General features: G+C 70.0%; 99 protein-coding genes (1 of these 99 only partly in view). 60 read left to right on the plus strand and 39 right to left on the minus strand.

Features of this window, described 5'->3' with window-relative positions; genetic code table 11:
* Window positions 1-6 precede the first annotated feature (6 nt).
* The 6 genes from urtA (at window position 7) to ACS5PM_RS26235 (ending at window position 6464) form a co-directional block, all read left to right on the plus strand.
* On the plus strand, window positions 7-1284 hold the full coding sequence (urtA, locus tag ACS5PM_RS26210; protein ID WP_439390779.1) for an urea ABC transporter substrate-binding protein: 1278 nt from the start codon (window positions 7-9) through the stop codon (window positions 1282-1284).
* Between the two features lie 186 nt (window positions 1285-1470).
* Window positions 1471-3057 (plus strand): urea ABC transporter permease subunit UrtB, encoded by a 1587-nt coding sequence (gene urtB, locus ACS5PM_RS26215; RefSeq protein ID WP_439390780.1) that lies wholly within the window; start codon window positions 1471-1473, stop codon window positions 3055-3057.
* Window positions 3054-4175 (plus strand): urea ABC transporter permease subunit UrtC, encoded by a 1122-nt coding sequence (gene urtC, locus ACS5PM_RS26220; protein ID WP_439390781.1) that lies wholly within the window; start codon window positions 3054-3056, stop codon window positions 4173-4175. The genes urtB and urtC overlap by 4 nt, the downstream gene beginning before the upstream one ends.
* Window positions 4172-5053 carry an urea ABC transporter ATP-binding protein UrtD gene (urtD, locus tag ACS5PM_RS26225; RefSeq protein WP_439390783.1) on the plus strand — a complete coding sequence of 294 codons (882 nt, stop codon included), beginning with the start codon at window positions 4172-4174 and terminating at the stop codon, window positions 5051-5053. Before urtC ends, urtD begins: the two co-directional genes overlap by 4 nt.
* Window positions 5053-5745, plus strand: a complete 693-nt coding sequence (gene urtE, locus ACS5PM_RS26230) for an urea ABC transporter ATP-binding subunit UrtE (protein WP_439390785.1) — start codon at window positions 5053-5055, stop codon at window positions 5743-5745. Before urtD ends, urtE begins: the two co-directional genes overlap by 1 nt.
* A gap of 68 nt (window positions 5746-5813) precedes the next feature.
* Window positions 5814-6464: a PEP-CTERM sorting domain-containing protein gene (locus tag ACS5PM_RS26235; RefSeq protein WP_439390786.1), complete on the plus strand. Its 651-nt coding sequence runs from the start codon at window positions 5814-5816 to the stop codon at window positions 6462-6464.
* Between the two features lie 37 nt (window positions 6465-6501).
* On the opposite strand, the gene ACS5PM_RS26240 is transcribed toward ACS5PM_RS26235, so the two are convergent.
* A complete protein-coding gene (locus tag ACS5PM_RS26240) occupies window positions 6502-7812 on the minus strand; it encodes a GGDEF domain-containing protein (protein WP_439390787.1) in 1311 nt (436 codons plus the stop codon).
* 94 nt (window positions 7813-7906) lie between these two features.
* Between ACS5PM_RS26240 and ACS5PM_RS26245 the strand changes: the two genes are divergently transcribed.
* From ACS5PM_RS26245 to ACS5PM_RS26255, 3 genes are read left to right on the plus strand one after another with little or no spacing between them, the layout of a single operon-like run.
* Complete coding sequence (locus ACS5PM_RS26245; RefSeq protein WP_439390788.1) at window positions 7907-9181, plus strand: TIGR03862 family flavoprotein; 1275 nt, start codon at window positions 7907-7909, stop codon at window positions 9179-9181.
* Window positions 9182-9197: 16 nt separating this feature from the next.
* On the plus strand, window positions 9198-10658 hold the full coding sequence (locus ACS5PM_RS26250) for a sensor domain-containing diguanylate cyclase (protein ID WP_439390789.1): 1461 nt from the start codon (window positions 9198-9200) through the stop codon (window positions 10656-10658).
* Window positions 10659-10662: 4 nt separating this feature from the next.
* Window positions 10663-11340 carry a glutathione S-transferase family protein gene (locus ACS5PM_RS26255; RefSeq protein ID WP_439390790.1) on the plus strand — a complete coding sequence of 226 codons (678 nt, stop codon included), beginning with the start codon at window positions 10663-10665 and terminating at the stop codon, window positions 11338-11340.
* A gap of 83 nt (window positions 11341-11423) precedes the next feature.
* Here the strand turns inward: ACS5PM_RS26255 and ACS5PM_RS26260 are convergent, their stop codons facing one another.
* Window positions 11424-14225, minus strand: a complete 2802-nt coding sequence (locus ACS5PM_RS26260) for a TonB-dependent receptor (protein ID WP_439390792.1) — start codon at window positions 14223-14225, stop codon at window positions 11424-11426.
* Window positions 14226-14454: 229 nt separating this feature from the next.
* Here ACS5PM_RS26260 and ACS5PM_RS26265 point away from each other — a divergent pair, with 229 nt between their 5' ends.
* Entirely contained in the window at window positions 14455-15210 is a 756-nt protein-coding gene (locus ACS5PM_RS26265) for a GntR family transcriptional regulator (protein WP_439390794.1), read from the plus strand.
* A gap of 3 nt (window positions 15211-15213) precedes the next feature.
* On the opposite strand, the gene ACS5PM_RS26270 is transcribed toward ACS5PM_RS26265, so the two are convergent.
* Both ACS5PM_RS26270 and ACS5PM_RS26275 read right to left on the minus strand, forming a co-directional pair.
* The gene (locus tag ACS5PM_RS26270) at window positions 15214-16356 is read right to left on the minus strand and encodes an ABC transporter substrate-binding protein (protein ID WP_439390795.1); all 1143 of its coding nucleotides are present in this window, start codon (window positions 16354-16356) and stop codon (window positions 15214-15216) included.
* Between the two features lie 229 nt (window positions 16357-16585).
* The gene (locus tag ACS5PM_RS26275; RefSeq protein WP_439390796.1) at window positions 16586-16831 is read right to left on the minus strand and encodes a hypothetical protein; all 246 of its coding nucleotides are present in this window, start codon (window positions 16829-16831) and stop codon (window positions 16586-16588) included.
* Between the two features lie 95 nt (window positions 16832-16926).
* On the opposite strand from ACS5PM_RS26275, the gene ACS5PM_RS26280 reads away from it, so the two are divergent.
* A complete protein-coding gene (locus tag ACS5PM_RS26280; protein ID WP_439390797.1) occupies window positions 16927-17895 on the plus strand; it encodes a LysR substrate-binding domain-containing protein in 969 nt (322 codons plus the stop codon).
* A 9-nt stretch (window positions 17896-17904) separates the two neighbouring features.
* Here the strand turns inward: ACS5PM_RS26280 and ACS5PM_RS26285 are convergent, their stop codons facing one another.
* Window positions 17905-19590, minus strand: a complete 1686-nt coding sequence (locus ACS5PM_RS26285; RefSeq protein ID WP_439390798.1) for a tetratricopeptide repeat-containing diguanylate cyclase — start codon at window positions 19588-19590, stop codon at window positions 17905-17907.
* Between the two features lie 238 nt (window positions 19591-19828).
* On the opposite strand from ACS5PM_RS26285, the gene ACS5PM_RS26290 reads away from it, so the two are divergent.
* Window positions 19829-22840, plus strand: a complete 3012-nt coding sequence (locus ACS5PM_RS26290) for a response regulator (protein ID WP_439390799.1) — start codon at window positions 19829-19831, stop codon at window positions 22838-22840.
* A gap of 11 nt (window positions 22841-22851) precedes the next feature.
* On the opposite strand, the gene ACS5PM_RS26295 is transcribed toward ACS5PM_RS26290, so the two are convergent.
* Entirely contained in the window at window positions 22852-23487 is a 636-nt protein-coding gene (locus ACS5PM_RS26295; RefSeq protein WP_439390800.1) for a response regulator, read from the minus strand.
* A 126-nt stretch (window positions 23488-23613) separates the two neighbouring features.
* Between ACS5PM_RS26295 and ACS5PM_RS26300 the strand changes: the two genes are divergently transcribed.
* From ACS5PM_RS26300 to ACS5PM_RS26315, 4 genes are all read left to right on the plus strand, one after another.
* Window positions 23614-24042, plus strand: coding sequence for a PilZ domain-containing protein (locus ACS5PM_RS26300; protein ID WP_439390801.1), 429 nt, complete (start codon window positions 23614-23616; stop codon window positions 24040-24042).
* Between the two features lie 116 nt (window positions 24043-24158).
* On the plus strand, window positions 24159-24719 hold the full coding sequence (locus ACS5PM_RS26305; protein ID WP_439390803.1) for a class I SAM-dependent methyltransferase: 561 nt from the start codon (window positions 24159-24161) through the stop codon (window positions 24717-24719).
* Window positions 24720-24768: 49 nt separating this feature from the next.
* Window positions 24769-25431: a response regulator gene (locus ACS5PM_RS26310; RefSeq protein ID WP_439390804.1), complete on the plus strand. Its 663-nt coding sequence runs from the start codon at window positions 24769-24771 to the stop codon at window positions 25429-25431.
* The gene (locus ACS5PM_RS26315; protein WP_439390805.1) at window positions 25407-26747 is read left to right on the plus strand and encodes an ATP-binding protein; all 1341 of its coding nucleotides are present in this window, start codon (window positions 25407-25409) and stop codon (window positions 26745-26747) included. Before ACS5PM_RS26310 ends, ACS5PM_RS26315 begins: the two co-directional genes overlap by 25 nt.
* A gap of 39 nt (window positions 26748-26786) precedes the next feature.
* On the opposite strand, the gene ACS5PM_RS26320 is transcribed toward ACS5PM_RS26315, so the two are convergent.
* Window positions 26787-26999, minus strand: a complete 213-nt coding sequence (locus ACS5PM_RS26320) for a hypothetical protein (protein WP_439390806.1) — start codon at window positions 26997-26999, stop codon at window positions 26787-26789.
* A 122-nt stretch (window positions 27000-27121) separates the two neighbouring features.
* Between ACS5PM_RS26320 and ACS5PM_RS26325 the strand changes: the two genes are divergently transcribed.
* Entirely contained in the window at window positions 27122-27571 is a 450-nt protein-coding gene (locus tag ACS5PM_RS26325) for a VOC family protein (RefSeq protein WP_439390808.1), read from the plus strand.
* A gap of 12 nt (window positions 27572-27583) precedes the next feature.
* On the opposite strand, the gene ACS5PM_RS26330 is transcribed toward ACS5PM_RS26325, so the two are convergent.
* The gene (locus ACS5PM_RS26330; RefSeq protein WP_439390809.1) at window positions 27584-28012 is read right to left on the minus strand and encodes a DoxX family protein; all 429 of its coding nucleotides are present in this window, start codon (window positions 28010-28012) and stop codon (window positions 27584-27586) included.
* Window positions 28013-28323: 311 nt separating this feature from the next.
* On the opposite strand from ACS5PM_RS26330, the gene ACS5PM_RS26335 reads away from it, so the two are divergent.
* The 5 genes from ACS5PM_RS26335 (at window position 28324) to ACS5PM_RS26355 (ending at window position 31220) form a co-directional block, all read left to right on the plus strand.
* Window positions 28324-28719 carry a diacylglycerol kinase gene (locus ACS5PM_RS26335; RefSeq protein ID WP_439390810.1) on the plus strand — a complete coding sequence of 132 codons (396 nt, stop codon included), beginning with the start codon at window positions 28324-28326 and terminating at the stop codon, window positions 28717-28719.
* A 68-nt stretch (window positions 28720-28787) separates the two neighbouring features.
* Window positions 28788-29087 carry a hypothetical protein gene (locus ACS5PM_RS26340; protein WP_439390811.1) on the plus strand — a complete coding sequence of 100 codons (300 nt, stop codon included), beginning with the start codon at window positions 28788-28790 and terminating at the stop codon, window positions 29085-29087.
* Between the two features lie 89 nt (window positions 29088-29176).
* The gene (locus ACS5PM_RS26345) at window positions 29177-29371 is read left to right on the plus strand and encodes a hypothetical protein (RefSeq protein ID WP_439390812.1); all 195 of its coding nucleotides are present in this window, start codon (window positions 29177-29179) and stop codon (window positions 29369-29371) included.
* A 106-nt stretch (window positions 29372-29477) separates the two neighbouring features.
* Window positions 29478-30326, plus strand: coding sequence for a transporter (locus tag ACS5PM_RS26350; RefSeq protein ID WP_439390813.1), 849 nt, complete (start codon window positions 29478-29480; stop codon window positions 30324-30326).
* Window positions 30327-30431: 105 nt separating this feature from the next.
* Window positions 30432-31220, plus strand: coding sequence for an HDOD domain-containing protein (locus tag ACS5PM_RS26355; RefSeq protein WP_439390814.1), 789 nt, complete (start codon window positions 30432-30434; stop codon window positions 31218-31220).
* Between the two features lie 330 nt (window positions 31221-31550).
* Here ACS5PM_RS26355 and ACS5PM_RS26360 read toward each other — a convergent pair whose 3' ends face one another.
* The 16 genes from ACS5PM_RS26360 to ACS5PM_RS26435 form a co-directional block, all read right to left on the minus strand.
* Window positions 31551-32654 (minus strand): acyltransferase family protein, encoded by a 1104-nt coding sequence (locus tag ACS5PM_RS26360; RefSeq protein WP_439390815.1) that lies wholly within the window; start codon window positions 32652-32654, stop codon window positions 31551-31553.
* A 52-nt stretch (window positions 32655-32706) separates the two neighbouring features.
* On the minus strand, window positions 32707-33618 hold the full coding sequence (locus ACS5PM_RS26365) for a glycoside hydrolase family 16 protein (RefSeq protein WP_439390816.1): 912 nt from the start codon (window positions 33616-33618) through the stop codon (window positions 32707-32709).
* Window positions 33615-34904 (minus strand): MFS transporter, encoded by a 1290-nt coding sequence (locus tag ACS5PM_RS26370; RefSeq protein WP_439390817.1) that lies wholly within the window; start codon window positions 34902-34904, stop codon window positions 33615-33617. Before ACS5PM_RS26370 ends, ACS5PM_RS26365 begins: the two co-directional genes overlap by 4 nt.
* Before the next feature lie 25 nt (window positions 34905-34929).
* A complete protein-coding gene (gene nagZ / locus ACS5PM_RS26375) occupies window positions 34930-36432 on the minus strand; it encodes a beta-N-acetylhexosaminidase (RefSeq protein ID WP_439390818.1) in 1503 nt (500 codons plus the stop codon).
* A 1-nt stretch (window position 36433) separates the two neighbouring features.
* Window positions 36434-37444 carry an SIS domain-containing protein gene (locus ACS5PM_RS26380; protein ID WP_439390819.1) on the minus strand — a complete coding sequence of 337 codons (1011 nt, stop codon included), beginning with the start codon at window positions 37442-37444 and terminating at the stop codon, window positions 36434-36436.
* Complete coding sequence (gene nagA, locus ACS5PM_RS26385) at window positions 37437-38561, minus strand: N-acetylglucosamine-6-phosphate deacetylase (RefSeq protein ID WP_439390821.1); 1125 nt, start codon at window positions 38559-38561, stop codon at window positions 37437-37439. Before nagA ends, ACS5PM_RS26380 begins: the two co-directional genes overlap by 8 nt.
* 7 nt (window positions 38562-38568) lie before the next feature.
* Window positions 38569-39339, minus strand: coding sequence for a GntR family transcriptional regulator (locus ACS5PM_RS26390; RefSeq protein ID WP_439390822.1), 771 nt, complete (start codon window positions 39337-39339; stop codon window positions 38569-38571).
* On the minus strand, window positions 39336-40217 hold the full coding sequence (locus ACS5PM_RS26395) for a glucosamine kinase nucleotide-binding domain-containing protein (RefSeq protein WP_439390824.1): 882 nt from the start codon (window positions 40215-40217) through the stop codon (window positions 39336-39338). The genes ACS5PM_RS26390 and ACS5PM_RS26395 overlap by 4 nt, the downstream gene beginning before the upstream one ends.
* A gap of 157 nt (window positions 40218-40374) precedes the next feature.
* On the minus strand, window positions 40375-41226 hold the full coding sequence (locus tag ACS5PM_RS26400) for an urease accessory protein UreD (RefSeq protein WP_439390825.1): 852 nt from the start codon (window positions 41224-41226) through the stop codon (window positions 40375-40377).
* A 110-nt stretch (window positions 41227-41336) separates the two neighbouring features.
* Complete coding sequence (locus ACS5PM_RS26405) at window positions 41337-43289, minus strand: DUF1631 family protein (protein WP_439390826.1); 1953 nt, start codon at window positions 43287-43289, stop codon at window positions 41337-41339.
* Window positions 43290-43376: 87 nt separating this feature from the next.
* A complete protein-coding gene (locus tag ACS5PM_RS26410; protein WP_439390827.1) occupies window positions 43377-44606 on the minus strand; it encodes a M20/M25/M40 family metallo-hydrolase in 1230 nt (409 codons plus the stop codon).
* Window positions 44603-46363 (minus strand): 2-oxo-4-hydroxy-4-carboxy-5-ureidoimidazoline decarboxylase, encoded by a 1761-nt coding sequence (gene uraD, locus ACS5PM_RS26415; protein ID WP_439390828.1) that lies wholly within the window; start codon window positions 46361-46363, stop codon window positions 44603-44605. Before uraD ends, ACS5PM_RS26410 begins: the two co-directional genes overlap by 4 nt.
* A 1-nt stretch (window position 46364) precedes the next feature.
* Complete coding sequence (gene puuE, locus ACS5PM_RS26420; RefSeq protein ID WP_439390829.1) at window positions 46365-47306, minus strand: allantoinase PuuE; 942 nt, start codon at window positions 47304-47306, stop codon at window positions 46365-46367.
* Window positions 47307-47331: 25 nt separating this feature from the next.
* On the minus strand, window positions 47332-48216 hold the full coding sequence (locus tag ACS5PM_RS26425; RefSeq protein ID WP_439390830.1) for a class I SAM-dependent methyltransferase: 885 nt from the start codon (window positions 48214-48216) through the stop codon (window positions 47332-47334).
* Window positions 48213-49628, minus strand: a complete 1416-nt coding sequence (locus tag ACS5PM_RS26430) for an FAD-binding oxidoreductase (protein ID WP_439390831.1) — start codon at window positions 49626-49628, stop codon at window positions 48213-48215. Before ACS5PM_RS26430 ends, ACS5PM_RS26425 begins: the two co-directional genes overlap by 4 nt.
* A gap of 53 nt (window positions 49629-49681) precedes the next feature.
* Window positions 49682-50422, minus strand: coding sequence for a GntR family transcriptional regulator (locus tag ACS5PM_RS26435; protein ID WP_439390832.1), 741 nt, complete (start codon window positions 50420-50422; stop codon window positions 49682-49684).
* A 90-nt stretch (window positions 50423-50512) separates the two neighbouring features.
* On the opposite strand from ACS5PM_RS26435, the gene uraH reads away from it, so the two are divergent.
* The 3 genes from uraH (at window position 50513) to ACS5PM_RS26450 (ending at window position 56725) form a co-directional block, all read left to right on the plus strand.
* Window positions 50513-50860: a hydroxyisourate hydrolase gene (uraH, locus tag ACS5PM_RS26440; RefSeq protein WP_439390833.1), complete on the plus strand. Its 348-nt coding sequence runs from the start codon at window positions 50513-50515 to the stop codon at window positions 50858-50860.
* Window positions 50860-52056 carry a urate hydroxylase PuuD gene (locus ACS5PM_RS26445; protein ID WP_439390835.1) on the plus strand — a complete coding sequence of 399 codons (1197 nt, stop codon included), beginning with the start codon at window positions 50860-50862 and terminating at the stop codon, window positions 52054-52056. The genes uraH and ACS5PM_RS26445 overlap by 1 nt, the downstream gene beginning before the upstream one ends.
* Window positions 52057-52225: 169 nt before the next feature.
* Window positions 52226-56725: a PA14 domain-containing protein gene (locus tag ACS5PM_RS26450; protein ID WP_439390836.1), complete on the plus strand. Its 4500-nt coding sequence runs from the start codon at window positions 52226-52228 to the stop codon at window positions 56723-56725.
* 26 nt (window positions 56726-56751) lie between these two features.
* On the opposite strand, the gene ACS5PM_RS26455 is transcribed toward ACS5PM_RS26450, so the two are convergent.
* Both ACS5PM_RS26455 and ACS5PM_RS26460 read right to left on the minus strand, forming a co-directional pair.
* Window positions 56752-59049 (minus strand): PAS domain S-box protein, encoded by a 2298-nt coding sequence (locus ACS5PM_RS26455; protein WP_439390837.1) that lies wholly within the window; start codon window positions 59047-59049, stop codon window positions 56752-56754.
* 143 nt (window positions 59050-59192) lie between these two features.
* On the minus strand, window positions 59193-59726 hold the full coding sequence (locus ACS5PM_RS26460) for a hemerythrin domain-containing protein (protein WP_439390838.1): 534 nt from the start codon (window positions 59724-59726) through the stop codon (window positions 59193-59195).
* Window positions 59727-59822: 96 nt separating this feature from the next.
* Between ACS5PM_RS26460 and ACS5PM_RS26465 the strand changes: the two genes are divergently transcribed.
* Complete coding sequence (locus ACS5PM_RS26465) at window positions 59823-60635, plus strand: Crp/Fnr family transcriptional regulator (RefSeq protein WP_439390840.1); 813 nt, start codon at window positions 59823-59825, stop codon at window positions 60633-60635.
* 375 nt (window positions 60636-61010) lie between these two features.
* On the opposite strand, the gene ACS5PM_RS26470 is transcribed toward ACS5PM_RS26465, so the two are convergent.
* The 4 genes from ACS5PM_RS26470 to xdhA form a co-directional block, all read right to left on the minus strand.
* Window positions 61011-61784: a sulfite exporter TauE/SafE family protein gene (locus tag ACS5PM_RS26470; protein WP_439390841.1), complete on the minus strand. Its 774-nt coding sequence runs from the start codon at window positions 61782-61784 to the stop codon at window positions 61011-61013.
* Window positions 61785-61943: 159 nt separating this feature from the next.
* Window positions 61944-62744 carry a xanthine dehydrogenase accessory protein XdhC gene (gene xdhC, locus ACS5PM_RS26475; RefSeq protein WP_439390842.1) on the minus strand — a complete coding sequence of 267 codons (801 nt, stop codon included), beginning with the start codon at window positions 62742-62744 and terminating at the stop codon, window positions 61944-61946.
* Complete coding sequence (gene xdhB, locus ACS5PM_RS26480; protein WP_439390920.1) at window positions 62744-65086, minus strand: xanthine dehydrogenase molybdopterin binding subunit; 2343 nt, start codon at window positions 65084-65086, stop codon at window positions 62744-62746. Before xdhB ends, xdhC begins: the two co-directional genes overlap by 1 nt.
* Before the next feature lie 16 nt (window positions 65087-65102).
* Window positions 65103-66584 (minus strand): xanthine dehydrogenase small subunit, encoded by a 1482-nt coding sequence (gene xdhA / locus ACS5PM_RS26485; protein WP_439390843.1) that lies wholly within the window; start codon window positions 66582-66584, stop codon window positions 65103-65105.
* Window positions 66585-66717: 133 nt separating this feature from the next.
* Here xdhA and ACS5PM_RS26490 point away from each other — a divergent pair, with 133 nt between their 5' ends.
* The 31 genes from ACS5PM_RS26490 to ACS5PM_RS26640 all read left to right on the plus strand — a co-directional run bounded on the left by ACS5PM_RS26490 (window position 66718) and on the right by ACS5PM_RS26640 (window position 98828).
* Window positions 66718-67692: a LysR family transcriptional regulator gene (locus ACS5PM_RS26490; protein ID WP_439390844.1), complete on the plus strand. Its 975-nt coding sequence runs from the start codon at window positions 66718-66720 to the stop codon at window positions 67690-67692.
* Entirely contained in the window at window positions 67692-69032 is a 1341-nt protein-coding gene (guaD, locus tag ACS5PM_RS26495; protein WP_439390845.1) for a guanine deaminase, read from the plus strand. Before ACS5PM_RS26490 ends, guaD begins: the two co-directional genes overlap by 1 nt.
* A gap of 20 nt (window positions 69033-69052) precedes the next feature.
* The gene (locus tag ACS5PM_RS26500) at window positions 69053-69913 is read left to right on the plus strand and encodes an outer envelope protein (RefSeq protein WP_439390846.1); all 861 of its coding nucleotides are present in this window, start codon (window positions 69053-69055) and stop codon (window positions 69911-69913) included.
* Between the two features lie 35 nt (window positions 69914-69948).
* Window positions 69949-71484 (plus strand): ABC transporter ATP-binding protein, encoded by a 1536-nt coding sequence (locus ACS5PM_RS26505; protein WP_439390847.1) that lies wholly within the window; start codon window positions 69949-69951, stop codon window positions 71482-71484.
* Window positions 71471-72556, plus strand: coding sequence for an ABC transporter permease (locus ACS5PM_RS26510; RefSeq protein ID WP_439390848.1), 1086 nt, complete (start codon window positions 71471-71473; stop codon window positions 72554-72556). The genes ACS5PM_RS26505 and ACS5PM_RS26510 overlap by 14 nt, the downstream gene beginning before the upstream one ends.
* Window positions 72557-72695: 139 nt before the next feature.
* On the plus strand, window positions 72696-73616 hold the full coding sequence (locus tag ACS5PM_RS26515; protein ID WP_439390849.1) for an ABC transporter permease: 921 nt from the start codon (window positions 72696-72698) through the stop codon (window positions 73614-73616).
* A gap of 59 nt (window positions 73617-73675) precedes the next feature.
* Window positions 73676-74821 carry a BMP family ABC transporter substrate-binding protein gene (locus ACS5PM_RS26520; RefSeq protein ID WP_439390851.1) on the plus strand — a complete coding sequence of 382 codons (1146 nt, stop codon included), beginning with the start codon at window positions 73676-73678 and terminating at the stop codon, window positions 74819-74821.
* A 169-nt stretch (window positions 74822-74990) separates the two neighbouring features.
* Entirely contained in the window at window positions 74991-75761 is a 771-nt protein-coding gene (locus ACS5PM_RS26525) for a hypothetical protein (protein WP_439390852.1), read from the plus strand.
* 26 nt (window positions 75762-75787) lie between these two features.
* A complete protein-coding gene (locus ACS5PM_RS26530) occupies window positions 75788-76672 on the plus strand; it encodes a hypothetical protein (protein WP_439390853.1) in 885 nt (294 codons plus the stop codon).
* Between the two features lie 368 nt (window positions 76673-77040).
* Entirely contained in the window at window positions 77041-77775 is a 735-nt protein-coding gene (locus tag ACS5PM_RS26535; protein ID WP_439390921.1) for an ABC transporter substrate-binding protein, read from the plus strand.
* Between the two features lie 253 nt (window positions 77776-78028).
* Complete coding sequence (locus tag ACS5PM_RS26540; protein ID WP_439390854.1) at window positions 78029-78844, plus strand: amino acid ABC transporter permease; 816 nt, start codon at window positions 78029-78031, stop codon at window positions 78842-78844.
* Window positions 78841-79596 carry an amino acid ABC transporter ATP-binding protein gene (locus ACS5PM_RS26545; RefSeq protein WP_439390855.1) on the plus strand — a complete coding sequence of 252 codons (756 nt, stop codon included), beginning with the start codon at window positions 78841-78843 and terminating at the stop codon, window positions 79594-79596. The genes ACS5PM_RS26540 and ACS5PM_RS26545 overlap by 4 nt, the downstream gene beginning before the upstream one ends.
* Window positions 79593-80636, plus strand: a complete 1044-nt coding sequence (locus ACS5PM_RS26550) for an adenosine deaminase (RefSeq protein WP_439390856.1) — start codon at window positions 79593-79595, stop codon at window positions 80634-80636. The genes ACS5PM_RS26545 and ACS5PM_RS26550 overlap by 4 nt, the downstream gene beginning before the upstream one ends.
* 125 nt (window positions 80637-80761) lie before the next feature.
* Window positions 80762-81259 carry a universal stress protein gene (locus ACS5PM_RS26555; protein WP_439390857.1) on the plus strand — a complete coding sequence of 166 codons (498 nt, stop codon included), beginning with the start codon at window positions 80762-80764 and terminating at the stop codon, window positions 81257-81259.
* Window positions 81252-82709, plus strand: a complete 1458-nt coding sequence (locus ACS5PM_RS26560; protein WP_439390858.1) for a flavin-containing monooxygenase — start codon at window positions 81252-81254, stop codon at window positions 82707-82709. The genes ACS5PM_RS26555 and ACS5PM_RS26560 overlap by 8 nt, the downstream gene beginning before the upstream one ends.
* A 73-nt stretch (window positions 82710-82782) precedes the next feature.
* Window positions 82783-83817, plus strand: a complete 1035-nt coding sequence (locus tag ACS5PM_RS26565; protein WP_439390859.1) for a M14 family zinc carboxypeptidase — start codon at window positions 82783-82785, stop codon at window positions 83815-83817.
* Window positions 83814-84590, plus strand: a complete 777-nt coding sequence (locus ACS5PM_RS26570; RefSeq protein ID WP_439390860.1) for an alpha/beta fold hydrolase — start codon at window positions 83814-83816, stop codon at window positions 84588-84590. The genes ACS5PM_RS26565 and ACS5PM_RS26570 overlap by 4 nt, the downstream gene beginning before the upstream one ends.
* Window positions 84591-84669: 79 nt before the next feature.
* Window positions 84670-85140 carry a YbhB/YbcL family Raf kinase inhibitor-like protein gene (locus ACS5PM_RS26575; protein WP_439390861.1) on the plus strand — a complete coding sequence of 157 codons (471 nt, stop codon included), beginning with the start codon at window positions 84670-84672 and terminating at the stop codon, window positions 85138-85140.
* Window positions 85141-85161: 21 nt separating this feature from the next.
* Window positions 85162-85398, plus strand: coding sequence for a DUF3606 domain-containing protein (locus tag ACS5PM_RS26580; protein WP_439390863.1), 237 nt, complete (start codon window positions 85162-85164; stop codon window positions 85396-85398).
* A gap of 176 nt (window positions 85399-85574) precedes the next feature.
* Entirely contained in the window at window positions 85575-85988 is a 414-nt protein-coding gene (locus tag ACS5PM_RS26585) for an MCP four helix bundle domain-containing protein (protein WP_439390864.1), read from the plus strand.
* Window positions 85982-87121: a methyl-accepting chemotaxis protein gene (locus tag ACS5PM_RS26590; RefSeq protein ID WP_439390865.1), complete on the plus strand. Its 1140-nt coding sequence runs from the start codon at window positions 85982-85984 to the stop codon at window positions 87119-87121. Before ACS5PM_RS26585 ends, ACS5PM_RS26590 begins: the two co-directional genes overlap by 7 nt.
* A 141-nt stretch (window positions 87122-87262) precedes the next feature.
* Entirely contained in the window at window positions 87263-88090 is an 828-nt protein-coding gene (locus tag ACS5PM_RS26595) for a Crp/Fnr family transcriptional regulator (RefSeq protein WP_439390866.1), read from the plus strand.
* The gene (locus ACS5PM_RS26600; protein WP_439390868.1) at window positions 88071-88868 is read left to right on the plus strand and encodes a Crp/Fnr family transcriptional regulator; all 798 of its coding nucleotides are present in this window, start codon (window positions 88071-88073) and stop codon (window positions 88866-88868) included. Before ACS5PM_RS26595 ends, ACS5PM_RS26600 begins: the two co-directional genes overlap by 20 nt.
* Before the next feature lie 242 nt (window positions 88869-89110).
* Entirely contained in the window at window positions 89111-90925 is a 1815-nt protein-coding gene (locus ACS5PM_RS26605) for a DUF1592 domain-containing protein (RefSeq protein WP_439390869.1), read from the plus strand.
* Window positions 90922-92388: a hypothetical protein gene (locus ACS5PM_RS26610; RefSeq protein ID WP_439390870.1), complete on the plus strand. Its 1467-nt coding sequence runs from the start codon at window positions 90922-90924 to the stop codon at window positions 92386-92388. Before ACS5PM_RS26605 ends, ACS5PM_RS26610 begins: the two co-directional genes overlap by 4 nt.
* A gap of 2 nt (window positions 92389-92390) precedes the next feature.
* Entirely contained in the window at window positions 92391-94913 is a 2523-nt protein-coding gene (locus tag ACS5PM_RS26615; protein ID WP_439390871.1) for a choice-of-anchor D domain-containing protein, read from the plus strand.
* Window positions 94910-95428: a TlpA family protein disulfide reductase gene (locus ACS5PM_RS26620; RefSeq protein ID WP_439390873.1), complete on the plus strand. Its 519-nt coding sequence runs from the start codon at window positions 94910-94912 to the stop codon at window positions 95426-95428. Before ACS5PM_RS26615 ends, ACS5PM_RS26620 begins: the two co-directional genes overlap by 4 nt.
* Window positions 95425-95691: a DUF4266 domain-containing protein gene (locus ACS5PM_RS26625; protein WP_439390874.1), complete on the plus strand. Its 267-nt coding sequence runs from the start codon at window positions 95425-95427 to the stop codon at window positions 95689-95691. The genes ACS5PM_RS26620 and ACS5PM_RS26625 overlap by 4 nt, the downstream gene beginning before the upstream one ends.
* Window positions 95678-96856, plus strand: a complete 1179-nt coding sequence (locus tag ACS5PM_RS26630; protein WP_439390875.1) for a DUF3570 domain-containing protein — start codon at window positions 95678-95680, stop codon at window positions 96854-96856. Before ACS5PM_RS26625 ends, ACS5PM_RS26630 begins: the two co-directional genes overlap by 14 nt.
* Window positions 96857-96864: 8 nt before the next feature.
* A complete protein-coding gene (locus tag ACS5PM_RS26635) occupies window positions 96865-97908 on the plus strand; it encodes a hypothetical protein (protein ID WP_439390877.1) in 1044 nt (347 codons plus the stop codon).
* On the plus strand, window positions 97905-98828 hold the full coding sequence (locus ACS5PM_RS26640) for an FAD:protein FMN transferase (protein WP_439390879.1): 924 nt from the start codon (window positions 97905-97907) through the stop codon (window positions 98826-98828). The genes ACS5PM_RS26635 and ACS5PM_RS26640 overlap by 4 nt, the downstream gene beginning before the upstream one ends.
* Here ACS5PM_RS26640 and ACS5PM_RS26645 read toward each other — a convergent pair.
* The 7 genes from ACS5PM_RS26645 to ACS5PM_RS26675 form a co-directional block, all read right to left on the minus strand.
* Window positions 98825-99499 carry a hypothetical protein gene (locus ACS5PM_RS26645; RefSeq protein ID WP_439390880.1) on the minus strand — a complete coding sequence of 225 codons (675 nt, stop codon included), beginning with the start codon at window positions 99497-99499 and terminating at the stop codon, window positions 98825-98827. The genes ACS5PM_RS26640 and ACS5PM_RS26645 overlap by 4 nt on opposite strands.
* 39 nt (window positions 99500-99538) lie before the next feature.
* Window positions 99539-100570: an ABC transporter ATP-binding protein gene (locus ACS5PM_RS26650; protein WP_439390881.1), complete on the minus strand. Its 1032-nt coding sequence runs from the start codon at window positions 100568-100570 to the stop codon at window positions 99539-99541.
* The gene (locus ACS5PM_RS26655) at window positions 100567-101580 is read right to left on the minus strand and encodes an ABC transporter ATP-binding protein (RefSeq protein ID WP_439390882.1); all 1014 of its coding nucleotides are present in this window, start codon (window positions 101578-101580) and stop codon (window positions 100567-100569) included. Before ACS5PM_RS26655 ends, ACS5PM_RS26650 begins: the two co-directional genes overlap by 4 nt.
* Window positions 101581-101725: 145 nt before the next feature.
* Window positions 101726-102637, minus strand: a complete 912-nt coding sequence (locus tag ACS5PM_RS26660) for an ABC transporter permease subunit (protein ID WP_439390884.1) — start codon at window positions 102635-102637, stop codon at window positions 101726-101728.
* The gene (locus ACS5PM_RS26665) at window positions 102630-103640 is read right to left on the minus strand and encodes an ABC transporter permease subunit (protein ID WP_439390885.1); all 1011 of its coding nucleotides are present in this window, start codon (window positions 103638-103640) and stop codon (window positions 102630-102632) included. The genes ACS5PM_RS26660 and ACS5PM_RS26665 overlap by 8 nt, the downstream gene beginning before the upstream one ends.
* A gap of 50 nt (window positions 103641-103690) precedes the next feature.
* On the minus strand, window positions 103691-104839 hold the full coding sequence (locus tag ACS5PM_RS26670) for a branched-chain amino acid ABC transporter substrate-binding protein (protein ID WP_439390886.1): 1149 nt from the start codon (window positions 104837-104839) through the stop codon (window positions 103691-103693).
* Between the two features lie 20 nt (window positions 104840-104859).
* Window positions 104860-106467 (minus strand): ABC transporter substrate-binding protein, encoded by a 1608-nt coding sequence (locus tag ACS5PM_RS26675; protein ID WP_439390888.1) that lies wholly within the window; start codon window positions 106465-106467, stop codon window positions 104860-104862.
* Between the two features lie 204 nt (window positions 106468-106671).
* Between ACS5PM_RS26675 and ACS5PM_RS26680 the strand changes: the two genes are divergently transcribed.
* Window positions 106672-107781, plus strand: a complete 1110-nt coding sequence (locus ACS5PM_RS26680) for a BMP family ABC transporter substrate-binding protein (RefSeq protein WP_439390889.1) — start codon at window positions 106672-106674, stop codon at window positions 107779-107781.
* A 6-nt stretch (window positions 107782-107787) separates the two neighbouring features.
* Here ACS5PM_RS26680 and ACS5PM_RS26685 read toward each other — a convergent pair whose 3' ends face one another.
* Window positions 107788-108375, minus strand: coding sequence for a GNAT family N-acetyltransferase (locus tag ACS5PM_RS26685; RefSeq protein ID WP_439390891.1), 588 nt, complete (start codon window positions 108373-108375; stop codon window positions 107788-107790).
* A 41-nt stretch (window positions 108376-108416) separates the two neighbouring features.
* A complete protein-coding gene (locus ACS5PM_RS26690; RefSeq protein WP_439390893.1) occupies window positions 108417-108971 on the minus strand; it encodes an Lrp/AsnC family transcriptional regulator in 555 nt (184 codons plus the stop codon).
* A 205-nt stretch (window positions 108972-109176) separates the two neighbouring features.
* Here ACS5PM_RS26690 and ACS5PM_RS26695 point away from each other — a divergent pair, with 205 nt between their 5' ends.
* Window positions 109177-112740, plus strand: coding sequence for an indolepyruvate ferredoxin oxidoreductase family protein (locus ACS5PM_RS26695; RefSeq protein ID WP_439390894.1), 3564 nt, complete (start codon window positions 109177-109179; stop codon window positions 112738-112740).
* 55 nt (window positions 112741-112795) lie between these two features.
* A protein-coding gene (locus ACS5PM_RS26700; RefSeq protein WP_439390895.1) for a class I SAM-dependent methyltransferase crosses the window boundary here: on the plus strand, window positions 112796-113356 show its 5' portion. The gene runs 207 nt beyond the window's last position; the window shows 561 of its 768 coding nt (coding positions 1-561); it begins with the start codon at window positions 112796-112798; its stop codon lies off the right edge, out of view.

Genomic DNA, 113356 nt, shown 5'->3' on the forward strand with positions numbered 1-113356 from the left:
GCCCACATGCGTCCGACCCGCCGCACCTTCACCCAGTCGTTCAGCGCGCTCGCGCTGGGCGTCGCCGCCCTCGGCCTGCCCGGCTGGGCCCAGGCTGCCGACACCATCAAGGTGGGCGTGCTGCACAGCCTGTCGGGCACCATGGCCATCTCGGAGACGGTGCTCAAGGACACCGTGCTGATGGCCATCGACGAGATCAACGCCAAGGGTGGCCTGCTCGGCAAGAAGCTGGAGCCGGTGGTCGTGGACCCCGCCTCGAACTGGCCGCTGTTCGCCGAGAAGGCCAAGCAGCTCATCACCCAGGACAAGGTGGCCGTGGTCTTCGGCTGCTGGACCTCGGTCAGCCGCAAGTCGGTGCTGCCGGTGTTCGAGGAGACCAACTCGCTGCTGTTCTACCCCGTGCAGTACGAGGGCGAGGAGCTGAGCAAGAACGTCTTCTACACCGGTGCCGCGCCCAACCAGCAGGCCATTCCCGCGGTGGAATACCTGATGAGCAAGGACGGCGGCGGCGCCAAGCGCTTCGTGCTGCTGGGCACCGACTACGTCTACCCGCGCACGACGAACAAGATCCTGCGCGCCTTCCTGCACAGCAAGGGCGTGACCGACGCCGACATCATGGAGGAGTACACCCCGTTCGGGCACTCCGACTACCAGTCCATCATCGCCAAGATCAAGAAGTTCGCGGGCGAAGGCAAGAAGACGGCCGTCGTCTCCACCATCAACGGCGACTCCAACGTGCCCTTCTACAAGGAGCTGGGCAACCAGGGCCTGAAGGCGACGGACGTGCCGGTGGTGGCCTTCTCGGTCGGTGAGGAAGAGCTGCGCGGCGTGGACGCCAAGCCGCTGGTCGGCCACCTCGCGGCGTGGAACTACTTCATGTCGATCAAGAGCCCGGCCAACACCGAGTTCGTGAAGAAGTGGAGCGACTACGCCAAGGCCCACAACATCCCGGGCCACAAGGACAAGCCGCTGACCAACGACCCGATGGAGGCCACCTACATCGGCATCAACATGTGGGCGCAGGCGGTGACCAAGGCCAAGTCGACCGACACCGACAAGGTGATCGCCGCGATGGCCGGCCAGACCTTCAAGGCCCCGGGCGGCTTCACCAGCACGATGGACAAGGAGAACCACCACCTGTGGAAGCCGGTGTTCATCGGCGAGGTCAAGGCCGACGGCCAGTTCAACGTGGTGTGGAAGACCCCGGGCCCGGTGCAGGCCGACCCGTGGAGCGACTACATCCCGGAAAACAAGGGCAAGAAGAACGTCCCGGAAAAGAAGTAAGGCCCCCACGCCCCCTGCCAGGGGGCGCCTTGCAGGCCGCGCCGGGCCATCGGCCGGCCCCTCGCCGGGCGCGAGCAGTCCACTGGCCTGTTCACGTCCGGGGGGCTTTTGCAGCGGCTTCGCGCGAATCCCCTGGCTGGCAGGAGCGCAGTCGAAGCCCGGAGTTGCCCAATGTTTGTCTTTTGAATGTCTTGCTTGCGAGTTCTCATCGGCCTGTGCCTGGCCTGGGCCGCGATGTCCGCCCAGGCGCTGACGGCGCCGCAGGCGCGGGCCATCGCCTCGGGTGACACCGACGACCGCATCGCCGCGCTGAACGCGGCAGCGGCGGCGGGCGACCCCGGCCTGGCGAAGTTCGTCCAGGCCCTGCTCGACGATGCCGTGAAAGTCACGCCGGCGAACGTGCTGGTCGTGGAGGGTGACAAGGCGGTGGACGCGGCCACGGGCGCGCCGGCCGCCTTGCCAGGCGACGCGGAAGACGTCGTCAACAACAACCGAATGCGCGGCGCGCTGCAGGCGGCGTTCGCCTCCCTGCGCCTGCTGGCGCCCGAGCGCGAGGTGCGCGCTGCAGCCATCGCCGAGCTCGGCAGGCAATCGCTCGAAGAAGCGCAGCTGCCGCTGATCGAGAAGGCGCTGGCGGCCGAGAGCGACGCTGCGCTGAAAGCCAAGCTCGGCCTGATGCGCGCCGGCCTGCTGGTCAGCTCCAGCGATCCGGCCAAGCGCCTGGATGCGGCACGCGAGCTGGGCGACAGCGGCGAGTCGGCCGTCAAGGCGCTGCTGGCCGAACGCCTGGCACCTGGCGCCGAGCCGGACGATGCCGTGCGCGGCGCGCTGATCCAGTCGCTCGACCGCGTCTCCAGTCGCCTGGCCTGGGGCGAGCGGCTGGGCGTGGTCTTCACCGGGGTGAGCCTGGGCTCCATCCTGCTGCTCGTGGCGCTGGGCCTGGCCATCACCTACGGGCTGATGGGCGTGATCAACATGGCCCATGGCGAGCTGATGATGATCGGCGCCTACGCCACCTACGTGGTGCAGAACCTGTTCAGGGCTTACGCGCCCGGAGCCTTCGACTACTACCTCTGGGCCGCAGTGCCGGCATCCTTCCTCGCCTCGGCGCTGGTCGGCGCGGTGATGGAGCGCGGGGTGATCCGCTGGCTCTACGGCCGCCCGCTGGAGACGCTGCTGGCCACCTGGGGCATCAGCCTGGTGCTGATGCAGTCGGTGCGCTCGCTGTTCGGCGCCCAGAACGTGCCGGTCGAGAACCCGGCGTGGCTCTCGGGCGGCGTGGCGGCGGCCAGCAACCTGACGCTGCCCTTCAACCGCATCGCGATCGTGGCCTTCGCCTTCCTGGTGCTCGGCGGCGTGGCGCTGCTGATCGCGAAGACCCGCCTCGGCCTGTTCGTCCGCGGCGTCACCCAGAACCGCCGCATGGCCGCCTGCATGGGCGTCAACACGGCGCGCATCGACACCTACGCCTTCTCGCTCGGGGCCGGCATCGCGGGCCTGGCGGGCTGCGCGCTCAGCCAGGTCGGCAACGTCGGGCCCGACCTGGGCCAGGGCTACATCGTCGACTCCTTCATGGTCGTGGTGCTGGGCGGCGTGGGCCAGCTGGCCGGCACCGTGCTGGCGGCGCTGGGCCTGGGCGTGCTGAACAAGCTGCTCGAAGGCCTGGCCGGCGCCGTGCTGGCCAAGATCATGGTGCTGGTCTTCATCGTCGTGTTCATCCAGAAGCGGCCGCAGGGCTTGTTCGCGATGAAGGGCCGGAGTGCCGAAGCATGAAAGACGACACCTCGACATTGAACCGGCCCGTCACGCGGCTGCTTTCGCCCGCGGGCTGGGCGGCCGTCGCCATCGCCTTGCTGGTCGTTGCCGTGCTGGTGCCGCTGGCCAATCTCGCGGCGCCCGCCGGCAGCGCGCTGCACTTCAGCGACTACGCCGTGGGCCTGGTCGGCAAGATCATGTGCTACGCCATCTGCGCACTGGCGATGGACTTGATCTGGGGCTACACGGGCATCCTGTCCCTGGGCCACGGCCTGTTCTTCGCGCTCGGCGGCTATGCGATGGGCATGTACCTCATGCGCCAGATCGGCCGCGACGGCAACTACGCGAGCGACCTGCCGGATTTCATGGTCTTTCTCGACTGGAAGACGCTGCCCTGGCACTGGGCCGGTTCGGCCAGCTTAGCTTTCCAGCTCGCCATGGTGGTGGTCGTGCCCGCGCTGCTCGCCTTCGTGTTCGGCTTCTTCGCATTCCGCTCGCGCATCAAGGGCGTGTACTTCTCGATCATCACGCAGGCGATGACCTTCGCCGCGATGCTCCTGTTCTTCCGCAACGAGACCGGCTTCGGCGGCAACAACGGCTTCACCGACTTCAAGCGCATCGCCGGCATCCCGATCGCCACGGCGTCGACCCGCATGGTGCTGTTCGTCACCACCGGCTGCGTGCTGATCGGCTTCTTCCTGATGGCGCGCGCCATCGTCGCCAGCAAGTTCGGCCGCGTGCTGCAGGCCATCCGTGATGCCGAGACGCGGGTCATGTTCTCGGGCTACGACCCGCTGGCCTACAAGCTCGCGATCTGGACGCTCTCGGCGGTGATGTGCGGCGTGGCCGGTGCGTTGTACGTGCCGCAGGTGGGCATCATCAACCCGGGCGAGATGAGCCCGGCCGCGTCGATCGAGATGGCCGTCTGGGCGGCGGTCGGCGGCCGCGCGACGCTCATCGGCCCCATCGTGGGCGCCTTCTTCGTCAACGGCGCCAAGAGCTGGTTCACCCAGATCGTGCCGGAGTTCTGGCTGTACTTCCTCGGCGCCCTGTTCATCGCGGTGACGCTGTTCCTGCCGAACGGCCTGGTGGGTCTCGCTTCCGCCTGGAAGCGCCGCAAGAGGGGTGACGCATGACGCCGGACCTGCAGGCAGCCGGCGCCGAGGCGCTGCAGCGCTGGCGCGAGAAGGAGCAGGCCGCGGGGGCCTCCGGCGGGCGCAGCGCAGGCTATGGGCGGCTGGTGACGCGCCACGAGCCTGACTTCGCCCACGGCGTGGCCCTGTACCTGGACGACATCACCGTCAGCTTCGACGGCTTCAAGGCACTCAATGCGCTCAGCCTGGCCATCAACGTCGGCGAGCTGCGCTGCATCATCGGCCCCAACGGCGCGGGCAAGACCACGATGATGGACGTCATCACCGGCAAGACCCGGCCCGACACCGGCAGCGCCAGCTTCGGCGCCAACATCGACCTGCTGCGCCTGCGCGAGAACGAGATCGCGCAGATAGGCATCGGCCGCAAGTTCCAGAAGCCCACGGTCTACGAGCAGCTCACCGTGTTCGAGAACCTCGAGCTCGCGCTGGCGGCCGACCGCCGCGTGCGCGCGAGCCTGTTCTCGCGGCTCGGTGGCGCGGAGTTCGACCGCATCGCCGAGGTGATGACGCTCATCCACCTCTTGCCTGAAGCGCACCGCACCGCCGGGCTGCTGAGCCACGGCCAGAAGCAGTGGCTGGAGATCGGCATGCTGCTGATGCAGGATCCGAAGCTGCTGCTGCTGGACGAGCCCGTGGCCGGCATGACCGACGAAGAGACCGAGCGCACGGCCGAGCTTTTCCTCTCGCTCGAAGGGCAGCACTCGCTCGTCGTGGTCGAGCACGACATGGCCTTCGTCGAGCAGCTCACCGAGGGCTGGAAGAAGGTGACCGTGCTGCACGAAGGCCGTGTGCTGGCCGAAGGCCCGCTGGCCGAGGTGCAGGCCAACGAGCAGGTGGTGGAAGTCTATTTGGGGCGCTGATGCTCGTCGTCGATTCACTCAACCAGTTCTACGGTGGCTCGCACATCCTGCGAGGCGTGGGCTTCGAAGCGAAGCTCGGCGAGGTCACGGTCGTGCTCGGGCGCAACGGCGTGGGCAAGACCACGCTGCTCAAGAGCCTGATGGGCGTGGTGCCGGTCAAGAGCGGCAGCATCAAGCTCGATGGCGCCGACATCACGCGCGCCACCCCGTACGAGCGCGCACGCCTGGGCATCGGCTACGTGCCGCAGGGCCGCGAGGTCTTCGGCCGGCTGACGGTGGAGGACAACCTGCGCATGGGCCTGGCCACACAGCCGGGCGGCACGCCGATCCCGCCCGAACTCTTCGAGCTCTTCCCGGTGCTCAAGCAGATGCTCGCCCGGCGCGGCGGCGACCTCTCCGGCGGCCAGCAGCAGCAACTCGCCATCGCCCGCGCGCTGGCCACCGGCCCCAAGCTGCTGATCCTCGACGAGCCCACCGAGGGCATCCAGCCCAGCATCATCAAGGACATCGGCCGCGTCATCCGCATGCTGGCCGACCGCAAGACCATGGCCATCGTGCTGGTCGAGCAGTACTACGACTTCGCCGCCGGCCTGGCCGACCAGTACCTCGTGATGGAGCGCGGCGAGGTCGTCGCGCGCGGCCGCGGCCATGAGATGGAGGCCCACGGCGTGCGCTCGATGATGTCGATCTGACCGCTAGGGATGGCTGCGTGTCCGGCAGCCCGCTACGCTGCTTGCTCGTTTCGATCTGGAAGTACGAGATGAACAGCGCAAGACGGACGATTCGCGCCGTGGCCGTCCTGGCCGGCGGCCTGATGCTCGGCGCGGCCGCGATGGCCGGCGGGGTGACCCTCGACACCAACCTGCTGCGAAACGGCGGCGCCGAGAAGGGCGAGGGATCTGCCGACGGCAGCGATGTCCTGCCGGTGCCGAAGTGGACGACCGAAGGCAACTTCACGGTCGTGCTCTACGGGGCGCCCGATTTCCCTTCCCAGGACAGCCCGGGCCCGGCCAAGCGCGGCCTGAACTTCTTCGCTGGCGGACCCGGCAATGCGCTGTCGTCGATGTCGCGGACGCTGAACCTGAAATCCTTGTCGGCGCAGATCGACGCGGGCCTGTTGCAAGCCACGCTCAAGGGCTATCTGGGCGGCTACGGCAGCCAGGGGGACCATGCCGACGTGAGCGTGACCTACCTCGACGCGAATGGCGCGCAGCTGGGCACGCTGGCCCTGCAGACGGTGACAGCGGCCGATCGCTCCAACCAGACCGGCCTGTTCAAGCGCGGCGCGGTCGGCGACGTGCCGGCGGGCGCCCGAACGGCCCGGGTGGCGGTGGTCATGACGCGCGCGGAGGGCAGCTACAACGACGGCTACGCAGACGCGCTGTCGCTCGTTCTCAGCACCAAGCCCTGATCAGGCGGCGGGCGCGGTGACTCCGGCCGTCCTGCATTCAACCGGCCGAATCGAACACCACCGCCTGCGCGCGACCCTGGCGTTTGGCGGCGTAGAGCGCGGCGTCGGCCTGGCGCAGGGCCGAGTCGATGTCGTGGTCGTCGGCGAGCACCACGGCGGCGCCCAGGCTGATGGCGCAACGAAGCTCGCGGCCTTCGAAGGCAAGGGGGGCGGCGGCCACGCGGGCGGGTAGCCGCGTGGCGACCGCACGCGCATCCGCCACGCCGGTGAGCAGGATGGCGAACTCGTCGCCGCCGATGCGGGCCATGAGGTCGTCGCCTCGCAGTTGCTGCCGGCCCAGGCGCGCCAGGTGGCAGAGCATCGCGTCGCCGGCCGCGTGGCCATGGTGGTCGTTGACCTGCTTGAAGTGGTCGATGTCGAACAGCAGCACGGCCACCGGTGCGTTGCTCAAGCGCGCCTCTTCCAGCGCGGCGGTGGCGCGCTCGATGAAACAGCGGCGGTTGAGCAGGCCGGTCAGCGGGTCGGTCTGGGCCAGCTCGCGCAGGCCATGCTCCAGGCGCTTGCGGTCGGTGATGTCGAAGATGGCGCCCGCCTGCCCGGCCACCTGGCCACGCTCGTCGCGGAACACCGCCTTGTGGAAGATCACGTCGCGCAGGCTGCCATCGGCCCAACGCACCTGCGCCTCGTAGACCTGCCTCCCGCCGCTGGCCAGCAGCCGGCGGTCGGCCTGCTCGTACACCTCGGCCAGCCGCGGCGGCGCGACGTCGTGCACCGTCTTGCCGACGATCTGCTCGCGCGCCAGACCGAGGTAGTCGATGAACGCCTGGTTGCAGCCGGTGTACAGCCCCTGGGCGTCCTTGGCGAAGATGGGCGCGGGGATGTTGTCGAGGCTGGCCTGCATCGCGTGCAGGCTGGACTGCAGGGACTGCAGGCGCGCTGCTGCGGCTGCTGGAGCATCCGCTTGGACGAGTGCGCGGTGCAGGGCCCTTTCCAGGCCCGCGGCGTCGTCGCGCGCCACGGCGTCGGCGGCCCCTAGGGCCCACCAGCGCTCGTGGTCGCGGCTGCCGGGTGGCAACAGGGCGATCCAGCGGCCGCACCAGACGGCCATGTCCAGCCGCGCGAGCGCGTCTTCAGCCGCGGCGGTGTCGTTCACGTCGACCAGGAGCAGCGCTCCCGGCTCTGCGCAGCGCCCCCGCACGAGGGCCGGGAGCTCGTCGGTGCCTGCGGCGACCGCCGCCAGGGACCACGTGTGGTCACAGCGTGCGGCCAGCCAGGCGGGCAGGTTGGTGTTGGGCGAGTCGGCGAGCAGCAGCAGGAGCACGGGGGCGGGCAAGAAGGCGCTTGCCATGATCGATCGTTCAGTGTTCGGCGCCCGGATTGTGCCGACGCCCGGCGGGCCTCCCGGCTCCGCCGGACCCGAGCTTCTACCTACACTGCCGTCGATGGATTCCAGTGAAAGCACTTTCCGCGTCGCCGTGGTCGGCGCCGGTCCCGCCGGATTGAGGGCCGCCGAGGTGCTCGCCGCCGGCGGCGCCCAGGTCGACGTCTTCGACGCCATGCCCTCGGTCGGCCGCAAGTTCCTGCTCGCGGGCAAGGGCGGCTTGAACCTCACCCACTCGGAGCCGCTGCCGGGCTTCGTGCAGCGGTATGGGCAGCGCGCCGGCATCGTCGGCCGCTGGCTGGAGGCCTTCGGGCCGCAGGCCTTGCGGGACTGGGCCGCGGGGCTGGGCATCGAAACCTTCGTCGGCAGCTCGGGCCGCGTGTTCCCGGCCGAGATGAAGGCCGCGCCCTTGCTGCGCGCCTGGCTGCATCGGCTGCGCGCTGCCGGCGTGCGTCTGCACATGCGGCATCGCTGGCAGCCGGGGTTGGACACCACGCCTGAAGGCGAGCGCGTGCTCCGCTTCGAGACCCCGGATCGCCTGGTGGAGCATCGCGCGGATGCGTTGCTGCTGGCGCTGGGCGGCGGCAGCTGGTCGCGGCTGGGCTCGGATGGAAGCTGGATGCCGGCATTGCAGGCCGCGGGCGTGGCATGCCAGCCGCTGCGTCCTTCCAACTGCGGTTTCGACATCGGCTGGAGCGAGCACCTCGCGGGCCGGCATGCCGGCGCTCCGCTCAAGGGGGTCCGGCTGGATTTCGAGGGTCAGGACGGCCGTGTGTTTCACCGCAAGGGCGAATGCGTGCTCACGGCCACCGGACTCGAAGGCAGCCTCGTCTATGCGGCTTCCGCCCTGTTGCGCGACGAGATCGACGCCACCGGTGCCGCCCACGTCACCCTGGACCTGCTGCCCGATCGTTCGCCGGAAGAGCTGGCCACGGCCTTGGCCCGTGGCCGCGGCGCACGCTCGTTCGCCAACCACCTGCGCGAGCAGACCCACCTGCATGGCGCGAAGGCCGGCCTGCTGCGCGAAGGGCTCGATGCCGCCGAATGGCAGACGCTCACCCAGGATGCGGTGGCCATGGCCCGTCGCATCAAGGCCGTTCCACTGACCCTGCGCGCCACCCGTCCGCTGGACGAAGCGATCAGCAGCGCCGGCGGCATCCTCCTGCAGGCGCTGGACGAGCAATTGCAACTCCAGGGTCATCCCGGCGTGGCCTGTGCCGGCGAGATGCTCGACTGGGAGGCGCCCACCGGCGGCTATCTGCTCACGGCCTGTTTCGCCAGCGGCCACGTCGCGGCATCAGGCTTGCTCGGCGGGTGGGCCGCCAGGCGCACCTGATGGGAGACTGGCCAGGATGAAGATCTCCACCACCGACGACGATTTCGCGCTCATGTTCGACCTGGCCCCGGTGTCGCTCTGGCTGGAGGACTTCAGCGGCCTGGCCCGCCTGTTCGCCCGCTGGCGCGAGGAGGGCGTGACCGACCTGCGAAGCCATCTGCGCGCCGACCGCACGCGTATCTCGCTTTGCACCCGCGAGCTGAAGGTGCTGCAGGTGAACCGCCGCACGCTCGAGCTCTTCGGCGCACCGGATGCCGACGCGCTGCTGGCCGGCCTCGGCCGCGTCTTCCGCGACGACATGCTGGATCATCATGTCGAGGAGCTCGTGCAGCTGTGGAGCGGCGCCCTGAGCTACGGCAGCCAGACGGTGAACTACACGCTCGACGGCCGCAGGCTCGACGTGAACCTGCAGGTGCGCGTGCTGCCCGGTCATGAGCACACCTGGAATCGCGTTCTGCTCTCGCTGGAGGACGTGAGCGGGCGCGAGCAGGCGCGACGAGCGCTGGAACGCAGCCAGCGCTACGCGCAAGGCCTGTTCGAGCACTCGCCGGTGTCGCTCTGGGTCGAGGACTTCAGCGCGGTCAAGCGCCTGCTCGACGAGGTCCGCGACCAGGGCATCCAGGATTTCCGCGTCTTCACCGACGTGCATCCGGAGTTTGTCGAGCGCTGCATGTCCGAGATCCGCGTCATCGACATCAACCACCAGACGCTGACCCTGTTCCGCGCACCCGACAAGCCCACGCTGCTGAAAAGCCTGTCGCAGATCTTCCGCGACGAGATGCGCCGCCCCTTCACCGAGCAGCTGATCGAGTTGTGGAGCGGCAAGCTGCACCAGCAGCGCGAGACGGTGAACTACGCGCTGGATGGCGAGCCCCTGCACGTGCACCTGCAGTTCGCGGTGCTGCCGGGCCACGAGAACGACTGGTCGCTGGTCCAGGTGTCGCTGACCGACATCACCGCCCGCAAGCGGGCCGAAAGCTACCTCGAGTTCCTGGGCAAGCACGATGCGCTGACCAAGCTGCGCAACCGCTCGTTCTTCGACGACGAGCTGAACCGGCTGGAGCGCAAGCAGGTCCAGCCGGTGGCGCTGCTGGTGATCGACCTCAACGGCCTGAAGCAGGTCAATGACGAGCGCGGGCATCGCGCCGGCGATGCGCTGCTGCGCCGGGTCGGCGAGGTGCTGGGCAAGGCCACCAACGCGCCCGCCACCGCCGCGCGCATCGGCGGCGACGAGTTCGCGGTGCTCATCCCCGCGGGCGACGAGCAGGCGGCGGAGACTTACCTCGCCACGCTGCACGAGCTGGTCGAGCTGAACAACCAGTTCCACAGCGGCGACCCCCTGCGCTTCTCGGTCGGCATGGCCGTTTCGCAGCCGGGCGAGCGGCTGGAGGCGGCGCTGCACCGCGCCGACGGGCAGATGTACCGGCAGAAGAAGGCCTTCCACGCCAACGCCGCGAACGACCGCCGCAAGGAGTGAAGCGATGACGATCACCGTCCACCACCTCAACAACTCGCGCTCCCAGCGGGTGCTCTGGCTGCTCGAGGAGCTGGGGCTGCCTTACGAGATCAAGCACTACAAGCGTGATCCGAAGACCATGCTGGCGCCGCCTGCGCTGAAGGCGGTGCACCCGCTGGGCAAGTCGCCGGTGATCACCGACGGCGACGCCACGCTCGCCGAGTCCGGCGCCATCATCGAGTACCTGCTGGACCGTTACGGCGAAGGCCGGTTGCGGCCGGCCGCGGGCGCGCCCGAGCGGCTGCGCTTCACTTACTGGCTGCATTTCGCCGAAGGCTCGGCGATGAACCCGCTGCTGATGAAGCTGGTGTTCAACCGCATCCTCAACGCGCCCATGCCCTTCTTCGCCAAGCCCATCGCACGCAGCATCGCGGTCAAGGTGCTCGATGGCTTCGTGCACCCGAACATCCGGGCGCAGCTCGACTACATGGAAGCCGAGCTCGCCAAGACCGAATGGTTCGCCGGCCCCGAGTTCAGCGCGGCGGACATCCAGATGAGCTTCCCGCTCGAGGCGGCGGCGCACCGCGCCGGTCTGGACGACAGCCGGCCGCGGCTGTGGGGCTTCCTGCAGCGCATTCACGCCCGCCCGGCCTACCACCGCGCGCTGGAGCGCGGCGGGCCTTACGACTACGCCAGGGAATGAAAAAAGGGCGGGTCTGAGCGACCCGCCCTGTCAAGGTGCCCGGCTGACCCGGGCGAGGAGTGTTCCCCTCCCCACGAGAGTGCTTACAGCTTGACCCGCAGCGTCAGGTAGTACTGGCGGCCGTTCACGTAGATCGAGCGCGGCTGGTCCTCGTTGAGCGCGAAGTACTTGAGCTTCGGGTTGTTGAGATTGCGGCCGTCCAGCGAGATCGACATGTTGTCGTTGATCTTGTAGCCGAAGGTGGCCGACACGTTGCCCACGTCGTCCTGCGAGAAGGCGGTCGAGCGGTCCAGGCCGGAGTAGAACTTCGAGCGGAAGCTGTAGTTCAACCGGGCGCTGAAGACGTCGTTCTCGAACGAGGTGCCCAGGCTGTAGGAGTTCTTGGACGCGCCGACCAGCGGCTTGCCGCCCTTCTCCTCCGCGTCGGTGTAGGTGTAGTTGGCGTTGACCGAGATGTTGGAGGTGACCGGCTGCTCGTAGGCCAGCTCGAAGCCACTGACCTTGCCCTTGGTGTTGACCGGCACCGTCAGCACGTAGGTGTCCAGCGAACCCTGCGGGTTGGTCGCGCTGTAGGTCATGAACTGCTTGCTCACCTGGCCGTAGCCGATGTAGCTGTCCAGGTCCATGTAGAAAGCGCTGGCGGACAGCAGCGCGCGAGGGGCGAAGTACCACTCCAGGGTCGCGTCGAGGTTGTTCGAGCGCACCGGCTTCAGGTCGGGGTTGCCGCCGCTGCCGTCGCCGACCCCGCCCTGCACGGCGGGCGGGCTCAGGGCCACCCAGCCGGCCAGGGCCGAGTAGTCCGGCCGCGTCATCGTGCGCGAGGCCGCGAAGCGCGCCACCAGGTCCTTGGCCAGGTCGATGCGCAGGTTGGCGCTGGGCAGCCAGTCGGTGTAGAGGTGATCGACCGTCGTCGGCAGGAAGGGCCCGAAGGCGGAAGTGGTGATCGCGCCCGGCGTGTTCGCGCTGACGGCGACGTTGCTCACCACGCTTTCGCGCGTCTGCACCAGGCGCATGCCGACGTTGCCCGACCAGCCCTCGCCGGACAGGTCCGCCTGGACGTAGGCCGAGCTGCTGCGCTCTCTCAGGCCAAACTCGGAGTTCCAGTCCTCACGCGAGCCATCGGTGGCGCGGTTGGTGAACTTGTTGTTGTAGTCGGCCAGTTGCTGCGGTGTGTAGAACCAGATGTTGCGTGGGAAGTTTCCGCCCAGGCCGCCGCCGAAGTTGCCGGGGTAGGTCGAGAAGCCGCCCGAGGGGAAATTGGCCGGGTCGAACGGCGACTGGCTGCCGACCGGGCAGAAGTACTGCTGGCTCCAGTCGAAGGCGACGGTGTTGCCCTGCGAGTCCTTGCAGGCGGGGCCCTGGCCGACCACGCCCCAGGAGCTGCGGCTGTGGCTGGCGTAGCGTGCGCCGAACTTGATGCCGGCGAGGATGCCGGCGTCCGCGTTGTATTCGCCGTCGAACTGCGCCCAGTTCTCGCGGTCGTTCACCTTCACGTTCTGGTCGCCGAAGATCCAGCCCAGCGGCACGCCGGCGGGGCTGGCATTGTTGGCGTTGCCCAGCGACCAGTCGGCCGCGCGGTCGGTGCCGTTGAGCGCCCAGGAGCCGCCGGAGCCGACGCCCGTGTTCCATTCGGCCACGTCCTGCGTCGGCGTCTCGCCGGTGCCGCGGGTCGTGCCCAGCTTGGTCAGGAAGGTCATGTTCTCGCTGACGCGGAACTTGGTGTCCAGGTTCAGGAACGAGGAGTCCGACTTCGCATCCGGCCGCGAGATCTGGTCATACACGCCGTACTGCGTGCCCGCCACCGGCGCGAAGTTGGCCGACACCAGCGTGTTGTTGCGCACCACGTAGCCAGCGTCCGGCGACTGGCCCGCGCCCCTGTTGAGGAAGTGGGTGTTCCACAGCAGGTAGTTGCGGTTGTAGTTCGGCGCGTCCATCTTGGACACGAAGCCGGTGAGATCGACGGTGAGGTCGTTCGAGGGCTTGAACTGCATCTCGATCAGGCCGCCCTGGCGGGTGCGCTGCTGCTCGAACAGGGCCGAGCCGATCATGGTGGGGTACCAGACGCCGGCGAGATCCGGATGGGCATTGGCCACGGCACTGCCGGCGGCGATCTGCTCGTACCCCAGCAGTTCCTGGCCGTCGCGGCGCAGGTGGCGTTTTTCGGAGAAGGCCTGCGCCAGGATGCCGAAGGTGTTCGCCTCGTTCTTCCAGTTCAGCAAGGCGCTGAGCTGCGGGTCGGTCTTGTCCGGCAGGTCGGCATAGACGACGCCGACGTTGGCTTCCAGCGTCAGCGGGTTGCGGAACTCCAGCGGCTTGCGGGTCAGGATGTTCACCGTGCCCACGACGCCGCCCTCGATGTCGCTCGCCTGGGCGCTCTTGTGCACGACCACCTGGCCCACCAGTTCGGAAGGCAGCAGCGAGTAGCTGACGCTGCGGCCCACGGTGCCGGTCTGGTTCAGCACGAACCAGTCTCCGGAAGAGACCGAGTGGCCGTTGATCAGCGTCTGCGTCAGGCTGGGGTTGGTGCCCCGCATGCTGACGCGGTCGTTCTCGTCGAAACCGCCCTCGTTGGCGCCGGCCGAGCTGATGGTCACGCCGGCCACGCGCTGCAGCGAATCCGCCACGTTCTTGTCGGGCATCTTGCCGATGTCCTCGGCGGTGATGACCTCCACGTGGGTGTCGGCGTCGCGCTTGACCTGCAGCGAGCGTTGCATGGCGGCGCGGATGCCGAGGACCTCGATCCGTTCGACCTTCTCTTCTGCCGCCGTGCCCGAGGCGGGCGCGGAAGCCGGAGCTGCGGGCGCTGGGGTGGTTTGCGCCAACGCGGCGCTTTGCAGCAGGAACAAGGCCGCGGCGGCGGCGGTCGGTGTCAGTGTCGTCTTCATGGGTCCCTCGGGCAGTGGCTGAACTCTTCGGTACGTACCAATGTACTACCAATTAATGCCACTTAGCTACCACTTTTGATGAGGGAAACACCTGATCCATCGGCTGGTCTTGTCGCGCCGCACCATGATGAGTCGCGCACTGGGCACGGGCGCCGCGTGGCGGTGCATCTGGTATCAGTTTTGGTACGCTAGTGGTATCTAATGGCCCCGCGATCACAATCGAGGCCTCATGAATCCCACCCCTCAGACCCTGGTCGAGCGACTGCTCGCCGCACTGGACTCCGACGGCAGCCAGCCGCTGTACCAGCAGCTGCAGCGCGCGCTGCGCGAAGCCATAGAGAGCCAGTTCCTCTTGGCGGACGACGCGCTGCCCTCGGAGCGCCAGCTCGCGGCCGACCTGGGCGTGTCGCGCATCACCGTGCGCAAGGCCATCGACGGCCTGGCCGAGGAGGGCTTGCTGGTCAGCCGCCAGGGCTCCGGCAACTTCGTCAGCTCGCGCATAGACAAGAACTTCGCCAAGCTGACCTCCTTCTCCGAGGACATGCGCTCGCGAGGCCGCACTCCGCGAACCGAATGGCTCAAGCGCACGGTGGGCACGGTGTCGCCGGAGGAAGCGCTCAAGCTCGCGCTCAGCCCCGGCTCGACGGTGTATCGCTTCCACCGCCTGCGTTTCGCCGACAACGCGCCCATGGCGCTCGAATACGCCACGGTGATCGCCAGCGCACTGCCCTCGCTCGAGACGGTGCAGGACTCGCTGTACGACGCCCTGGAGGCGACCGGCCACCGGCCGGTGCGGGCGCTGCAGCGCCTGCGCGCGCTGCTGCTCAACGATGAGCAGGCCAAGCTGCTGCAGGCGCAGCCGGGCGATGCGGGCCTGCTGGTCGAGCGGCTGGGCTATCTGCGCGATGGCCGAGCGGTGGAGCTCTCGCAGTCCTTCTACCGCGGTGACACCTACGACTTCATCGCGGAGCTCAGCGCGAGCTGAGCGCTACTGCACCAGCTTGCCGCCAGGCCCGATCATCGCGAAACCCACGTAGCGCGAGCCGGACCTGCCCTTTTCGCTGAAGTCCAGCGTGTAGTCGCCCGCATCGAAGCCGCCCGAGGCGGCCAGGGCCGTCGCCACGCCTGCCGGCGTCAGGCTGGGGGCCTGTTTCAGGGCCCAGGCGAGCGCCTTGGCAGCGATGAAGCCTTCCATCGAGCGGGCGGTGAGGTCCGGGTCCTTCGAAGCCGCGCGCAGCGTGGCGAACTCGCGCACGACCGCGCGCCTGGTTTCCGTGGGCAGCGGGAGCACCGTGCTGAAGGCGTAGCCCCGCGCCAGGTCCGGGCCGACCTTCTTCAGCAGCACGTCGGTGTCGATGATGGACATGCCGAAAAGTTGCGCCCGGCCGCCGCTGGCCCGATAGCGGGTGACGAAGTCCACCGCCGCGGCCGTCGTCGCGCCGAGAAAGATGGCCTGCGGTGCCGCGGCGTTCATCTTCGCCACCGCGGCGCTCGTGTCGGTGGTGTTGCGTGGGTAGGAGGCGGAGTCCACCAGCGTGATGTTGAAGTCCTTGGCCGCGCCGGCCGCGCCCGACAGCACGTCCTTGCCCAGGCCGTCGTCCTGGTAGACCAGCCCCACCCGCTGCACCCCGACGTGGGCCAGGTTGGCGAACAGCCGCGCCACCTCGTCGCGGTAGCGCGCCTTCACCACGAGCATGTTCTCGGCCTGCACCACGGTCGCCGCGCCGGAGATGGCGCCGACCATGGGGACGTGCGACCGCGCCAGCACGCCGTCCGCCGCCACGGCCTCGAGGTTGGACGTGCCCACCGTGCCGAGCATGGCCACCGGCGATTCCGCCGTGATGAGTTCCTTGACCAGGCGGACCGTCTGCTCGCTTTGCTGGGCGTCGTCGCGCACCGCCAGCCGGATCTTCTGGCCGCGCACGCCGCCGCTGGCATTGAGCGAGTCGAAGTACAGCTTGGCCCCGGCGTGAATCGCCTTGCCGGTGACGGCCTGGGGGCCGCTGAACGGCGCCACCTGACCGATCACGATGTCGGCGCGGGCGACCCCCAGCGAGGACAACAGCCCGAAGGCAAGGACGCGCAGGAGCCCGGTGGCGGCCCGGGCGGGAGAGACACGAGAGGCGGCCATGCGAAGCGGTGCCGACGAAGGGCGTTGATGCGTTGCGCGGCATTGTTCGAACGCGGGCGGCCGACGTCATGACCGAGCTGTGAACGAGTCGTGAGCACCCGTTTGGCGAGGCACTTCTTCACGGCACTTTTTTGCGCTCGGCGAGCACCTCGGTCGCCCAGCCGTCCTTCGCGCCGCCCTGGCGCCCCGCAGGAGCCGTGCGCGGATCCGGCTGTACCGGTCCGCTCCGCTACCCGCCGCCCTGGCGCTCCGCAGGAGCCGCCACGGCCAGGGCGTGCGCGGATCCGGCTCCGCCGGTCCGCTGCGCGAGCCCCCCTGGGGGGAAGGCCCCGGCAGGGGCCGTGGGGGCCTCATTCCCCAGCGCCTGCGCCGACTCGGGCGGCAGGCCGATGAGGGCGACGACTTCCGCGACCACGAGGCTGACGACGACGGCGGCGGAGAAGGCGGCGGCACGGATGCGAAGCGGGGTGTTCATGAGGCCTCCTGGGGCGGTCAGTGATGCAGTGCTGGTAAGCGTATAGGCCTTCAACCGGCATTGGAATCGAATAATTCTGGCCTTGTTGGTCAGCTATGCTTACCAGCATGAGCCGACTGCCCCTGCACACCCTACCGGCCTTCCGGGCCGTCGCGCGCACGGCCAACCTGCGTGCCGCCGCCGAGGAACTCTTCGTCACCCACAGCGCCGTGAGCCAGCAGATCAAGCTGCTGGAGGAGCAGCTCGGCTTCGAGCTGTTCGATCGTCGGGGGCGGCGCGTCGTGCTCAACGCCGCGGGCGCCGCCCTGCTGCGTGCCGTCGAGCCGGCACTCGATGCGCTGGACGATGGCGTTCGCGCCGCGGCGTCCGCCTCCTGCACGGCCGATACCCGGCTGCGGATCACGTTGCTGTCGTCCTTCGCCCAGCGCTGGCTGCTGCCGCGCATGACGCGCTGGCGCGAACGCCATCCCCACATCGGGCTGGAGCTGCACACCTCGCAGCACCTGGTCGACCTGCCGCGCGAGGGATTCCATGCCGCGCTGCGCCAGGGGCTGGGCCAGTGGCGCGGGCTGGAAGCCATCTGCCTCACCGACTCGCCGCTGATCGTCATCGGCTCGCCCGAAGCGGCTCGTCGCCTGCGGGGCCGCGGCCCCGCTGCGCTGGCCGACGAGCCGCTGCTCGGCCACGGGCCGCTGTGGCAGCGCTGGTTCGAGCTCAACGGCGTGCGGGCCCGGGTGAACCCGGTCGCCTCCTTCAGCGATGCCGGCCTCATGCTGCAGGCGACGGAGCAGAGCCTCGGCCTGGGCCTGGCGCGCGAGATCCTGGCGGCCGACGCGCTGCGCGAAGGCCGGCTGCAGCGCCTTTCGCCGGTGTCCATGCGCACCGAGGAGGCCGATGCCTACTGGCTGGCTTTCCCGCCCAACCTGGCGGATTGGCCGCCGCTCATGGCCTTGCGCGAATGGCTGCTGGATGAACTCGCTGCGTCCCAGCGCGAGCTCGACGCAGGCTCTGCCGCCCTGGCTGCGCCAGCGGGCACGCCGCCATCGGTTCAGGGCCGTCCCTGAAGGCTCGCGTCAGCGCGACGTGTCGTCGGCGGCCAGTTCGACGCAGTCGCGTCCGGCACGCTTGGCGCGGTACAGCGCCGCGTCCGCATCCGCCAGCAGCTCGCCCAGGGTGGAGCCGCCCGCAGCCGCGGGCAGCAGCGCGGCGACACCGATGCTGATGCTCACGCGCAGGCCCGCGGCGGCGATACGCCAGTCGCGACCCGCCACTTCCTGGCGCAGCCGCTCGGCGATCTCGGCGGCCTGCGCCGGCGAACTCCCCGGCCAGGCCAGCAGGAACTCTTCGCCGCCCAGGCGGGCCACGACGTCGTGTGGCCGGCCGTGCTCGCGCAGCAGCCGCCCCAGGGCGGCGAGCACGTGGTCGCCGGCGGCGTGGCCATGCGCATCGTTGATGGACTTGAAATGGTCCACGTCGACCATGGCGACCGACAGCGGCGCGCCTCTGCGATCGGCCAGCAAGGCATGCAACGCGCGCTCGCAGCCGCGGCGGTTGAGCAGACCCGTGAGCGGATCGCGCAGGGCGGCCTCCTCCAGGGCGTTGGCACGCTCGCGCTGGGCACGGGCCTCCAGGCGGGTCTGCTCGATCTCCAGCCGGGTGACCAGATGCTCGGCCTGGGCCGTCAGCTGGGCCACGCTGCGCCGCCGCTGCAGGCCGTGGAAGCGCTCGAAGGCCTCGAGCGCGCCAGCGGCGTCGCCCAAACCTCGGCGGGCGCGCGACAAGGCCCTCAGCGCACGCATGAGCGTGACCTGCGGCGGCGACTCTCCCATCGCGACGATGACGTGCGACAGCTCGTCGGCAGCCCGGGTCAACTGGCCGCGGTTCACGGCGAGTTCGCCGAGCGAGCACTGGACGCGCCAGCAAAGGCTGTCGAAGCGGTGCTGCTGTGCGCGTTGCAAGGCCGTGTCGAGCAGCCTGGCCGCCTCTTCGTGCCGGCCGAGGTGGTTCAAGGCATCGCCGAGGTTGGATTCGACGTAAACGCTGTAGAAGGGGTCGCCCAGGCGGCCGGCCAGCACGAGGCCCTGGTGGGCGCGCTCCCGGGCCTGTTCCAGCGCCAGCTGCGCGCCATCGGCGTCCCCGCCGTCGCGCAGCAGTTCATGCCGCGTCAGAGCCACCGCGCTGAGGTTGTTGAGGCAGACGAAATGCTCTTCGTCGCCGCCTCGCGCCTGGGCCAGGGCCAGCGCATCGCCCAGCAGGCGTTCGGCTTGCCAGGGATCGCCGATGCGCTCGAAGCAGGCGGCCAGCGCATTGATGAGCTTGACCCTGGAGGCCGCCAGCCCGGCCTCCTCGGCTAGGCGCAGGCCGGCCCGTGCCGCCTCCAGCCCGGTGTTGAAGCGGCCGATCTCCGGCACGCCGAGGGCCACCCAACGCAGCACCTGGCAGGCCTGTTCGGTGGAGCGGGCATCCGTCAACGCCTGCACCACAGCGCGGTGCACCGTGTCGAGCGTATCGAAGCGGCCCATGCGGTACAGGCTGCAGGCCAACAGGAAGCCCGCGCGGCTGCGGGACTGGCCCGTCACCCCCGCATCGAGCCAGGCCCGTCGAGCGCTGCGCTCGCACTCCGGCAGGTCCCCGCGTTCGTGCGCCGCTTCGGCTTCGGCCAGCGACGACCGGGCGGGCAGGGCAGGGTCAGCAGACGGCGGTGCGTCGGGGGCACTGGGGCACATCGGGTCGGTGGGACGGCAACCGGGGATTTCCATTGTCGGCCGGTTGCGGCTGGGAGGCCGTGAACGAATTGCCGTGGTCGCGGGGCAGCGCAGTGACCAGCATCAAGGGCGGGCGCCCGTCAAGCCTCGATGATCGGAACCTGTGCCGCGGGCGGGGTCTTGAGGGTGCACCGCGGTGCGTCCCTGCACACTCGTCCGACGATCGTTGGATCACCTCGAAAAAAAGGGAGCCGCGAAGGCGTGCCGAGACCGGCAGGCCTGTCGCCAGACGGTGAGAGACGCAAGCATCGAAGCGCCATTCGTCGCCACGCAAGCCGTCACGCCTCAGGCGCGGCGACGCGCCCTGGCCGTGCTGTGCCTTTCGGTGCTCGTTTTCGCCGTGCTGCTGCCCTGGGCCACCGTGCCGCTGATGCCCCTGCCGGCCTTCGTGCCGGCGTACCAGGCGGCGCTGGTGATGTCGGATCTGGCCACGGCCGCGCTGCTGCTCGGGCAGTACCGCATCCTCGGGCGCAGTGCGCTCGCCCTGCTGGCGGCCGGCTACCTGTTCACGGCCCTGATGGCGCTCGTGCACGCCTTGACCTTCCCCGGGCTGATCGCGCCCTCGGGCTGGCTCGGCGCCGGCCCGCAGACCACGGCGTGGCTGTACATGTTCTGGCACCTCGGCCTCCCGCTCGCGGTGCTGGGCTACGTGGTGCTGCAGGACAGGTGCAGTGCGCTGCCGGCAGGGCTGGTCGTCGGGTCGGTCGCAGTGCTGGTGGCTGCGCTGGCCGTGCTCGCCACGCAGGGCCAGGCATGGTTGCCGCCGATCATGGTCGAGCATCACTACACGCCGCTGATGAAGCTGGTCGTGGGCACGGTGTGGGCGACGTGCGTCGCGACCCTGGTGCTGCTGGCCCGCCGGCGGCAGCGCAGCGTGCTCGACCAGTGGCTGATCGTCGTGATGGCCGCCTGGGTGGCCGACGTCGCGCTATCGGCCGTCTTCAATGCCGGCCGCTTCGATCTCGGCTTCTACGCCGGCCGGCTCTACGGCCTCCTGGCCGCCACCTACGTGCTGATCGAGATGCTCGCCGAGCACACGCGGCTGTACGGCCAATTGGCCGGGATGCACCACGCGGCGCTCGACCAGGCCGAGGCCCTGGCGCGGGCGCGCGACCAGGCGCAGGCGGCGGACGAAGCCAAGGGCCGCTTCCTGGCCAACATGAGCCACGAGATCCGTACGCCGATGAACGCCATCATCGGCCTGAGCCACCTGGCGCTGGACACCGAACTCGACGAGCGGCAGCGCGACTACCTCGGCAAGGTGCACGGGGCCTCGCGCTCGCTGATGAGGCTGCTCGACGACATCCTCGACTACTCCAAGATCGAGGCCGGCAAGCTCACGCTCGAGAACGAAGTGTTCAGCCCCGAGGACGTGGTGGATGCGGTGGGCAGCCTGTTCGCCCTGCGCGCGCAGCAGGCCGGCATCGAGCTGTGCATAGACATCGCGCCGGACCTGCCCGAGCGCCTGCGCGGCGACGCGCTTCGCCTGAACCAGGTGCTGTCCAACCTGGTGGGCAACGCCATCAAGTTCACGCGCCAGGGCGAGGTGCTGCTGCGCATCGAGCCGGTGGGCGGCCCGCCCGCGGCCGGCGCCGACGGGACGGCGTCCGTCACCTTGCGCTTCGAGGTTCGCGACACCGGCGTGGGCATCACGCCCGAGCAGGCCTCGCGGCTGTTCCAGCCCTTCGAGCAGGCCGACACTTCCATCACCCGGCGCTATGGCGGCACCGGCCTCGGGCTGGCGATCAGCCGCCGGCTGGTGGAGTTGATGGGCGGCCGCATCTGGGTGGAAAGCTCACCGAGGACCGGGCCCCTGTCCCGCCCCGTTCCCCGAGGAGGTTCGAGCGGCCCGGGGCAGGCGGATCGCCTCGAAGGGACGCCCGGCGGCGGCAGCACCTTCGTCTTCACGGCAGCCTTCGAATCGGTCTCGGGCCCGCCGCCCCGGCGCGATCTGCATCGGCTGCGGGGCACGCCCACGCTGGTGGTCGACGCCCAGCACACCTCGTCGCAGATCCTGCACCAGACGCTGGCGTCCTGGGGCTTCGAGGTCCGCGTCGCGGCGAGCAGCTCGCAGGCCCTGGTCCAGCTGCAGGCTGCCGAAGCGGCCAAGCGGCCGGTGGAGCTGGTGCTGGTGGACGAGCGCGCGGCGGACCTGATGGCGCCACGGGGCCTGGCCGAGACGCTTCGGCGTCGCGCCGAGAGGGGGCCGGGGCATCCGACGTCGGTGGTGCTGATGGTGGCGCTGGCGGCCCAGGACCGCGTGATCGAGCTCGCCGGCGCACTGCCCGCCGACCTGGTGCTCACGCGCCCGTTCACCCCCTCACGCCTGTTCGATGCCATCGTGCTGCTGCAGAACCGGGGCGGCCGGCCGACGGGCGTGCCGCCGATTCACCGCGCCGATCCCGGCGAGGCCACGCGGAGCATCCATGGGGCGAGGGTGCTGCTGGTCGAGGACAACCCGCTTAGCCAGCAGGTCGCCAGCGAATTCCTCACGCGGGCGGGGATGAAGGTGTCAGTGGCCGCCACCGGCATCGAGGCGGTCGACCGGGTCAGGCAGCAGCGCTTCGACCTGGTCCTGATGGACATGCAGATGCCGGAGATGGATGGCCTGCAGGCGACGCGCCTGATCCGCACGCTGCCCCACGGGCACGGGCTGCCGATCATCGCGATGACCGCCTCGGCCCTGGCGCAGGACAGGCAGGATTGCCTCGCCGCCGGCATGGACGGCCACGTGGCCAAGCCGATAGAGCCGAGCGAGCTGGCCCGCACGCTGCTGGCCTGGATCCGGCCCGGGGCCCGGCAGGACCCGCCCGTCGCGGCAACGGCCACCGGTTCCCCCTTGCCGGACGACCCGGCGGCGCTGGAACGAGCGCTGCCCGGCGTGGCGGTACGCGAGGCCCTGGCACGCGTGGCCGGCGACGTCAGGATGTACCGCTACCTGCTGCAGGCCTTCGTGCAGCACCACGGCGGTGACGAGGAGCAGATCGCCCGCCTGGCCGCCGCCGCCGACCGGGTCGAGCTCGGTCGCGTCGCCCACAAGCTGTCCGGGTCCGCCGGCATGCTGGGGCTGTTGGAGGTGTGGGCGACGGCGCGCGAGCTCAGCGCCCGGCTGGCGGATGGCGACCAGGCACCGATAGAGCCCCTGACCGGCACGCTGCGGGCGGCCTTGCGTCGCACGGTCGCACTGATCGACGCGGTCACGGTGCGGCGGCCCAGCGGCTCCTCGGTCGCGGAATCCGTCTGATCCCTCGTCGGTCAGGGCTCGTCGACGCTGATCAGCCCTTCGCGGATCGCCCAGCGCACCAGCGCCGGCACGTCTTCCAGGCCGAGCTTGGCCATCAGGCGGCTGCGGTAGGTGTCCACCGTCTTGGGCGACAGGTGCAGCTGCTCGCCGATTTCGCTGCTGGAGGCGCCACGGGCCACCATCACCAGGACCTGACGCTCGCGCGCCGACAGGTGATCGCCGCTGCGGCCCTCGTCGGCCTGGCCGCGCGCGGCCAGCTCGGCCTCGTGGGGGCCGAGGTGGCGCCGCCCCTGGCGGACGGTGTCGATGGCCTGGAGCAGCGTGCTGGCGCTCGCATCTTTCAGCACGTATCCGAGCGCCCCGAGGCGCATCGCCTCGGACACGTCCTGGGGCCGCTCGGACATGCTCAGCACGATCACCCGGGTCGGCAACTGGCGCCGCTGGATGTCCGACAGCAGCTCCAGGCCGGAGCGCTGGCCCAGGTGCAGGTCGATCAGCGCGAGCTCCGGCCGCAGGCGCAGCAGATCGGCCAGGGCGGGCGTGGGACTCGCGGATTCGCCGACGACCTCGTGGCCGTTGGCTTCCAGCATGGTGCGCAAGCCCTCGCGCACCAGCACGTGGTCGTCGACGAGATAGATCGAACTCATGGCCTCCCCGGCTTCCGGGCGCCGCGCCGCACGGCGCGGGTTCCCTTTGGCTGCGAGTTTGCGCGGAACGGGCGGTGATGCCAAGCGCCGGCCGAAGGCGTATGCTGAACCCGCACAGGAGGGACCATGAGGCAGTTCATCCGGCACCCCATCGACGTCCCGGTCGAGATCGGCCTGGGCGAAGCCGACCCGTCGGGCTACTACACCCACGACATCAGCATGGGTGGGCTGGCAGTGCGCGCGGGCTGCGCGGTGGCGCCGGGGCGCACGGTGCAGGTGCGCATCGGCTGCGTGCAGCCGCCTTTCGAGGCCAGTGCCCGTGTCGCCTGGTGCCGGCCGCATCCCCTGAGCGGCTACGAGCTGGGGGTGACCTTCCTGGATGCCGAGGACGCCTTCCGCGCCCGCATGGTGGAGCAGCTGTGTCACATCGAGGACTACCGCCGCTCGGTCATGCGCGTGGAGGGCCGCGAGCTCGACATGGACGAAGCCGCCCAGGAATGGATCCAGAAGTACGCGGCGAATTTCCCGCAGATCGGTGGCGGTTCCCTGCATTGAGGCGCCGCCACGGCCGGCACCTCAGGCCGGCCTAAGTCTGGCCGTCTAGGCTGCAGGCCTTCCCCACGGCAGCCGCCGGGCATGGGCAGGCCCTGCTGAGGCCGCGCCGCTTTCGCATGACGATCCGCTACCTCGATGAAGGCCGCTATCTCGCGGCCACTTCCGGCCGCCGCGGCCACTGGAAGAACGCCGGTGCTCGCTGGGGCTACCACAAGGCCGCTTCCGACCTGGTGCGCATGGCGCGCCCGCCGTCCGCGCGTGACGTGCTCGAGATGGGCACCATGGGCGTGCAGGTCGTCGAAGGCAGCGACACCATCGACTACGCCGAGAAGTGGAACCACGCCGGCCCGGAACCCACCTTCCTGCACGATGCACGGCAGTTGCCGTGGCCTGTCGCCTCCAAGAGGTACCACGTCTTCGTCGCCCTGCGGGTGTTCCACCACCTCTGGCCGAAGCAACGCGAGTGCTTCCTCGAAGCCCGGCGGATCGCCCGGCACATCGTGATGGTCGTGCCCGACCAGTACGAAGTGGCCGAGCTGCGCGACACGTCGGTGGGCATCACCGAGGCGCAGCTGGTGGAGTGGAACGACGGTGTCGCGCCCACCCTGTCGCTGCCGCTGGCCGACTGGATAGGCCGGATCTACTACTGGAACGAAGACGCGCTGCGCGGCCGCTGACCCCGTGCTCGCTGGTATCGTCGGCGGGCCTGGAGCCCTCCGCCGATACATGCGCATCCTGCTGGTCGAAGACGACGCCATGATCGGCAGCGCCATCCAGGGCGCGCTGAGGGATGCCGGCTACGCGGCCGACTGGGTGTCGGATGGCGGCGCGGCGCAGGCTGCCCTGGCCTCCCAGCACTGGGACCTGCTGCTGCTCGACCTGGGCCTGCCGGGCGCCGACGGCATCGATCTGCTCCGCTCGCTGCGAGCGCGAGGCCACACCCTGCCGGTGCTGATCATCACGGCGCGCGATGCGCTGGAAGACAGGCTCCTCGGCCTGGACAGCGGTGCCGACGACTACCTGCTCAAGCCGTTCGAGATGGCCGAGCTGCTCGCGCGCATGCGTGCGGTGATGCGCCGGCAGGCGGGGGCGGCCTCATCGGTCCTCGGCAATGGCGTGGTGTCGCTCGACACCGCCACCAAGGAGGCCACCGCCGGCGGCGTCACCGTCCAGCTGTCCAACCGGGAGTTCGCGCTGCTGCGGGCCCTGCTGGCGCGGCCGGGGGCCATCCTCTCGCGCGCGGAGCTGGAGGAGCGCATCTACGGCTGGGGCGAAGAGGTCGAGAGCAATGCCGTCGAGTACCTGATCCACGTCTTGCGGCGCAAGCTCGGCAGCGAGGTGATCAAGAACGTGCGGGGCGTGGGATGGATGGTTTCCAGAAGCGCCTGAACAGCTCGGTCCGCCTGCGGCTGTCGTTCTGGCTGTCGCTGACCATCCTGCTGACGGCGATCGCCGCCGGCGTGACCTCGTTCGTGGCGTCGTTCGACGAGGCCTTGCGCCTGCAGGACGACGTGCTGCGCCAGGTCGCCTCGCTGGTGGATCGACAGCACTTCGAGGCGCCCCTGTCGAACGAAGCCGAGCGGCGCGCCGAGTCGGAAGACGATCTGCGCGTGACGGTGCAGTACCTCTCGACGGACGGCGCCACGGACGTCAGTGCAGCGCCTCTGCCGCTGCCATCGACGCTCAGCGAGGGCTTCCACACCGTGTCCCTGCCTGACGACACCTACCGCGTCCTGGTGCTGCGCCAGGCGGACGGCCGTCGGCTCGCCGTGGCGCAGGAGACCGACCTGCGCGACGAGATCGCGCGCGACAGCGCCTTGCACGCCGTCGCGCCCATCCTGGTGCTGGTGCCCGTGCTGCTGTGGCTGGTGTCCCGCCTCATCAGGCAGATGTTCGAGCCCATCGCCGCCGTGGCCGACGAGATCAACCGCCGCGGCGAGGCGGACCTGCATCCCATCGCGGCAGATCCGCTGCCGATCGAAGTGCGGCCATTCGCGACCGCGATCAACCGGCTGCTGGGGCGCGTCGGCCGGTCGATGCAGGCCCAGCGCCGGTTCGTGGCCGACGCGGCCCACGAGCTGCGATCGCCGCTGACGGCGGTGTCGCTGCAGGCCGGGCGGCTGGGGGAGGCGGACATGTCGGAGCAGGCCCGCGAAAGGCTGCGGGAGCTGCGCCGCGGCATCGATCGCAGCCGGGCATTGCTGGACCAGCTGCTGGCGATCGCGCGGGCCCAGGCCGGCGGCGAGGCGCCCACCGCGCCGGTCTCGGTGCGGGGCGTGTTCCGGCGCGTGCTGGAGGACCTGCTGCCGCTGGCGCAGGCACGCTCGATCGACATCGGTGTCGAAGGCGAAGGCGATGCGCACGTCATTGCCAGCGAGGTCGACCTGACCAGCCTGGTGCGCAACCTGGTGGACAACGCGATCCGCTACACCCCGGTCGGCGGGCGGGTCGACCTGTCGGTTGCGACGGGCGCCGAGGGGGTGGAACTGCAGGTGCTCGACACCGGGCCCGGCATCCGCCCAGCCGAGCGCACGCGGGTCTTCGATCCGTTCTACCGCGTGCTCGGCAGCGAGGTGCTCGGCTCGGGCCTGGGCCTGTCGATCGTGAAGGCGATCGCCGATCGCCTGGGCGCGCAGGTCACCCTCGACTGGGGCGACGAACAGGCGTGCAAGGGTTTGCGGGCCCGTGTCTTCTTTCCCGGCTGACCGGCTCGAGGACTGTCGACCATCGGGGCCGCCAGGCTTTCAATCCAGGTCGCTCCAGCCGCTGGCCTGACGGCGGTAATGGCCGTGATCGTCGATCTCCTGCGGCGACACTTCTTCTTCCGTGCCCGCGACCAGTTCCCCACCGGCCGCCTTGATGGCCTCGAGCGTGGCCTTGTAGGGCGCGACCACCGGCATCTCGGCGTGCCCCCCATAGGTGCGAAAGCTGTAGACCGTCACCTTCTCGGCATGCATGGCGCTGCTCCTGGTGTGGCGGGCGGGTGTCGCCGGCGCTCGTCCGATGGGAGCAATTCCCTGGCCAGCCTCCCGCCCGGGCGTGCCCGCCTCCGGCCGCCGGGCGTTGCCGATGCAGCCTCATGGTCCTGGAACGCCGGTTGCTGGCCGCCGGCATGGACCCACGCAACAGCACCCTCATCGACCACGTCCACCTGCGCGTGCGCGACCTGGAAGCGAGCAAGCGCTTCTACCGCGCCGTGCTGCAGGCCCTGGGGAAGGGGGAGCTGATCCGCGAAGGGCCGGATCACCTTTCTGCCGGCGAGCTGTGGATAGACGCGGCCGACGCGGCGCCTTCGCACGTTCATCTGGCCTTCTGCGCGCAGGACCAGGTGGCCGTGCAGCGCTTCCACGCCGCCGCCCTGGCCGCCGGGGGGCGAGACAACGGCCCGCCCGGCGAACGGGCCTACCACCCCGGCTACTACGCCGCCTTCGTGTGGGATCCCGACGGACACAACATCGAGGCCGTGTGGCACGGTGCGGCGCGCGGCGAGGAATCGGTAGCCGAATCCGCGCGCGCGGCGGGGCCCTGAGGATTCAGGCGATCAGGCCCTGGGCGGCGGGCCGCCCTTGCCATCGACGCTGTAGCCGCCCGGCCCGTACGCCACGAAGGCCAGCAGTCCGCCGACGGCCGCCAGGTTCTTGAAGAAGTTCTGCATCTGCATCATCTTCTGCGCTTCCGGCACGGCCCAGAAGTTGTGGAAGATCGGCGTGATCACCACGACGAAGATCGCCAGTCCGAGGGCAGCCCAACGGGCCTGCCAACCGACCAGCAGCAACACGCCCAGGCCGAGTTCGGCAGCGATCGCGATCGCCGCGCAGACCTCGGGAAGGGGTACTCCCTTGGAGGCGATGTAGCCGACCAGGCCGGCGAAGCCGGTGAGCTTGCTGAAGCCCGAGGGGATGAACAACAGCGCGATCAGGGCGCGTCCCAGAAACGCGAGCAGGTTCTGGGTGGAGGCGGATGGGTTCATCGTGGGTGCCTTTTTCTTCGAGTGGGATTCGAAGCGCGGCCATTCTGCGCCCGACGCCGCGGCGGCACGAGCGAGGCGCCGCAAAAGGCGCGTGAAGCGGGTTCCGTGATACGGCAATACGCTTTCATCGACCGCCTCGAGGTCATCCAGGGCGAGGTGGCGTGGATGACGCTGTATTTCAGCGCGGCCTTGTGGATGACATCGCGTTGACGCACGCCCGCGCCGCCCGGCTGGGGCCACACTACGACCTTTCGAAAACATGCGCGGCAGGCCCTGTCCTTGGCGGCAGTCTGCAAGGAGCCACACTGACCATGACCACCATGAAGTCCACCACCGCTTTCGGCGTCCTGCGGGTCGTCCGCGCGGCCAGGTATTCCGGCCAGGGCCTGCGAAGCGCCTGGCGCGACGAGGCGGCCTTCCGCCAGGAACTCGTCTGCATGGCGCTGCTGGCCCCGCTGACGCTGTGGCTGCACCTGCCTCGGCTGGACACCGTGCTGCTGCTGGTGCTGATGGGCATCGTGCTCACGGCCGAGCTCATCAACTCCGGGGTCGAGGCGGTGGTCGACATGGCCACGCCCGAGTACAACGCGCTCGCCGCCAAGGCCAAGGATTGCGGCAGCGCGGCGGTGTTCGTCGCGGTCCTTGCGCTCGCCGGCGCCTGGCTGACGCTGGCCGGACCCACCTTGTGGCAGAAGGTGGCCGGGTGAGGCCGGGCGATCGCGCGAGGAAGTCCATCCCGCTGCGTCGCGGACCGCTGCCGGACTGGAGGTGACCCATGGCCCTGAGCAACGACTCCGGTGACTCCGCCGCCAAGGCCCGGCAGGTGGCCCAGCAATGTCGCGTGGTGCGACTGCTTTGCGCCAGCGTGTCCGAGGCGCACAAGGGTTACGCCGAGATGCTCGGCATGGGCTGCAGCCCCGCCAGCCTCGAATCCATGGGCCGCCGATCGGCCCGCGCGATGGAGGCGCTCGCCGAGCTCATCAAGTCCATGCAGGCGGAGGACGAGGATGACGAATGGATGGTGCCGGTGTTCGCCGAGGCGCGCCGCCTGTTTCCCCCGGCCCCCGAGGGTTGATCGAGACACACGATGACGTCCGGCGGCCCGGTCGGGACTAAAGTCCGCTCAGGCACGACCGTGCCGCCACCGTCTTCAAGGAGCAGGCCATGAGTGCACCCAGGAATCAGGATTTCCCTCCCGGTCTCGCGGGAGGTCTAGAGCACGATGACGAGGACCACCGGCTGGGCGAGACCGGCCAGGTCGGCCCGGAGTCGCCCGGCGACCTGCCGCGCGACCACCCCGAATGGCGCGGCACCGGGGGCGACGACGATGCCGCGGACGAGGCGAAGAAGAAGCCCTGAACCTCGTCCCGCCGGCGGGCATCGGGCCGGCGGGATTCCCGCTCGAACCCACGGCGCGGGCCGCTCAGCGGCTCGCGCCTTTTCGCATCCACGAGGACGTGACCCGATGGTCGTGCCTGCCGCCTATTCATCCCTGTGTCACTCGCTTCGGCGGACGTTGCGGTGCCCGGCCTCGGCCCTGGCCTTCGCGGCGCTGTCCGTGGGCTTCGTGTCCCCGGTGCGCGCCGAAGGCATGGTGACCGACCGGCCGGACTTCGTCGAATCCAGTGAAGTCGTCGGCCCGCATCGCGTGCAGATCGAGTCCGGCCTGGATTTCGACCGGGACGATGCCGGCGGCCTGCGCTCGCGCGGCCGCAGCACGCCGTTGCTGTTGCGCATCGGCCTGGACGAGCGCCTGGAGCTGCGCGTCGAGACCGACGGCGCACTGAGCCAGGACGTGCGCGATCCCGCCACGGGGCTGCGTGTCCGCAGCAGCGGCACCGCCGACACGGCCCTGGGCGTGAAGTGGCACAACCAGGAGGGCGACGGGGACACCGGCCGCCCCAGCACCGCCTGGCTGCTGCATGTCGAGCTGCCCACCGGCGACCGCGCGTTTCGCGGCCAGGGCTGGCGGCCCTCGCTGCGCTACGTGGCGGAGTGGGACCTGCCAGACGAGGTCTCGGTCGGGGTGATGCCCGGCGTGCTGCTGGACAAGAACGACTCGGGCGACCGTTTCGCCAGCGGCATGTTCGCCATCACGGTCGGCAAGGACCTGCCAGGCGGCTGGCATGGTTTCGTCGAACTGGCCGCGCAGCAGCTCGCCGCGCGCCGCAACGGCGGCAACGTGTTCACTTTCGACACCGGCGTGGCCTGGTCGGTGACCGACGACCTGCAGGTGGATGCCTCGCTCGCTGCCGGCCTGAACCGCAACGCGACGGACCTGGTGTGGGGCGTGGGCCTGTCGGTCCGCTTCTGAAAGATCGCCGGCAAAGCCGGGCCATTTCCGGCGATCGCGAGATGCCGGGGCGGCCAATATCCGGATACCCGCGCCAGCGCCTGACTGCTGGCCTGGAGCCTATCCGTGAACATCGAACTCAAGCTTCCCGCTCACCCGCGCACCCTGATCGAGCTGTCCGGGCTGATGAACAAGCCGGACGTCAATCTGGTGGAGGTGAGCAACCTCATCGAGACCGACCTGTCGCTCGCCGCGGCGGTGATGCAGGCGGTCAATGCGCCGATCTACGGACTCAAGGGCCGGGTGCCGAGCGTGCAGCAGGCCGTGACCTTCCTGGGCCTGCGCGAGATCTCGGCCATCGTCTGTGAAACCGCCCTGCGGGCGGCCTTCCCGCAGGTGCCGGAGCTGCTGGCCGTCTGGGAGCGGGCCCGCCTGCGCGGCCTGCTGATGGGGCGCATCGCCCAAGCGCTGTCGATGGAGGCCTGGGGCCCGCACACCGCCGGCCTGTTCGAAGAGTGCGGCAAGGCGGTGCTGTACGCCTACGCCCCCGAGGCCTATGCCGACATGCTGAAGGCCAACGCCTCCAGCGACGTCGCCCTGGTGGAAGCCGAGCGCCGCACCTGGGGCATAGACCACGCCGAGATCGGCGCGCGGTTGTGCGAGCAGTGGGGACTGCCGGCGGCCACGGTGAACTGCGTGCGCCACCACGTGGCCGTGCAGGGCACATGGCGGCTGCCGCCGACCTCCCACCGCTATGTCTGCGTGCTCTCGGCGCTCGCGCACACGCTGGTCCATGCGCCCACGCGGCTCGACGAGGCGGTCGGCAAGATCGCCCCGCAGGCGATGATGGACCAGGGCAGCCTGATGCGCGCCATGCAGCGAGTGAAGGACAAGATCGACGAGGCAATGGCTTAGGGCCATGGCCAAAGGCCATGGCCCTAAGCCATTGCCTTTGGCGAATGTTGGGCTCCCCCGAGCCCCCTCCAAGAGCGGGGCTCCAGTGAGTTCGACAACACCTCCCAGCCCTCCTCCGCGAGGAGGACACTAGCCAGTCCGTCAAAGGGCGCGGGCCCCTCGTCATTCACGCTAGTGCCTCCCTCTCGGAGGGAGGCTGGTGGGAGCCCACTGCATGCTGGAGCCCCGCTCTTGGAGGGGGCTCGGGGGAGCTGAATGTTCGGCCAATGGCAATGGCCATCGGCCATTGTCCGCAGGCTAGGACTCCGAGCGGCTCTGCCGCGAGAAGTCCTAAATACTGAACCGGATCCTGCGCCGGTCCATCCACCACACCACCAGCCACCAGAACAGCACCTGCACCGCCGCGTACAGGTGCGACACCGTCTTCGCACCCAGCTCGGGGATGAGGCCGTTCATCAGGTGGGCGTACAGCCAGGCATGCAGCGGCGTGCCGTCGAGCAGGCACACCATCAGGATGCTGCCCGCATAGGCCGTGATGGCATTGACGCCGAAGCGGCGGCCCAGAGGCGGCCATCCGTAGCCCTCCACCAGCGTGTGCACCAGCACCAGGGCCAGGGCCGAGAAGCCGCCGCTGAACAGCGCGAAGGACGGCGTCCACAGCGCCTTGTTCATCGGCATCCAGAAGAAGTGCAGCAGCATGCCCAGCGCGACCAGGGCCATGCCTGTCATGAGGATGGGCACCGGACGCCGGCGACGAAGCCAGTCGCCACAGGCGGTGCCGAGGATGGTGTTGCTCAGGGCCCCCAGCGTCGACAGCAGGCCCTCGGGGTCGTAGCCCAGCCCGGTCTTCGTGTTGTAGTGGTAAGCGAATGGCCCGAGGAGCATGGCGTCGACACGGGAAGGCAGGCTGTGGTCGCGGGTCAGGTCGCCCCACCAGGCCAGCAGCGCGCCATAACCCGCCAGCAGCGCGGCATAAACCATCCAGCGGATCCGGCCGCTGGCGTGCAGGTACAGCCAGCCCACCAGGCCGAAGCAGATGGCGATGCGCGGCAGGACGCCCATCGGCCGCCAGGGCACCGGGTCGTCGGGCGCGTTCGGCAGGGCCAGCACGGCGATCGCCGCCAGCCCCCAGCCCAGCAGCAGGATGCGCGCAGCACGCCACCACCACGCCCGTTGCAGCGAAGACAGGTCGCCCCCGCTTTCGACCTTCGCCCCGCCGGCGAGTGCCAGCGAGACACCGACGATGAACAGGAAGGTCGGGAAGATCAGGTCGGTGGGCGTGCAGCCGTGCCATGCCGCGTGACCGAAGGGCCCCCAGACATGCGACCAGTCGCCCGGGTTGTTGACGAAGATCATCGCGCCGACGGTGATGCCTCGCATCGCGTCGACCGAGACAAAGCGCGCTGCGGCGCCCGGAGGCGGCGGCTGCTCCATGGCGTATCCCTCTCGTTGTTGGAAGTCTGGTGTCGTGTCGCCGACGTCAGGATCAGAGGTCGCAGGCGCTGGTCAGCGGGGGCCGGGCGGCCGCGACGCCATCATGCCGTTGCACGCCCGCGCGACGCCACCCCTCTACGGCGGACTGAACCTCTTCGAGGGACAGCAACTCGTCGCGAGCGTGGAAGACCCAGTCGACCTGCTCGCGCCAGACGCGCGGCACGGTGCCGGCCGGCAGCAGGCCTTCGGGCGAGAACCAGACGCTGAAGCTGATCGCCAAGGGCTGCACCGGCTGGTTCCGGCCACCGTGGTCCGCCACGGGCCGGCCATCGACGAACCAGCGTGTGCGGCCAGCGGCGGCATCCACTTGCATCATCAGCACGTGCCAGCCGGCGAAGCTCGCGAACTCCTCGTGCGGCTGGTTCCAGGCCTGCCAGGGGTCGAGGCGGACGGTCTGCCAGTTGATCGAATACAGCCGCGTCTTCGCGCCGCCCCAGCCCCCGTTGGCGAGGTACTCCCAATCGAGCTCGCTGAAGTCCGGGTCCAGGTCGTGCCTGAGCGGGCTCACGGCGTAGAAGGTCTGGATGACAGGGTCGCCGTCGTCGCCGGAGACAGGCTCGTCGGAGAAGCGAACGCGGGCGGCGTAGGTGCCGGCCAGGTACTTGCGCGCATGGCAGAGCTGTGCTTGCAGGGTGCCCGGGCCCGTGCCGTCCGTGCGGGCGTTCAACTGCAGCAGGCGGTTGCCGGCGCGGGCGGGATCGTCGACGAGGGTGATGGCGTCGGCGCCCCAGCGGGCGCCTTCCACGCCGGGGTGGCCCCGGCCTTCGCGCAGCGTCCAGCCGCCTTCGCGCTGCAGGGCAGCGGTGTCGGCGTAGGCGCCGAAGTCATCGAAGAAGCGTTGGGTGGCGGCCTGCGAGGCCAGCGCGAGCGTGGCCGTCAGCGCAGCCAGGACGAGCCGCTTCATACGAAGCCTTCGTTCGGCTGCGCAGCCGGGGCGGCCTCGCTGCGGTGGGGCAGGAAGAACGACAGCAGCAGCACTGGCAGAGCGCACACGGTGACCCAGAGGAAGAAGTGCTCGTAGCCGATCAGCGTCTGGATCTTGCCGCTCCAGGTGCCGGAGAGGATGAAGCCCAGCTGCATCACGCCCGTGCCCAGCGCATAGTGAGCGGTCGTGAAGCGCCCCGGCGCGACCACCTGCATGATGAACAGGATGCAGCCCACGAAGCCGAAGCCGTAGCCGAACATCTCCAGCGAAAGCATGCTGCTGATGACCGTCAGGTCGGTGGGCCGGGCGACGCTCAGCCACCAGTAGGCGAGGTTGGGCAGGTTCATCGCGAGCACCAGCCACACCATGGCGCGCCTGAGGCCCAGGCGGGAGGTGAAGTAGCCGCCCAGCACGCTGCCCAGCACGAAGGCCACGGTGCCGGCGGTGCCGTAGACGACGCCGATCTGGTCGGTGCTCAGCCCCAGGCCGCCCACCTCCCGCGGGTCCTTGAGGAAGAGCGGCCCCACCGACTGCACCTGGCCCTCGCCGGCGCGGAACAGCACGATGAACAGGATCGCGAACCCGATGCCCGGCTTGCGGAAGAAGTCGACCACCACCTCGGCCAGGGTGCGCGAAATCTCCGCCACGCTGCGCGCCGGGCCCTGGCCGTTGCTGCGCGTGTCCGGCAGCGCCCAGGTGTGATACGCAGCCAGGCCGGCCATGACGAGGGCCAGCAGCAGGAACACCATGGCCCAGGATTGCTGCGCGCTGAAATGAGCCTCCAGCGCACCGACCATCACCAGCAGCCCGCCGCGGGCGAACAGGCGCGCGGCGTTGAAGAAGGCGCCCTGCCAGCCGGCGAATTCGGCCTGCTGCTTGCTGCTGAGGCTGGCGATATACAGGCCGTCGGCAGCGATGTCATGCGTGGCCGACGCGAAGGCCGTGAAGGCCAGCACCGCGATGACGAGCGCGAAGTGGCTCGGCAGGTTCAGCGCGACGGCGACCAGGCCCAGCGTCGCCGCGCCGAAGAACTGGAACCCCACGACCAACAGCTTCTTGCTCGGGACGGCCTCCAGGAACGGGCTCCACAGCGGCTTGACCGCCCAGGCCCAGCCGAGCAGGTTGACCCACTTCGTGACCTCGGCGTTGTCGCTGCCGAGGTCCTTGAACAGGATGGTCGTGACCGCCATCACGACGAAGAAAGGCAGGCCCTGCGTGAAGTACAGCGTAGGAACCCAGGTGATGGGCGAGCGGGTGGGGGTCACGAAAGGGAGCTCCGGCAAGGCAGGATCAGTGCGGGCGAGCGGCGAGCTGCACCGGGGGGACGCCACAGGCTTCGGCGCGGCCCTCGAGCCAGGTCCGCAGCGCGGCGAGCGCGCCCTCGGCATAGCCCCAGGTGATGACCGCCGGGGCGGCGATGTCGGCCACCTGGAACGGATTCCACAGGGCGAGGTGCAGGTCCGGGCTCCAGCCCTTCATCGGCGGGGCATAGCGCCTGCGATGGTTGGACGCCAGGATGGTGAAGCGGCCGTCCCGGGGCAGGGTGGAGGGGTCGAAGCGGTGGAGGTCGGACACGCGCAGGAGCTCCACGTTGGCGTGGGCGCGGAAGAGATCCATCACGCCGTCCGCAGACAGGCCGGCCTCGCTCACGCCGTCGGTTTCGACGCGATCCTGGGTGATCACGCGCACCGGGATGGACAACGCCGGCGGCATGGCGCCACCCAGGGTCGCCAGGCCTCGCGCCCAGGCGCTGCGCATGAGCGCGTCGTCGGCGTCGCGGCGGCTGGCCAGGTAGGGCGTGGCACCGGCGGGGAAGCGCTGCGCGAGGTTGTCCAGCCGATCTCGCGCCGACGCCATTTCGCCCGCCTCGAGCCGGCCGTCGGCCAGGGCCTCGCCCACGGCACGTAGGGCGGCGAGCTGGTCCTCGCGCGTGCCTTGGGCGAGCGCGAGATCGGCTCCGGCTGCCAGCGTCATCACGGCCGCCTTGGCGTGGCCATAGCGGTCGAACACCGCCTTCATCATGAGCGCGTCGCTGATGACCACGCCCTGGTAGCCGATGGACTGGCGCAACAACCCGGTGAGGATGCGGCGTGACAGCGTGGCCGGGTGCTCGGCGTCCAGCTGCGGGTAGACGATGTGCGCGGTCATCAGGGCCGGCGCATCGGCCGCCAGTTCGCGGAAGGGGATCAGCTCCAGCGCCTCCAGCTCGGCCAGGCTCTTGTCGACCTGGGGCAGGGCATGGTGCGAGTCGACGTGGGTGTCGCCGTGGCCGGGGAAGTGCTTGGCGCAACAGGCCACGCCTTGCGACAGCGAGCCACGCATCCAGGCGGCCGCCAGCCGCGCGACGCGATGGGGATCGGCCCCGAAGCTGCGCTCGGCGATCACCGGATTGGCCGGGTTGTTGTTCACGTCCAGCACCGGGGCGAAGTTCCAGTTGATGCCCAGGCCCTTCAGGCCGCGCGCGACGGCCGCGCCGACGGCTTCGGCCACCCGCTCGGCTTGCTCGGTGTCCTCGATCGCCCCGATGGCCATGGCGGCGGGGGCCTGCGGCAGGAAGGTGGCCCGCGCGACCGAGCCGCCTTCCTGGTCGATGCCGATCAGGGCCTGCGGGCCCAGCACCTCGCGCAGGTCGGCGACCAGCCGCTTCACCGACTCTTCGCTGCCGAGGTTCTTGCGGAACAGGCACACACCGCGGATGTGGTGCTCGCGAAGGAAGTCGGCGGTGTCGGTGGACAAGGCCTGGCCTTCGATGTCCACCATCACCAGGTGGCCGGGTTGGAGCGGGGAGTTCATCTCAATGCGTCCGCGTCACTTTCGCCAGGTGCCGAGGCATGTCGGGATCCAGCCCGCGCGCTCGCGCCAGGGCCTCGACCATCGGATAGAAGCTCTGCACGGCCGCGACCGGGTCCAGGTCTTCATGGCCGGCCGGGACCAGCGGCAATTCGGCGCCGGGTGTGCCCAGGGGAGCCGCCAGCAGCACGCGCGCGCCGCGCTCGCGCATCTCGGCGGCCAGCGCGATGAGGCCGGCCTGGGCCGGTCCGCGGGGAGCGAAGACGAGCAAGGGGTAGCCCTCCTCCACCAGTGCCATGGGGCCGTGCTTGACCTCCGCGCCCGAGAAGGCCTCGGCCTGGATGCCGCAGGTCTCCTTGAACTTCAGCGCGGCCTCCATCGCGATCGCCAGGCCCGTGCCGCGTCCGATCACGAACAGCCTGTCGGCGCCGCGCAGCACCTCGACCGCGGGGCTCCAGTCCACATCGAGTGCGCGGGTCAGTGACGAAGGCAGGTCATGCAAGGCGTCGTGCAACCGCGCGTCGCCGCCCCAGCCGGCCACCAGGCGCGCGCCGGCCACCAGCTGGGTGATGTAGCTCTTGGTGGCGGCCACGCTGCGCTCCGGGCCGGCGTGCAGCGGCAGCACCCATTGCGCTGCCTCGGCCAGCGGTGAATCGGGCTGGTTGACGATGGCGACGGTGCGTGCGCCGCCCTGGCGGAAGAAGCGGGTCGGCGAGACCAGGTCCGGACTCTGGCCGGATTGCGAGAAGGCGATGGAGACCAGCCCTTCACACTGCAGTTGCGACTGGTACAGCGTCACCAGCGACATCGGCAGCGAGGTCACCAGCCGCCCGAGGCGGGCCATCACCAGGTAGGCCATGTAGTGGGCGGCGTGGTCGGAGCTGCCGCGGGCGACGGTCAGCACGCCCTGTGGCGGCATGTCGCGCAGCTGGGTCGCCAGCGTGGCATAGGTGGGCGCGTCGGCCGCCAGCTGGCGGGCCACGGCCTGGGGCGCCTCGCGGCTTTCCTCAAGCATCCGGGAGCTCAATGGCTTCTCCTTCGATGATCACGTGGGTCAGGTTCAGGCTCGGGTCGAGCACGACGATGTCGGCCAGCGCGCCGGGTGCCAGGCGGCCGTGGCCGGCGAGGCCGAGGTAGTCGGCGGCGTGGGTCGCGGTGCGGGCCGAGGCGTCGGCCAGGCTCAGGCCCAGGCCGACGAAGTTGCGCAGCGCCTGGTCCATGGTCAGGGCGCTGCCGGCGAGGGTGCCGTCCTCCAGCCGCACGCCGCCGAGGCACTTGAACACCTTGTGGCGGCCGAGCCGGTACTCGCCGTCCGGCATGCCGGTGGCGGCGGTCGAATCGGTGACGCCGTAGAGCTTGGGGATGGCGCGCAGCGCCACCTTCAGCGCGCCTTCGTGCACGTGCAGCAGGTCCGGGATGATCTCGGAGTACTCCGCATGGGCCAGGGCCGCACCGGCCATGCCGGGGTCGCGGTGGTGAAAGCCCGTCATCGCGTTGAACAGGTGGGTGAAGCCGGCGGCTCCGGCGACTAGCGCGGCGACGCCGTCCTCGTAGCAGCCGGCGCTGTGGCCGAGCTGCACGCGCCAGCCTTCCCTGACGAGTTGAGCGATCAGCTCGATGTGGCCAGGGAGTTCCGGCGCCACCGTGATCAGGCGGATCGGCGCCAGCGCGTGCAGGGCTCTCACCTCGTCGAGCGAGGCTTCGCGGGCGAAGTCGGGCTGTGCGCCCAGCTTGCCCGGGTTGATGTACGGTCCTTCGAGATGCACGCCGAGCACTCGTGCGCCGTTGGCCGGCCGCGTGCGGCAGACCGGGCCCAGGGCCTCGAAGGCATGCAGGATGTCCTCGGCCGGCGCGGTCATCGTCGTGGCCAGCATGCTCGTCGTGCCGTGGCGGGCGTGCGTGCGGGCGATGTGGGCCGCGGCCTCGCCGGCTTCCATGGTGTCGTGGCCGCCGCCACCGTGCACGTGCAGGTCGATGAACCCGGGCAGCACGAGGGCCGCGCCGCTGGCGCGCGCCTCGGCCTCTTCGACGCTGCGGCCGTTGATGGCGACGATGTGGCCGCCTTCATGCTGCAGCTCGCCCAGCCGCCAGCCGAAGGGGGTGAGGATCGCTCCCTGGATCGATGTTTTCATGGGGTTCCTAGCGCGGGGCTCCTGCGGAGCCTCCGCTGGGGTCGCGGCGCATCTCGGCGACGAAACCGTAGTACTCGCTTCGGCAGTAGGACTGGGTGAGTTCCACCGCCTGGCCGGTCTCGAGGTAGCCCACGCGGCTGATGTGCAGCACGGCCTGGCCGGTGGGCACGTTCAGGCGCTGGGCGAGGGCGGCGTCGGCATTCAGCGCGCGCAGGTGCTGCAAGGCTCGCACGGGGGCCTTGCCACTGTGTTCCAGGTGGGCATAGAGCGAGGCCTCGACGCAGGAGGGATCCGGCAGCGCCTGTTCGGGCAGCACGCTGACTTCGTAGGCCATCACCACGTCGTCGGCCAGGCGCAGCCGCTCCAGCCGCGCCACGCGCGCGCCGGTGGAAAGGCCGAGCGTGAGCTGCTCCTCCGGCGTCACCGCGGTGAGGCCGCGACGCAGCCAGCGCGACGAGGGCTTGAAGCCGCGCTGCTGCAGTTCCTCCGAGAAGCTCGTCAGGCGGCTGAGGGGTTGCTCCAGCTTGGGCGCGATGTAGTTGCCCGAGCCGCGCCGCCGCACCACCAGGCCCTGCGTGACGAGCTGGTCGATGGCCTTGCGTGCGGTGACTCGCGACAGGCCGATCGATTCGCTCAGCATGCGTTCGGAGGGCAGGGCCTCGTCAGGCTGGTAGCGGCCGGCGCGGATGGCCTGCGCGATCTTCTGTGCCAGTTGCACGTACAGGGGGACGGTGCCCCGTTCGTCGGGATGGATCTCGAATGGCAGGCCGTCTTTCATTCGCCCGCCCCGGCGAGGTGGGCGCGCAGGAGCTGCAGTGCACCGTCGGCGGCGTCGCCGGCGGCCTCTGCGCAGCGGGCACGCAGGTCGCCGGGCAGGCGCGGCTGCAGGCGACGGGCAATGCTGCCGCTGCAGACGACCGGCAGCTCGCCGTGAGGATCCAACGCGTGCACCAGCAGCGCGAGGTGATCGGCTGCGGATTGCAGCAGTGCCGTGGCGCGAGGATCGGCCGGCTCGTGCTGGAACACGAGCGGCGCGATGGTGGCATAGGCCGTCTGCCGTGCCTGGGCGCACCAGGCGAGCATGGTGTCCGGCTCGCGGCCGATGGCGGCACAGACGGCCTCGGTCAAGGGGGTGTGCGAGCCGCGTCCGTCGAGGGCCTGCTGCGCCAGGCGGACCGCCTGCAGCCCGAGCCAGGCACCGCTGCCTTCGTCGCCGACCGGGAAGCCCCAGCCACCGGAGATCCGGCGTGCGCCGTCGGGGCGCCAGACTTCGGCGACGCTGCCGGTGCCGGCAATGAGGATCACGCCGTGGCGCCCGGCATGGGCGCCGACCAGGGCGGTGAAGCTGTCGGTCTCCAGCAGCAGCGGCGCGAAGCCGGGGTTCAGGCCCCTGAACGCCGCCGCCTGCGCCGGGTCGTTGGCGCCAGCCAGGCCGGCGGCCAGGGCGCAATCCGACCACGGCGGACACGGCATGCTGGCCTGGGCGAAGGCTCGCTGGATGGCGTGGAGGATCTGCTGCCAGGCCGCTTGCTCGCCGTGCGAAAGGCTGGACGCGCCGGCCTCGCCGAGGCCCAGCGGTGCGCCGTCCGCGGCGCAAAGCCGGGCCCGGGTGCCGGTACCACCGCCGTCGATGCCGATGAGGAAACGCTGGGTCACTGGAGTTCCGGCGGATCGGTGATCCGCTGAATTGGTCTGATACCACTATAGTACCAGATGACAGACCAGTCAATCTTTCAACGAGAACACCGTGCCCGAGGACTTCAGGTCCGGAGGGGCGCCCGGCGGGGTTGGTAGTAATACCAATTAAAGACCATCAAGTCCGCCACAGCCGAGGTGCATCGCCTGCGGCATCCCATCCGATGGCGCGCCATCGCTGGCGCACGGAGCGCCACAGCGCGAAGGCCGGCTCGACCCGCGGCGACAGCACGCGCGCGACGATGAGGCGGGCGTCGAGGGCCGACACGCCGGCGCGGGACGCCAGCGCGGGATGCTCGGCAAAGCAGTCGCGAGCCGCCTCGAGCAGGGCGTCCCGCCGGCCGGTGGACATCGGGGTGCCGCTGGCCCACCACAGCGTGGCCAGCACGCTGCAGCCATCGAGCCCGAGCGGAGAGGCGATCAGCGCGCGGTCCGCAGCGGCGAGGTGGCCGCGCTCCAGCCAGACGCCGGGCCACTCGAGGTGCTGCCACACCTCGCCCGCGCCTTCGAAATCCTGGCCGGCCGCCGGCAGGCCGAGGGCCAGCAGGTCCCAGCCCATCATTTCGGCCTGCGGGGCGAGCTCGAAACGCAGGCTGTTGCGGGCCCTGCAGCCGCGATAGGCGATCGTCTCCAGCGGCAGCCACTCGAGCCGCGCACCTTCGGCGAGGCGGGCGCTGACCTGCTGCGCGGCGACAGGCCCTGCGCTGCGGTAGAAGCGCGCGGCGCCCGGCGTGGTCAGCAGCGCATGGCTGCCCGAGCCCAGCTCGAGGGACACGTCCAGCGTGTCGCCCCCCACCAGGCCGCCGGGCGGGTGGACCAGCACGTGGTGGCAGATGCCTGGTCCCTCCGGGTACAGCCGCTGCAGCACCCGCAGGGGGCCGACGTGGCGGTCATGGGCCAGCGTCCGGCCGTCTTCGCGCCAGTAGTCGATCGCCAGTTCGCCGCGCCAGCCGCGATTGGCGTCAGGCATCGCAACGCGTGCATCGTCGACGGCCAGCCGCTGGCGTGGATCCGGCACGGCCGGTCCGCTGTCAGAGCCTCCCCGGAGGGCAGCGACCGGAAGGGAGCGTGGGGGCTCCATCACTCCAGCGGCATGGGCAGCGTGTCGGCGGCGCGGCGCACCCATTGGCCCCGGGCCATGGTCGTGGCCAGGCCTTCGAGGCGCATGCGCCCCAGCACGCGCCGGCTGGCGCAGAAGGCGAGGCCGGTGGAGTTGCCGAAGGCGAAGTAGGCGCCGTTGTCGCTGCGCCAGTTCAGGCGCAGCGTGGCCCATTGGCCCTGGCGCTGGACGCGACAGATGTCGCCCACCGCCAGGCCGTCGAGCCAGGACTCGCAGGCGCGCAGCGAGCGTTCATCGGGGTTGTGCGCGTCCAGTGCGATCGGCACCGTGGCCAGTTCGTCGTGGGCCGGCCAGCTGGTCTGCTCCAGCGGCTCGTCCTCGTATCCCAGGAGGTCGTCGGCCGACATGCTGGTGTCGGCCGCGGGCGCGGGCCGGGGCCAGAGGGACAGGGCGGCGACGAGATCCTGCACGTGCTGCTTGGCATGCGCCGACGGCAGGCCCGGCGTGGCGGCGAGCCCGTCGGCGGCCTCCAGGCGCAGGCAATCGAGCTCGGCGGGCGACAGCGGCGAGCGGCGGGTGTAGCTGCCGCCTTCGATCAGCGCCTCCACAGCGTTCAGCGCTCGCTGTGCCGGCGCCGAGTCGTCCCCGTGCGCGGCGATGACCTGCACGATCGAGGCGACCCACGGGCCGAGCAGGAACTGCTTGACCGCCGGCAGCACGTTCGCCTCCCGCAGCCGGGCGACCATCTGGCCGCGCACCAGCGGCTCCAGCGCCTGCCTGCGCTCGATGTGCGCCAGCGTGCCCTCCGGCAAGGCGGCCGCGGGCGCCGGCGCGGACAGGCCGCCCGGGGCGGTCGGCGCGATGGCCAGTCCGGTGACGTGGAACGGTACCGGCGCGGGATCCGGGACGGGTGCAACGGTGTGGTCGGCCACGCCGCGTGCCTGGGCCTCTGCCTCGGCCAGCGCCTGGGCATAACGCTCCAGTGGCATGGCCTGGCGGGTTTGCTCCAGCGCCGCGATGATGGGCTCGAGCCGCAGGTGCAGCGGCAACTCGAAGCCGCCGGCCGCACCCTCGGTGTCCAGCTGCCCGATGGCGGCCAGCCGGTCGATGAGGCGCCACAAGGGGTTGTCCAGTGAATCGAGCAATCCCGGATCGGCGGCCACGCTGCGCGCCACCGGGCCGGCCAGGCGGGACATCAGGGCCTGCATGCCGGCGCTGAGGCCCGCCTCGCCCGCCACGTGGGCCAGGAGCGCCGGGATCTGGTGGGCCGCCACGCCGACGGCCGACGTCTCCTGGCGTCGCGGCTGCCCCGCAGCGGCCGCGGCGCGATGAGCCTCGGGCTCACGGCGGATGGAGTAGCGCGCCGGCTGCAGGCCCCAGGCCGACAACAGCTCCGCATGCTGCTGGTACATGTTCGCGAGGGCGGAGGCCAGCGGCTCGGCCGCGCAGCGCAGCGCAGCCAGGCGCGCCGCGCCGTCGTCGGTCTCTTCGTGCAGGGCGCCGCACAGCGCGCTCACCAGGCGTGCCGGGGCCAGGGGCAGCACCTCGTCTTCCAGGCTGCCGGCGGTGGGCGGCGCACTGGCCAGCCGGCTGCGCAGGTCCCTCAGCGACCACTCGGCCGCAGACTCGATGGCCTGCACCACGCGGGTCGACTCGATTTCTTCGTCGACGTCGTCATCGGACATCAGTGCCAGGCCGGTGGGCACGCCGAAACCGTCGGTGACGAAGGGCTGGGGCAGGGTGGGGCCGGACGGCGCGGCGACCGGCCGGGCGAGTTGGGCGAGCCAGCGTGGCGCCAAACCGGGGAGCAGGGACTGCGCGTGGCGCTGCGCGGGCGACACCCACAAGCCGCCGCCAGGCGAAGCGACGCCGGCCTCGCGGCAGACCCGGGCCACCACGGCCGCCGCGTCGGCCTGGCATTGCGCAAGGTAGCGCTGGTAGAGGGTCTCGACGGCGGGCGGAGGTGCGGTCATGGCGCGCGGAAGTACGGCAGAAAGATTGTCACCGAGGGACGTGTCGCCGGTGTATCTGCGGCTTCGAGGGCGTGGCGCCGAAGTGGTTCAGCCCAGCAGGTCGTGCAAAGTTCTCGCCAGCACGCGGGTGGCGCCTCGCAGGTCGTCGAGCACCAGGTGCTCGTCGGCCCGCTTGGCATTCGATTCCAGCACCGTCCGCGGCCCGGCGCCATAGATCACGGCCGGCACTCCGGCCGCGCCGTACAGCCTCACGTCGGTGTACAGCGGCGTGCCCACCACCGGGATCGGCTCGCTGAACACCGATTCAGCATGGCGTTGGACGGTGGCTGCCAGCGGCTCGTGCCCGGGCAGTGGCTTGAGCGAATGCGCCAGCAGGAGGCGGCGCAGTTCGAGCCGGACGCCCGGGCTCTGGGCCACCGCGGTCTCGATCAGCGCGCGCAGCCCGGCCTCGACCTCGGCCGCGTCCTCCTCGGGGATCATCCTTCGATCCAGCTTGAGGACCACCTTGCCGGGGATGACGTTGGTGTTGCTGCCGCCCTCGATGCGGCCGACGTTGAGGTAGGGATGGGTGATGCCTGGCACCTGGGAGCGGCGCTGGCGCAACACGGCGTTGTGGGCGTACAGCGCGGTGAGCAGCTTCGTGGCCGCCTGCAGCGCGTCGACACCCGTGTCCGGATAGGCCGCGTGCGACGCCAGGCCGTGCAGCGTCACCTCCAGCTGCAGGCAGCCGTTGTGGGCGGTCACCACCTGGTGGCTGAAGCCGGCGGCGATGAGCAGGTCGGGCTTCGTCAGGCCCTGGCGCAGCAACCAGCCCGGGCCCAGCTCCCCGCCGAACTCCTCGTCGTAGGTGAAGTGCAGCTCGACTGCGCCCCGCGAGGGTGCGGCCACCGCGGCCAGCGCCCGCAGCGCGAAGGTGTAGCTCGCGAAATCGCTCTTGCTGACCGCGGAGGCACGGCCGTAGAGCCGGCCGTCGACCACCTCGCCGCCGTAGGGATCGTGCGTCCAGCCTTCTCCGGGCGGCACCACGTCGCCGTGGGCGTTGAGCGCGATGGTCGGGCCGCCGGGGCCGAAGCGATGGCGCACCACCAGGTTGGTGATCGAGGCCATGCCCTGGGCCTGCACCTCGGCGGCCGGGACGGGATGGGCCTCGGCCTGCAGGCCCATCGCGGCGAGGAGCTTTGCCGTCGCTTCGGCGTGCGGCGCGTTGTCGCCCGGCGGCGTGTCGGTGGGCACGCGCACCAACGCCTGGAGGAAGGCGACCTCCTCGTCGAAGTGGGCGGCGATCCAGGCGTCCAGGGCGTCGTAGGCGGCCGTCATGCCAGCTGCTCCAGCAGATGCCGGAAGGCGTCGACGGCAAGTTGCGCGTCGTCGTCGGTCACGCTCTCCAGCGGGTTGTGGCTGATGCCCGAGTGGCCGCCGCGAACGAACAGCATCGCCTGCGGCAGGACCTCGTGCAGCTTCATCGCGTCATGGCCCGCGCCGCTGGGCAGGCGGTGCAACGGCAGGCCGAGCGCGCTCACCGCCGCCTCCCAGCGCGCCTGCCAGTCGGGTGCGCTGGGAGCCGCGGCCGCTCGCAGTGTCTCGTGCAAGGCGTAGCGCAGGCCGCGCCGCTCGGCGATGCGGGCCAGCTCCACGGTCACCTCGGTGGTCAGGGCGTCGCGGGCATCGTCGTGCGGGGCCCGCAAGTCCAGGCTGAACCGGCAGCGCCCCGGCACGACATTGATCGAGCCCTGCGGCACCTCGACGATGCCGACCGTGCCCACGCGATCGGGTTCGCGCTTCGCGGCGCGTTCCACCGCCAGGGCCAGTTCGGCCACGGCCAGGGCCGCGTCGTGGCGGCGGTCCATCGGCGTGGTGCCGGCGTGGCTGGCGGTGCCGATGACTTCCCCCAGGAAGCGGCGGCTGCCGTTGATCGAGGTGACGACGCCCAGCGGCAGGTCCAGCTCGTTCAGCACCGGGCCCTGCTCGATATGGACCTCGACGAAGCCCAGGTAGGCCGCCGGATCGCGCCGCTCTGCCGCGATGGCCTGCGGCGTGCCGGGCAGGCCTGCTTCGAGCATCGCCGAGTGCATGGTCGTCCCGTCGGCATCGGTCTGCTCGAGCCAGCCCGGGTCGAAGCCGCCGGTCAATGCGCTGGAGCCGAGGAAGGTGGCGGCATAGCGCTGGCCTTCTTCTTCGGCGAAGGCCACCAGCTCGATGCCGAAGGGCAGCCGGCGGCCGGCAAGGTGCAGCTCGCGCACGGCGATCATGGGCACGAAGATGCCGAGCCGGCCGTCGTACCGGCCGGCGTTGCGCACGGTGTCGAAGTGCGAGCCGGTCAGCAGCCGCTTCGCCTGCGGATCGCTGCCGCGGTAGAGGCCCACGACGTTGCCTACGGCATCGATGCGCGCCTCGTCGAAGCCGCAGTCCTGCATCCACCGCACGAGTTGCGCCTGGCAGGCGCGGTGCGCCTCGGTGAGGTAGGTGACGGTGAGCACGCCTTCCACGTCGCTGTGGCGGGCGAGCAGTTCGGCGCAGTCCCAGGCCTGGCGGCCCTGCACCGGCTCGATGCCGAAGCGCTCGTTCAAGCGGATTTCGGCGATGCGGTGGATCTGCCGCAGGCACTCCGCGCGTTCGAAGGCGACGCTGTTGTCCAACCTTCGGGTGAAGGTCTCGATGATCTCCTGCCGGCCCAGCCCGGTGCTGCGTGGCCCTCGCACGGCGAGGATGAAGGGGAAGCCGAACTTCTCGTTGTAGGCCGCGTTCAGGCGCTGCAGCGTCTCGAACTGCTCTTCGCTGCAATGCGCCAGCCCGGCCACCCCCTGCTCATGCCTGGACTCGGCAGTGAGGGTGCGCGCCACCATCGCCTTGCCAGCGAGCTCGGGGTGGGCGCGGATAAGCGCCAGCTGGGCTTCAACGGGCGCCTCGCGAATGACCTTCGCGAGGGCGTGCTTGAGGCCCGCCAGCGTGGCGAAGGGCCTGGCCGGCCAGGCACCTTCAGGGACCCACGGCGAGTGCTCGTAGATGCCTTCGATCAGGGCGGCGAACTCGCCGGGCGTGAGGCTGGCATTCAGCCGGTCGAGGAGGTCCGTCATCTCATTCCCAGACAAAAGCTGTCGTGGCGTCGAAGGGGTGCGTCGCCTTCCAGTGCCGCGCGATATCGATGCGCCGGGCCGTCCACACGCCATCGTGCCGCGCCACGTGGTCGAGGAAGCGCTGCAAGGCCGCGAATCGCCCCGGCCGCCCGAGCAGGCGGCAATGCATGCCGATGCTCATCATCGAGGGCCGCTCGGCGCCCTCGGCCCACATCACGTCGAAGCTGTCGCGCAGGTAGGCGAAGAATTCTTCGCCGTGGCTGAAGCCCTGCGGCAGCGCGAAGCGCATGTCGTTGCAATCGAGGGTGTAGGGCACGACCAGGTGCGGCGCGAGCGAGCCGTCCCCCTTCCTGACCTGCAGCCAGAAGGGCAGGTCGTCGCCGTAGTAGTCGCTGTCGTATTCGAAGCCGCCGTGCTCGACGACCAGGCGCCGCGTGTTGGGGCTGTCCCGCCCGGTGTACCAGCCCGCAGGTCGCCGCCCCGTGAGCCGCTCGATGATGGAAACGCCCCGCTCTAGGTGCTGGCGTTCGACCGCCTCCTCGGTGTCTTGGTAGTGGATCCAGCGCCAGCCATGGCAGGCGATCTCGTGGCCCAGCTCGACGAAGGCGGCCGTCACTTCGGGGCAGCGCTCCAGCGCCATCGACACGCCGAACACCGTGAGGGGCAGGCCACGCCGCTCGAACTCGCGCAGCAGGCGCCACACGCCCACGCGCGAGCCGTATTCGTAGATGCCCTCCATGCTCAGGTGCCGCGCCGGGTAGCTGGCGGGATTGAACATTTCGGACAGGAACTGCTCGCTGCCCGCATCGCCGTGCAGCACCGAGTTCTCGCCGCCTTCCTCGTAGTTGAGGACGAACTGCAGCGCGACGCGGGCATCGCCAGGCCAGCGGGGGTGCGGCGGGTGGCGGCCGTGGCCGGCCAGGTCGCGCGGATATCGGCTCATGATGGTTCCTGTGGATGGAAAGGGGTCAGGCCGTCCAACGGGCCAGCAGATAGACCTCGCCCTCGCAAGTGGCCCCGTCCATGGTGCTGCCGTGGCGGGCGCGCAGTCCGGCGCCATCGAGGACTTCGATCACCGACAAGCCCTGGCGCGCCAGCCAGGCAGCCACCCGTTGGCGCGACGCCGCCCACCGGAATGGTTCACCGACCAGCGAAAGCCAGGCCTGCAGCCAAGGGCGAGCGGAATGAAAGCGGGCGCGTCCTCGGGCATCGGGCTGCATGAAGCTGAAGGCCACCGTGCCCTGCGGGCAACTGCGCCGCAGTTCGCGCAGCAGTTGGCGAGCCCGGGCCGGCGCGAGGTACATCGCCAGGCCCTCGGCAACGAACAGGGTGCTCAGCTCGGGCCGGAAGCCGGCGGCGTCCAGCGCGCAACGCAGCGGCTGCGCCACCAGGTCGGCTTCGGCGAAGGCGGGCGGCCTCGCCTGCCCTTCGACGGCCCGGCGCTTGACCGATTGCGTGGCCGGGTGGTCGATCTCGATGCAGTGCAGCTCCGCCTCTTTGGCGGACAGCTCCAGGCTGAGCGTGTCGAAGCCGGCGCCCAGGACGACCAGTTGGCGGCAACCTTCACCCAATGCCTGGGCCGCCCATTGGCGAAGCTGCCGCTTGCGGTACAGGTAGTGGGCGGTGATGCCGGGCAGGGTGGCGCCTTCCAGCCAACCCGTCACGGCGCGGGTCGGCCAGCCTGCCAGATGGCGCTCGAGCCGGGCCCAACCGGCCGAGGCATGCTGCAGCGCGGCCTGGCCGACGCGCTGCGCCTCGGCCGGAACGAACGCCCGGCGTCGTGGATCGTGCGAGTCGCGCAGCAGGCTCGCGGCAATCAGCAGCGCGGTCGCGCTGGGACGATCGACCTTCAAGCCGCATCCCCATCAAGCACCGCCTTCAAGTGGCGGTACCAATCGCTCTGGAAGCGCTCTTCGGGGTCGAAGGCGAGCTTGGCGGCCAGCCATTCGTCGATGCGCGGATGGCACGTGCGCAGCTGCTTCGCCGTGGCATGGCGGTGATAGGTGAGATAGAAGCTGCCGCCCTGTGCCATGGCGAGCGCGTTCAGGCATTCGAAGGTCTCGGCGACTTGCGCGCAGGTCCCGGGGTCGTGCGGGGTGTGCAGGTTGAAGATCACGCAGGCGAAGTCCTCGCGTGCCCAGGGAAGGAAGCTTTCGTCGTCGCGGCGGATCAGGCGCACGGTGCCGTAGACGACGTCGGCCTCGCGTTCGCGCAGCAGCTGCGCCGCCTGGCGCATGAAGCCGGCAAAGCGCGAGCGCGGCACATAGAGCTCGCAGATCACCTCGCTGCCGCAATGGCCGAGCGATTCGTCGAGCGCGGCGTGGTAGTCGTCGAGGTAATAGGACAACTGGTGCAGGTCGGACCAGTAGACCTGCCCCGCGGTGGCGAGGTAGAAGCCCGCATAGCGACGGAACGCCTCGCTCTTGTCGCGGTGGGCCAGTTCGAGCAGGCCGACCCAGTCGGACTCGCCGAGCGCCAGCTGCCCGGCCGGGATTGGCGTGTCGTCGGCGACCGGCTGGTAGCACGCGAAGACCCCGCGGTTCAGGTAGTCCGGCCGCTGGGGGTCGATGGCGAACTGGAAGTCACCGTACAGGCAGCCTTCGGCGATGCGCCGCTCGAAAGCGGCCATCAGGTCGTCGGTGCTGCCCAGCTCGACCAGCCGGCGCAGCTTGCGGCGCCGCGCCAGCCGCAGCGTCACTTCGGTGATGACGCCGAACATCCCGTAGCCGCCGATGGCCAACGCGAACAGCTCGGCGTTCTCGCTGCGGCTGCAGCGGCGCGGCTGGGCGTCGGCTCCCATCAGGGTGATCGATTCGACATCGGCGACGATGGGCTTCATCGCCAGGCCGCGTCCATGCACATTCGCCGACAGGCTGCCGCCGAGGCTGAAGCGGTCCGCACCGGTCTGCTTCTGCGCGACGCCCCAGCCGCCGTCGGTGCCCGCCTGCAGCTCATGCAGTTGCTGGAAAAGCGCCGGCCACTGGATGCCGGCCTCGACACTGATCAGGCCGCGTGCGGCATCGAAGGCGAGCACGCGCTGCAGGCCGGCCGTGTCGATCAACAGCCCGTCGGAGAGGAACTGCTGGCCGCCCATGGCATGCCGGCCGCCGCACACCGCCAGGGCGAGGCCTTCGCGGCGTGCCCTGGCGATCGTGGCTTGCACGTCCTCTGGCAGCTGCACCGCGACGATGTCGCGCACCACCGTGGCATTCAAGCGCGAATGCACGTCATTGACGAGCCGCACTTGCGGCACCGATCGGGTCATCAGGTTCCTCCCTTGGTATTCATCCCAGCATAGGCCATGGCTGGCAGGAGCCTTCAGACAGGCTCCAGCACCGCGCGCAGGTCGCCGGTGCGGGGATGCTGGTGCAGATTGCGTTCGACGTTGCCGATGTGGCTGGTCATGAGCTTGGCGGCCGCTCGCGCATCGCGCCGGGCCAATGCCTCGACGATGGCCACGTGCTCGGCATGCGACTCCTCGGCGGAATGGGCGGATTGCATCATCAGCGAGACCAGCGAGGAGCGAGACAGCAACTCTCCCATCACCTCGGCCAGCACGGTGTTGCCCATGGCCTCGGCCAGCAGCACGTGGAAGTCGGCCAGCAGGCGCGTGCGGCCGGGCACGTCGGTGCGCGCCACGGCGGCGGCCTCGTCAGCCAGGTGGGCGCGCAGGCGGGCCATCTGCACTTCGGTGATCCGGCTGCACAAGGTCCTCACCATGGCCGCCTCGACCAGCGCGCGGGCCTCGAAGACCTGCCTGGCCTCCTCGGCGCTGGGCTGGCGCACGAAGGCGCCGCGGCCCGGCTCCAGCACGATGAGCCGGTCGCGCGAGAGCTGGTTCAGCGCCTGGCGCACGACGGTGCGCGAGACCTTGAAGATGTCCGCGATGCGCTGCTCGGCCAGCTTGGTGCCCGGCATCAGGCGGCGTTCGACGATGGCGGCGCTGACCGCATCGACGATGCGCTGCGTGGTGGTCTGGACATCGGCCGTGCCGGCGCCGCCCACGCGCCGGGGCCGCGTCGGGCGGATCACTTTCAGGCTGGGGCTGCGTGAAGCCATGCGGATCGGGTTGCGCTGTATTCAGAAGTGTATACACTTTGGCGACATCGCCACAACCGCAGCGCCCGCGCGATCCAGGGCTTCCAACCGATGGGCCAGCTCACCACCCACGTGCTAGACACCATGCACGGCTGCCCCGCCGCCGGGATGGCGGTCTCCCTCTGGCGCGAGGGCGAGAGCGTGCCGCTGCGGACCCTGGCGCTCGATGCCGACGGCCGCGCCGGCGGGCCGCTGCTGGCGGGCGAGGCGTTCCGCCCGGGCCGCTATCGATTGCATTTCGGCGTGGCCGACTACTTCCGTGCCCGCGGGGTCGCCTTGCCCGAGCCGCCCTTCCTCGACGAGGTGGTGCTGGCCTTCGGCATCGCCGAGGCCCAAGCGCACTACCACGTGCCCCTGCTCGCCAGTCCCTGGTCGTATTCGACTTACCGCGGCAGCTGATGGAAGGCTATCTGCTCGACTGGGCCAACCTGCTGCTGCGCTGGGCCCATGTGATCACCGCGATCGCCTGGGTGGGCTCCTCGTTCTACTTCGTCTTCCTCGATGCCAGCCTCACCCGGCCCACCGATCCCGAGCTGCTCGGCAAGGGCGTGGATGGCGAGTTGTGGGCGGTGCACGGCGGCGGCTTCTACAACCCCCAGAAGTACCTGCTGGCGCCCAAGGCGCTGCCGCCGCACCTGCACTGGTTCTACTGGGAGAGCTACAGCACCTGGCTGACCGGCTTCGGTTTGTTCACCGTGCTGTACCTGTTCAACGCCGGCACCTTCCTGGTCGACAAGTCGGTGCACGACTGGGCGCCGGCGACGGCCGTGGGCGTCGCGCTGGGCTTTCTCGCCGCCTTCTGGCTCGTCTACGACGGGCTGTGCCGCGCCTTCGGCCAGCGGCCTGGGGGTGACCGCATCGTCGCGGCCGGAAGCCTGTTGCTGGTCGTGCTGACCGCGTGGCTGGCCTGTCGCTGGTTTGCCGGCCGCGCGGCCTTCCTGCTGACCGGCGCGGCGATCGCCACGGCGATGAGCGCGAACGTCTTCTTCTGGATCATCCCCGGCCAGCGCAAGGTGGTGGCGCAGATGCGCGCCGGCCTGCCGGTCGAGGCGGTGCATGGCCAGCGCGGCAAGCAGCGCAGCGTGCACAACACCTACTTCACGTTGCCGGTGCTGGTGGCCATGCTGTCCAACCACTACGGCTGGCTGACGCAGGGGGCGCACAACTGGCTGGTGCTGGTGGTGTTGATGGCTGCCGGCGCGCTGGTGCGGCACTTCTTCGTGGCCCGGCACGCCGCGCGCCGCCTGGGCCGGCGGCCGCCCTGGGCTGCTGCGGCGGCTGGCTGCGTGTTGCTGCTGGCCCTCGTGGTCGGGCTGGCGCCCGCGCCGCCGGCGGCCTCTGCCGCCGCGACGGTCGCGCCGCCGGGCGTCGCCGAAGTGCGGGCGGTGATCGCGCAGCGCTGCGTGATGTGCCACAACGAGCAATTGCAGAACAAGGGCGTGGCGTTGCAGACCGAGGCGCTCGTTCGCCAGCACGCGCAGGCCATCTACCAGCAGGCGGTGGTGCTCAGGCAGATGCCGCTGAACAATGCCACCGGCATCACTGATGATGAACGAGCACTGATCCGGCGCTGGTTCGAGGCCGGAGCGCCATGAAATGACCCCAGTACGGTGTGTGCCGCGCCGCATGGATTTCGATGCAGGCACATTCCCTGCCCACGCCTCCTGCATTCAGGGGGTGACGTGGCGGTAACAAAAGGCACAGCATCCGCCTCTTGACGATCCGCCGCCTGTGAACCGCAGGCGCGTGGTGGAGGGGCGGAACATGATTCAAGGGGCAGGGCAGGCGAATCGCCGCGCTCGTCCGGCGCCCGCCGGGCGGCTGCCTTGGCGAAGCTGGCTGGCGCTGTGGCTGGTGGCAGGTGTCGCCGTGCTGCTCGGCTCCTGCGGCGGCGGCGACGAGGCCTCCACTTCACCGCAGGCGCGCGAGCACGATGCCGGCACCGGCCGGGTGGTGCAGGCGTCAGCGCGCAAGAGCGCCCTGTCCTTGCCGGCCGGCCGGGCGATCCCGCCGGATGCCGGCCAGAAGGGGATGTTCTCGCCGCTGTACAACTGGCCGCTGATCGCGATCCACGCCGCGCTGCTGCCCGACGGCCGGGTCATGACCTATGGCACCAAGGCGGATGGCCAGCAGACGGGTTTCTTCATCTACGACGTCTGGGACAGCAGCCAGCCGCCCGACAGCGGCCACCTGACCCTGCCCAACAACACGGCCGTCGACCTGTTCTGCAGCTCGCAGGTGGTGGTGGCCCTGAACGGCAACCGCAACCAGCCCCAGCTGGTGATCTCCAACGGCGACAACTGGACGGGCAACGGCACCACCAACACCGGCAACCCGAACAGCACGATCTTCGATCCGGGCAGCAACACCCTGGTGCGTGGCCAGGACCTGAAGCGCGCGCGCTGGTATGCCTCGGCGATCGTGCTGGTCAACGGCGAGGTCTACATCCAGGGCGGATGGGACGGCACCGACCACCCCGAGATCCGCGGGGCCGATGGCCGCTACCGGTTGCTGTCCACCGACACCAGCGGCCTGGACTTCTACTACCCGCGCAACTTCGTCGCCCCCGACGGCCGGGTCTTCGGCTTCGACACCACCGGCAAGCTGTACTACACCGACCCTTCCACCGGCTCGCTGAGCATCGTCGGCCAGATCGACAACGCCATCATCGGCTCCGACGCCACCACGGCGATGTTCCGGCCGGGCCGCATCCTGCAGTTCGGCGGCTTCTCGGACAAGTCGATCGTGATCGACATCACCGGCGGCGCGCCGGTGATGTCCGGCATGCGCACGATGTCTTCCCAGCGCCGCCTGGCCACCGCGACCGTGCTGCCCGACGGGCAGGTGCTGGCCACCGGCGGCAGCCCGGTCTGGAACGACCTGGACGGCGCCGCGCTCAATGCCGAGATCTGGAACCCGCAGACCGGCAACTGGACGGTCGGTGCCGCCGGCGCCGTGGCCCGCCTCTACCACTCCACGGCGGTGCTGCTGCCCGACGCGACCGTGCTGGTGGCCGGCGGTGGCGCTCCGGGCCCGCTGACGAACCTCAATGCCGAGATCTACTACCCGCCCTACCTCTTCACCGCCAACGGCCAGGAGGCGCAGCGCCCCGTGATCGTCGGCACGCCGGACTACCTCCAGATCGGCGACACGGTGCCGATCGACGTGGCCCCGGGCAGCACGATCAGCCGGGTGGTGCTGGTCAAGACCGGCGCCGTCACGCACGGCTTCAACATGGACCAGCGCTTCCTCGAGCTGCCGTTCCGGGCCGACGGCAACCGCGTGTACGCCCAGGCGCCCACGCACGCGCCCGATGCGACCCCCGGCTACTACATGCTGTTCGTGCTGGATTCAGCCGGCGTGCCCTCGAAGGCGAAGATCCTCAACATGGGCGTGGCGCCCATCCAGGATCCGCTCGTCATCCCGACGCTGACTTCGCCCGGCAACCAGGACACTCCGCTGGGCACCCAGGTCGACCTGGCCCTGAGCGCCAGCGATCCCAACGGCGACAAGCTCATGTACAGCGCCGCGGGCCTGCCGCCCGGCCTGTCGATCAGCCAGAACAGCGGCCACATCACCGGCACCCCGAACACGAATGGCAACTACAACGTCGTGCTGGGGGTGACCGACGGCTACAACAATGCCAGCGTCCCCATCACCTGGAAGGTGAGCGGCAGCGTGCCGCTGAACCTCGACCCGCTGCCCCCGCCCAGCGGCAACATCATCGGCAACCAGCTCGACGTCTCGGCCACCGCCAGCGGCTACCAGGTGCAGTTCAAGTGGAATTTCGGCGATGGCACGGGCGACACGGCCTGGTCCGCCGATGGCCATGCAAGCCATGTCTACACCCGCGCCGGCCTGTTCAACGTGACCGTGACGGTGCGCGACGGCTACGGCCAGCAGGTCGTCCAGGGCTGGGTGCAGCGGGTGCAACTGCCCACCAGCGGACCGCTGCCCACCCAGTCGATGTCGGTGCTCGCCGCGCCGGCCGAGGGCGGCGTCCAGCGCCTGTGGGTCGTCAACCCGGACAGCAACAGCGTCAGCGTCTTCAATGCCGTGACCCGCGCCAAGCTGGCCGAGGTGGCTGTCGGCGCAGCGCCCAGCACGCTGGCGCGAGCCGCCGACGGCCGCATCTGGGTGGTGAATTCGCGCGGTGCCAGCCTGTCGGTGATCAATCCGGGCACCTTCACCGTGGACGCGACCATCGTGATGCCGCGCGCCTCCCAGCCGCAGGGCATCGCGATGTCGCCCCTGGGCACCCGCGCCTTCGTCACGCTGGCCGCCACCGGCCGCCTGCTGCGCCTGAACACGAGCACGCTGTCGCAGACCGGCTCGCTGGTCCTGCCCGGCTCGCCACCCGGCGGCCTGGCGGTCAGCGCGGATGGTTCGCAGGTCTACGTGTCCCGCTTCGTCACCGCGCCCCTGCCGGGCGAGAACACCGCCAGCGTGACGACCACGCCTTCCACCGGCGGCGAGGTCTGGGTCGTCGACACCGCGACGATGACCTTGCAGCGCACCATCGTGCTGCAGCACAGCGAGAAGCCGGATTTCGAGAACCAGGGCCGCGGCATCCCCAACTACCTCGGCGCGCCCGCCCTGAGCCCGGACGGCAGCCAGGCCTTCGTCCCCGGCAAGCAGGACAACATCAAGCGCGGCCAGCAGCGCGACGGCCAGGCCCTGAACTTCCAGAACACGGTGCGCGCCATCAGCTCGCGCATCCTCCTCGGCTCGCAGCAGGAGGACCTGGCCGCCCGCATCGATCACGACAACGCCGGATTGGCCAGCGCTGCCGTGTTCGACCCCACGGGCGTCCTGCTGTTCGTCGCGCTTGAGACCAGCCGCGAGGTCGCCGTCCTCGACGCCCATGCGCGCCAGCAGTTGCTCCGGCTGGACGTCGGGCGCGCGCCGCAAGGGCTGGCGCTTTCCGCCGACGGCCTGACGCTGTACGTCTCCAACTTCATGGATCGCCGGGTCAACGCCTTCGACCTGCGGCCGCTGATCCAGCAAGGCCTGCTCAGCATCCCGCCGCTGTCCGGCATGAACACCGTGGCCAGCGAGCCGCTTTCGCCGAACGTGCTGCTCGGCAAGCAACTCTTCTACGACGCCCGCGACACGCGGCTGTCCCGCGATGGCTACCTGAGCTGCGCCGCCTGCCACCGTGACGGTGGCAGCGACGGCCGGGTCTGGGACCTGACAGACGCCGGCGAGGGCCTGCGCAACACCATCACCCTGCGCGGCCGCGCCGGCATGGACCACGGCCCGCTGCACTGGAGCGCGAACTTCGACGAGGTGCAGGATTTCGAGGGCCAGATCCGGCGCCTGGCCGGCGGCACCGGCCTGATGAGCGACGCCGCCTACTTCAGCGGCACCCGCAGCCAGCCGCTGGGCGACCCGAAGGCGGGCGTGAGTCCGGACCTGGACGCCCTGGCCGTCTATGTCTCATCGCTTTCCAGCTTCGAGCCCAGCCCCTGGCGGCCCGCCAACGGCCAGCTGAGCAGCGCGGCCATCGCCGGCAAGGAGGTCTTCAAGATCAACAGCTGCGCGACTTGCCACGGCGGCACGGCCTTCACCTTCTCGGCCACGCTGGGGCTGCAGGACGTGGGCACGATCAAGCAGACCAGCGGACAGCGCCTCGGCGGGCCGCTGCTGGGCATAGACATCCCGACGCTGCGGGATGTCTGGGCCAGCGCGCCCTACCTGCACGACGGCTCGGCGGCGACCCTGGACGCGGCGGTGCTGGCCCACAACGGCGTCAGCCTGAACGCCACCGACCTGTCCCGGCTCGTGAGCTACCTGCGCGAGATCGGCAGCGAGGAGGCGGGCGCCCCGCCCTCCGGCACCGGGCTGGCCGGCAGCTACTTCAACAACAAGAAGCTGACCGGCACGCCGGTGCTGCAGCGCACCGAGGCCGTCGACTTCGACTGGGGCACCGGATCGCCCGGCGCGGGCGTGAACGCAGACAAGTTCTCGGTTCGATGGACGGGCCTGCTCGAGGCACCGGCCAGCGGCAGCTACTACTTCCAGACCATCTCGGATGAAGGGGTGCGCCTGTCGGTGAACGGCGTCCGCGTGATCGGCGACTGGACCGCCCACACCGCGACCTCGGACATCTCGAAGAAGGTCACCCTCACGGCCGGCCAACGGGTGCCGGTGACGCTGGAGTTCTACGACGGTACCGGCCCCGCCGAGATCCGCCTGCGCTGGAAGCCGCCCGGCACGGCCACCTATGTGAAGGTGCCGGCGGAAAGCCTCTACGTCGATTGACGCCTGTCGACGCCGGATCGCGCCTGCTAACCCCGCCGCCCTCGTCCGGCCGCCTTGGCCTGGTACAGCCTGGCGTCGGCGTGTTCCACCAGGCGCTGCCAGTCGGTGTCGTGGTCGCCGTTGAAGGCGACGCCCACGCTGGCCCCGATGCGCAGCGTCAGGTCGCCGACCTCGAAAGGCGCCTGGGCTGCGGCCAGCACCTCGTCGGCCACCTTCTCGGCATGCACGCGCTCGCGCATGCCGGGCAGGACGACCGCGAATTCGTCGCCGCCGAGCCGCGCCACGCCGTCGGTCGGCCTCACCAGCCCGTGCAGGCGCTCGGCGAATCGGCGCAGGACCTGGTCGCCGACGGCGTGGCCGAAGCTGTCGTTGACGGGCTTGAAATGATCCAGGTCGATGTACAGCACGGCGAGGCCGGCCGCGCCGCCGGCAGTGGAATGGCTGGCCAGGTAGCGCTCGAAGCCGCTGCGATTGAGCAGGCCGGTCAGGCCATCGCGCTCGGCCAGGCGCGCGAGCCGGGCTTCCTCGTCCTTGTGGGCGCTGATGTCGTGCGCCACCACCACGAAGCCCTCGACGCGCTCGCCGCTGCGCCGGGGGATGTAGCTGATGCCGAGGTGGCGCCCGCTGTCCCGGCCGGGGAGGCTTCGTTCGAAGTGCACGGTCTCGCCAGCGAGGGCACGCTGGATCCACGGCAGCCGCTGCGCCGTCTCTTCGGCGCCCAGCACGGCCGCCACCGGCTGACCGACCACGTCCTCGCGCCGCAGGCCGAGCCAGCGCAGGAAGGCGGTATTGGCGAAGCGGTAGACGGTCTGCCCATCGACCACCGCGACCATCGCCGGCATGGCCTCGATGATCGATTCGAGCGTGGCGGCCTGCAGCGCCAGCTCCTGCCGGGCCTGGGTGACGGCGGTGATGTCCCGCATCACGGCCGAGTAGCGCGCCAGGCGGCCATGGGCATCGCGGTGACCGATGACCATGTCGTTGACCATCAGGCGGCGGCCGCCCGCGACCACCACCTCGACCTCGCCCACCCACACGTGGCCTGCCTTGACGGCCGGCGTGATCTCTTCGGCGAAGCGGCGGTTGGTCTCGGGCGTGTTGAACTCGTCGAAGCGGTGGCTCGACGCCAACTCGTCGGGCGGCATGCCCAGCACCTCTCGCGCAGCGGTGTTCCAGTACAGCAGCTGGCCGCGGTGGTCGGCCTGGAGGATGAAGTCGGGCGAACTCTCGAAGATGGCGTTGAGCTCGCGCAGGGCCTGCTCCTGCGCGACGCGCTCGGTGATGTCGACGCCTATGGCGTAGAAGCCGGCCACGCCGCCCTCTGGCGAGCGGTCGGGCACCAGCTGGTTCTCGATGCGCCGACGCTGGCCGGCGATAGTCTCCTCGAACTCGAAGCGCCGCTCTTCGCCGCGCAGGGCGGCTTCGGCATGCGGGCGGATCTGCGCGGCGACGTCCTGCGGCGCCAGGTCCTCCAGCGGATGGCCGAGGATCTCGCCGGCGGCCAGGCCGAAGCGCCGGCAATGGGCGAGGTTGACGAAGCGGAAGCGCCGCTCGGCGTCGACATAGGCGATGCGCACCGGCACGCTGTCGGCGATCTGCCGCACGAAGCGCTCGCTCTCGGCCAGGCGGCGCTCCAGGCGACGGTGCTCGACGATGTCGCGTCGCAGCTGCACGCCGGCGAGCGCCCCTGACACGAGCAGCAGCGTGACCATCAGCACCAGCAGGGCCTCCAGCCGCGCCAGGCCGGCCGCGGCGCTGTCGATCAGGCGCAGGCGCTCCCGGCTCAGCGTTCGCTCCTGCTCCTGCAGCAGCGGGCGGATCTGCTCGATGTCGTTCTGCCCGGCATCGCCCAGCACCTGAGACAGGGACGCCTCGCGGCGGCCCTCCTGGGCGAGCTGCACCGTCCGCGCCAGCTCCGCCAGCTTCGAATCGATCAGCTGGCGCAGGCGCTGCGATCGCGCCGCGAACTCCGGACCGGCCAGGCTGTGGTCCTCCAGCGCGACCATCAGGGCGGGCACCTGGCCGATGGCCTCGTGGTAGGGCTGCAGATAGCGCGCCCTGCCGGTCAGCAGATAACCGCGCTGGCCGCTCTCGGCTTCGTTCAGGGTGGCGAGCAGGGTCAGCAGTTGCCGCCCCTGGCTGGCGAGCGCGGCGCGACGGGAGCTGTCCCGGGCGATCGAGGATGATTGCTGCACCAGCAGCACCACGGTGACGACCAGGCCGAGCGCCGCCGCGAGCAGCGCCGCCAGCGTCAGGCGCAGACCCAGGCGCCGCAGGGGCGCGGGGCCCGGTGGGGAGGGCGAGGCTTCGGAGGGACCGGTCATCCTGCCGATTCTGGGGCGGCCTGCACAGGCCGGGTAACCGCAAGCAGCGTGATCGGCAGCGGGTCGGAGGGCGCTGTCCTACGACAGCCGGCGCGGATCGCCGGGGATCACCGGCTGTGCACGATGGCCGAGTGGGGCCATCGTCATCCCTTGACGCCGCGGCGTGCCGCCATGTCGGCCGACATCGCGGCGCGCTCGGCCTCACCGGCGCGCGCGGCGGCGGCCGGGAAGGCGATGGCGTCCTCCAGCGCGAGATGGCTTTCGTGCAGGCGGCAGAAGGCGTCGGCGGCCGCCTGCAGGGCCCCGGGATCGGGACCCTCGCCGTCGGCCAGCGCCTGCAGCATCGCCGCCAGTGTCGGCCACTGGACCGCGAAGGCCGCGTGGTCGACGGCCATGCGGTCGGCGGCTTCGATCAGCGCACGCTCGCCGCTGGCGCGCAGCAGCGGCAGCACGTGCCGCTCCTCGTCCTCGTGGTGCAGCGGGGCCGCGACGCTGAAATAGCGCAGGACGTCTCGCGCGGCGCTGGCGGCCTGGTCGTCGGCGCCGTGACGGCGCCAATGGGCGATCAGGCGCTGCAGGAGGTCGAGCGTGCGGCGGACGCGGTCGTGGCATCCGGCCAGCAGCTCGAAGGGCTGGTCGAGCCCGGCCGCCGGAGGCGTGTTCAGCAGGGAGGCCATCGAGGGATTGTCCGGCGACGGCGGCTTGACTTGGCTCAAGCCGTTCCAGGGCCGCCTGCCGGACAGTGCAATCGCCGCCCAGGATCCACCGTGAACATGCCTCTACCCCGCCTTCGCACCTCGCCTCCGCGTGTTGCGCTGTCTTTGGCCAGCACCGGCCATCCAGCCGGCTCCGCCGACGCGGCCCGGCCGGCCGACAAGCCCTCGGAGTCCTCGGGCCCCGCTGCGCCCGACTCCCGGGTGTGGGGCCGGCTGTTCGCGGAGTCCCTGCTCCCCGCGGCGGTGGTCCAGACGCTCAACCGCATCGGCCAGGCCCGGCGCCTGGCGCCTGGCGACACGGTGTTCCGGCGCGGCGAACCGGCCCGGTCGCTGGTGGTGCTGGTCGCCGGAGATGCCGCGCTCGGCGGGCCGGATGCCCACGGGCAGTTCCGCACCGAGCGCCATCTGCAGGGCCCGGCGTGGCTGGACGCCAGCGCCGCGTGGCTGGGCGATGTGCACGCCCACGAGGCCCGCATCCTGGCGCCCGCTGTGGTGATCCTGCTCGATGGCGCGACGCTGGCGCAGCAGATCGAAAGCCAGCCGGTGCTGGCGCGGCTGCTGCTGCGAGCGCTGGCCCGCGAGGCCCAGACGCTGGCCCTGAGCACCCAGTCGCTCATGCACCAGGATGCGCCGGCGCGCTGGGCCGCCTGGCTGCTGGCGCGCTGCCAGCCGGTGCCGGGCGACGAATCTCGTGCGGTGGTTCAGTTGCCGCTGCGCAAGCGCGACATCGCCTCCCAGCTGGCGATCACCCCCGAGACCTTGTCACGCCTGATGCGCAGCTTCTCGGCCCAGGGCGTGATTGCTGTGGCCGGCTACACGGTGCACGTGCTTGACCGCGAGGCGCTATCGCGGCTAGCGGCAGGCCGCTAGCCGTCGGCTGAACGTTCGGCTCCCCCGAGCCCCCTCCGAGAGCGGGGCTCCAGCCAGCAATGGACTCCCACCAGCCTCCCTCCGAGAGGGAGGCTCTGGCATGAACGACGAAGTGGCCGCGCCCTTCGACGGACTGGCTGGTGCCCTCCTCGTGGAGGAGGGCTGGGAGGTGTTGTCGGACTGGCTGGAGCCCCGCTCTCGGAGGGGGCTCGGGGGAGCTGGACATTCGGCTGGAGCCAGCGGCCACAGGCCGCTGGAGCCCCGCTCTTGGAGGGGGCTCGGGGGAGCCAAACGTTGCCAGGCCAATGGCCATGGGCCAGTGGCAGGGGGGTCGGCCGAGCCCACGTTCCGTCCACCGTCTAGGCCGCGAGCGGCCTAGACCGTGAACATCTTCACCGCCACGGCGCCCAGCACGATCGCGATCGCGTAGCGGATGAAGCGCAGCGGCGCGCGGGTGCTGATGAAGGAGCCGAGCAGCACGCCGGGGATGGAGCCCATCAGCAGGTTGAGCAGCAGCGAGTAGTTCACGTTGCCCAGCGTCAGGTGGCCCAGGCCGGCGATCAGGGCCAGCGGGATGGCATGGGCCAGGTCGGTGCCGACCAGCTTGCTGGGCGTCAGGCGGATGGGATACAGGTAGACCAGCATCACGGTGCCCAGGGCGCCGGCGCCGATCGAGGTGAGCGTGACCAGAACGCCCAGCACCACGCCGGCCAGCACGGTCACCGGTTGCTGCAGGTGCTTGAAGTAGCTTTCGTCGGTGACACGCAGGCTGCGGCCGACGCGGTGCAGCCAATCCTTCATCACCATGCCCAGTGCGGTGATGACCAGGGCGACCGCGACGGCGGTGATGATGAAGCCGGTCTTGACCTGGTGAGCCTCGCTGAAGTGCATCCAGGCGAGGGTGGCCGCGGCGGCCGGCAGGCTGCCCATGGCGAGCCGGCGCACGATGCCCCAGTCGACCGTGCCATGGTTGTGGTGCACCGCCACGCCGAACATCTTGGTGATCGAGGCGTACAGCAGGTCGGTGCCGACGGCCGTCTGGGGCGCGATGCCGAACATCAGCACCAGCAGCGGCGTCATCAGCGCGCCGCCGCCCACGCCCGTGATGCCCACCACGGTGCCGACCAGCAGGCCGGCAACGGCTCTCATTCCATCAATTTCCATGGCGGTTCCCGTCGGCGATGGCAGCGGGACTGCCGGCATGGCGCTCCCCCGAAGCGTCGCATTGTGGGGGGACGGACATGCGAAAAGCAGATATTGATGCGCGGAAACCGAATATGACGGCACGGGACGGCCCGCGCCGATGCCTCAGCGCCCGGCGTGCAGGAGCAGTTGCGTGGCCACCGCGACGGCGATCACGCCGGGTTGCTTGCCTTCGATGCCGGGCAGTCCGATTGGGCACACCATGCGGGCCAGCAGGGCGTCGTCGACGCCTCGTTCGCGCAGCCGGTGCTCGAATCGGGCGCGCTTGCTGGCCGAGCCGATGAGGCCGAACCAGCCGAAGTCGCCCCGCTTCAGGATGGCCTGGCTCAAGGCCAGGTCGAGGGCATGACTGTGGGTCAGCACGAGGTACGCGTCGCCAGCGTGCCCGTTGGAAACCTCGGCTTCGACGGGCTCCACGCAGACCCGCTCGACATTCGGCGCCAGCGGGCCGGGCGGGAACTCAGCTTCGCGCTCGTCGACCCAGACCACCCGGCAGGGCAGTTCGGCCAGCACCCGCACCAGGGCGCGCCCGACGTGGCCCGCGCCGAACAGGTGCAGCGTGAACAGAGGAGCCGGCCGGGGCCAGGCCCCGACCATGGCCTCGTCGAGCGGCATGAAGCGCAGCGTGAGTGCGCCGCCGCAGCATTGGCCCAGCGACGGCCCGAGGGCGACCGCCCAGTCCAGTGCGGCGTTCTCGCCCGCCGCCAGCCGCTCGCGCGCCCGGGCGATGGCCTGCCACTCGAGGTGGCCGCCTCCTATGGTTCCGGCGACGGCATCGGCTGCGACCAGCATGCGCGTGCCCACTTCGCGAGGTACCGAGCCCCGTGCGGAAACGACCTCCACCAGCATGGCCCGGCGCCCGGCGGCCAGCCAGGCTGCGGCCAGCGCGCGGTCGGGGTCGTGCATCAGCGGTGACGCACCGCGTTGACGGCGCGCAGCAAGGCTTCGGGCGTGGCCGGGGCGGTCAGCGGTGGCTGGCAGCCTGGCGCTCCGGCCGCCGCCACCGCGTCGCGCAGCGCGAGGAAGACCGAGAAGGCCAGCAACAGCGGCGGCTCGCCCACGGCCTTGCTGCGGTGGATGCTGTCCTCGGCATTGCGGTTGGCGAACAGCCGCACGTGGAAGGCCTCGGGCACGTCGTTGGCGGTCGGGATCTTGTAGGTGGACGGCGCGTGCGTGAGCAGGGCGCCGGTCTTCGGATGCCAGACCAGCTCCTCGCTGGTCAGCCAGCCCATGCCCTGGACGAAGCCGCCCTCGATCTGGCCGATGTCGATGGCCGGGTTCAATGACGCGCCGACGTCGTGCAGCAGGTCGGCGCGCAGCAGCTTCCACTCGCCGGTGAGCGTGTCCAGCAGCACCTCGCTGACCGCGGCGCCGTAGGCGAAGTAGTAGAACGGCCGGCCGGTCAGCGTCGCCCGGTCCCAGTGCAGGCCGGGCGTGGCGTAGAAGCCGTCCGACCAGAGCTGCACGCGGGCCTGGTAGGCGAGCTGCACCAGTTCTTCGAAAGGCATGGCCAGGCCGTTCGGCGCGCGCAGCTGGGCATTCTCGAATCGCAGGTCTTCCGGCTCGGCGCCCAGGCGCGGCGCGGCGAAGGCGGCGAGCCGCTCGCGGATCCGGCGCGCCGCGTCCTGCGCGGCCTTGCCGTTCAGGTCCGACCCGGTCGAGGCGGCGGTGGCCGAGGTGTTGGCCACCTTGCTGGTGTCGGTGGCGGTGCAGCGCACGCGGGCCAGTGGCAGGCCGAGTTCGTGGGCGACGACCTGCGCCACCTTGGTGTTCAGGCCCTGGCCCATCTCGGTGCCGCCGTGGTTCACCAGCACTGAGCCGTCGAGGTAGACGTGGACCAGCGCGCCGGCCTGGTTGAAGTGGTTGACGTTGAACGAGATGCCGAACTTCACCGGCGTCAGCGCCAGGCCTTTCTTGAGCACCGGGCTGGCGGCGTTGAACAGCTCGACTTCGCGGCGGCGAGCAGCGTAGTCGGCGCTGCCCGCCAACTCGTCGGCCAGCGGGGCGATGACGTTGTCCTGCACCGTCTGGCGGTAAGGCGTGACGTTGCGGTCCGAGGTGCCGTACCAGTTGGCCTGACGCACCGCGAGCGGATCGCGGCCGAGGTGGCGCGCGATCGAATCCAGCACCACCTCGGTCACCAGCGCGCCCTGCGGCCCGCCGAAGCCGCGAAAGGCGGTGTTGCTCTGGGTGTTGGTGCGCGGCAGGTAGCCGTGGATGGCGACCTCGGGCAGCCAGTAGGCGTTGTCGACGTGGCAGATGGCGCGGGTCATCACCGGTGGCGACAGGTCGGCCGAGTGGCCCGCGTGGCCCAGCAGGGTGACTTCGTAACCCAGCACCCGGCCCTCGTCGTCGAAGCCCACCTCCCAGTCGAACTCGAAGCCGTGCCGGCGGCCGGTGATCAGGAAGTCGTCGTCGCGATCGGGCCTGAGCTTCACCGGGCGGTTCAGGCGCTTCGCGGCCAGTGCGGCGACGCAGGCGAACAGGGCCGACTGCGACTCCTTGCCGCCGAAGCCGCCGCCCATGCGACGGCATTCGACGAGCACCTGATGCGCGGCCATCCCGAGGGCATGCGCGACCACCGCCTGCATCTCGCTCGGGTGCTGGGTGGAGCAGTGGATCTTCAGCCCGCCGTCGTCCTGCGGCAGCGCGTAGGAGATCTGGCCCTCCAGGTAGAACTGCTCCTGGCCGCCGAGGCTGAACTGGCCCGACAGACGGTGCGGGGCGGCGGCGATGGCGCGCTTCACCCCAGCTTCGGCATCGGCGGAGACACTGCGCGCGAGATGCATCGGCGGGACGACGTACTCGCCCTTCGCATGGGCCTCGCGCACCGACAGCAGGGCCGGCAGCTCTTCGACGCGCAGCACCTGCTTCGCCTTGGCGGCGGCGCGGCGGGCGGCCTCGCGCGAGGTGGCGATCACCGCAAAGACCGGCTGGCCGAGGTGACGCAGCTCGCCTTCTGCCAGGATGGGATCGTCGTGCACGATAGGCCCGCAGTCGTTGCGTGCGGGGATGTCCGCGGCGGTGAACACGGCCACCACGCCGGGTTCGCGCTGGAGGGCTTCGACGTCGACGGCCAGCAAGCGGCCGTGGGCCACCGGCGACAGGCCGAGCGCGGCGTGCAGCGTGCCGGCCAGCTCGGGAAGATCGTCCACGTAGGCGGCGCGCCCGCTGACGTGCAGGACGGCGGATTCGTGCGGCAACGCGGCGCCGACGACGGGCGGCGTCGCGGCCAGGGGCGGGGTCATTTCCATGGTCTCGGCCTCAGGCGAACACGCGCAGCTGGTGCGGCGAAAGCGGATGCTGCGGGCGGGTGGCGAGCCACAGGCGCTCCAGCAGCGCGGAGGCAGCCTGCTCGCGGTACGCGGCGCTGGCACGCAGGTCGGTGAGTGGCTTGAAGTCCGAGGCCAGCGCCTGCTGGGCCTGGCGCAGCGTCGCTTCGTTCCAGGGCTGGCCGACGAGGGCGGCCTCGGCACCAGGGGCGCGCTTGACAATGGCCGCCATGCCGCCGAAGGCGAGCCGCGCATCGGCGACGAGTTCGCCCTCCAGTCGCAAGGCAAAGCCGGCGCTGAGGGCCGAGATGTCGCAGTCGAAGCGTTTCGAGAGCTTGTGCGCCTGCACCTGCCAGCGCTCGTCCAGCAGGGGCACGCGGACGGCCTCGATGAACTCGCCCGGCTCCAGTCGGTTCTTCATGTAGTCGACGTAGAAGTTCTGCAGCGGCATCTCGCGCGTGGTCTCGCCGCGCCGCAGCGTCAGCGTGGCACCGAACGAGATCAGCACCGGCGCGGTGTCACCGATGGGCGATCCGTTGGCCAGGTTGCCGACCAAGGTGCCTGCATGCCGCACCGGAGGGCCGGCGAAACGGCGGTGCATCTCGGCCAGCGCGGGCCATCGGCGCACGAGAGCCGCCCAGCCGTCCTCCAGCGTGACAGCAGCGCCGATGCGCAGCTGGCCATCGTCTTCGCTGATCGCGCGCAGCTCCGCCACATCGCCGAGGTAGATGAGCTGCGGCAGGGCGCGGAACTGCTTGTTGACCCACAGGCCGATGTCCGTGGCGCCGGCCAGCAGCGTGGCCTCTGGCTGTTGATTGCGCAGCGCGGCCAGCTCGGCCAATGTGCGCGGCGTGCGGAATCCGGGCACGGCCGGTGCGGGCGCCGCATGCAACGCACGCAGCTGGTCGGCCAGGCCTTGCAGCGGCAGTCGCGGGCCGGGCAGGGTGTCCATCGCCAGGCCGGCATCCAGGATGGGCCGGTAGCCCGTGCATCGGCAGAGGTTGCCGGCCAGCTCGTCGGCCAGTTCGTCACGTGTCGGCCGCGTGCTGGCCTCGGCATGCCGCTCGTGGCAGACGGCCAGCGAGACCGCGAAGCCCGGCGTGCAGAACCCGCACTGCGACCCGTGGTGCTCGACGAGCGCGCGCTGCGCCGGGTGCAGCTCATCGCCCGCCGCCAGGTCCTCCACCGTGAGCAGCGCCTTGCCGTGCAGCGTGGGCAGGAAGCGGATGCAAGCGTTGACGGGCCTGAGCGCCACACCGGCCACCCGCACCGCGCGGCTGGGCTCGGGCACCTCTTCTTCGAGCTCCGCGACGATGACCGTGCAGGCGCCGCAATCGCCTTCGGCACAGCCCTCCTTGCTGCCGCAGGCTTGCGCGTCTTCGCGCAGCCACTGCAGGACGCTGCGCGTCGCGTCGCCCACCGGCACCTCGATCGGCCGGCCCCGGAAAACGAAGCGGATGGGGTTTTCAGTCATCGGCAAGAAGGGAGTGAGGGCGGATCGATGCTGCCACGTCGAGACCTGCTGGCCTGGCGCGTTCGCCCGAACGTACGCCGAAACCCCGTCTGCGGCATGCTTGCAGGCGCATGGCTTGCATATGGTGTGCCTTATGACGATAGCTCCCCCCTTGGCGAACATCGACCTCCATTTGGTGAGGGTCTTGTCCACCGTGATTTCAGAGCGCAGCGTTTCGCGGGCCGCCATGCGGTTGGGAAGCACCCAGCCGCAGGTGAGCACCCAGCTCAGGCGGCTGCGCTCGCTGACCGGCGACCCCTTGCTGGTGCGTTCCGGCACGGGCATGGTGCCGACCGACGCTGCGCTGTCGCTGCTCGCACCGGCGCAGCGCCTGCTGCGCGAGGCCGAGACGCTGTTCGGCCCCACGCGCGCCGGCCGCCGCTTCGACCCGGCCGAGACCGAATTCACGTTGAATCTGGCGGCCAGCGACTACCTCGACCCGCAGTTCCTGCCGACGCTGGTGACGAGGCTGCGCTCGCAATCGCCTGGCGTCCGCCTCGTGCTGCATCCGCTGACCGGCGATGCGGACTACCGCACCAAGCTGGCCCTGGGCGAGGTCGACGTGGTGGTCGGCAACTGGCTGCGGCCCCCGGGGGAGTTGCACCTGGGCCGGCTGATCACCGACGACGTGGTCTGTCTGGTCGGCGACGATCACGCCGCGGCGCGCAACCCCCGCGCCTGGACGGTCGAGCGGTACCTCGCGAGCGACCACGTCGCGCCCACGCCGCTGCACCCCGGCGCACCGGGCGTGATCGACGAGTACCTCGCGTTGCAAGGCCAGAGCCGCCGCATCGCGGTGCGCAGCGCCCACTTCGGCCTGGTGCCGGCGATGCTGCCGGGCAGCGGGCTGGTGCTGACCACCGGCAAGCTGTTCTGCCTGCGCTACATCGGCCGGCTGCCGGTGCGCATCGTGCCTTGCCCCTTGCGCTTTCCTCCGATGGCGTACTACCAGCTGTGGCACGACCGGACGCACGCCTCGGCCGCGCAGCGCTGGGTGCGAGAGGCGATCCGTGCCGTGGCGCGCGAGCTGGTCGACGGGCCGGCCGCCGAGGCGGGGAGGGCCGCGTGATGAATTCGAACAAGCTCGCCCTGCGCGGCGACCTGCTGGACCTCACCGGCACGCCGGCGCTGGACGACGTCGACAGCCCGGTCGTGCGCTTCCGTCCCGACCACTGGCTGCTGATCGAAGGGGGCCGCATCCAGGCGGTGCTGCCCGGCGCGCAGGCGCCAGGCGATGACTGGCAGCGCGAGGACCATACCGGCCGGCTGCTGATGCCCGGCTTCATAGACACCCACGTCCACTGCCCGCAGCTGGACGTGATCGCGAGCTACGGCACCAGCCTGCTCGATTGGCTGGACACCTACACCTTCCCCGCCGAGCAGCGTTTCGCCGACCCGGCGGTGGCCGCGCCCGGCTCTTCCCTCTTCCTCGACGCGCTCCTGGCCCATGGCACGACGGCGGCGGTGGTCTTCCCGACCGTGCATGCCGAGTCGGCCGAGGCATTGTTCGCCGCCGCGGCCGGCCGCGGCATGCGCATCGTCACCGGCAAGGTGCTGATGGACCGCCACGCGCCGGAGGCGCTGCGGGACGACGTGGCCGGCGCCGAGGCCGATTGCGAGCGCCTCATCGCCCGCTGGCACGGCCACGGCCGTGCAGCTTTCGCCGTGACGGTGCGCTTCGCCATCACCAGCACGCCGGAGCAGTTGGCCATGGCCGGCGGCCTGGTGGGCCGCCACCCCGGGCTGTACATGCAGACCCACGTGGCCGAGAACCGCGACGAGGTGCGCTGGGTCGCCCAGCTCTTTCCCGAGGCGCGCAGCTACCTCGATGTCTACCACCGCCACGGCCTGCTGAACGAACGCTCGGTGCTGGCGCACGGTATCTGGCTGGACGACGAGGACCGGGCACTGCTCGCCGCCACCGGCGCCCACATCTCGCATTGCCCGACCAGCAACCTCTTCCTCGGCAGCGGCCTGTTCGACTGGCGCGCCGCGGTGGCCAGCGGACACCGCGTGTCCATAGGCACCGACGTGGGCGGCGGCACCAGCCTGTCGATGCCGCGCACCTTGGCCGAGGCCTACAAGGTGCAGGCGATGCAGGGCCAGCGCCTGTCGGCCTGGGCCGCGCTGCATGCGGGCACCCGGGGTGCCGCTGAAGCGCTGGGTTTGGGACACGAGATCGGCACGCTGGAGCCGGGCCTGGCCGCCGACGTGGTGGCCTGGGACTGGGCGCACGGCCCGGTGGCCACGCACCGCGACGCGGTGGCCCGCGGCGCCATCGCCGGCCTGTCGGAACAGGCCTTGCATGCAAGGGTGTTCGCCTGGCTCACGCTGGCCGACGAGCGCAACGTCGCCGCCACCTGGGTGGCCGGGCACGACCGATACCGACGAATCTCCTCCACCCCCTGAACCACAAAGGAAGCCCCTCGATGTACCCCCGCGCCCGACTGACCCTGGCCTCTTGCGCCGCCTTCGCCGCCCTCGCCGCCACCGCCAGTCACGCCGCCGACTGGAGCGACACCTCCATCGGCTACCGCACCGGTAGCAAGTTCGCAGAGCCTTTCGGCGCGACGGACATCCACAAGGACATCCTCGATCTCAACCACGTCAGCGGCTACAAGTACGGCACGAACTTTCTCAACGTCGACCTGCTGCTGTCCGACGAGAAGGACCCGGCCTCGCCGAATTCAGGCAACGGCGCGCAGGAGGTCTACATCGTCTACCGCCACACGCTGGACCTGGAGAAGACGACCGGCGCGTCGCTCAAGTGGGGCCCGATCCGCGGCGTGGGCCTGACGATGGGCTTCGACGCCAACGTCAAGGACGACGCCGGCTACAACTCCAAGAAGCGCATGCTGGTGGCCGGCCCGACGCTGAACTTCGACGTACCGGGCTTCCTCGCCGTCAGCGTGCTGCAGCTGTGGGAGAGCAACGCGCCCTACAACGAATTCACCAGCACCGCCACGCCGCGCTACCACTACAAGCCCCACCCGATGCTGACGGCGGCCTGGGGCATCCCGATCGGCAGCCTGCCGCTTTCGTTCGAGGGCTTCGCCAACTTCATCGCCTCCAAGGGCAAGGACGAGTTCGGCGGCGACACCAAGCCCGAAACCAACATCGACATGCAGGTGATGTACGACGCGGGCACCTTGTGGGGCGTCAAGAACACCGTCAAGGTCGGCCTGGAGTACCAGTACTGGCTGAACAAGTTCGGCAACGACCACAAGGGTCCGGCCGGCGACGGTGCGTTCGCCAAGACCCCCATGGTCCGCGCCGAATATCATTTCTAGATTCAGCCACCCGCGAGCCCTCCCGTGAAGAGCCCATGCTTCGACTCGAACTGACGGGGATCACCAAGCAGTACCCCGCCGTGCGCGCCAACGACGGGGTGAACCTGCGCGTGGCGCCCGGCCAGATCCACGCCGTGCTGGGCGAGAACGGGGCGGGCAAGTCGACGCTGATGAAGATCATCTACGGCGCGACCCAGGCCGATGCCGGCGAGATCCGCTGGAACGGCCAGCCCGTCAAGGTGGCCAGCCCCGCAGCGGCGCGGGCGCTGGGCATCAGCATGGTCTACCAGCACTTCTCGCTGTTCGACACGCTGACCGCGGCCGAGAACGTGTGGCTGGGCCTGGACAAGTCGGAGACTCTGGCCACGGTGACCGGGCGCATCCGCCAGGTCGCTGCCGGCTACGGCCTGGAGGTCGATCCGCTGCGGCCGGTGCACACGCTGAGCGTGGGCGAGCGGCAGCGGGTCGAGATCGTGCGGGCGCTGCTCACGAAGCCCAGCCTGCTGATCCTGGATGAACCCACGTCCGTCCTGACGCCGCAGGCGGTGGACAAGCTCTTCGTCACGCTGAGAAAGCTCAGCAGCGAGGGCTGCAGCATCCTCTACATCAGCCACAAGCTCGACGAGATCCGCCACCTCTGCCACCACTGCACGGTGCTGCGCGGCGGCAAGGTGACGGGCGAGGTCGACCCGACGCAGGAGACCAACGCCAGCCTGTCGCGCCTGATGATCGGCGCCGAGCCGCCGGCCTTGAAGCATCGCGAGGCCCGCGCCGGCGCGGTGGCGCTGGAGGTCAAACAGCTGAAGCTGCCGGCAGCCGATCCCTTCGGCATGACGCTGGCCGAGGTGTCGCTGCAGGTCCGCGCCGGCGAGATCGTCGGCATGGCCGGGGTCTCGGGCAACGGCCAGCAGGAGCTGATGGCGGCGCTGTCGGGGGAAGACCGCCGTGCCCCGGCCGGCAGCGTGACGCTGTTCGGGCACGACATCGCCGCCGCCTCGCCGAGGCAACGCCGCTTGCTCGGCCTGCATTTCGTGCCGGAAGAGAGGCTGGGCCGCGGCGCCGTGCCCTCCCTGAGCCTGGCGCAGAACACCCTGCTGACCCGCACGCAGACCGTGAGCCGCCTGGGCTGGCTCAAGCTGCGCGAGACCCACGCGCTGGCCACCTCGCTGATCGGGCGCTTCAACGTCAAGGCCGGCGGGCCGGACGCGGTGGCGCGCTCGCTCTCGGGGGGCAACCTGCAGAAGTTCCTCGTCGGCCGCGAGATCGATGCCAGGCCCAAGGTGCTCGTCGTCGCGCAACCCACCTGGGGGGTGGACGTGGGCGCGGCGGCGCAGATCCGCGCCGAGCTGCTGCGCCTGCGCGACGAAGGCTGCGCGCTGCTGGTGGTGAGCGAGGAGCTGGAAGAGTTGTTCGAGATCAGCGACCGGCTGGTCGTGATCGCGCGCGGCCGCGTGTCGCCGACCGTGGCCACGGCCGAGGCGACGGTGGAGCGCATCGGCGAATGGATGTCGGGCCTGTGGCCCGGCGGCAAGGACGAAAAGAACGAGGTGACCGCGCATGCTGCGGCTTGAGGCGCGGCCGCAGCCGTCGCGCGTGATGTCGATCGGCTCGCCGCTGCTGGCGCTGGTGATCACCGTGCTCGTCGGCATCGTGCTGTTCGCGGCGCTGGGCAAGGATCCGGCGCGCGGCCTGCAGGTCTTCTTCGTCGAGCCGGTCAAGAGCGCCTACGCCCTGTCGGAGCTGTCGATCAAGGCGGTCCCGCTGGTGCTCATCGCGCTCGGGCTGGCGCTGTGCTTTCGCTCCAACATCTGGAACATAGGCGCCGAGGGCCAGTTCGTGGTGGGGGCGCTGGCGGCCGGCTGGGTGGCCATGCAGGCGGGGCCGGGGACGGCCTGGCTGGCGAGCCTGGGAAGAGGCATCGTCGTGCCCATCCTGCTGGCGGGCGTGCTGGGCGGCATGGCCTGGGCGGGCATCGTGGCGCTGCTGCGCGACCGCTTCAACGCCAACGAGATCCTGGTCAGCCTGATGCTGGTCTACGTGGGCGACCTGCTGCTGGCTTACCTCGTCTACGGGCCCTGGAAGGATCCGGCGGGGTACAACTTCCCGCAGACGATCACCTTCGATGCGACGACCAAGATCCCGCGGCTGGTGACGGGGCTGCGCATGAACATCGGGCTCATCGTCGCGCTGGCTTCGGTCGCGGCGATGTGGGCCTTTCTCTTTCGCACCTACCGCGGCTTCGCGCTGCAGGTCGGCGGGCTGGCCCCGGCGGCAGCGCGCTATGCCGGCTTCTCCTCGCGCCGCGCGCTGTGGACGGCGCTGCTCGTCTCGGGCGGCCTGGCCGGCCTGGCCGGTGGGCTGGAGGCAGCGGGGCCGCTCGGCCAGCTCACGCCCTACGTTCCGGCCGGCTACGGCTTCGCGGCCATCATCGTGGCCTTCGTCGGCCGCCTGCATCCGGTCGGCATCGTCTTCTCGGCGGTGCTGATGAGCATGTTCTACATCGGCGGCGAGCTGGCGCAGTCCAGGCTGGGCCTGCCCAAGGCACTGACGGGCGTGTTCCAGGGCCTGCTGCTGTTCGCGCTGCTGGCCTGCGACACGCTGATCCACTACCGGGTGCGCATCGGGCGGAGGGCGGTGGCATGAGCCAGCAGGGCCGCCCCAAGGGCGAATTCCCCCTCGGGGGGACGACGCGAAGCGTCACGGGGGCAAGAATGAGCCAGCAGGGCCGCCCCAAGGGCGAATTCCCCCTCGGGGGGACGACGCGAAGCGTCACGGGGGCAAGATGAACGAGATCGCCCTGCTGATCGCGGCCACGCTGAACGCCGGCACCGTGCTGGCCATCGCCGGCCTCGGCCTGCTGGTCAACGAGCGCGCCGGCATCGTCAACCTGGGCGCCGAGGGGATGATGCTGGTGGCCGCCATCGCCGGCTTCGCCACCGCGGTGCACACCGGCTCCGACGTGCTGGGCTTCATCGCCGGCATGGGAGCGGGCGCGCTGATGGCGGCGGCCTTCGGCGTGCTGGTCATCTGGCTCAACACCAACCAGTACGCGACCGGCCTGGCGCTGAGCCTGTTCGGCGCCGGCTTCTCGGCCTTCGTCGGCATCAGCTACACGCAGCAGCGCATCGGCGAGCGGCCGCGGTTCGCCTTCCCCGGCCTGGCGGACATTCCCCTCGTCGGGCCGGCGCTGTTCCGACACCACCCGCTGGTCTACGGCGCGGTGGCGCTGGCCATCGGCCTGACCTGGTTCCTCTATCGTTCACGCGCCGGGCTGGTGCTGCGAGCCGTCGGCGAATCGCCCGAGTCGGCGCACGCCCTGGGCTACCCGGTGCGGCGCATCCGCCTGGCCGCGGTGGTGGCGGGCGGGGCGCTGTGCGGCCTGGCCGGCGCCTACATCTCGGTCATCTACACACCGCTGTGGGTGGAGGGCATGGTGGCCGGCAAGGGCTGGATCGCGCTGGCCCTGACCACCTTCGCCACCTGGCGGCCGCTGCGGGTGCTGCTCGGGGCCTATCTCTTCGGCGGCGTGACGATGCTGCAGTTCCACCTCCAGGGCGAGGGCGTGCAGATCGCCAGCCAGTGGCTCAGCATGCTGCCCTACCTCTCGACCATCGTCGTGCTGGTGCTGATCTCGCGCAATCCGAACTGGATCAAAGTCAACATGCCGGCTTCCCTCGGGAAGCCCTTCTTTCCGGGCAACTGAGGGTGCCTATCATTCGCCCCGCTGGCGACCACACTTCCCAACAACACGGAGTCCACCGCATGACCCTTTCCAAACGAACCCTGTTGAGTGCCGCCGCGCTGGCTGCCGTCGCGGCGCTGGTCGGCTGCGGCAAGAAGGAGGAGGCGGCGGCGCCGGCGGCCAGCGCGGCGGCTGCATCCGCCCCCGCCAAGGCCGAGCCGCTGAAGATCGCCTTCGCCTACGTCGGCCCGGTGGGCGATGGCGGCTGGACCTTCGCGCACGACAACGGCCGCAAGGCGCTCGAGAAGGAGTTCGGCGACAAGGTCGTCACCAGCTTCGTCGAGAAGGTGCCCGAGGCCGCCGATGCCGAGCGCGTCTTCCGCGACATGATCGGCCAGGGCAACACGCTGATCTTCGGCACCACCTTCGGCTACATGGAGCCGATGCTCAAGGTGGCCGCGGACAACCCCAACGTCAAGTTCGAGCATGCCACCGGCTACAAGACCGCCGAGAACATGCGCACCTATGACAGCCGCACCTACGAGGGCGCCTACATGGCCGGCGTGATCGCCGGCGCGATGACCAAGACCAACACGCTGGGCGTGGTGGCGTCGATCCCCATCCCCGAGGTGATCCGCAACATCAACTCCTTCACCCTCGGTGCGCAGAGCGTGAACCCCAAGATCAAGACCAAGGTGGTCTGGGTCAACGAGTGGTTCAACCCGCCCAAGGAGACCGAAGCCGCCACCGCACTGATCAATGGCGGCGCCGACGTCCTGATGCAGAACACCGACTCCGCCGCGGTGCTGAAGACCGCCGAGGACAAGGGCAAGCGCGCCTTCGGCTGGGACTCCGACATGAGCGCCTATGGCCCCAAGGCCCACCTGGGCTCGGCCGTCATCAACTGGGGTCCGTACTACGTCAAGGCCACGCGTGACGTGCTCGAAGGGAAGTGGACGACGGGCAAGAGCTGGTGGGGCGTCAAGGAAGGCGCGATCGATTTCGTCTCGCTGGCCGCCGACGTGCCCGCCGAAGCCAAGGCGAAGCTCGACGCGGTCAAGGCCGGCCTGAAGGACGGCAGCTTCGTCATCTGGAAGGGTCCCATCGTCGACAACACCGGCAAGGAAGTGGTGGCCAAGGACACCGTGGCCGACGACCCCTTCCTGTCGGGCATCAAGTTCTACGTCAAGGGCGTGGAAGGCAAGGTGCCGGGCGACGGCAAGTAGTCGCTCGGTTTCATCCAGGGCCAGCGCCAGGGCCACCGGTGAGAGCCGGTGGCCCTTGTCATTGGAGCGGCGAGGGCGCGCACCGGCCGCGGGGTAGGGGTCGACACGCCCGCCGTCGCGGCGCTACAACCGGCAGGTTCGTCGGCCAGGCGCCGCCGGGAGAGATGGGATGAGTTCGCGTGCCCGCTACCTGCTGCATGCCGATTTCACCGGCAGCCCGCCCTATGCCGACGTGGTCGTCCCGTGGGATTGGGTGTGGTTCCAGCAAGGCAGCGACTTCTCGCTGCAGCCAGGCGGCAAGGTGAGCTTTCGCACCCACGGCCTGTACGAGTTCGTCGTCTCGGCGGACTGGCAGCTGATGACGCTGCTGGACTACGACCTGCGCCAGGTCGGCCTGCGCCTGCAGCGCCAGGGCCAGCCCGACGAGCCGATCGACTACCACGAGCGCATCGGCTTTCACAACACGCCGGGTTCCGATGCGCCGCGCATGGCACGCTGGCAGGGCAAGTGGGGGCCGCTGGACATCCCGCCGCGCGGCACGGCCGGCATCCAGGTGACCGTGGCGCCGGCCGGAACCGCCCGCCTCGGCGACATGGCGCTGGCGGGCCACACCGCGATCAAGCTGCAGGCCATGCCGCTGGCGGGGCTGCGCGCGCTGGTCGTTCACGCCAAGGTGGTGGCCCAGGACACCGTGTCGGTCAGCCTGCACAACCCATCGGCGACCGATGCGATCCATGTCGGCAAGGGCACGCTGAAGGTCATCGCGATGACCGCGCAGCTCACGCACGGCCGCTCCGGCGACGCCTGGCAACTGGTCCACAGCGCTTCGGTGGAGATCGCCGCCGGCGACCGCGTCTATGCCGTGATGCGGCACCACGTGCCGGGCACCGTGCTGCAGACGAGTGACAGCACCTGGCTGCAGGTGGACCGCCTGGCCTGAGCCATGGCCATCGACAGGAGTGCCCCATGACGCCGAGATCGCCCATCGACCCCGCCCGCCGCCGCGCCTTCGGCCGTGGAGCCGCGATGGCCGGCGTGGCCGCCGCGGGGTTCGCCCCGTTGCCCGCGCGGGCCGCCACCCGCTTCGACTCGCGCGCCCGCTTCACGCTGGCCGGCGACTTCGCCGGCCCGCCGGATGCCGACGTGCTGGTGCCCTGGGGCGCGGTGCGCTTCCAGACCGGCGCCGATGTCGCGCTGCAGGCCGACGGCAAGGTGCTGGTGCAGTCGCACGGCTTGTACGAGTGCGTCATCTCGGCCGACTGGCAGCTCAAGACCGGGCTGGACTACGACCTGCGCCAGATCGGCCTGCGGCTGCAGCGCCAGGGCCAGCCCGACGAGCCCATCGAGGCCCATGAGCGCATCGGCTTCCTGAACACGCCGGGCTCCGATCCGCCCTGCATGGCACGCGCCCAGGTGGATTGGGGCCCGCTCGACATCCCCTTGGGCGCCACGGTGGGCATCGAGGTGCCCGTCTCGCCGGCCGGAACGGTCAAGCCAGGCGACATGGCCATCGCCTCGCACGCCAAGGTCAACCTGTCGGGCCTGCCGGCCGAGGCGCTGCGCGCCCTGCTGGTGCATGCCAAGGTCGTGGCCGACGACACCATAGGCGTCAGCCTGCACAACCCGTCGATCGCCGAAGGCATCCACGTCCGTCAGGGCGTGCTCAAGGTGCTCGGCATGACCGCCCAGGCCGCGCGCGGCCGGTCGGGCGATGCGTGGCAGATCATCCACACCGCCTCGATGGAGCTGTTCCCCGGCGATCGCGTCTACGGTGTGCTGCGGCACAAGGTCCCGGGTACCGTGCTGCAGGCCACTTTCAGCAGCTACCTGCAGATCGATCGCCTGGCCTGAAGCTTCCATCACTGGGCAAACGATTCCACCGGATTTTTGTCGGTGGCGCCGGTGCCGGCAGCACCACATCCGAGCAAAGCACGGCCGGCGTCGGCGTCCAATCTCGCTCACGCCGGCCGCACCGCGCCGGCCGATACCGCAGGTAGGCGCCGGCGATCCGGGCCCGATCCTTGCGTCGCCTACCTAGGGCCAATCCCGATCCGGGGAGCCCTTCGCGGCCCCTGGTGCGCGCAGCCCCGGGAGTAGGATCCGGCGCACCAACCAAGCCCGTGTCCACGTCGCGTTATTTCGCCGCGGACCATCCAACGAGGAGCATCACCATGTCCCGTCTTTCGTCCTGGGTCGCCGGCGCTGCCGCGGCCGTCTTCATGTTCGGCGCCAGCACCGGCACGGCCGTCGCGCGCAGTGTCGATGCCATCAAGAAGGCCGGCACCATCATCGTCGCCACCGAGGGCCAGTACGCCCCCTTCAACTTCTTCGAGGGCTCCAAGCTGTCGGGTTTCGAGGTCGACCTGATGGAGGCCGTGGCCAAGAAGATGGGCCTGAAGATCGAGTGGAAGACGCTGGGCTTCGACGCGCTGCTGACCGGCCTGGGCCAGGACCGCTGGGACATGGTCATCGCCTCGCACGGCATCACCGAGGAGCGCGCCAAGTCGGTCACCTTCACCAGCCCGCACTACTGCTCGGGCGGTGCCATCGTCACCAAGAATGCCGCGCTGAAGACCGCCAAGGACCTGGCCGGCAAGACGATCGCGGTGCAGACCGGCAGCTCCTACCTCGAGGCCGCGCAGAAGATCCCGGGCGTCAAGGAAGTGAAGAACTTCCCCAAGGATCCCGACGCCCAGGCCGCGGTGATGAGCGATCGCGCCGATGCCTGGATCACCGACAAGTTCGTCGTCATGGACGTGCTGAAGACGCAGAAGAACACCGGCCTGAAGCCCACCGGCATGCTCTTCGTCGAGAAGATCGCGGCGGCCGTCGCCAAGGGCAACACCGGCCTGGCCGATGCCTACAACAAGGCCCTGGGCGAGTACATGGCCAAGGGCGGCGGCTACGAGGCGCTGTCGATGAAGTACTTCGGCGAAGACGTGCGCTGCAAGTGAGAAACCCCCACGCTCCCTTCCGGTCCGCGCCTTGCAGGCCGCGCCGGGCCAGTGGCCCGGCCGCGAGCCAGGCACGAACAGTCCACTGGACTGTTCATGTCCCGGCTCGCCCCCCCGAGCGGACTTTTGCAGCGGACCGGCAATGCCGGATCCGCGCAAATCCCTTGGTTGGGTCGGCTTCCTGCGTCGCGGATCGCGCGAAACGCGATGGAGCATCTGAAAAGACACACCCGCACCTTTTGCACGCGTGACCATGACGATACCTGCCATCGGCTGGCCCGCCGGCTGGACGCGACAGCGCCGCAGCCAGGCCACCATCGTGACGGCCTCGCTGGCGCTCGTGCTGGCCCTTTGGGTGGCCGCGAGCCTCATTGCCCTGGCACCCGAGCCGATCGGGCCCAACGCCAAGTTCTTCGCCGAAGGGATGGTGGTCACGCTCGAGTTGACCATCGTCTCCGGCCTGATCGGCGTCGTGCTGGGGCTGCTCGCCGCGCTGGGCAAGGTCTCGCGCATCCTGCCGGTGCGATGGCTGGCCAGCTTCTACATCTGGGTCGTGCGCGGCACGCCGTTGCTGGTGCAGATTTTCTTCGTCTATTTCGCCTTGCCGGTGATCGCGAAATCCTTCGGCTCCGAATGGCTGAACGACGCCGCGCGGATGACCGAGTTCACTGCCGCGGTGCTGGCGCTCTCGCTCAACGTGGGCGCCTACAACGCCGAGGCCTTCCGGGCGGGCCTGCTGTCCGTGCCCAAGGGGCAGTTCGAGGCGGCCCGCTCGCTGGGCCTTTCGAAGTGGCACACCCTGCTCGACATCACGTTCCCCCAGGCCTTCAAGGTGGCGCTGCCGCCGCTGGTCAACAACGTGGTGGCCCTGCTGAAGGATTCCTCGCTGGCCTATTCGATCGGCGTGGTCGAGCTGACCAACGTGGGCGCGCGCGTGCAGTCGTCGACCTTCCAGCCGGTGCCCATCCTCGTGACGACCGCCATCCTCTACCTCGTCATGACCACGCTGCTGACGCAGATCACCAACGGCATAGAGCACCGGTTCGACATCGAGGGGCGCCAGCCATGAGTGCCGATCCCAAGGCCGACGGCGTGCCGCTGATCACCGTCGACAAAGTCAACAAGCACTTCGGCCCGGCGCATGTGCTGCGCGACGTGTGCACCCATTTCAACGCCGGCGAAGTGGCCGTCATCATCGGCTCGTCGGGCTCCGGCAAGTCGACCCTGCTGCGCACGCTGAACCGGCTGGAGAAGCACGACAGCGGCAGCATCGTCATCGACGGCATTCCGGTCGACGACCAGCCCAAGCACCTGAAGGCGCTGCATGCCGAGGTCGGCATGGTGTTCCAGCAGTTCAACCTGTTCCCCCACCTCACGGTGCTGGAGAACGTCTCGCTGGCCCCGCGCCGCGTGCGCGGCCTGTCCCGCAGCGAGGCCGACCAGCGCTCGATGGCGCTGCTGGAGCGGGTCGGCATGCAGGCGCACTCGCACAAGCACCCGTTCGCGTTGTCGGGCGGGCAGCAGCAGCGCGTGGCCATCGCCCGCGCGCTGGCGATGCAGCCGCGCGTGATGCTTTTCGACGAGCCCACTTCGGCGCTCGACCCGGAGACGGTCAAGGAAGTGCTCGACGTGATGAAGGGCCTGGCCTCCAGCGGCATGACCATGATCGTGGTCACCCACGAGATGGGGTTCGCCAAGGAGGTGGCTGATCGCGTGCTGTACTTCGACAAGGGCTGCATCCTGCAGGACCAGCCGCCGGCGCAGTTCTTCGACCATCAGGACAACCCCCGCATCCGGGCCTTCCTGGGCCAGATTTCATGATCGATCTCGACCGCATCGGCCGTGACCGGCTGCCCGCGCTGCTGCGTGCCATGCCCAAGGCGGAGCTGCACATCCACATCGAGGGCTCGCTCGAGCCGGAGTTGATCTTCAAGCTCGCCGAGCGCAACGGCGTGAAGCTGGCCTACCCCAGCGTCGAGGCGCTGCGCGCCGCCTACGCCTTCACCGACCTGCAGAGCTTTCTCGACATCTACTACGCCGGCGCCAGCGTGCTGCAGAAGGAGGCCGACTTCTTCGACATGGCGTGGGCCTACTTCGAGAAGGCGGCCGCCGACAACGTCGTGCACGCCGAGCTCTTCTTCGACCCGCAGACGCACACCGAACGCGGCGTGCCGATAGAGGCGGTGATCCTCGGCCTGCACCATGCGTGCCAGCGGGCGCACGCCGAGTTCGGCATCACCAGCCGATTGATCCTTTGCTTCCTGCGCCACCTGAGCGAAGAGGCGGCCTTCGAGGTGCTGGAGCAGGCGCTGCCCTATCGCGAGTACCTCATCGGCGTGGGGCTGGACAGCTCGGAACGCGGCCATCCACCCGAGAAGTTCGCCCGGGTCTTCGCCCGCTGCCGCGAACTGGGCTTGCGCACGGTGGCGCACGCCGGCGAGGAGGGCCCGCCCGCCTACATCGACAGCGCGATCGACGTGCTGAAGGTCGATCGCATCGACCACGGCGTGCGCTGCGTCGAGGATCCGGGCCTGGTCGCGCGCCTGGCGGCCCTGCGCATGCCGCTCACGGTGTGCCCGCTGTCCAACGTCAAGCTGTGCGTCTATCCTTCGCTGGGCCAGCACCAGCTGCCGGCGCTGCTGGAGGCGGGGCTGGTCGCCACCGTCAACTCCGACGATCCGGCCTACTTCGGCGGCTACATCAACGACAACTTCGTCCAGACCTTCGAGGCCCTGCCTCAGCTGGGGGCGCGTCAGGCCTGGCAGCTGGCCCGCAACAGCTTCGAGGCCAGCTTTGTCGACGAGGCTTTGCGGGAGACCTGGCTGCGCCGGCTCGACGAAGTCTTTGCCGGGGCGGGCTGAGGGTCGGGGGAGCCGGACATCACAGCCGCGGGCCAGGAGTCTTCGCGGCTTCCGCCGCGCAGGCTCCTGGCTTGCACAACCGCGCGCAAGCCGGCACGATGCCAGCGCAGACCGGAGGTTGCGCCATGAAGATCCTCGTGCCGATCGATGGAACCGAGCTCTCGCATGCGGCCCTGCGCCACGTGATCGAGCTGGTGCGTGAGGGCCTGCGGGCCGAGCTGTTCCTGGCCAACGTCCAGCCGCCGGCCAGCCTTTACGAGTGGATGCGCGCGCCGAATCCGGACGCGCTCGGTCACATCGCCGAAGCGGCCGGTGAGCATGCGCTGCAAACCGCCGAATCGCTGCTTCGCGAGGCGGGCCTGGATGCAACGGAACTGCTCGTCACCGGCGACCCGACCCACGCCTTGCTCGAGCTGATCGAGAGCGAAGGCTGCGACGCGGTCGTGATGGGCTCGCACGGCGGCGGCGGGCTGCTCTCGGCTTTCCAGGGCTCGGTGTCGCAGGCCATCCTGCACGGCTCGCGCGTGCCTGTGACGCTGGTCAAGCCGCCCGAGCCGGCCGAAGAATCGGCGGCCAGCGAAGAGGCCGTAGCCGACGAGGAAGACGAGGCGGCGGGTGCCTGATGCGCGCCGGCACGAGGTCCTCATCCTCGGTGCCGGCATGTCGGGCCTGTGCATGGCCGTGCAGCTCAAGCGCGCCGGCGTAGACGACTTCGTCATCCTCGAGAAACAATCCGGCCTGGGCGGCACCTGGTGGGACAACCGCTACCCGGGCGCCCATGTCGACGTCCCCGCGCCGGCCTACTCCTTCTCCTTCGCATCGAATCCGAAGTGGACGCGCCGCTTCGCTTCCGCGAGCGAGATCCAGGGCTACCTGAAGGACATCGTCGAGCGCTTCGGACTCGCCCCGCACATCCGCCTGGGCGAGCGCATCACCGAGGCTCGCTTCGACGAGGGCAGCGGCCGCTGGCAGGTGCGCACCGAGGCCGGCGAAACCCTCGATGCGCGCTTCTTCGTCTGCAGCACCGGCCCGCTGAGCCAGCCGCGCTGGCCCGACGTCCCGGGGCTGGAAAGCTTCGCCGGCGCGAAGCTGCATTCCGCGCGCTGGGATGAAAGCGTGCCGTTGGAAGGCCGGCGGGTCGGGGTCATCGGCACGGGCTCGACCGCCTCGCAGCTGGTCGCGCCCATCGCGCGCCGCGCCGCGTCGCTGGCCGTGTTCCAGCGCACCGCCAACTGGGTCATGCCACGGCTGGACCGGCGCTACGGCCGCGTCGATAGGTGGCTCGCCCGCCTGCCGCCCTATGCGGGCCTGGTTCGCTGGCTTTGGGTGCAGGCGCTGGAGTGGGGCCGGCGCGGCTTCGAAGAGGGCACGCTGGCCCGCCGTGCCATGCTGGCGACCGCCGCGCGCCATCTGCAGCGCCAGGTGCCGGATCCCGAGCTGCGCCGCCGGCTCACGCCGCCGTACCCTCTCGGCTGCAAGCGCATCATCTACTCGAACGACTTCTACCCGGCGCTGCGCCGGCCGAACGTCGAGCTGGTGACCGAGGCGATAGAGCGCATCACGCCGCGCGGCGTGGTGGCCGCCGACGGCCGCGAACACGCGCTCGATGTGCTCGTCTGTGCGACCGGCTTCGACACGGTCCACCTGCTATCGTCGACCAGCGTCACGGGGCAGGGCGGCCGCACGCTGCGCGAGGCCTGGTCGCAGGGCCCGCAGGCCTACCGTGGTGTCACGGTGGCGGGCTTTCCCAACCTGTTCTTGCTGCTCGGGCCGAACACCGGCACCGGCCACACCTCGACCCTGCTCTACCTGGAACCCCAGGTGAAGCATGTGCTCGCCTGCTTGCAGGCCGTGCGCCGCGGCCGCCATCGCTGGATGTCGGTCCGCCCCGAGGTGATGCAGGCCTACAACGAGGGCCTGCAGCGGCGCCTGGCCGGCTCGGTCTGGACCCATTGCCGCAGCTGGTACCGGATGGAGCCGAGCGGACGCATCGTGGCGATCTTCCCCGGCTTCACCCGGGAATACGTGCGCAGCCTGCAACGCCTGGAGCCTGCCGACTACGAGTGGGCTTGAGCCTTGCTGCCGGTCGCGGGCGGGTTGTCACATCCGGCCGATATGCTCGCCGGCTCGGCGAAACCCCGCCACCGTGCAAGAGCCCGCGCTGCTGCCCCCGCTGATCGAACTGGACGAACTGGCCCGCCGCGCCGGTCCGGCGCTGCGCCGCCGCCTGCTGTGCGAAGTGCACGTCGGTGGCCGGTTGCTGCCGGTGCACGCCTACCTGCTCGGCAGCACCTCGCCGCAGGCGCCGGCGGTGGCCTTCGTGGGCGGCGTCCATGGGCTGGAGCGCATAGGCGCCGAGGTCGTCATCGCCTACCTGCGCAGCCTGGTGATGCGGCTGCCCTGGGACGAGACGCTGCAGCCGCAGCTGCGCACGATGTGCTTCGTCTTCGTTCCCTTGCTGAACCCGGGCGGATGGTGGCGCGGCACGCGCTCGAATCCGCAGGGCGTGGACCTGATGCGCAATGCGCCGGTCGATGCGCTGGAGCCGGTGCCCTGGCCGGTCGGCGGCCAGCGGCTGAGCTCCTGGCTGCCCTGGTTTCGCGGCCCCCGGGGCGCGACGATGCAGGCCGAGAGCGCTGCCCTGTGCGAGCTGATTCAGGCCGAGCTGTTCGACCGGCCCGTGAGCATCGCGCTCGATTGTCACTCGGGCTTCGGCATGAGCGATCGGCTCTGGTTTCCCTATGCGCACACCTCGCATCCGATAGCCCACCTGGCGGAGCTGCATGCCCTGAACCAGCTGCTGGACAGTGCGTTGCTGCACCACCGCTACATCGTCGAACCGCAGAGCCGGCAGTACCTGACCCACGGTGATCTGTGGGATCACCTGTACCTGCGCTCGCGTCAGCTGCCGCGGCCACCGGTGTTCCTGCCCTTGACGCTGGAGATGGGATCGTGGCTGTGGGTCAAGAAGAACCCGCGCCAGTTCTTTTCGCGCCACGGCATCTTCAACCCGCTGATCGAGCACCGGCAGCACCGCGTCCTGCGGCGGCACCTGAGCCTGCTGGACTTCGTGAGCCGCGCGGTGGCGAGCCACGAGCGCTGGCTGCCGCAGGATGCCCACGAGCGCGACAAGCATCGTCAACACGCCCTCGAACGTTGGTACCGCCGCAGCCGCGCATGACACCGAACCCTTCGTCCGACACCTGGGTGCTGCTGCGCGGCCTCACGCGCGAGGCCGGCCACTGGGGAGGCTTCGTGGCCCAGCTTCAGGCGCGGTTGCCGAACGCCCGCGTGGTCTGCGTCGACCTGCCGGGCAGTGGTGCCCATCATCGCGGCGCGAGCCCGTGGCGCATCGCGCCCATGGTGGAGTCCGTGAGGCAGGACCTCACCGCGCGGGGCCTGGCGCCGCCCTACCGCCTCCTGGCTCTTTCGCTTGGCGGCATGGTGGCCCTGGACTGGGCCACGCGCCGGCCCGACGAGGTCGCCGGCGCGGTCCTGGTCAACACCAGCCTGGCAGGCTTGAGCCCCTTGCACCACCGGCTGCGTCCCGCGGCCTGGCCTGCGCTGGCCGGATGGGCGGTCGGCGCTCTGCATCGCGAGGCCACCATCCTGCGGCTGACCAGTGCCGGGCCTGACGACCACGCAGATGCGCTATCGCAATGGGCAGCCATCCGCGCCGCACGCCCTGTGTCGACGGGTAACGCATGGCGCCAGCTGATCGCCGCCGCCCGGTACCGCGCACCACTCCAGAAGCCGCGTGTTCCGCTGTTGCTGCTCGCCGGCGCGGCAGACAGCCTGGTCGATACCCGATGCTCACTCGCCCTGGCACGGCGCTGGGCCGTCCCGCTGGTGATGCACCCCAGCGCCGGCCACGACCTGCCGCTGGACGATGGGCCCTGGGTGGCCGAGCAGGTGGCGGCTTGGCGGGCAAACGCCATGCCTCCCACGACCTGACTGGGAATTCGCGAAAGCCCTTGTTCGCGGGCGGACCGGCGCCCACACTTCAGTGCCTGGGACACCAAGGAGACGCGCGATGGAACTTCTTTCCAGCGTGTTCGCGCCGGGCGGCGAGCTGCCGCAGCGCTACACCTGCGAGGGCCCGGATGTCGCCCCGCCCTTGCAATGGAAGGGCCTGCCGGCGGGCACCTCCAGCCTGGCCCTGATCGTCGACGACCCCGATGCGCCAGACCCGGCCAGGCCGCAGCGCACGTGGGTCCACTGGGTGATCGTCGATCTCCCGCCCGAGGCCGGGGGCCTGGCGGGCGAGGGCCAGGCGCTGCCCTCCGGTGGCCGCCAGGGCCTGAACGACTGGAAGCGCGCCGCCTGGGGCGGCCCGTGCCCGCCCATCGGGCGGCACCGCTACTTTTTCAAGCTTTACGCGCTCGACTGCAAGCTGCCGCAGCTGGCGCAGCCCACCAAGGCCGAGCTCGAGCAGGCCATGCAGGGCCACGTGCTCGCGCAGGCCGAGCTCATGGGCACGTACCAGAAGCAGGCAGCACACTGAACCAGCAAAGGCTCATCGACCATGAAGCAAAGCACCGGCACCACCCCTCCCGTCCATCCCGCCGCCTCTGAAGGCACCGACGACCCGGCGGCGACGCTCAAGCCGCTGGATCCGGGCCGCGTGAACTCGATGGACCCCATCGAGCTGCGTTACTGGGCCCGCCAGTTCGGCTGCACCGAAGAGCGCCTGATGGAGGTGGTCGAGCAGGTCGGCGAACACGTCGCCGCCGTGCGCGAGCGCCTCGGCATCCGGCACTGACGCCGCGCCGCCCATCGCCGCCGCTTGATGCAGGTCAAGCGCCGGGGCGGCAGTGTCCGCGGCGGAACAATCGATCAGCCCGTCGGCCGAAAACGGCGCGGGCGAAGGCTTCTCCCGGCCCGACTGCGGCCGCCCTCCCGAGGCCAAGATGCGTATCCATCGAGAGGGAGAAGCCGATGAGACGATTGACCGATCTGAAGATCGCCGCGCGCCTGGCGCTGGCGTTTGCCTGCGTGGTCCTGCTGCTAGCGGGTACCGTGGCCGCGAGCCTGGTGCAGTTCGCCGCCGTGCGCGAGCACGTCGACCGCCTGGTCGACGAGGACGCCACCAAGCTGCGCCTGTCGCAGGAGGTGCTGCAGATGGCGCGGGGCAATGGCGTGCACGTGCTGGCGGCGTTCATGACCGACGACGAAGCCGCGCGGCAGCCGCACCTGGCGGCCGTGACGGCCGCGCGCCGCGGGATCGACGAACGACTGGAGCAACTGGACAAGCTGGTCCGCCGGCCGGAGGGGCGTGCCTTGCTGGCCGAGTTCCGCAGCGCGCGCGCGCGGCCTGGGTCCAGGCCTTCGGAAGCTGCCTGGAGTTGCTGAAGCAGGGCCAGCGCGAACAAGGGCGCGAACAGCTGGTCCGCCAGGCCCTGCCGCGGCTGCAAGCCCTGGACGGGCCGGCGCTGCGCCTGGCCGAACTCGAGGAGCGACTGCTGGACGAGGGTCGCAAGCGAATGGACGGCGACCTGATCCTGGTTCGCCAGCTGTTGCTGGCACTGGGTCTCGGGGCGGTGTTGCTGTCGGTCGCCGCGGGTTGGTGGATCTCGCGCTCCATCGTGCGACCGCTGCAGACCGCCGTCGGCGCGGCGCGAAGGGTCGCCGCGGGCGAGCTGAACATCGACATCCGGCCCGGCTCGGCCGACGAGACCGGCCAACTGCTCCAGGCCATGCGGCAGATGCAGCAGAGCCTGGCCGACACCGTGACCACGGTGCGCCATAACGCCGAATGCGTGGCCACCGCCAGCGCGCAGATCGCGCAGGGCAATGGCGACCTGAGCCAGCGCACCGAAGAGCAGGCCAGTGCGCTGGAGCAGACCTCGGCGACGATGAGCGAGCTGGACGCCACCGTGCGGCACAACGCGGACAACGCGGCCGAGGCCGATCGCCTGGCCCGCAGCGCCAGCGGGGTGGCGGGCGAGGGCGGTGAGCTGGTGGCTCGGGTCGTGGAAACGATGAACGCCATCCATGGCAGCTCGCAGCGGATCGCCGACATCATCGGCGTGATCGACGGCATCGCCTTCCAGACCAACATCCTCGCGCTCAACGCGGCGGTCGAGGCTGCCCGCGCCGGCGAGCACGGACGCGGCTTCGCGGTGGTGGCCAGCGAGGTGAGGGCGCTGGCCCAGCGCAGCGCCGGGGCTGCCAGGCAGATCAAGACGCTCATAGGCACGAGCGTGGACCAGGTGCAGCAGGGCAGCGCACTCGTGAGCGATGCCGGGCGCACCATGGAGCAGATCGTCGGCTCGATCCGGCGCGTGAGCGCCATCGTGGGCGAGATCAGCTCGGCCAGCGGCGAACAGGCCAACGGCGTGATGCAGGTCGGCCAGGCCGTGGCGCAGATGGACCAGGCCACGCAGCAGAACGCCGCCCTGGTGGAACAGAGTGCGGCGGCCGCCGAAAGCCTGCGCGAGCAAGCCCGGGCACTCGTGCAGGCGGTGGCGGTGTTCCGGGTCTAGGCCCGGCGCGCCAACCGCCTGGGCCGGGCCGTCCCTTCCCTGGTGAATGGACGTCAGGCCCATGACAGGCTGACGGCTAGAGTCTGGGTCATGGCACCCCGGCCCGCGGTGTGCAGATGCCGTTCCAGGGAGAACAACGAGGTGCGCGTCACGACGCAGCACCGGCCGTCGATCGACCCGTGGCTGTTGGTCTCGATCGGCCTGCCGGTCGATTCGGCCCGCGAGCTGGCCGACCACATGAGCTGGCAACGCCTGCCTCGCGGCGCGCTGCTCGGCCGGCGCGGCGAGCCGCCCGACAGCTGGGGCCTGGTGCACAGCGGCCTGGTGGGATCCGCCGTCGCCCTGCGAACCGACTGGAGCGACGCCGCTGCGGCGGAGGGTGAAAGCCGTGTCGCCCAGCTGTATGGCCGCGGTGCCTGGTTCGGCGAGGCGGCACTGGTCGAAGGAGCGCCCAGGCCTGTCGAATACCGCACGCTGGCGCCATCGCTCGTCGGCTTCATGTCGGCCGGCGACTTTCGCGCGGCGCTCGACCAGCATCCCCTGTTCGCGCGATTCGTGCTCAACCTGGTCAGCCACCGCGCGGCCCGCACGCTGCAGTGGCTGCTCGCGCTCAAGCATGCCTCGCCGGCCGGCCGCATCGTCTGGACGCTGGCCCAGCTGTGCGAATCGCTCGATGAAGGCTCGGCCTGGTCGCCGGCGCCCGCGCTTTCGCCGCAGGTCGCGGTGGGGGTGGGCCAGGCCGATCTGGCCCACGCCTGCGATGTGTCCCGCCGGGTGCTCAACGGCGTGCTGCAAGCGCTGCAGGCCGCGGGCTTGCTGCAGGTGTCGTACGGACGGATCACGCTGGCGCCGGGCGCGGCCTGGCGACGCCTCGGAGTGCGTCTGCGCTCCAGCGAGGTGTTCGAGGGGGAGCAGCCGCTCGCTGCCTTCATCGCATTGCTGACCGGCGATGGACGCGCGCCGCGCTGAACCGCAGGTCGCGGCGCTGGCGCGCGCCCTGGCGGGACTCGGACTGCCCGAGTCGGCCGCCGAGGCGCTGGCCTTGCAGGCGCGGCCTGCCCGGTGCGACGCCGGCTTGACGATCGAAAAGCGCGGGGCGCCGGCCGGAGCGGTGTGGTTCCTGGCCCAGGGCGTGGTGTCGCACCAGGTACAGCTCGCGGATGGCACGAAGGCCGTGGTCGCCCTGTATGGGCCGGGCACGCTGTTCAACCAGCAGCAGGCCCTGTTCGACCAGCCCAACGGCGTGGACACGGTGGCGGTCACGCCCGTGTCGCTGCTGGGATTCGACGTGCCGGCCTACCGGGCACTGATCGAACAGGAGCCGGCCTTCCTGCGCGCCATGCTGCACCTCACTGTCCATCGCGCCACACGCCTGGCCGAGGCGGTGACGGCCTTCAAGCACGGCTCGCCGGCGTTCCGGGTGGCCTTCGTGCTCGGCCACTTCGCGCAGGCCTTCGATCCAGCCTCCGGCTTCACCGCGCAGTCTCCCGGCGCCGATGGGCAGCCCCTCACGCTGCCGGCCGGCACGTCGGTCCTGGCCTCGATGGCCAACGTTTCACGCTCCACGTTGTCCGAGGTGCTGCGCGAACTGGCCGATGCCGGCTTCGTCCGCCGCGGCGAAAGAGGCGCCTTGAGCATAGAGCGCCGCGGCGCCTGGCTTGCCCTGCAGGCGCGCCTGCGCTCGCAGGCCACGCTGCCAGCGCAAGCTCGTTGCATCGACGTGCTGGAGGCCCTGCGCGAGAACTGAACACCGTTTCAGTTCCGGCCTTGTCAAGCCATTCGGTCACGTGCGAGGGGTGTGTCATGTTGGTGGATTGACACCATCTGTGACCCAAAGTGTCGGAGCTTGTCGCCTGGAATCCGTCACCTCAATAACACGTCACTTGATGAGATCATGCGCGCCTCCCGAGAAGGGCTGCCGCTGAAGAAGGCTGGCGGAACTCGGGGCAGCGGCCACCCATGGCCGCGGCGGGCCACGGTGAGGGGTACATGAATAAACTGGTTTGGGCTGCCGCCCTTGCGGCTGCCCTGGCTGCGTGCGGCGGCAGCGGAGGGGATGAATCGTCATCCACGTCGGGCGGCTCCGGGCCGGTCAACGTGGTCACCATGCCGTACAGCCGCGGCATGGATCCGCATGCGCAGGTGCAGGCAGTGGCCGCCGCCGAGTCGGGCAACAGCCATTTCCCGGGTTGCCACGCGGCCGGCGCGCCGCGGCGCCTGACGCGCACCCAGCTGATCGCCTCGCTGACCGACGTCGTGCAGCAGCTGACCGGCGACGCGGCGCTGGCGGCCACCGTCGAGCCGACCGTGCTCGACCAGGCGCAGTTCCCGCCCGACACCCTGGTCGACCCGGACAGCACCCGTCACACCGGCTATGAAAGGCTGGACACCGCGCTCACCTCGCGCCAGGCGGGTGCCCTGCACCAGACAGCCGAGACGCTCGCCAAGGCCATCACCGCGGACAGCGCCCGCGTGACCCGGCTGCTGGGCAACTGCGGCAGCGATGCGAACGCCTGCATGGCGGGCTTCTCGCGCCGGGCCGGGCGGCTTTTCTTCCGCCGGCCCATGACGGATGCCGAAGTGGCGGTCTACGTGGCCGCAGCCGGCGGCGAAAAGACGCCCGAGGCGATGTCCAAGGTGATCGCCACCATGATGGCCTCGGCCAGCTTCTACCTGCGCGTCGAGCTTGGTCAGGCCAGCGGCGGCGACGGCCAGTGCGTGCCGCTGACCGCGCACGAGCTCGCCTCGCGCCTGTCCTACCAGTTCTGGGACACCGTGCCCGACGCCACGCTTGCGGCGGCGGCCGACGACGGCAGCCTGCTGGATCCGGCGGTCTACCAGGCCCAGGTGGCTCGCCTGGCCGCCGACGCACGGGCCGACGCGCCGACGAGGCGTTTCTTCAGCCGCTGGTTCAAGCTCGAGGAGCTGGTGGCCATGAACGGCAAGGTCGGCAATGCCAAGTTCGACGCCTTCGCCGGCAGCTACAAACCCCTGTCGACCACCCGCGACGCGGCGATCAACGAGGTGCTCGACATGGTGTCGTACGTCGCCTCGCGCGACGGCTCGCTGCAGCAGCTGCTGACCGACCGCCATTCCTTCGCCCGTACGGCGGATGTCGCCGCGCTCTACAACACGCCGGTCTGGGACGGCAAGTCCACGCCGCCCTTGTTCGCCGAGGCCGACCGCGTCGGCCTGACGACCCGCATCGGAATGATTGCCAACGGCTCGTCGGACACCACTCTGCCCATCCGCCGCGGCATCCGCGTGCTCAACGCGCTGACCTGCCAGACGCTGCCGCCGCCGGCGATGGACCAGTCCAACGCCAAGGCCGACCTCACCGGCGTGCTGACCACGCGCCAGCGCACCGAGCGGGTGACCCAGATGGAGGGCACCTCCTGCATCGGCTGCCACCAGGCGCAGATCAACCCCTTCGGCTTCGTGTTCGAGCGCTTCGACGCGCTGGGCCGCGTGCGCCAGACCGAGGTGGTGCGAGACGACAACGGCAACACCCTGGGCGAGAAGCCGATAGACACGGCGGCCGTGGCCACGCTGGCGGGCATCGCCGCCCGCTCGGTGGCCAGTGCCGGCGAGGCGCAGCAGCTGATCCTCGACAGCGGCGCCTTCGAGAAGTGCTTCGCCCGCAACTACGCCCGCTACACCTTCGGCCGGCCCGACAAGGCGGACGACGCCGAGCTGATCGAGGCCATGCGCCAGCAGGCCGCCAGCGGCACCAACATCCGCCGCCTGATGGCCGCCGTCGCGCTGCGCAAGGAGTTCCAGATGATCGCGAAGGTGTCGCCATGAAGCCGGCCTACAACCCCATGACGCGGCGGCAGTTCCTGGTCGGCGGCGGCGTCGCGCTGGCCGTGCCCTTGCTGCCCTCGCTGCTGCCGCGCGAGGTGCGCGCAGCGGCCCAGGCGGCGGTCAGCGCCGAGCGCTACTTCGTGCACATGACGACCTGGCATGGCGTGTTCCAGAGCCAGTTCTTCGGGCCGCTGCTCGACCTCGCGCCGACCCAGAAGACCTTCGCCGGCGGCATCGAGGTGCGAGGCATGCCGCTGAAGTCCAGGGCCGACGGCAGCAACATCGTCATCAGCGACATCCTCACCGCCGCCTCCAGCGCGTTGACGCCCCGCATGCTGTCCCGCATGAACGTGATCAACGGACTCGACTTCCACACGGGCGTGGGCCACAACCGCGGCTACTCGCTCGGCGGTGACGACGTCCATCCGAGCATCGACCAGGTGCTGGCGCGCTCGGCCGGCTTCTACCCCACGCGGCCCTCGCAGGGCGTCATCGTGCGCAACCTCGTGTCGCTCTCGAGCGCCGGCTCGGGCACCACGCAGACCGAGCAGACGGCCGAGAGCAACGTGAAGCTGTTCGATCGCCTGTTCGGCACCACCACGACGCCGGGCGAGCCTTCCATCGTCCTGGTCGACCGTGTCAAGGAGCATGCCGACCTGGTGATGGCCGATCCGGCCTGCTCGACCGACTGCCGCAACCGCCTGTCCAACTACCTGGACCTGCTGAGCGACGTGCAGACGCAGGTCGGCGGCGTGGCCAACGGGGGCGGCAGCTTCCCGCGGCCGACCACCGACACCGCGGCGGTGGAGGCCACCGAGGGCTTCTACGGCAAGCCCGAGCAGCAGGTGGCCTGCGAGCGGCTGTGGAACGACATCGTCGCGGCGGCCTTCGCCGCCGGCATCAGCCGCGCCTACGTCTGCGGGCCCAACACCTACACCTTCGGGCCGGATTCCGAGCACGCCTGGCACAACAACTACGCCCATGCGCTGGACGACCCGGCCAAGCGCGCCGGCTTCAATGCCGCGGTGCGGCTGCAGTTCGAAGGCGCGATGCTCGACATGGCGAACCGGCTGGACCGGATCACCACCGCCGACGGCGCGACGATCTTCGACAAGACCCTGATCGCCAGCGGCTTCGAGCTCGGCTCCGGCGGCAACCCGGGGCACCACCACAACCGGTGCGTTCCGGTCGTCACCCTCGGCAACGCCGGCGGCTACTTCAAGACCGGCCAGTACCTGGACTACCGCGACCTCGACTCGTTCACCTGGTCGTCCGACCCGCACTGGTACTCGGGCCTGCTCTACAACCAGTGGATGGGCATGGTGCTCCGCTCCATGGGCGTGAGCCGAGCCGAGCAGGAGACCGGCATCGTCGGCTACCCCAACTTGCGGGGCCCCAACGGCGACCACACCGACCAGATCTGGAACGTCGCCGGGCAGGACCTGCCCTGGCTGAAGGCCTGACGATGAGGAGCCTTCTTCGCACCGCGGCCTGCCTGGCCGCGCTGGCCCTCGGCTGGACGGCCGCCTGGGCACAGGACGCCCGCAACGGCGGCGATCTCTACACCGCCACGCTCGTCAGCGGCAAGCGCGGCTGTTCCAACGCCGCCTGTCACGGCACGTTGCCGGGTGGCGCACAGAACCGCATTGCCAACGGCATAGATGCCCACAAGATCAAGTCCGCGATTTCCACGCAGAGCCAGATGCAGTTCCTCGGCGGCCGGCTCAGCGACGAGGAACTGAACGACCTGGCGGCCTACATAGCGGGTCAGATGGGCGGCACGCCCACCTACCTGACGGTGGCGGCCGCGCCCCGGCCGACGGTGGCGCCGACCGGCATCCACTTCGGCACCCAGCCCGTCGGCGAAACCACGCCGGTACAGACGGTCACCGTCGGCAATGCCGCCAGCGCGACCGCGGCGCTGCTGCTGGGCGACATCGGCGTCACCGCGGGCAGCGATTTCGCGATCGCCGGCGGCACCTGTGCCAAGGGCCAGCAGATTGCGGCCGGCGGCAGCTGCACGGTGGCGCTGACCTTCCGCCCCACCTTGTCCGGCACGCGCTCGGGCACGCTCACCGTGGCCCATAACGGCGCCGGTGGCGCGAGCACCGTCGGCCTGACGGGCCTGGGCGGCGACACCGCGCCGTCCGTGTCGATCTCGCCCACGCAGCTGACGTTCTCGCAGGCCGTGGGCAGCACCTCGGGCAGCCAGCGCGTGGTCGTCAGCAACACCGGCGAGGCCACGCTCGTGATCGACTCGGTGCAGCTCACCGGCACCAGCGCCGCGGACTATGCACTCGGCTCGGGCAGCACCTGCACGGCCGGCGCCACCGTGGCGGTGAGCAGCAACTGCGTGCTGGATTTGCGTTTCTCCCCGGCCGCGCAGGGCACCCGCAACGCCGCGGTGACCTTGAAGCACAACGCCGGCTCGGGCCTGTCGACCGTGGCCCTGGTCGGCGAAGGCACGGCAGCGCCTTCGCCCAACATGACGCTCAACGCCACCCGGCTGGACCTGGGAACGCAGGCCCTGGGCCTGGCCGGGCCACCGCGCACGCTGGAGGTGGGCAACGCCGGCGCCGCGAGCCTGTCGATCAGCGGCATCGACGTCAGCGGCCCGCATGCCGGCGACATCGTGCTGGGCGGCACCTGCAAGGCCGGGTCGGCCGTGGCGCCGGGCAGCACCTGCACGGTCACGGTGGCGCTCAAGCCGAGCGCGCTGGGCACGCGCGTGGCCACGCTCGATATCTCGTCGAACACGCCGTCCGGCACGGCTTCGGTCTCGCTCGCCGGCGAGGCCATTGCCCAGCCGGCGCCATCCGTCAGCCTGGCGCCGGTGGCCCTCGGCTTCGGGCGGGTGACGCTGGGCACGACCTCGTCGACGAGGCTGGCCATCCTCACGAACAGCGGCAGCGCGGCGCTGGACATCAGCTCCATCGCCAGCTCGTCGAGCGAGTTCGCGCTCACCCACGACTGCCCTTCGCAGCTGGCGGCCGGCAGTGCATGCAGCGTCGGCGTCAGCTTCACGCCGGCCGGCGCCACCGCGGCGGAGCGGGTGCAGATCGTCAGCAATGCCTTCAGCTCGCCCAACAGCATCGTGCTGACGGGGCAAGGGGTGAGCAGCTCGCTGCCCGTGCTGGCCTGGCAGGGCAGCGAGACCCGCATCGCCTTCGAAAGCACCGAGGTCGGGCAGACGCGCTCCTCCGACGCGCTCACCCTGGTGAACCACGGGCCCGGCGTGGCGGCCGTCTCGGCCTTCGGGCTGGCCGGCGTGTCGCCGCAAGCCTTCTCGGTGGGCGGCGGCACCTGCCTGGGCGGCGTCCGCCTGGCCGAAGGCGAGAGCTGCACCGTCATCGTCTCCTTCGTGCCGGACAACGCCGGCAACCTGAGCGCGACGCTGCTCGTCGCTTCCGACGGCGAGAACCCGGCCGAGATCGCGCTCAGCGGCGTCGGCGCGGCCCGCACGGATGGCGGCGGCGATGGGGGAGGCGGTGGCAACGGCGGCGGAGGAGGTGGTGGAGGCGGCAACCTGTCCTCGCCCTTCGTCACCGACCAGGGCATCCTGGACTTCCGCGCCATCGTCGTCCGTACCGGCGGGCGTAGCGAGCCGCTGGTGATCCGCATCACCAACCAGTCGAACGCGACGGCGACCCTCAGCGGCGCCAGCACGACAGGCGGCTTCATCGTGCAGGCGGCTTCCGCCGGCGATGCCTGCGCCAGCATGCCGTGGACGCTGGCGCCCGGCGCGTCCTGCACGCTGGCCGTGCAGTTCGCCCCCAGCACCGGCGGCGAGGCCACCGGCACGCTGCGCATCGTGGCGGCCGACACCAGCGTGCTGGAGGTGCCCCTGCAGGCCGAGGCGCATACCGAGGTGACGAACGTGGGGGCCGGCGCCGGCTCCTTCGAGGCCCTGGCGGGCCTGGGCCTGATCGTGCTGTTGCTGGCCTGGACGGGCCGGCCTTCGAAGGTGAAAAGAGGGAACGAGCGATGAAGAACGACCGTCGGGGCACACGCCTGCTGGCCGCCGTGGCATGGGCCTTGTGCAGCGTCCTGAGCCTGCCCGCACTGGCGCTGGAGCCGGGCCAGCGGGCGCCCGAGATCAACGCCACCGCGGCCGGCGGCCAGCCCCTGCGCCTGGGCTCGCTCAAGGGCCAGGTCGTGCTGCTGGACTTCTGGGCCTCCTGGTGCGGGCCCTGCAAGAAATCCTTTCCCTGGATGAACGAGATGCAGGCCAAGTACGGCCCGGCGGGGCTGCGCATCGTGGCCATCAACCTCGACGAACAACGCGAGGCCGCCGACCGCTTCCTCGCCCAGGTGCCGGCCAAGTTCACCGTCGGCTTCGACACCCAGGGCGCAACCCCGGGCCTGTTTGGCGTCAAGGGCATGCCGAGCTCGGTGCTGATAGGCGCGAACGGCTTCATCGACAGCGTGCATGCGGGCTTCCGCGACGAAGACGCCGCCGCGCTGGAGAAGCGCATCGTGCAGGCGCTGGAGGCCCGGCGATGAGCCGTTGCCTGCTCACCTTGTTGGTCGTGTCGTCATCGCTGGCCGGTTGTGCGCTGCCCGGGCCGTTCAAGGGTTGGGACACCACCTTGTCGGCGTGGGCGCCGTCCGGCCCCAAGCCGTGGGAGAAGGGCACCCTCGCCAAGCCGGAGATGACGATGGGCGGCGACGCGCTGGACCAGCGTTTCAGCCAGCACGTCTACCAGAGCAAGGAAGCGGCTGCCGGAGGCGGCGGCGTGGGGGGAGGCGGCTGTGGCTGCAACTGATCTCGCGCGCCCGCTGGGCTGGCTCGCGGCGGCCGCCCTGGCGGTGCCCGGAGTGATGCCCCGCCCGGCGGCAGCCGAGGAAGCGCCCGACAAGGGGCTGGTCGCGCTGAAATACCTGCACTACGAAGACAGCCAGTCGGTGCAGACGCAGTACCCGTTCTACTCGGGCAACGAGCCGTCGACCTTCAAGCGCATCCGGGTCGACTCGCCTTCGGCGCTGCTGAGCGTGCCGCTCGGCCGCCGTTGGCTCGTCGACGCCTCGGCCGTGGTCGACGAGGTGTCCGGGGCAAGCCCGCGCTATTACAGCGACATCAGCGGCGCGAGCCGCATGAGCGACCGCCGCGTGGCCGGCGACCTCAAGGTCACTCACTTCGAGGAACGTTCCGCCCTGGCGGTGGGCGTGGCGCATTCGGGCGAGAACGACTACGTCTCCAACGCGCTGTCGGTCGAGGGCCGCTGGTCGACCGAGGACAACAACACCACGCTCACCACCGCGCTCGGCCTGAGCAGCGACACCATCGAGCCGACCGACGGCGGCGTGCTCGGCGTCGAGCAGGAGCACAAGCGCAGCATCGAGCTGTTGATGGGGCTGACCCGCGCGGTTTCGCGCAATGACCTGGTGCAGATGACGCTGACGATGAGCTTCGGCCGCGGCTACTTCAGCGACCCGTACAAGCAATTTGACAACCGGCCTCGCAGCCGCAACAGCGGCATCTACCAACTGCGCTGGAACCACCACGTGCCGTACTGGGGCGCCACGCTGCGCACCGGCTACCGCTACTACTACGACACCTTCGGCATAGGCGCGCACACACTGGAGGCGCAGTGGGTGCAGCCGCTGGCCGAAGGCTTCAAGCTCACGCCGCTGCTGCGCTACTACACCCAGTCGTCCGCTTCGTTCTATCACGACCCGGTGACCGACATCGAGGTCTATCCCGGCCTGCCGTCCGAGGCGAAGTACAGCACCGACGACCAGCGGCTGTCGGCCTTCGGCGCCATCACGGCCGGCCTGAAGGCGGAGTACAGCTGGGGCCCCTGGACGGCCGACGCCAAGGTGGAGCGCTATGAGCAGCGCTCGCAGTGGCGGCTGGGTGGACAGGGTTCGCTCGGCATAGACCCCTTTCACGCCACCATCGTCCAGGTGGGCGTGTCCTACAGCTTTTGAGAGCCACCATGATGAATCGCCTGCCTGCCTGGCCCTGGATCCCTGCGGGGCTGGTCACCACCGTCCTGCTCGCCGGCTGCGGCGGCGGCGGGGGCGATCGGCTGGACTGGAACACCGGTGCGGTCGACGGCTCGACCATAGGCTCGACCGACACCTCCGGAGGCGGGGACACGGGCGGCGGGGGTGATACCGGCGGAGGTGGGGACACCGGTGGTGGCGGCACGGGTGGAGGTGATACCGGAGGCGGCGACACCGGTGGTGGAGGTGCCGGCGGAGGCGACACCGGCGGTGGTGGCGATACAGGTGGCGGTGGCGACACCGGTGGCGGCGCCTCCTGCACATCGCTGGCCCTGTGCGACGACTTCGAGTCCGGCGTGGCCGACAGCCCGCCGGACACTGCGCGCTGGAGCGTCGGCGGCCCGAACTGCTTCTCCGGCTCGGGCCGCGCCGTCATCGACGCCACCCAGGCGCACAGCGGCACGCACTCGGTGCGGATCAACCCGGGCAGCGACTACTGCGGCCACGCCTTCATCCAGAATTCGGCCATCAGCCAACTCGGCAACGTACGCTACGGACGCTTCTACATCCGGCTCGAAAACGCCCTGGGCGACGCCCACGTCACCTTCGCCTCCATGCGCGACGCCAACGACTCCAACGACTCGCAGAGCCAGGAACTGCGCATCGGCGGCCAGAGCGGGATCCTGATGTGGAACCGCTCCAAGGACGACGCGACGCTGCCCTCGCTGAGCCCGAACGGCATCTCGATGAGCCAGGCCCTGAAGGCGCAGACCTGGACCTGCATCGAGTTCCGCATCGACCAGTCGGCCGGCACCCTCCAGACCTGGGTCGACGGCCAGGCGCCCGCCGGCCTTCAGGAGGACGGCATGGCCACCAACGACGTCGACCAGAGCTGGATCAACCAGTACCCGTCCTGGCGGCCGGCGCTGAGCGACCTGAAGCTGGGCTGGGAGGCCTATGGCGGCACCACCAACACCGTCTGGATCGATGACGTGGCGCTCGGCAGCGAACGCATCGGGTGCAGCGTGCCATGAGCCACGTTGGCGGGGGAGCTCAGGCCGAGGTCCGGGTGGACTTCCGCGCCATGGGCAGCCCCTGCCGCATCCTCGTCCAGCCCGGCACGGCGTCCAACGCCAAGGCCATCGACGCGGCCATCGCGGAGGTGCAGCGCATCGAACGCAAGTACTCGCGCTACCTCGAAGACAGCGTCGTGTCGGGGATCAACCGCGCCGCGGGTTCAGCCCGCCCGCTCGAGCTCGACACCGAGACCTGCGACCTGATCGACTTCGCCGTGAGCGCCTACGCCGCCAGCGATGGCGCGTTCGACCTCACGACCGGCGTGCTGCGCCGGGTCTGGGACTTCCGCACCGGCCGCCTGCCGGCCATGGAAGCGCTCGCCGAGCTGATGCCGCTCGTCGGCTGGTCGCGGGTCAGTTGGGAGCGGCCCGCGTTGCGCCTGCCTCGCCCCGGCATGGAGCTGGATTTCGGGGGCATCGGCAAGGAGTACGCCGTCGACCGAGCAGCCACGCTGCTGGCCGAAGCGGGGGTAGGTGCCGCGCTGGTCAATCTCGGCGGGGACCTGCGCGCCGTGGGCCGCCGTGAAGACGGCCAGCCCTGGCACTTCGGCATCGCCCATCCCCGGCTCGACGAGGCCGTCGTGGCCAGCCTCCCGCTACGCGAGGGCGCCCTGGCCACGAGCGGAGACTACGAGCGCTTCTTCGAGCTCGAGGGCCGGCGCTACTGCCACATCCTGGACCCGCGCAGCGGCTGGCCGGTGCAAGGCTGGCAATCGATCAGCGTGGTGGCGCCCGCCTGCCTGGCGGCCGGCACGATCGCCACCATCGCGATGCTGATGGGCGAGCGGGCCCTGCCCTTCCTGCGCAGCCAGGGCCTGCCCTTCCTGGCGATCGATGCACAGGGCCGGATCACGGACGAAAGCGGGCCGGGAGCCTAGTTCTTCGGCTTCAGCGGGCGGCCGGAGTACGGGCTGAAGCGGTAGTCGCCAGGAAACTCGTCGCCCGTCTCCGTGTCGAGGGCCGGCGGCAGCAGGCTGCCCAGCGGCAGGCGCCAAGCCATCTTCTCGCCGTTCAGGCTCACCGTCAGCCGGCCCTGGCTCGTGGCCAGGTCGTTGCTTTGGGCGACCACGTCCTTCGGGACCTTGAAGGCGATCGGCTCGACCGCCTCGCCCAGGGCGCCCAGCATGTTCTTGAACAGCGGCTTGATCATGTCGCACAGGTTCTTGAGGTCGCCGCGGAGGTCCTTGTCGGCGACGGGTGCGATTTCGCTGCCGTTGCCGATCTTCAGGCGAGTCGAGGCCAGCAGGTCGGCCCGGCTGCGGGGCGTGATCGACCCCATGGCACCCAGCTCGGCGTCGGCCGCCAGGATCAGCACCCACCCGTCGAGCATCGTCATGATCTGCTTGCGTTGCGTCGCCGCCGCGCCCCCCGGCATGGTGGCCATGAAGAATTCGGGCGGCAGCCAGAAGGCCAGCTTCATGTTGGAGTCGACGGACCTCTGCTGGTTGAGGTCCTTGATCAGGGCGTCGGCGTTCGGGGCCAAGGCCAGGGCGCCGTGCGAGGCACAGGCCAGGAGCAGCGCGGCGAAGGCGCGGCGGATGTAGTTCATGCGGTTCTCCCTCTCGGTTTCGGTCTGGATCCAATGAAATCAAACAGGTGGCCGGGCGCCGGTGGCCGGCACCGCCCAGCAGGCCACGCGCTGGCTCCCGCGCGGCTCGAGCTCCGGGTCCATCTCGGCGCAGCGCTCGAAGGCCAGCGGGCAGCGGGTGCGGAAGGGGCAGCCGCTGGGCCGGTCGATGGGCGAGGGCAGTTCGCCCTTCAGGATGATGCGTTCGCGGCGTGCCGAGACATCCACCGTCGGCGTGGCCGACAGCAGCGCCCTCGTGTAGGGATGCAGGGGGTGGTCGAACAAGGCGTCGCGCGGACCTTGCTCCACGCATCGGCCGAGGTACATCACCATCACTTCGTCGGCCACGTGGCGCACCACGCCGAGATCGTGCGAGATGAACACGTAGGCCACGTTCATCGCCTGCTGCAGGTCGTCGAGCAGGTTGAGCACCTGGGCACGGATGGACACGTCCAGCGCCGACACCGGCTCGTCGAGCACCAGCACGCGCGGCTTGAGCATCAGGGCCCGAGCAATGGCGACGCGCTGGCGCTGGCCGCCCGAGAACATGTGCGGGTAGCGACCGAAGTGCTCCTCGCGCAGCCCGACCTGGCGCAGCATGGCGCGCGCCTGCGATTCGCGCTCACCCGCATCGTGGACGCCATTGACCAGCAGCGGCTCCATCAGAGCGTTGCCCACGGTCTGGCGCGGGTTCAGCGAGCCGTACGGGTTCTGGAAGACGATCTGGATCTGGCGGCGCAGTTGCCGGCGCAGGCCGCCGTCGGCATGCGCCACATCCTTGCCGTCGATCAGCAGCTCGCCCGAAGTGGGCGGCTCGATCATGGTCAGCAGCCGGGCGAGCGTGGACTTGCCGCAGCCCGATTCGCCGACCACCGCCAGCGTGTGGCCGGCCCGGACCGAGAAACTGACGCCGGCCAGGGCCTGCACGACGGCCGGCGGCTGGAACAGGCCGCGCGTGACCGGGTACTCGCGGCGCAGGTCGCGCGCCCGGAGCACCGGCTCGGTGTCCGTTTCCGTCGCGCGGCTCGGGTTCTCCATCACGGCGTCCGTCATGCTGCGCTGGCCTCCGGCAGCAGGGGCAGCGGCTGCCCGTCGACCAGCGGGAAGTGGCAAAGCGCACGCCCGAGGGCATCGCTCGCGGGCGGCGGCGCCTTGGCGTGGCACAGGGCCTGGACGTGTGGGCAGCGGGGTGCGAAGAGGCAGCCCGCGGGGCGGTCGAACTGGCCCGGCACCAGGCCTTCGATGGCGGTCAGCCGCTCGCCTTGGCGTGCCCTTTCGGGCAGGGCCGCGAGCAGCGCCGCCGTGTAGGGATGGTGGGGTTGCAGGAAGAGCGTGTCGGCAGGCTGGGTCTCCACCGGCCGGCCGGCGTACTGCACCAGCACGCGGTCGGCGCATTCGGCGACCACGCCGAGGTCGTGCGTGATGAGCACCAGCGCCATGCCGGTGTCGCGCCTGAGGGCCTGCAGCAGGTCCAGGATCTGGGCCTGGATGGTCACGTCCAGCGCGGTGGTGGGCTCGTCGGCGATCAGCAGCCGCGGCCCGCAGGCCAGGGCCATGGCGATCATCACCCGCTGGCTCATGCCGCCTGACAGCTGGTGCGGGAAGGCGCGCGCGCGGCGCACCGGGTCGGGGATGCCGACCTGCTCGATCAGCTCGATCACGCGCTTCTTGCGCGCCTCGCGGTCGAGCCCGGTGTGCTCGGCCAGCGCTTCGGCGATCTGCCAGCCGACGGTGAAGCAGGGGTTGAGCGAGCTCATGGGCTCCTGGAACACCATCGCCACGTCGCGGCCCACGAGGGTGCGGCGCTGCCGGGGCGTCATGGCGAGCAGGTCCTGGCCGGCGAAGTGCATGCGCTCGGCGCTGACGGTGGCCGTCCAGGGCAGCAGCCCCATGATGGCCAGCATCGCCACCGACTTGCCGGAGCCGGATTCGCCGACGATCGCCAGCACCTCGTTGGGCGCGACCTGCAGGTCGACGCCGTCGACCGCACGGAACGCACCGCCCCGGGTCGCGAAGCTGACCGTCAGCCCTTTGATGTCGAGCAGGGGTTGGTTCGGATTCATGCTGGCATCGCGGCGCTTCGCGGGAGCGGCCCTTCATCCAGGGCGTGCGCGGATCCGGCTTTGCCGGTCCGCCAGGCGCGAGCCCCAGGGGACCGAAGGGCACCTTGGTGGCCCCGGAGGCGGCGACCGGAAGGCAGCGTGGGGGTCATGTCTTCCTCATCTTGGGATCGAGGGCATCGCGCAGGCCGTCGCCGGCCAGGTTGATCGACACCACGGTGATCAGGATGGCCAGGCCGGGCAAGGTGACCAGCCACGGGTCGGAGCGGATGAACTCGCGGGCGTCGGCCAGCATCGTCCCCCACTCGGCGATCGGAGGCTGGGCGCCGAGGCCGAGGAAGCCGAGTGCGGCCGCCTCGAGGATGGCATCCGACACGCCCAGCGCGGCCTGCACGATCAGCGGCGCCAGGCAGTTCGGGAGCACCGTGTGGAACATCAGCCGCCACCCGCTGACGCCCGAGACCCGGGCCGCGGTGACGTAATCCTTCTTGAGCTCCGCCAGGGCCGAGGCGCGCAGGAGGCGCACGTAACGCGGCAGGTAGACGATGGTCACCGCGACGATGGTGTTGGTCAGGCTGGGCCCCAGCACGGCGACCACCAGGATGGCCAGCACCAGGCTGGGCACCGCCATGATGAGGTCCATGACGCGAGTGATCACCACGTCCACCACCTGCCCCAGCGAGGCGCAGGCCAGCCCCAGCAGGACCCCGATCACGAAGGACACGCCCATCACCGACAGGCCGATGAACAGCGACACGCGGGCGCCGTGGATCAGGCGCGAAAGCATGTCGCGGCCCAGGCTGTCGGTGCCCAGCAGGAAGCGGCTCGAGCCGCCCTCGGCCCAGGCCGGCGCGGCGCGGATGGCATCGCGGAACTGCTCGGTGGGCGAGTAGGGGGCGATCCAGTCGGCGCCCAGGGCGAGCAGCACCACGATCGCCACGACGATGAGTCCGGCGACCGCACCCTTGTTCTCGCTGAACGCGTACCAGAACGAGCGCCAGGGGGACGGTGGTGCCGGCGAGGCGGCCGGCGGGTTGACGACGACCGAAGCTTCAGCCATGACGGATCCTCGGGTTGATCAGGCCGTAGGTCAGGTCGACCACGAGGTTGACGCCGATGACGACGGTGGAGACCAGCATCACCCCGCCCTGCAGCGCGGGATAGTCGCGCCGCGAGATGGACTCGATCAGCCACTTGCCGATGCCGGGCCAGGAGAAGATGGTCTCGGTGAGCACCGCGCCGGCCATCAGCGCGCCCACCTGCAGGCCTATCACGGTGGCCACCGGGATCAGCGCGTTGCGCAAGGCATGCAGCCCCACCACCCGCCACACCGGCAGGCCCTTGGCGCGGGCGGTGCGCACGTAGTCTTCGCCCAGCACCTCGAGCATGGCCGAGCGCGTCATGCGGGCAATCACCGCGAGCGGGATGGTGCCCAGCACGATGCCGGGCAGCACCAGGTGGTGCAGTGCGTCCTTCACCGCGCCGGCCTGGCCCGAGAGCCAGGCGTCTATCACCATGAAGCCGGTGACCGGCTCGAAGTAATACTTGATGAGGTCGATCCGGCCGGACACCGGCGTGAGGCCCCAGCGCTCGCCGACGAACATGATGAGCAGCAGGCCCCACCAGAAGATGGGCATCGAGTACCCGGTGACCGACAGGCCCATCAGCGTCTGGTCGTACAGGCTGCCTCGCTTGGCCGCCGCGATCGTGCCGGCGGGCAGGCCGATCAGCGCGGCGAAGAGCATGGCGAACAGGCTCAGCTCCAGGGTGGCCGGGAACAGCGCGGCGAACTCGGTCAACACCTTCTGGTTGGTGGCCAGCGAGGTTCCGAAGTCACCGTGCAGCAGTTGCCACACGTAGTCGAGGAACTGCTTCCACACCGGCAGGTCCAGCCCCAGCTCGTGGCGGAACTGCGCGAGCCGCTCGGGGCTGATGCCACGCTCGCCCACCCGCACCTCCACCGGATCCCCCGGCACCAGCCGGATCGCCACGAAGGTGACGAACATCAGGGCGAAGAAGGTCGGTATGGTCAGTGCCAGCCGGCGCCAGAGGAACTTGAGCATGAATGATCAAGCGGCCCGAAGGCCGCTCTTCAAGGAGGTGCGTGGACCGGTCACCACACGTCGGAGCGGGTGAGCAGGAACCAGTTCCCGCGATTGAGCTGGTAGACGCTGACCGAGCCGTAGCGCTGCTCGCCGTCTTCGGCGAAACGCATGCTGCTGGTCACCGGCGCCAGCGCGTCGACCGTCTTCAGCGCCGGCACCAGCTTGTCGCCGCTGGCCGACTTGGCCTGCTTCAGCGCCGCGCTGAGCACCCACACGGCGTCGTAGGCGTAGTGCGCCGCGTAGATCGGCTCGTGCTTGTACTGGGCGCGGAACTTCTCGAGGAAGGTCTTGCCGCCGTTGAACTCGGCGGCGCCGATGATGGGGGAGGTGGCGTAGATGGTGCCCACCGCGGGGTTGACCTTCAGCATGCCTTCTGTCTTCATCGTGTCGCTGCCGATGATCTGCATGTTCCTCATGCCCGCGGCCACCAACTGGTCGGCCAGGGCCACCACCTGGAAGTCGGCCAGGGTGGTGACGAACACGTCGACCTTCTTTTCAGCCATCTGGGCGACCAGGGCCTTGAAGTCGGTCGTCTTGTCGTCCAGCGAGGTGCGGATCGCGATGGTCTTTCCCTTGAGCTGCGCGGCGGCCGTGTCTGCCAGGCCCTTGCCATAGGGCGTGCTGTCGTCGACCACCGCGTAGGTATGCTCACCCGGCAGGCTGTTGGCGAGCGAGCCCATGGCCTTGGACTGCAGGTCGTCGTTGGCCACCAGACGAAACGTGGTCGGCAGGCCGAGCTTGGTGTACTTCGGGTTGGTCGAGATGGCCAGCTGCGGCACCATCTTCTCGGCGTACAGCGGGGCGGCAGCGATGCTGACGCCCGAATTGAGGTGCCCGATCACCGCGAAGACGCCGGCGTCGATCAGCGTCTTCGCGGCGGCCTTGCCCGTTTCGGCGTCGGCCTTGTCGTCGGCGGTGACGAGCTCCAGCTTGACGACCTTGCCGTCGATCTTCAGGCCTTCCTTGTTGATATCGTCGATGGCCATCCTGGTGCCATCGACCATGTCCTGTCCGAGCTCCTTCAAGGGGCCGGACAGCGGCTGGGCCACGCCGATCTTCACCGTGTCTGGAACGCCGGGCTGGCAACCGGTCAGGGCGGCCAGGCCCACCAGGACCAGCAGTCCCAGGGCGACACGGGTATGGGCAAACATCGTCATTCAGGATCCCTCTATCGTTGCTACTTCAAATCCACACCCTTGAATTCATGGGTGTTGAACGGGCTTTGCTTGTAGCCCGTCACTTCCTTGCGCATGACCTCATAGACCACCGAGTGCGCGATCTTGAAGTCAGGCTGCTCTTCATGCTCGATGGCCTGCATCTCCTCGTACAACTTGGCGCGGGCCTTGTTGTCGGTGAGCGTGCGGGCCTTCTCGAGCTTTTCATCGAAACTCTTGTTGCACCACTTGGACAGGTTCTGGCCGCCGGGCCGGGCGGCGTCGCAGCTGTGGAGGAAGAAGAAGTTGTCGGGGTCGCCGTTGTCGCCGTTCCAGCCGAGCATGCCGGTCAGGTGCTCGCCCTGCTGCAGGCGCTTGCGGTACTCGCCCCACTCGTAGGTGACGAGCTTGGCGTTGACACCGATCTTCGCCAGGTCGGCCTGCATCATCTCGGCCATGCGCTTGGCGTTCGGGTTGTACGGACGCTGCACCGGCATGTACCAGAGGTCGACGTCCAGCGGCGTCTTGACGCCGGCCTTGGCCAGCAGCTCCTTCGCCTTGGCCGGATCGTGCGGCCAGTCCTGCACCTTGTCGTTGTAGCCCCACAGCGTGGGCGGCATCAGGTTCTTGGCGGGCGTGCCGGCGCCGAGGTAGACGTCCTTCAGGATGGCGGTCTTGTCGATGGCCATGGTGAAGGCCTGGCGCACTTCCTTCTTGTCGAACGGCGGCTTCAGGGTGTTGAAGGCCCAGTAGGCGATGTTCAGCCCGGGCAGGTTGGTCACCTTCAGCGCCGGGTCCTTCTGCATCTCGGGCAGGTCGGCCGGGCGCGGGTAGCCGGTGAGGTGGCACTCGCCGGTCTTGAGCTTGGAGTAGCGCGCGGTCGCGTCGGGCGTGATGGCGTAGACCAGGTCGTCGACCATCGCCTTCTCGGCGCCCCAGTAGGCCTTGTTGGCCTTGTAGCGGATGACGGCGTCCTTCTGGTACATGACGAAGCTGAAAGGGCCGGTGCCGACCGGCACCTGGTCGAACTGCTCCTTCTTGTTGGCCTTGGCCAGGGCGTCGGCGTACTCGGCCGAGCCGATGGCCGCGAAGTCCATCGCCAGGTTCGGCAGCATCGTGACGTTGGGCTTCTTGAAGGTCATCTTCACCGTCAGGGGGTCGACCTTCTCGATCGAGACCAGGTCATCCTTCAGCCCCATGTCGGCGAAGTAGTCGTACTTGCCGCCAGAAACCTTGGCATACGGATGATCGGGCTTCCACTGGCGTTCGAACGAGAAAAGGACGTCATCGGCGTTGAAATCCCTGGTCGGCGTGAAACCCGGCACGCTGTGGAACTTCACTCCCTTGCGCAGCTTGAAGGTGTAGACCTTGCCGTCTTCGGAGATGACCCAGCTCTCGGCCAGGCCGGGTTCCGTCTGCGTGCTGCCGCGCACGAAGTGCAGCAGGCGGTCGTAGACCGGCCGCGCGGCATCGAAGCTGGTGCCGGTGGTGTTCAGTGCCGGCGTGAAGTTCTCGGGCGATCCTTCGGAGCAGTAGACGAGGGTCTTGGCGTGCACGCCGGCGGCGGCCAGCAGCGTGCAGGCCGCCAGGCCCAGCGTGTTGATCAGGGGAACGAGGCGGTGAGCGCTCATGGGTGTGAATCTCCTGCAGACGGTTGTGCCGCACATGGAAATCGTGGAGGGGTGCCCCCGTGGGGGAAGTCCGGCATTCTGGCGCGGAACCGAACGCAAACCCCGTGCCCGGGCCTCGGGTTTTTCCTGTAGTACACAAGGGGCGCCGAGCCGGCCGATGGCGCGGTCACCATGCGCCCGGCCCGCATCTGCCGAGGACTCCGAATGCTCGGGAAGCTCTTGTTCGTCACGCTGTTGGCTGCGGGTGCGGCCGGCGGTGAGCTGGGGGCCGATGCCGCGCAGGGCGCCGCGTCGGCACCGACCGGCCCGGTGCTGAAGGTCGCGTTCGTCTACGTGAGCCCGGTGGGGCAGGCGGGCTGGACCTACCAGCACGACGTGGGCCGGGCAGACCTGGAGACCTTCCTCGGCCCGCGCGTGAAGACAACGGTCGTCGAGTCCGTGCCCGAAGGCGCCGACGCGGAACGCGTCATGCGCGACCTGGCGTCCCAGGGCCACCAGCTCATCTTCGCCACGAGCTTCGGCTACCAGGAGCCGGCGCTGCGCGTGGCGGCTGAATTTCCCGACGTGAAGTTCGCGGTCGCCGGCGGCTACAAGAGGGCCCCCAACGTGGCCACCTACAGCGCGCGCCACTACGAAGGCCGCTACCTGGCCGGCATGCTCGCCGGCTACCACAGCATCAAGGGCGTCGCGGGCTACGTGGCGGGCTTTCCGGTGCCCGAAGTGGTGCAGGGCATCAACGCCTTCACGCTCGGCATGCGCTCGGTCAACCCCAAGGCCCAGGTCAAGGTCATCTGGCTCGACACCTGGTTCGATCCGGCGCGCGAACGCGAAGCCGCGCTCACCCTCGTTCGACAAGGGGCCGATGTGCTGACCAACCATACCGCCTCCACCGCAGTGGCGCAGCTGGCCGAAGAGCAGAAGGTCGACCTGCTGGCCTACCAGAGCGACATGCGCGCGGTGGCGCCGCACGCCCAGCTGGGCGCGGTTACTCAGCACTGGGGGCCCTACTACGTGCGCACGAGCAAGGCGCTGATCGACGGCCGCTGGCAGCCGCTGCCGCACATGGGAGGCCTGAAGGACGCGATGGTGGGCATGGATGCGCTGGCCTCTCGCCTCAAGCCCGAGGCCCGGCGGGCCGGCCTGCAGAAGGAAGACGAGATCCGCTCGGGGCGGTTCCGGATCTTCTCGGGGCGGCTGGTGGACAACACCGGGCGCGAGCGCCAGCCTGAAGGCGCGACGATGAGCGACGAGCAGATCGCGAAGATGGACTGGCTGGCTCAGGGCGTGGTGGGCAGCCTGCCGGCGGCGCGTTGAGCCGACCTACCAGTCCGCCGGCTCCGCGAACAGCGGATTGGTCAGGGCGGCCAGGTGGTGGTCGCGCCAGGCGCCATCGATGAAGAGGTAGTCGCGCGCCAGGCCCTCGACGCGAAAGCCGAGCCGCGCGAGCACCGCGCCGCTGCGCTTGTTCTCCGGCCGGTAGGCGGCCTGGATGCGGTGCAGGTTCACGCGGGTCGAGAACATCTCGTCGATCGCGGCCGACAGGGCCTCGTGCATCAAGCCCTGGCCCTGGCAGGGCTCGTCCAGTGCATAGCCGAGCACGCAACTGTGGAAGGCACCCCGCACCACCTGGCTGAAGTGCACCGAGCCGACCACGCGCGTGGGCTCTTCCAGGGGCGAGAGCCAGTACCTGAAGCCGGCCCCTTCGGCAAAGGCCTTCAGGCCGAGCCGGATGCGATCGGCCTGCGCGGCGACGGTATAGAAGCTCTCGGCGGTCGGCGGATCCCAGGGCGAGAAATGGCGCCGGTTGCGGCGCTGGAAGTCGGCCACCGCTTCCGCCAGGCCCTCGTCACCCGCGGCCAGCAGCAGGCGCTCGGTGACGATCTCGCGGCGGGCAGGGGTGAGATCCATGGCCGCAAGGGTAATGCAAGGAGCCGCGCCCGGCGATGGGCTCAGCGAGGGTTCAGATGCCCCAGAGGCAGCGCCGCGCCGGCCTTCACCTCGCCCAGGGAGAAGCTGGTGTGCAGGTCCTTCACGTTGGGCAGCTTGAACAGCGTGTCCATCGTCCAGCGGGAATAGGCGTCGAGGTCGGTCACCAGCACCTGCAGCTCGAAGGTGCCTGCCCCCGAGATGTAGTGGCACGAGATGACCTCGGGCAGCTTGCGGATCGCGGCCTCCAGCGCCTGCGTGGCGGCGGCGTTGTCGCGCTCGGTGTCCACGCGGACGAAGGCCAGCACGCCCAGGCCGATCTTGCGGCGGTCGATCTCGGCGCGGTAGCCGGTGATCACGCCCAGCTCCTCCAGCCGGCGCACGCGGCGCCAGGTGGGCGCGGCCGAAAGGCCGATGGCCGCCGCGAGGTCGGCATTGGACTGGCGGGCGTCGCGCTGCAGCGCGTCGAGGATGGCGACGTCGTAGCGGTCGAGGGTGATGCCGGCCGCGGTGGAGAGCGCCGGTGCCGCGGCGGGCTCGGCCTTACTGGTTTTCCCGGATTTTGGAGACTTCGGCAATGTTTATCCCGACTTGGCCGTTATAGAGAAAGATTGTTTCCCAAACCACCGCGACGAGGCAATCGAAAGAAAGCACCTGTCGGGCGTCTGCTCCTACACTTTGCGCATTCACCCACCTCTTCGCCGGGCGCGCGGCCACGAGCCGCCAGCGCCTTCGCGCGTACCCTCCCCGAAGCCACGGCCGACCCCCAAGGAGCCCTCGCCCATGAACGCCCCGCTGTCCGAATCGATCCGAAAAGCCCTCGAATCGGTCTCGCTCGACGACAAGTACGCGTTGCCGACCGGCCGTGCCTTCATGAGCGGCGTGCAGGCCCTGGTGCGCCTGCCGATGCTGCAGCGCACCCGTGATGCGCGCGTCGGGCTGAACACTGCCGGCTTCATCAGCGGCTACCGGGGCTCGCCGCTCGGCGGCTACGACCAGGCGCTGTGGGGCGCCAAGAAGCACCTCGCGGCCAACCACATCGTCTTCCAGCCCGGCGTGAACGAGGAGCTGGGCGCCACGGCGGTCTGGGGCACGCAGCAGCTCGACCTGTTCAAGGAAAAGGCCAAGTACGACGGCGTCTTCGGCATCTGGTACGGCAAGGGCCCGGGCGTGGACCGTTCCATCGACGTGTTCAAGCACGCCAACATGGCCGGCACCTCGAAGCATGGCGGCGTGATCGCCATCGCCGGCGACGACCACGTCTCGAAGAGCTCCACCGCCCCGCACCAGAGCGACCACGTCTTCAAGGCCTGCGGCTTCCCGACCTTCTTCCCCAGCAGCGTGCAGGAAATCCTCGACATGGGGCTGCACGCGATCGCGATGAGCCGCTTCTCGGGCCTGTGGAGCGGCATGAAGACCATCCAGGAGGTGGTCGAGTCGGCGTCGAGCGTCGATGTCTCGCCGGACCGGGTGAACATCCTGCTGCCCGAGGACTTCGCCATGCCCCCGGGCGGCCTGCACATCCGCTGGCCGGATCCGCCGCTGGAGCAGGAAGCGCGGATGATGGATTTCAAGTGGTACGCGGCGCTGGCCTACGTGCGGGCCAACAAGCTCAACCACAACGTGATCGAGGGCCCGAACGACCGCTTCGGCATCATCGCCAGCGGCAAGGCCTTCAACGACACGCGCCAAGCGCTGGCGGACCTGGGCCTGGACGAAGCCACCTGCCGCGCGCTCGGCATCCGCCTGCACAAGGTCAACGTGGTGTGGCCGCTGGAGGCCACCATCACCCGCGACTTCGCGACCGGCCTGCAGGAGATCCTCGTCGTCGAGGAGAAGCGCCAGGTCATCGAGTACCAGATCAAGGAGCAGCTCTACGGCTGGCGCTCCGACGTGCGGCCCAACGTGCTGGGCAAGTTCGACGAGCAGGAGGGCGACCACTCCGGTGGCGAATGGTCGATGCCCAACCCGAGCGAGCACTGGCTGCTGCGCCCCAAGGCCGACCTCACGCCGGCCATCATCGCCAAGGCCATCGCGCGCCGGCTGAAGAAGCTGGGCGTGCCGGCGGACATCGCAGCGCGCATGGACGAGCGCATCGCCGTCATCGCTGCCAAGGAGCAGTCGCTCGCCGCTCTGGAGGTGAAGACCGGCGACCGCACGCCGTGGTTCTGCTCCGGCTGCCCGCACAACACGTCGACCCGCGTACCTGAAGGCTCGCGTGCCGTGGCCGGCATCGGCTGCCACTACATGGTCAACTGGATGCCGGGCCGCCGCACCGAGACCTTCACGCAGATGGGCGGCGAGGGCGTGCCCTGGGTCGGCCAGGCGCCGTTCACGAACGAGCAGCACATCTTCTCGAACCTGGGCGACGGCACCTACTTCCACAGCGGCATCCTGGCCATCCGCCAGTCGATCGCCTCGGGCGTGAACATCACCTACAAGGTGCTCTACAACGACGCGGTCGCGATGACCGGCGGCCAGCAGGTGGGCGAGCGTCCCGAGGGCCACTCGGTGCTGCAGATCATGAACAGCCTGGTCAGCGAAGGCGTGGCGAAGCTGGTGATCGTCACCGACGAGCCGGCCAAATACGACAACGCGCAGCTGGCACCCGGCGTCACAGTGCACCACCGCGACGAGCTGGACAGCATCCAGCGCCAGTTCCGGGAGTTGAAGGGCACCACCGCCATCATCTACGACCAGACCTGCGCCACCGAGAAGCGCCGCCGCCGCAAGCGCGGCAAGATGGCCGAGAGCGACAAGCGCGTCGTCATCAACGAGCTGGTGTGCGAAGGCTGCGGTGACTGCTCGGTGCAGAGCAACTGCGTATCGGTCGAGCCGCTGGAGACCGAATTCGGCCGCAAGCGCCAGATCAACCAGAACTCCTGCAACAAGGACCTGTCCTGCGTGAAGGGCTTCTGCCCGAGCTTCGTCACCGTCGAGGGCGGCGCGCTGAAGAAGCCGAAGAAGGGCAGCGGCCCGAGCCTGGCCAACCTGCCGGCCATCCCCGACCCGGTGCTGCCGGCCTGCGATTCGGCCTGGGGCATCGTGGTGGCAGGCGTAGGGGGCACCGGCGTCATCACCATTGGCCAGCTGCTGGGCATGGCCTCGCACCTCGAGGGCAAGGGCATCGTCACGCAGGACGCGGCCGGCCTGGCGCAAAAGGGCGGGGCGACCTGGAGCCATGTGCAGATCGCAGAGACGCCCGAGGCCATCCACACCACCAAGGTCGACACCGCCAAGGCCGACCTCATCATCGGCTGCGATGCCATCGTCGCGGCGAGCAAGACGACGCTCGGTGCCATGCACCCCGAGCGCACCTTCGTCGCTCTGAACAACCATTCGACGCCGACCGCCAGCTTCGTCACCGACACCGAGTGGACGTTTCCGGCGGGCCAGTGCGAGCAGGCCATCGCGGCCGCCGTCGGCAAGGAGCACTTCGCGAGTTTCGATGCCGAGGAGGCGGCCACGCACTTGCTGGGCGACTCGATCTACACCAACCCGCTGATGCTCGGCTTCGCCTGGCAGCACGGCCGCATCCCCCTGGGCCGCGAGTCGCTGATGCGCGCGATGGAGCTCAACGGCGTGCAGATCGAGAACAACAAGGCCGCCTTCGAATGGGGTCGTCGCTGCGCGAACGACCTGGCCTCGGTGAAGGCGCTGTTCAAGGCCGCGGCGGTGATCCAGTTCGTCAAGCGGCCTTCGCTCGACGAGGTGGTCGCCAAGCGAGTCGAGTTCCTCACCGGCTACCAGGACGCCGGCTACGCCGCCGGCTACCGGGCCTTCGTCGAGAAGGTGCGCGCGGCCGAAGCCAAGCTGGGCACCGGCACCCGCCTGTCCGAGGCGGTGGCCCGGTACCTGTTCAAGCTCATGGCCTACAAGGACGAGTACGAAGTCGCCCGCCTGCACACCGACCCGGCCTTCATCGCCAAGGTCAACGCGCAGTTCGAAGGCGATTTCAAGCTGGTGCATCACCTGGCGCCGCCGCTGTTCGCCTCGAAGAACGAACGGGGCGAGCTGGTCAAGAAGCCCTTCGGCGCCTGGATCCGCCCGGCCTTCGGCCTGCTGGCGAAGTTGAAGGGTCTGCGTGGCACGGCCTTCGATGTCTTCGGCTACACCGAAGAGCGGCGCACCGAGCGCGCGCTGATCGGCGAGTACCGCGCGGCCATCGAGGAAGTGCTCGCCGGCCTGTCGGCCGACAAGCTCCCCCTGGCCGTCGAGATCGCCCGCCTGCCGGAGGACATCCGCGGCTACGGCCACGTGAAGGAGCGTCACCTGAAAGCCGCCCGCGCGAAGTGGGCCGAGCTCATGGGCCGCTGGCGCGCGCCGGCGGTGGCCAGGGCGGCCTGACCGTCCGGCGACGAGCACAAGGGGCCCGACGGGCCCCTTTCTACAATCCGCTGCGATGGCCACTCGCACCCAGGAACTCGTCGGCGCCACGATGTCGGAGCACGACGGCGTACGCTACCTCCACCTCGATTCGCCCTGGGTCCAGGGCGCCATGCGCCTGGCCAAGCCTCAGGCGCTGGAGCTCGAATACATCCAGCGCATGATGGCCTGGATGCTGTGGCGGCCCGAAGCCGAAGTGGCCGAGGGGCACGCGGTGCAGCTCGGGCTCGGCGCGGGCGCGATCACGCGCTTCTGCCACAAGGTGCTGCGCATGAAGACGACGGTGGTGGAGATCAACTCGACCGTCATAGGCGCCAACCGCCTGTGGTTCCGCCTGCCGCCGGACGACGCGCGGCTGACGGTCGTCGAAGGGGACGCCGGCGACTGGGTGGCCGATCCGTCGCACGCCGGCGTCGCCCAGGTTCTGAATGTCGATCTTTATGACCACGAGGCCGCCGCGCCGGTGCTGGATGACGAGGCCTTCTACGCGGGTTGCCGCGATGTGCTGGACGCGCACGGCGGCGTGATGACCGTCAACCTCTTCGGCCGCGACGCGAGCTACAGCGCCAGCAGCGAG

Source organism: Ideonella flava (genome assembly GCF_051857595.1).
In the GTDB taxonomy this organism is placed as follows: Bacteria; Pseudomonadota; Gammaproteobacteria; order Burkholderiales; family Burkholderiaceae_C; genus Ideonella.

What these genes read in the sequence shown, in the direction of transcription:
- ACS5PM_RS26460 (WP_439390838.1), bottom strand. Translation starts at nt 59,726, where the DNA reads ATGGCCTCCCTGCTGAACACGCCTCCGGCGGCCGGGCTCGACCAGCCC.
- ACS5PM_RS26410 (WP_439390827.1), bottom strand. Translation starts at nt 44,606, where the DNA reads ATGACGGCCGCCTACGACGCCCTGGACGCCTGGATCGCCGCCCACTTC.
- ACS5PM_RS26245 (WP_439390788.1), top strand. Translation starts at nt 7,907, where the DNA reads ATGGATTCCAGTGAAAGCACTTTCCGCGTCGCCGTGGTCGGCGCCGGT.
- ACS5PM_RS26235 (WP_439390786.1), top strand. Translation starts at nt 5,814, where the DNA reads ATGAACAGCGCAAGACGGACGATTCGCGCCGTGGCCGTCCTGGCCGGC.
- nagZ (WP_439390818.1), bottom strand. Translation starts at nt 36,432, where the DNA reads ATGAACTCCCCGCTCCAACCCGGCCACCTGGTGATGGTGGACATCGAA.
- ACS5PM_RS26305 (WP_439390803.1), top strand. Translation starts at nt 24,159, where the DNA reads ATGACGATCCGCTACCTCGATGAAGGCCGCTATCTCGCGGCCACTTCC.
- ACS5PM_RS26265 (WP_439390794.1), top strand. Translation starts at nt 14,455, where the DNA reads ATGAATCCCACCCCTCAGACCCTGGTCGAGCGACTGCTCGCCGCACTG.
- ACS5PM_RS26445 (WP_439390835.1), top strand. Translation starts at nt 50,860, where the DNA reads ATGGAAGGCTATCTGCTCGACTGGGCCAACCTGCTGCTGCGCTGGGCC.
- ACS5PM_RS26350 (WP_439390813.1), top strand. Translation starts at nt 29,478, where the DNA reads ATGGTCGTGCCTGCCGCCTATTCATCCCTGTGTCACTCGCTTCGGCGG.
- urtE (WP_439390785.1), top strand. Translation starts at nt 5,053, where the DNA reads ATGCTCGTCGTCGATTCACTCAACCAGTTCTACGGTGGCTCGCACATC.
- puuE (WP_439390829.1), bottom strand. Translation starts at nt 47,306, where the DNA reads ATGAGCCGATATCCGCGCGACCTGGCCGGCCACGGCCGCCACCCGCCG.
- ACS5PM_RS26600 (WP_439390868.1), top strand. Translation starts at nt 88,071, where the DNA reads ATGGACGCGCGCCGCGCTGAACCGCAGGTCGCGGCGCTGGCGCGCGCC.
- ACS5PM_RS26315 (WP_439390805.1), top strand. Translation starts at nt 25,407, where the DNA reads ATGGATGGTTTCCAGAAGCGCCTGAACAGCTCGGTCCGCCTGCGGCTG.
- ACS5PM_RS26240 (WP_439390787.1), bottom strand. Translation starts at nt 7,812, where the DNA reads ATGGCAAGCGCCTTCTTGCCCGCCCCCGTGCTCCTGCTGCTGCTCGCC.
- ACS5PM_RS26655 (WP_439390882.1), bottom strand. Translation starts at nt 101,580, where the DNA reads ATGAATCCGAACCAACCCCTGCTCGACATCAAAGGGCTGACGGTCAGC.
- ACS5PM_RS26325 (WP_439390808.1), top strand. Translation starts at nt 27,122, where the DNA reads ATGGTCCTGGAACGCCGGTTGCTGGCCGCCGGCATGGACCCACGCAAC.
- ACS5PM_RS26625 (WP_439390874.1), top strand. Translation starts at nt 95,425, where the DNA reads ATGAGCCGTTGCCTGCTCACCTTGTTGGTCGTGTCGTCATCGCTGGCC.
- ACS5PM_RS26615 (WP_439390871.1), top strand. Translation starts at nt 92,391, where the DNA reads ATGAGGAGCCTTCTTCGCACCGCGGCCTGCCTGGCCGCGCTGGCCCTC.
- ACS5PM_RS26525 (WP_439390852.1), top strand. Translation starts at nt 74,991, where the DNA reads ATGAGTTCGCGTGCCCGCTACCTGCTGCATGCCGATTTCACCGGCAGC.
- ACS5PM_RS26295 (WP_439390800.1), bottom strand. Translation starts at nt 23,487, where the DNA reads ATGAGTTCGATCTATCTCGTCGACGACCACGTGCTGGTGCGCGAGGGC.
- ACS5PM_RS26430 (WP_439390831.1), bottom strand. Translation starts at nt 49,628, where the DNA reads ATGACCCGATCGGTGCCGCAAGTGCGGCTCGTCAATGACGTGCATTCG.
- ACS5PM_RS26650 (WP_439390881.1), bottom strand. Translation starts at nt 100,570, where the DNA reads ATGACGGACGCCGTGATGGAGAACCCGAGCCGCGCGACGGAAACGGAC.
- ACS5PM_RS26380 (WP_439390819.1), bottom strand. Translation starts at nt 37,444, where the DNA reads ATGCTTGAGGAAAGCCGCGAGGCGCCCCAGGCCGTGGCCCGCCAGCTG.
- ACS5PM_RS26605 (WP_439390869.1), top strand. Translation starts at nt 89,111, where the DNA reads ATGAATAAACTGGTTTGGGCTGCCGCCCTTGCGGCTGCCCTGGCTGCG.
- ACS5PM_RS26620 (WP_439390873.1), top strand. Translation starts at nt 94,910, where the DNA reads ATGAAGAACGACCGTCGGGGCACACGCCTGCTGGCCGCCGTGGCATGG.
- ACS5PM_RS26635 (WP_439390877.1), top strand. Translation starts at nt 96,865, where the DNA reads ATGATGAATCGCCTGCCTGCCTGGCCCTGGATCCCTGCGGGGCTGGTC.
- ACS5PM_RS26320 (WP_439390806.1), bottom strand. Translation starts at nt 26,999, where the DNA reads ATGCATGCCGAGAAGGTGACGGTCTACAGCTTTCGCACCTATGGGGGG.
- ACS5PM_RS26255 (WP_439390790.1), top strand. Translation starts at nt 10,663, where the DNA reads ATGACGATCACCGTCCACCACCTCAACAACTCGCGCTCCCAGCGGGTG.
- ACS5PM_RS26670 (WP_439390886.1), bottom strand. Translation starts at nt 104,839, where the DNA reads ATGACGATGTTTGCCCATACCCGTGTCGCCCTGGGACTGCTGGTCCTG.
- nagA (WP_439390821.1), bottom strand. Translation starts at nt 38,561, where the DNA reads ATGAAAACATCGATCCAGGGAGCGATCCTCACCCCCTTCGGCTGGCGG.
- ACS5PM_RS26400 (WP_439390825.1), bottom strand. Translation starts at nt 41,226, where the DNA reads ATGCCTGACGCCAATCGCGGCTGGCGCGGCGAACTGGCGATCGACTAC.
- xdhB (WP_439390920.1), bottom strand. Translation starts at nt 65,086, where the DNA reads ATGACCCCGCCCCTGGCCGCGACGCCGCCCGTCGTCGGCGCCGCGTTG.
- ACS5PM_RS26695 (WP_439390894.1), top strand. Translation starts at nt 109,177, where the DNA reads ATGAACGCCCCGCTGTCCGAATCGATCCGAAAAGCCCTCGAATCGGTC.
- ACS5PM_RS26685 (WP_439390891.1), bottom strand. Translation starts at nt 108,375, where the DNA reads ATGGATCTCACCCCTGCCCGCCGCGAGATCGTCACCGAGCGCCTGCTG.
- ACS5PM_RS26390 (WP_439390822.1), bottom strand. Translation starts at nt 39,339, where the DNA reads ATGAAAGACGGCCTGCCATTCGAGATCCATCCCGACGAACGGGGCACC.
- ACS5PM_RS26470 (WP_439390841.1), bottom strand. Translation starts at nt 61,784, where the DNA reads ATGAGAGCCGTTGCCGGCCTGCTGGTCGGCACCGTGGTGGGCATCACG.
- ACS5PM_RS26530 (WP_439390853.1), top strand. Translation starts at nt 75,788, where the DNA reads ATGACGCCGAGATCGCCCATCGACCCCGCCCGCCGCCGCGCCTTCGGC.
- ACS5PM_RS26310 (WP_439390804.1), top strand. Translation starts at nt 24,769, where the DNA reads ATGCGCATCCTGCTGGTCGAAGACGACGCCATGATCGGCAGCGCCATC.
- ACS5PM_RS26405 (WP_439390826.1), bottom strand. Translation starts at nt 43,289, where the DNA reads ATGACCGCACCTCCGCCCGCCGTCGAGACCCTCTACCAGCGCTACCTT.
- ACS5PM_RS26610 (WP_439390870.1), top strand. Translation starts at nt 90,922, where the DNA reads ATGAAGCCGGCCTACAACCCCATGACGCGGCGGCAGTTCCTGGTCGGC.
- ACS5PM_RS26555 (WP_439390857.1), top strand. Translation starts at nt 80,762, where the DNA reads ATGAAGATCCTCGTGCCGATCGATGGAACCGAGCTCTCGCATGCGGCC.
- ACS5PM_RS26660 (WP_439390884.1), bottom strand. Translation starts at nt 102,637, where the DNA reads ATGGCTGAAGCTTCGGTCGTCGTCAACCCGCCGGCCGCCTCGCCGGCA.
- ACS5PM_RS26365 (WP_439390816.1), bottom strand. Translation starts at nt 33,618, where the DNA reads ATGAAGCGGCTCGTCCTGGCTGCGCTGACGGCCACGCTCGCGCTGGCC.
- ACS5PM_RS26575 (WP_439390861.1), top strand. Translation starts at nt 84,670, where the DNA reads ATGGAACTTCTTTCCAGCGTGTTCGCGCCGGGCGGCGAGCTGCCGCAG.
- ACS5PM_RS26540 (WP_439390854.1), top strand. Translation starts at nt 78,029, where the DNA reads ATGACGATACCTGCCATCGGCTGGCCCGCCGGCTGGACGCGACAGCGC.
- ACS5PM_RS26285 (WP_439390798.1), bottom strand. Translation starts at nt 19,590, where the DNA reads ATGGAAATCCCCGGTTGCCGTCCCACCGACCCGATGTGCCCCAGTGCC.
- ACS5PM_RS26510 (WP_439390848.1), top strand. Translation starts at nt 71,471, where the DNA reads ATGCTGCGGCTTGAGGCGCGGCCGCAGCCGTCGCGCGTGATGTCGATC.
- ACS5PM_RS26260 (WP_439390792.1), bottom strand. Translation starts at nt 14,225, where the DNA reads ATGAAGACGACACTGACACCGACCGCCGCCGCCGCGGCCTTGTTCCTG.
- ACS5PM_RS26335 (WP_439390810.1), top strand. Translation starts at nt 28,324, where the DNA reads ATGACCACCATGAAGTCCACCACCGCTTTCGGCGTCCTGCGGGTCGTC.
- ACS5PM_RS26500 (WP_439390846.1), top strand. Translation starts at nt 69,053, where the DNA reads ATGTACCCCCGCGCCCGACTGACCCTGGCCTCTTGCGCCGCCTTCGCC.
- ACS5PM_RS26465 (WP_439390840.1), top strand. Translation starts at nt 59,823, where the DNA reads ATGCCTCTACCCCGCCTTCGCACCTCGCCTCCGCGTGTTGCGCTGTCT.
- guaD (WP_439390845.1), top strand. Translation starts at nt 67,692, where the DNA reads ATGAATTCGAACAAGCTCGCCCTGCGCGGCGACCTGCTGGACCTCACC.
- ACS5PM_RS26665 (WP_439390885.1), bottom strand. Translation starts at nt 103,640, where the DNA reads ATGCTCAAGTTCCTCTGGCGCCGGCTGGCACTGACCATACCGACCTTC.
- ACS5PM_RS26490 (WP_439390844.1), top strand. Translation starts at nt 66,718, where the DNA reads ATGACGATAGCTCCCCCCTTGGCGAACATCGACCTCCATTTGGTGAGG.
- ACS5PM_RS26435 (WP_439390832.1), bottom strand. Translation starts at nt 50,422, where the DNA reads ATGGCTTCACGCAGCCCCAGCCTGAAAGTGATCCGCCCGACGCGGCCC.
- ACS5PM_RS26680 (WP_439390889.1), top strand. Translation starts at nt 106,672, where the DNA reads ATGCTCGGGAAGCTCTTGTTCGTCACGCTGTTGGCTGCGGGTGCGGCC.
- uraD (WP_439390828.1), bottom strand. Translation starts at nt 46,363, where the DNA reads ATGACGGACCTCCTCGACCGGCTGAATGCCAGCCTCACGCCCGGCGAG.
- ACS5PM_RS26515 (WP_439390849.1), top strand. Translation starts at nt 72,696, where the DNA reads ATGAACGAGATCGCCCTGCTGATCGCGGCCACGCTGAACGCCGGCACC.
- ACS5PM_RS26450 (WP_439390836.1), top strand. Translation starts at nt 52,226, where the DNA reads ATGATTCAAGGGGCAGGGCAGGCGAATCGCCGCGCTCGTCCGGCGCCC.
- xdhA (WP_439390843.1), bottom strand. Translation starts at nt 66,584, where the DNA reads ATGACTGAAAACCCCATCCGCTTCGTTTTCCGGGGCCGGCCGATCGAG.
- ACS5PM_RS26280 (WP_439390797.1), top strand. Translation starts at nt 16,927, where the DNA reads ATGCTTACCAGCATGAGCCGACTGCCCCTGCACACCCTACCGGCCTTC.
- ACS5PM_RS26360 (WP_439390815.1), bottom strand. Translation starts at nt 32,654, where the DNA reads ATGGAGCAGCCGCCGCCTCCGGGCGCCGCAGCGCGCTTTGTCTCGGTC.
- ACS5PM_RS26675 (WP_439390888.1), bottom strand. Translation starts at nt 106,467, where the DNA reads ATGAGCGCTCACCGCCTCGTTCCCCTGATCAACACGCTGGGCCTGGCG.
- ACS5PM_RS26585 (WP_439390864.1), top strand. Translation starts at nt 85,575, where the DNA reads ATGAGACGATTGACCGATCTGAAGATCGCCGCGCGCCTGGCGCTGGCG.
- urtC (WP_439390781.1), top strand. Translation starts at nt 3,054, where the DNA reads ATGAAAGACGACACCTCGACATTGAACCGGCCCGTCACGCGGCTGCTT.
- ACS5PM_RS26330 (WP_439390809.1), bottom strand. Translation starts at nt 28,012, where the DNA reads ATGAACCCATCCGCCTCCACCCAGAACCTGCTCGCGTTTCTGGGACGC.
- ACS5PM_RS26455 (WP_439390837.1), bottom strand. Translation starts at nt 59,049, where the DNA reads ATGACCGGTCCCTCCGAAGCCTCGCCCTCCCCACCGGGCCCCGCGCCC.
- ACS5PM_RS26300 (WP_439390801.1), top strand. Translation starts at nt 23,614, where the DNA reads ATGAGGCAGTTCATCCGGCACCCCATCGACGTCCCGGTCGAGATCGGC.
- urtA (WP_439390779.1), top strand. Translation starts at nt 7, where the DNA reads ATGCGTCCGACCCGCCGCACCTTCACCCAGTCGTTCAGCGCGCTCGCG.
- ACS5PM_RS26345 (WP_439390812.1), top strand. Translation starts at nt 29,177, where the DNA reads ATGAGTGCACCCAGGAATCAGGATTTCCCTCCCGGTCTCGCGGGAGGT.
- ACS5PM_RS26340 (WP_439390811.1), top strand. Translation starts at nt 28,788, where the DNA reads ATGGCCCTGAGCAACGACTCCGGTGACTCCGCCGCCAAGGCCCGGCAG.
- ACS5PM_RS26570 (WP_439390860.1), top strand. Translation starts at nt 83,814, where the DNA reads ATGACACCGAACCCTTCGTCCGACACCTGGGTGCTGCTGCGCGGCCTC.
- ACS5PM_RS26550 (WP_439390856.1), top strand. Translation starts at nt 79,593, where the DNA reads ATGATCGATCTCGACCGCATCGGCCGTGACCGGCTGCCCGCGCTGCTG.
- ACS5PM_RS26580 (WP_439390863.1), top strand. Translation starts at nt 85,162, where the DNA reads ATGAAGCAAAGCACCGGCACCACCCCTCCCGTCCATCCCGCCGCCTCT.
- urtD (WP_439390783.1), top strand. Translation starts at nt 4,172, where the DNA reads ATGACGCCGGACCTGCAGGCAGCCGGCGCCGAGGCGCTGCAGCGCTGG.
- ACS5PM_RS26640 (WP_439390879.1), top strand. Translation starts at nt 97,905, where the DNA reads ATGAGCCACGTTGGCGGGGGAGCTCAGGCCGAGGTCCGGGTGGACTTC.
- ACS5PM_RS26505 (WP_439390847.1), top strand. Translation starts at nt 69,949, where the DNA reads ATGCTTCGACTCGAACTGACGGGGATCACCAAGCAGTACCCCGCCGTG.
- ACS5PM_RS26270 (WP_439390795.1), bottom strand. Translation starts at nt 16,356, where the DNA reads ATGGCCGCCTCTCGTGTCTCTCCCGCCCGGGCCGCCACCGGGCTCCTG.
- ACS5PM_RS26250 (WP_439390789.1), top strand. Translation starts at nt 9,198, where the DNA reads ATGAAGATCTCCACCACCGACGACGATTTCGCGCTCATGTTCGACCTG.
- xdhC (WP_439390842.1), bottom strand. Translation starts at nt 62,744, where the DNA reads ATGCACGACCCCGACCGCGCGCTGGCCGCAGCCTGGCTGGCCGCCGGG.
- ACS5PM_RS26535 (WP_439390921.1), top strand. Translation starts at nt 77,041, where the DNA reads ATGTTCGGCGCCAGCACCGGCACGGCCGTCGCGCGCAGTGTCGATGCC.
- uraH (WP_439390833.1), top strand. Translation starts at nt 50,513, where the DNA reads ATGGGCCAGCTCACCACCCACGTGCTAGACACCATGCACGGCTGCCCC.
- ACS5PM_RS26520 (WP_439390851.1), top strand. Translation starts at nt 73,676, where the DNA reads ATGACCCTTTCCAAACGAACCCTGTTGAGTGCCGCCGCGCTGGCTGCC.
- urtB (WP_439390780.1), top strand. Translation starts at nt 1,471, where the DNA reads ATGTCTTGCTTGCGAGTTCTCATCGGCCTGTGCCTGGCCTGGGCCGCG.
- ACS5PM_RS26545 (WP_439390855.1), top strand. Translation starts at nt 78,841, where the DNA reads ATGAGTGCCGATCCCAAGGCCGACGGCGTGCCGCTGATCACCGTCGAC.
- ACS5PM_RS26645 (WP_439390880.1), bottom strand. Translation starts at nt 99,499, where the DNA reads ATGAACTACATCCGCCGCGCCTTCGCCGCGCTGCTCCTGGCCTGTGCC.
- ACS5PM_RS26275 (WP_439390796.1), bottom strand. Translation starts at nt 16,831, where the DNA reads ATGAACACCCCGCTTCGCATCCGTGCCGCCGCCTTCTCCGCCGCCGTC.